This is a genomic window from Demequina aurantiaca, assembly GCF_000975135.1.
In the GTDB taxonomy this organism is placed as follows: domain Bacteria; phylum Actinomycetota; class Actinomycetes; order Actinomycetales; family Demequinaceae; genus Demequina; species Demequina aurantiaca.
Genome location: NZ_BBRF01000001.1, coordinates 1,266,206 through 1,381,548, shown reverse-complemented (window position 1 = coordinate 1,381,548; position 115,343 = coordinate 1,266,206). Strand labels below are relative to the sequence as shown.

104 protein-coding genes and 1 tRNA gene (2 of these 105 running past the window's edge) are annotated in these 115,343 nt (G+C 64.8%); 42 read left to right on the top strand and 63 right to left on the bottom strand.

Annotation, left to right across the window (positions count from 1 at the left end):
• The 4 genes from AOP73_RS06275 to AOP73_RS06260 all read right to left on the bottom strand — a co-directional run.
• On the bottom strand, positions 1 to 1,257 hold the 5' portion of the coding sequence (locus tag AOP73_RS06275) for an ABC transporter permease (RefSeq protein WP_061963943.1). 105 nt of this gene lie to the left of the window's left edge; only the first 1,257 of its 1,362 coding nucleotides appear in the window; its start codon is at positions 1,255 to 1,257; its stop codon lies beyond the left edge, outside the window.
• On the bottom strand, positions 1,254 to 2,768 hold the full coding sequence (locus AOP73_RS06270; RefSeq protein WP_061963941.1) for an ABC transporter ATP-binding protein: 1,515 nt from the start codon (positions 2,766 to 2,768) through the stop codon (positions 1,254 to 1,256). Before AOP73_RS06270 ends, AOP73_RS06275 begins: the two co-directional genes overlap by 4 nt.
• Before the next feature lie 112 nt (positions 2,769 to 2,880).
• On the bottom strand, positions 2,881 to 3,963 hold the full coding sequence (locus AOP73_RS06265; RefSeq protein ID WP_061963939.1) for a BMP family lipoprotein: 1,083 nt from the start codon (positions 3,961 to 3,963) through the stop codon (positions 2,881 to 2,883).
• Between the two features lie 147 nt (positions 3,964 to 4,110).
• Complete coding sequence (locus AOP73_RS06260) at positions 4,111 to 5,268, bottom strand: mannose-1-phosphate guanylyltransferase (RefSeq protein ID WP_061963937.1); 1,158 nt, start codon at positions 5,266 to 5,268, stop codon at positions 4,111 to 4,113.
• 52 nt (positions 5,269 to 5,320) lie between these two features.
• Between AOP73_RS06260 and sdhC the strand changes: the two genes are divergently transcribed.
• The 5 genes from sdhC to AOP73_RS06235 are packed head-to-tail and all read left to right on the top strand — an operon-like array spanning position 5,321 to position 9,383.
• Positions 5,321 to 5,695 carry a succinate dehydrogenase, cytochrome b556 subunit gene (sdhC, locus tag AOP73_RS06255; protein WP_269078509.1) on the top strand — a complete coding sequence of 125 codons (375 nt, stop codon included), beginning with the start codon at positions 5,321 to 5,323 and terminating at the stop codon, positions 5,693 to 5,695.
• Positions 5,695 to 6,168 (top strand): succinate dehydrogenase hydrophobic membrane anchor subunit, encoded by a 474-nt coding sequence (locus AOP73_RS06250; protein ID WP_061963933.1) that lies wholly within the window; start codon positions 5,695 to 5,697, stop codon positions 6,166 to 6,168. The genes sdhC and AOP73_RS06250 overlap by 1 nt, the downstream gene beginning before the upstream one ends.
• The gene (gene sdhA / locus AOP73_RS06245; protein ID WP_061963931.1) at positions 6,165 to 7,928 is read left to right on the top strand and encodes a succinate dehydrogenase flavoprotein subunit; all 1,764 of its coding nucleotides are present in this window, start codon (positions 6,165 to 6,167) and stop codon (positions 7,926 to 7,928) included. The genes AOP73_RS06250 and sdhA overlap by 4 nt, the downstream gene beginning before the upstream one ends.
• Before the next feature lie 12 nt (positions 7,929 to 7,940).
• Positions 7,941 to 8,708, top strand: a complete 768-nt coding sequence (locus AOP73_RS06240; RefSeq protein WP_061963929.1) for a succinate dehydrogenase iron-sulfur subunit — start codon at positions 7,941 to 7,943, stop codon at positions 8,706 to 8,708.
• Between the two features lie 39 nt (positions 8,709 to 8,747).
• Positions 8,748 to 9,383: a TetR/AcrR family transcriptional regulator gene (locus tag AOP73_RS06235; protein WP_061963927.1), complete on the top strand. Its 636-nt coding sequence runs from the start codon at positions 8,748 to 8,750 to the stop codon at positions 9,381 to 9,383.
• Between the two features lie 24 nt (positions 9,384 to 9,407).
• Here AOP73_RS06235 and AOP73_RS06230 read toward each other — a convergent pair whose 3' ends face one another.
• The 6 genes from AOP73_RS06230 to sigE form a co-directional block, all read right to left on the bottom strand.
• Entirely contained in the window at positions 9,408 to 10,454 is a 1,047-nt protein-coding gene (locus tag AOP73_RS06230) for a YihY/virulence factor BrkB family protein (RefSeq protein ID WP_160295442.1), read from the bottom strand.
• A 4-nt stretch (positions 10,455 to 10,458) separates the two neighbouring features.
• Complete coding sequence (trpS, locus tag AOP73_RS06225; RefSeq protein ID WP_152650551.1) at positions 10,459 to 11,466, bottom strand: tryptophan--tRNA ligase; 1,008 nt, start codon at positions 11,464 to 11,466, stop codon at positions 10,459 to 10,461.
• Positions 11,467 to 11,543: 77 nt separating this feature from the next.
• The gene (locus AOP73_RS06220; protein WP_061963921.1) at positions 11,544 to 11,876 is read right to left on the bottom strand and encodes a twin-arginine translocase TatA/TatE family subunit; all 333 of its coding nucleotides are present in this window, start codon (positions 11,874 to 11,876) and stop codon (positions 11,544 to 11,546) included.
• Positions 11,877 to 11,881: 5 nt separating this feature from the next.
• A complete protein-coding gene (locus tag AOP73_RS06215; RefSeq protein ID WP_061963918.1) occupies positions 11,882 to 13,261 on the bottom strand; it encodes a S1C family serine protease in 1,380 nt (459 codons plus the stop codon).
• An 18-nt stretch (positions 13,262 to 13,279) separates the two neighbouring features.
• Positions 13,280 to 14,131: an anti-sigma factor family protein gene (locus AOP73_RS06210; RefSeq protein ID WP_061963916.1), complete on the bottom strand. Its 852-nt coding sequence runs from the start codon at positions 14,129 to 14,131 to the stop codon at positions 13,280 to 13,282.
• The gene (sigE, locus tag AOP73_RS06205) at positions 14,128 to 14,748 is read right to left on the bottom strand and encodes an RNA polymerase sigma factor SigE (protein WP_061963914.1); all 621 of its coding nucleotides are present in this window, start codon (positions 14,746 to 14,748) and stop codon (positions 14,128 to 14,130) included. The genes AOP73_RS06210 and sigE overlap by 4 nt, the downstream gene beginning before the upstream one ends.
• A gap of 120 nt (positions 14,749 to 14,868) precedes the next feature.
• Between sigE and AOP73_RS06200 the strand changes: the two genes are divergently transcribed.
• Positions 14,869 to 15,498 carry an O-methyltransferase gene (locus AOP73_RS06200; protein ID WP_061963912.1) on the top strand — a complete coding sequence of 210 codons (630 nt, stop codon included), beginning with the start codon at positions 14,869 to 14,871 and terminating at the stop codon, positions 15,496 to 15,498.
• A 27-nt stretch (positions 15,499 to 15,525) separates the two neighbouring features.
• Positions 15,526 to 15,909 carry a nuclear transport factor 2 family protein gene (locus AOP73_RS06195; RefSeq protein ID WP_061963910.1) on the top strand — a complete coding sequence of 128 codons (384 nt, stop codon included), beginning with the start codon at positions 15,526 to 15,528 and terminating at the stop codon, positions 15,907 to 15,909.
• An 80-nt stretch (positions 15,910 to 15,989) separates the two neighbouring features.
• Here the strand turns inward: AOP73_RS06195 and AOP73_RS11750 are convergent, their stop codons facing one another.
• From AOP73_RS11750 to dapE, 3 genes are all read right to left on the bottom strand, one after another.
• Positions 15,990 to 16,157, bottom strand: coding sequence for a DUF3117 domain-containing protein (locus AOP73_RS11750; RefSeq protein WP_084622196.1), 168 nt, complete (start codon positions 16,155 to 16,157; stop codon positions 15,990 to 15,992).
• Positions 16,158 to 16,266: 109 nt separating this feature from the next.
• Positions 16,267 to 17,040, bottom strand: coding sequence for an LOG family protein (locus tag AOP73_RS06190; protein ID WP_061963908.1), 774 nt, complete (start codon positions 17,038 to 17,040; stop codon positions 16,267 to 16,269).
• 75 nt (positions 17,041 to 17,115) lie between these two features.
• Positions 17,116 to 18,210 carry a succinyl-diaminopimelate desuccinylase gene (gene dapE / locus AOP73_RS06185; protein WP_061963906.1) on the bottom strand — a complete coding sequence of 365 codons (1,095 nt, stop codon included), beginning with the start codon at positions 18,208 to 18,210 and terminating at the stop codon, positions 17,116 to 17,118.
• 36 nt (positions 18,211 to 18,246) lie between these two features.
• Between dapE and dapD the strand changes: the two genes are divergently transcribed.
• Positions 18,247 to 19,194, top strand: a complete 948-nt coding sequence (dapD, locus tag AOP73_RS06180) for a 2,3,4,5-tetrahydropyridine-2,6-dicarboxylate N-succinyltransferase (RefSeq protein ID WP_061964900.1) — start codon at positions 18,247 to 18,249, stop codon at positions 19,192 to 19,194.
• Positions 19,195 to 19,328: 134 nt separating this feature from the next.
• Positions 19,329 to 20,198, top strand: a complete 870-nt coding sequence (locus AOP73_RS12110; protein WP_061963904.1) for a hypothetical protein — start codon at positions 19,329 to 19,331, stop codon at positions 20,196 to 20,198.
• Positions 20,199 to 20,654: 456 nt separating this feature from the next.
• On the opposite strand, the gene AOP73_RS06170 is transcribed toward AOP73_RS12110, so the two are convergent.
• From AOP73_RS06170 to AOP73_RS06105, 14 genes are all read right to left on the bottom strand, one after another.
• Positions 20,655 to 21,947, bottom strand: coding sequence for a citrate synthase (locus AOP73_RS06170; protein ID WP_061963902.1), 1,293 nt, complete (start codon positions 21,945 to 21,947; stop codon positions 20,655 to 20,657).
• A gap of 56 nt (positions 21,948 to 22,003) precedes the next feature.
• A complete protein-coding gene (gene dapC, locus AOP73_RS06165) occupies positions 22,004 to 23,125 on the bottom strand; it encodes a succinyldiaminopimelate transaminase (protein WP_061963900.1) in 1,122 nt (373 codons plus the stop codon).
• Positions 23,126 to 23,136: 11 nt separating this feature from the next.
• Positions 23,137 to 23,457, bottom strand: a complete 321-nt coding sequence (gene fdxA, locus AOP73_RS06160; protein WP_061963898.1) for a ferredoxin — start codon at positions 23,455 to 23,457, stop codon at positions 23,137 to 23,139.
• 90 nt (positions 23,458 to 23,547) lie between these two features.
• Positions 23,548 to 25,872 (bottom strand): VanW family protein, encoded by a 2,325-nt coding sequence (locus AOP73_RS06155; protein ID WP_061963896.1) that lies wholly within the window; start codon positions 25,870 to 25,872, stop codon positions 23,548 to 23,550.
• Positions 25,862 to 26,215, bottom strand: coding sequence for a hypothetical protein (locus AOP73_RS06150; protein ID WP_061963894.1), 354 nt, complete (start codon positions 26,213 to 26,215; stop codon positions 25,862 to 25,864). The genes AOP73_RS06155 and AOP73_RS06150 overlap by 11 nt, the downstream gene beginning before the upstream one ends.
• Positions 26,216 to 26,317: 102 nt before the next feature.
• On the bottom strand, positions 26,318 to 28,216 hold the full coding sequence (typA, locus tag AOP73_RS06145) for a translational GTPase TypA (protein WP_061963891.1): 1,899 nt from the start codon (positions 28,214 to 28,216) through the stop codon (positions 26,318 to 26,320).
• A gap of 88 nt (positions 28,217 to 28,304) precedes the next feature.
• On the bottom strand, positions 28,305 to 28,913 hold the full coding sequence (locus AOP73_RS06140) for a hypothetical protein (protein WP_061963889.1): 609 nt from the start codon (positions 28,911 to 28,913) through the stop codon (positions 28,305 to 28,307).
• A gap of 17 nt (positions 28,914 to 28,930) precedes the next feature.
• Positions 28,931 to 30,892, bottom strand: coding sequence for a glycosyl hydrolase family 18 protein (locus tag AOP73_RS06135; RefSeq protein WP_084626600.1), 1,962 nt, complete (start codon positions 30,890 to 30,892; stop codon positions 28,931 to 28,933).
• A gap of 193 nt (positions 30,893 to 31,085) precedes the next feature.
• Positions 31,086 to 33,677: a glycosyl hydrolase family 18 protein gene (locus AOP73_RS06130; protein ID WP_201774494.1), complete on the bottom strand. Its 2,592-nt coding sequence runs from the start codon at positions 33,675 to 33,677 to the stop codon at positions 31,086 to 31,088.
• A gap of 274 nt (positions 33,678 to 33,951) precedes the next feature.
• The gene (locus AOP73_RS06125) at positions 33,952 to 36,888 is read right to left on the bottom strand and encodes a helix-turn-helix transcriptional regulator (RefSeq protein WP_061963887.1); all 2,937 of its coding nucleotides are present in this window, start codon (positions 36,886 to 36,888) and stop codon (positions 33,952 to 33,954) included.
• Between the two features lie 161 nt (positions 36,889 to 37,049).
• Positions 37,050 to 44,249 carry an SdrD B-like domain-containing protein gene (locus AOP73_RS06120; RefSeq protein WP_061963885.1) on the bottom strand — a complete coding sequence of 2,400 codons (7,200 nt, stop codon included), beginning with the start codon at positions 44,247 to 44,249 and terminating at the stop codon, positions 37,050 to 37,052.
• A gap of 90 nt (positions 44,250 to 44,339) precedes the next feature.
• Entirely contained in the window at positions 44,340 to 45,068 is a 729-nt protein-coding gene (locus tag AOP73_RS06115) for a hypothetical protein (protein WP_152650549.1), read from the bottom strand.
• Positions 45,065 to 46,336: a right-handed parallel beta-helix repeat-containing protein gene (locus AOP73_RS06110; RefSeq protein WP_061963881.1), complete on the bottom strand. Its 1,272-nt coding sequence runs from the start codon at positions 46,334 to 46,336 to the stop codon at positions 45,065 to 45,067. Before AOP73_RS06110 ends, AOP73_RS06115 begins: the two co-directional genes overlap by 4 nt.
• A gap of 103 nt (positions 46,337 to 46,439) precedes the next feature.
• Complete coding sequence (locus tag AOP73_RS06105; RefSeq protein ID WP_084626598.1) at positions 46,440 to 47,486, bottom strand: EamA family transporter; 1,047 nt, start codon at positions 47,484 to 47,486, stop codon at positions 46,440 to 46,442.
• Between the two features lie 102 nt (positions 47,487 to 47,588).
• Between AOP73_RS06105 and AOP73_RS06100 the strand changes: the two genes are divergently transcribed.
• A complete protein-coding gene (locus tag AOP73_RS06100; protein ID WP_061963879.1) occupies positions 47,589 to 48,122 on the top strand; it encodes a CGNR zinc finger domain-containing protein in 534 nt (177 codons plus the stop codon).
• Between the two features lie 116 nt (positions 48,123 to 48,238).
• On the opposite strand, the gene AOP73_RS06095 is transcribed toward AOP73_RS06100, so the two are convergent.
• The gene (locus AOP73_RS06095; protein ID WP_061963877.1) at positions 48,239 to 49,681 is read right to left on the bottom strand and encodes a helix-turn-helix transcriptional regulator; all 1,443 of its coding nucleotides are present in this window, start codon (positions 49,679 to 49,681) and stop codon (positions 48,239 to 48,241) included.
• A gap of 118 nt (positions 49,682 to 49,799) precedes the next feature.
• Between AOP73_RS06095 and AOP73_RS06090 the strand changes: the two genes are divergently transcribed.
• From AOP73_RS06090 to AOP73_RS11745, 6 genes are all read left to right on the top strand, one after another.
• A complete protein-coding gene (locus AOP73_RS06090) occupies positions 49,800 to 51,659 on the top strand; it encodes a phosphoenolpyruvate carboxykinase (GTP) (RefSeq protein WP_061963875.1) in 1,860 nt (619 codons plus the stop codon).
• Between the two features lie 152 nt (positions 51,660 to 51,811).
• Entirely contained in the window at positions 51,812 to 52,264 is a 453-nt protein-coding gene (locus AOP73_RS06085) for an iron chaperone (protein ID WP_061963873.1), read from the top strand.
• A gap of 140 nt (positions 52,265 to 52,404) precedes the next feature.
• Positions 52,405 to 53,535, top strand: a complete 1,131-nt coding sequence (locus tag AOP73_RS12105; RefSeq protein ID WP_236683517.1) for a hypothetical protein — start codon at positions 52,405 to 52,407, stop codon at positions 53,533 to 53,535.
• A gap of 188 nt (positions 53,536 to 53,723) precedes the next feature.
• Complete coding sequence (locus tag AOP73_RS11855; RefSeq protein ID WP_152650548.1) at positions 53,724 to 54,533, top strand: hypothetical protein; 810 nt, start codon at positions 53,724 to 53,726, stop codon at positions 54,531 to 54,533.
• A gap of 36 nt (positions 54,534 to 54,569) precedes the next feature.
• Positions 54,570 to 55,796 (top strand): low temperature requirement protein A, encoded by a 1,227-nt coding sequence (locus AOP73_RS06070; protein ID WP_201774493.1) that lies wholly within the window; start codon positions 54,570 to 54,572, stop codon positions 55,794 to 55,796.
• Between the two features lie 245 nt (positions 55,797 to 56,041).
• Positions 56,042 to 56,596 (top strand): pirin family protein, encoded by a 555-nt coding sequence (locus AOP73_RS11745; RefSeq protein WP_369345519.1) that lies wholly within the window; start codon positions 56,042 to 56,044, stop codon positions 56,594 to 56,596.
• On the opposite strand, the gene AOP73_RS06065 is transcribed toward AOP73_RS11745, so the two are convergent.
• Positions 56,499 to 57,653 (bottom strand): tellurite resistance/C4-dicarboxylate transporter family protein, encoded by a 1,155-nt coding sequence (locus tag AOP73_RS06065; protein WP_084626597.1) that lies wholly within the window; start codon positions 57,651 to 57,653, stop codon positions 56,499 to 56,501. The two genes, AOP73_RS11745 and AOP73_RS06065, sit on opposite strands and share 98 nt — an antisense overlap.
• A 144-nt stretch (positions 57,654 to 57,797) precedes the next feature.
• Here AOP73_RS06065 and AOP73_RS06060 point away from each other — a divergent pair, with 144 nt between their 5' ends.
• Genes AOP73_RS06060 through AOP73_RS06050 form a run of 3 tightly spaced genes read left to right on the top strand, consistent with a single transcriptional unit; the run spans position 57,798 to position 59,817 of the window.
• Complete coding sequence (locus tag AOP73_RS06060) at positions 57,798 to 58,409, top strand: NAD(P)-dependent oxidoreductase (protein ID WP_160295441.1); 612 nt, start codon at positions 57,798 to 57,800, stop codon at positions 58,407 to 58,409.
• A 14-nt stretch (positions 58,410 to 58,423) separates the two neighbouring features.
• Positions 58,424 to 58,891 carry a hypothetical protein gene (locus AOP73_RS06055; protein ID WP_061963865.1) on the top strand — a complete coding sequence of 156 codons (468 nt, stop codon included), beginning with the start codon at positions 58,424 to 58,426 and terminating at the stop codon, positions 58,889 to 58,891.
• On the top strand, positions 58,891 to 59,817 hold the full coding sequence (locus tag AOP73_RS06050; RefSeq protein WP_061963863.1) for a pseudouridine synthase: 927 nt from the start codon (positions 58,891 to 58,893) through the stop codon (positions 59,815 to 59,817). Before AOP73_RS06055 ends, AOP73_RS06050 begins: the two co-directional genes overlap by 1 nt.
• Before the next feature lie 33 nt (positions 59,818 to 59,850).
• Here AOP73_RS06050 and AOP73_RS06045 read toward each other — a convergent pair whose 3' ends face one another.
• The 4 genes from AOP73_RS06045 to AOP73_RS06030 all read right to left on the bottom strand — a co-directional run bounded on the left by AOP73_RS06045 (position 59,851) and on the right by AOP73_RS06030 (position 63,012).
• Positions 59,851 to 60,342 (bottom strand): peptide-methionine (S)-S-oxide reductase, encoded by a 492-nt coding sequence (locus AOP73_RS06045; protein ID WP_061964892.1) that lies wholly within the window; start codon positions 60,340 to 60,342, stop codon positions 59,851 to 59,853.
• A 77-nt stretch (positions 60,343 to 60,419) separates the two neighbouring features.
• Complete coding sequence (locus AOP73_RS06040; RefSeq protein ID WP_061963861.1) at positions 60,420 to 61,106, bottom strand: cation efflux transmembrane domain-containing protein; 687 nt, start codon at positions 61,104 to 61,106, stop codon at positions 60,420 to 60,422.
• A complete protein-coding gene (gene cmtR / locus AOP73_RS06035; RefSeq protein ID WP_061963859.1) occupies positions 61,103 to 61,462 on the bottom strand; it encodes a Cd(II)/Pb(II)-sensing metalloregulatory transcriptional regulator CmtR in 360 nt (119 codons plus the stop codon). The genes AOP73_RS06040 and cmtR overlap by 4 nt, the downstream gene beginning before the upstream one ends.
• Positions 61,463 to 61,548: 86 nt before the next feature.
• Positions 61,549 to 63,012, bottom strand: coding sequence for a protein adenylyltransferase SelO (locus AOP73_RS06030; protein WP_061963857.1), 1,464 nt, complete (start codon positions 63,010 to 63,012; stop codon positions 61,549 to 61,551).
• Between the two features lie 100 nt (positions 63,013 to 63,112).
• Between AOP73_RS06030 and AOP73_RS06025 the strand changes: the two genes are divergently transcribed.
• The 3 genes from AOP73_RS06025 (at position 63,113) to AOP73_RS06015 (ending at position 66,083) form a co-directional block, all read left to right on the top strand.
• Positions 63,113 to 64,069 (top strand): class II glutamine amidotransferase, encoded by a 957-nt coding sequence (locus AOP73_RS06025; protein ID WP_061963855.1) that lies wholly within the window; start codon positions 63,113 to 63,115, stop codon positions 64,067 to 64,069.
• 344 nt (positions 64,070 to 64,413) lie between these two features.
• A complete protein-coding gene (locus AOP73_RS12020; protein ID WP_061963853.1) occupies positions 64,414 to 65,145 on the top strand; it encodes a hypothetical protein in 732 nt (243 codons plus the stop codon).
• Positions 65,146 to 65,162: 17 nt separating this feature from the next.
• Positions 65,163 to 66,083 (top strand): toll/interleukin-1 receptor domain-containing protein, encoded by a 921-nt coding sequence (locus AOP73_RS06015; RefSeq protein ID WP_061963851.1) that lies wholly within the window; start codon positions 65,163 to 65,165, stop codon positions 66,081 to 66,083.
• Between the two features lie 199 nt (positions 66,084 to 66,282).
• Here AOP73_RS06015 and AOP73_RS06010 read toward each other — a convergent pair whose 3' ends face one another.
• The 3 genes from AOP73_RS06010 to AOP73_RS06000 all read right to left on the bottom strand — a co-directional run bounded on the left by AOP73_RS06010 (position 66,283) and on the right by AOP73_RS06000 (position 69,883).
• Complete coding sequence (locus tag AOP73_RS06010) at positions 66,283 to 67,722, bottom strand: DUF2971 domain-containing protein (RefSeq protein ID WP_152650547.1); 1,440 nt, start codon at positions 67,720 to 67,722, stop codon at positions 66,283 to 66,285.
• A gap of 305 nt (positions 67,723 to 68,027) precedes the next feature.
• Positions 68,028 to 68,564 carry a hypothetical protein gene (locus AOP73_RS06005; protein WP_152650546.1) on the bottom strand — a complete coding sequence of 179 codons (537 nt, stop codon included), beginning with the start codon at positions 68,562 to 68,564 and terminating at the stop codon, positions 68,028 to 68,030.
• Positions 68,561 to 69,883, bottom strand: coding sequence for a hypothetical protein (locus tag AOP73_RS06000; protein WP_201774492.1), 1,323 nt, complete (start codon positions 69,881 to 69,883; stop codon positions 68,561 to 68,563). Before AOP73_RS06000 ends, AOP73_RS06005 begins: the two co-directional genes overlap by 4 nt.
• Positions 69,884 to 70,409: 526 nt before the next feature.
• Between AOP73_RS06000 and AOP73_RS05990 the strand changes: the two genes are divergently transcribed.
• Positions 70,410 to 71,300: a hypothetical protein gene (locus AOP73_RS05990; RefSeq protein WP_061963843.1), complete on the top strand. Its 891-nt coding sequence runs from the start codon at positions 70,410 to 70,412 to the stop codon at positions 71,298 to 71,300.
• A gap of 23 nt (positions 71,301 to 71,323) precedes the next feature.
• Here the strand turns inward: AOP73_RS05990 and ychF are convergent, their stop codons facing one another.
• Positions 71,324 to 72,409: a redox-regulated ATPase YchF gene (gene ychF / locus AOP73_RS05985; RefSeq protein ID WP_061963841.1), complete on the bottom strand. Its 1,086-nt coding sequence runs from the start codon at positions 72,407 to 72,409 to the stop codon at positions 71,324 to 71,326.
• Between the two features lie 48 nt (positions 72,410 to 72,457).
• Between ychF and AOP73_RS05980 the strand changes: the two genes are divergently transcribed.
• Positions 72,458 to 73,150, top strand: a complete 693-nt coding sequence (locus AOP73_RS05980) for a hypothetical protein (protein WP_061963839.1) — start codon at positions 72,458 to 72,460, stop codon at positions 73,148 to 73,150.
• A 6-nt stretch (positions 73,151 to 73,156) separates the two neighbouring features.
• On the opposite strand, the gene AOP73_RS05975 is transcribed toward AOP73_RS05980, so the two are convergent.
• The 4 genes from AOP73_RS05975 to AOP73_RS05960 form a co-directional block, all read right to left on the bottom strand.
• The gene (locus tag AOP73_RS05975) at positions 73,157 to 74,908 is read right to left on the bottom strand and encodes an ABC transporter ATP-binding protein (protein WP_061964888.1); all 1,752 of its coding nucleotides are present in this window, start codon (positions 74,906 to 74,908) and stop codon (positions 73,157 to 73,159) included.
• 26 nt (positions 74,909 to 74,934) lie between these two features.
• Positions 74,935 to 75,876 carry an ABC transporter permease gene (locus AOP73_RS05970; protein WP_061963837.1) on the bottom strand — a complete coding sequence of 314 codons (942 nt, stop codon included), beginning with the start codon at positions 75,874 to 75,876 and terminating at the stop codon, positions 74,935 to 74,937.
• Positions 75,869 to 76,795 (bottom strand): ABC transporter permease, encoded by a 927-nt coding sequence (locus AOP73_RS05965; RefSeq protein ID WP_061963835.1) that lies wholly within the window; start codon positions 76,793 to 76,795, stop codon positions 75,869 to 75,871. Before AOP73_RS05965 ends, AOP73_RS05970 begins: the two co-directional genes overlap by 8 nt.
• 201 nt (positions 76,796 to 76,996) lie before the next feature.
• Positions 76,997 to 78,640 (bottom strand): peptide ABC transporter substrate-binding protein, encoded by a 1,644-nt coding sequence (locus tag AOP73_RS05960; protein ID WP_061963833.1) that lies wholly within the window; start codon positions 78,638 to 78,640, stop codon positions 76,997 to 76,999.
• Between the two features lie 276 nt (positions 78,641 to 78,916).
• On the opposite strand from AOP73_RS05960, the gene AOP73_RS05955 reads away from it, so the two are divergent.
• Positions 78,917 to 80,461: a DNA recombination protein RmuC gene (locus AOP73_RS05955; RefSeq protein ID WP_084626594.1), complete on the top strand. Its 1,545-nt coding sequence runs from the start codon at positions 78,917 to 78,919 to the stop codon at positions 80,459 to 80,461.
• Positions 80,462 to 80,770: 309 nt separating this feature from the next.
• On the opposite strand, the gene AOP73_RS05950 is transcribed toward AOP73_RS05955, so the two are convergent.
• On the bottom strand, positions 80,771 to 81,754 hold the full coding sequence (locus AOP73_RS05950; RefSeq protein WP_236683516.1) for a 4-hydroxy-3-methylbut-2-enyl diphosphate reductase: 984 nt from the start codon (positions 81,752 to 81,754) through the stop codon (positions 80,771 to 80,773).
• Positions 81,755 to 81,785: 31 nt separating this feature from the next.
• Between AOP73_RS05950 and xseA the strand changes: the two genes are divergently transcribed.
• Positions 81,786 to 83,243, top strand: a complete 1,458-nt coding sequence (gene xseA / locus AOP73_RS05945; RefSeq protein WP_236683515.1) for an exodeoxyribonuclease VII large subunit — start codon at positions 81,786 to 81,788, stop codon at positions 83,241 to 83,243.
• An 80-nt stretch (positions 83,244 to 83,323) separates the two neighbouring features.
• On the opposite strand, the gene AOP73_RS05940 is transcribed toward xseA, so the two are convergent.
• Entirely contained in the window at positions 83,324 to 83,761 is a 438-nt protein-coding gene (locus tag AOP73_RS05940) for a hypothetical protein (protein ID WP_061963829.1), read from the bottom strand.
• An 85-nt stretch (positions 83,762 to 83,846) separates the two neighbouring features.
• On the opposite strand from AOP73_RS05940, the gene AOP73_RS05935 reads away from it, so the two are divergent.
• From AOP73_RS05935 to AOP73_RS05920, 4 genes are all read left to right on the top strand, one after another.
• Positions 83,847 to 84,143, top strand: a complete 297-nt coding sequence (locus tag AOP73_RS05935; RefSeq protein WP_084626726.1) for an exodeoxyribonuclease VII small subunit — start codon at positions 83,847 to 83,849, stop codon at positions 84,141 to 84,143.
• A complete protein-coding gene (locus AOP73_RS05930) occupies positions 84,136 to 85,086 on the top strand; it encodes a carbohydrate kinase family protein (RefSeq protein ID WP_061963827.1) in 951 nt (316 codons plus the stop codon). The genes AOP73_RS05935 and AOP73_RS05930 overlap by 8 nt, the downstream gene beginning before the upstream one ends.
• Positions 85,087 to 85,144: 58 nt before the next feature.
• Complete coding sequence (locus AOP73_RS05925) at positions 85,145 to 86,536, top strand: class II fumarate hydratase (RefSeq protein ID WP_061963825.1); 1,392 nt, start codon at positions 85,145 to 85,147, stop codon at positions 86,534 to 86,536.
• Positions 86,537 to 86,604: 68 nt separating this feature from the next.
• Entirely contained in the window at positions 86,605 to 87,918 is a 1,314-nt protein-coding gene (locus AOP73_RS05920; protein WP_061963823.1) for an NAD(P)/FAD-dependent oxidoreductase, read from the top strand.
• Here the strand turns inward: AOP73_RS05920 and AOP73_RS05915 are convergent.
• Positions 87,915 to 88,181 (bottom strand): metal-sensitive transcriptional regulator, encoded by a 267-nt coding sequence (locus AOP73_RS05915; protein WP_061963821.1) that lies wholly within the window; start codon positions 88,179 to 88,181, stop codon positions 87,915 to 87,917. The two genes, AOP73_RS05920 and AOP73_RS05915, sit on opposite strands and share 4 nt — an antisense overlap.
• 59 nt (positions 88,182 to 88,240) lie before the next feature.
• Positions 88,241 to 88,393: a DUF8730 family Cys-rich protein gene (locus tag AOP73_RS12290; protein WP_500778259.1), complete on the bottom strand. Its 153-nt coding sequence runs from the start codon at positions 88,391 to 88,393 to the stop codon at positions 88,241 to 88,243.
• 110 nt (positions 88,394 to 88,503) lie between these two features.
• Here AOP73_RS12290 and AOP73_RS05910 point away from each other — a divergent pair, with 110 nt between their 5' ends.
• Complete coding sequence (locus AOP73_RS05910; RefSeq protein WP_084626593.1) at positions 88,504 to 90,174, top strand: FAD-dependent oxidoreductase; 1,671 nt, start codon at positions 88,504 to 88,506, stop codon at positions 90,172 to 90,174.
• Positions 90,175 to 90,329: 155 nt separating this feature from the next.
• On the opposite strand, the gene AOP73_RS05905 is transcribed toward AOP73_RS05910, so the two are convergent.
• From AOP73_RS05905 to hemE, 5 genes are all read right to left on the bottom strand, one after another.
• Positions 90,330 to 90,812, bottom strand: coding sequence for a hypothetical protein (locus tag AOP73_RS05905; RefSeq protein ID WP_061963819.1), 483 nt, complete (start codon positions 90,810 to 90,812; stop codon positions 90,330 to 90,332).
• 9 nt (positions 90,813 to 90,821) lie between these two features.
• A complete protein-coding gene (locus tag AOP73_RS05900; protein WP_439645230.1) occupies positions 90,822 to 92,036 on the bottom strand; it encodes a ferrochelatase in 1,215 nt (404 codons plus the stop codon).
• Positions 92,033 to 92,707, bottom strand: a complete 675-nt coding sequence (gene hemQ, locus AOP73_RS05895; protein WP_061963817.1) for a hydrogen peroxide-dependent heme synthase — start codon at positions 92,705 to 92,707, stop codon at positions 92,033 to 92,035. Before hemQ ends, AOP73_RS05900 begins: the two co-directional genes overlap by 4 nt.
• Positions 92,708 to 92,865: 158 nt before the next feature.
• Positions 92,866 to 94,263: a protoporphyrinogen/coproporphyrinogen oxidase gene (locus AOP73_RS05890; RefSeq protein WP_061963815.1), complete on the bottom strand. Its 1,398-nt coding sequence runs from the start codon at positions 94,261 to 94,263 to the stop codon at positions 92,866 to 92,868.
• On the bottom strand, positions 94,263 to 95,360 hold the full coding sequence (hemE, locus tag AOP73_RS05885; protein ID WP_061963813.1) for a uroporphyrinogen decarboxylase: 1,098 nt from the start codon (positions 95,358 to 95,360) through the stop codon (positions 94,263 to 94,265). Before hemE ends, AOP73_RS05890 begins: the two co-directional genes overlap by 1 nt.
• Before the next feature lie 52 nt (positions 95,361 to 95,412).
• Between hemE and AOP73_RS05880 the strand changes: the two genes are divergently transcribed.
• The 6 genes from AOP73_RS05880 to AOP73_RS05855 all read left to right on the top strand — a co-directional run bounded on the left by AOP73_RS05880 (position 95,413) and on the right by AOP73_RS05855 (position 101,865).
• Positions 95,413 to 96,708, top strand: a complete 1,296-nt coding sequence (locus AOP73_RS05880; protein ID WP_160295440.1) for a glutamyl-tRNA reductase — start codon at positions 95,413 to 95,415, stop codon at positions 96,706 to 96,708.
• Positions 96,709 to 96,933: 225 nt separating this feature from the next.
• Complete coding sequence (locus AOP73_RS05875) at positions 96,934 to 97,926, top strand: FecCD family ABC transporter permease (protein ID WP_061963809.1); 993 nt, start codon at positions 96,934 to 96,936, stop codon at positions 97,924 to 97,926.
• The gene (locus tag AOP73_RS05870) at positions 97,923 to 98,954 is read left to right on the top strand and encodes a FecCD family ABC transporter permease (RefSeq protein ID WP_061963807.1); all 1,032 of its coding nucleotides are present in this window, start codon (positions 97,923 to 97,925) and stop codon (positions 98,952 to 98,954) included. The genes AOP73_RS05875 and AOP73_RS05870 overlap by 4 nt, the downstream gene beginning before the upstream one ends.
• A complete protein-coding gene (locus AOP73_RS05865; protein WP_061963805.1) occupies positions 98,951 to 99,745 on the top strand; it encodes an ABC transporter ATP-binding protein in 795 nt (264 codons plus the stop codon). The genes AOP73_RS05870 and AOP73_RS05865 overlap by 4 nt, the downstream gene beginning before the upstream one ends.
• A 71-nt stretch (positions 99,746 to 99,816) precedes the next feature.
• Positions 99,817 to 100,944 (top strand): ABC transporter substrate-binding protein, encoded by a 1,128-nt coding sequence (locus AOP73_RS05860; protein WP_061963803.1) that lies wholly within the window; start codon positions 99,817 to 99,819, stop codon positions 100,942 to 100,944.
• Positions 100,945 to 101,025: 81 nt separating this feature from the next.
• A complete protein-coding gene (locus AOP73_RS05855; protein ID WP_061963801.1) occupies positions 101,026 to 101,865 on the top strand; it encodes a siderophore-interacting protein in 840 nt (279 codons plus the stop codon).
• A gap of 30 nt (positions 101,866 to 101,895) precedes the next feature.
• On the opposite strand, the gene AOP73_RS05850 is transcribed toward AOP73_RS05855, so the two are convergent.
• From AOP73_RS05850 to AOP73_RS05840, 3 genes are all read right to left on the bottom strand, one after another.
• Positions 101,896 to 102,486, bottom strand: a complete 591-nt coding sequence (locus AOP73_RS05850; protein ID WP_061963799.1) for a thymidine kinase — start codon at positions 102,484 to 102,486, stop codon at positions 101,896 to 101,898.
• 106 nt (positions 102,487 to 102,592) lie between these two features.
• On the bottom strand, positions 102,593 to 103,849 hold the full coding sequence (phoH2, locus tag AOP73_RS05845) for an RNA 5'-3' helicase PhoH2 (RefSeq protein WP_236683555.1): 1,257 nt from the start codon (positions 103,847 to 103,849) through the stop codon (positions 102,593 to 102,595).
• Between the two features lie 322 nt (positions 103,850 to 104,171).
• Positions 104,172 to 104,936, bottom strand: coding sequence for an isoprenyl transferase (locus AOP73_RS05840; protein ID WP_061963797.1), 765 nt, complete (start codon positions 104,934 to 104,936; stop codon positions 104,172 to 104,174).
• 119 nt (positions 104,937 to 105,055) lie between these two features.
• Here AOP73_RS05840 and trhA point away from each other — a divergent pair, with 119 nt between their 5' ends.
• Positions 105,056 to 105,730, top strand: a complete 675-nt coding sequence (gene trhA, locus AOP73_RS05835) for a PAQR family membrane homeostasis protein TrhA (protein WP_061963795.1) — start codon at positions 105,056 to 105,058, stop codon at positions 105,728 to 105,730.
• Here the strand turns inward: trhA and AOP73_RS05830 are convergent.
• Positions 105,668 to 105,889 carry a hypothetical protein gene (locus AOP73_RS05830; RefSeq protein WP_152650545.1) on the bottom strand — a complete coding sequence of 74 codons (222 nt, stop codon included), beginning with the start codon at positions 105,887 to 105,889 and terminating at the stop codon, positions 105,668 to 105,670. The two genes, trhA and AOP73_RS05830, sit on opposite strands and share 63 nt — an antisense overlap.
• A 33-nt stretch (positions 105,890 to 105,922) precedes the next feature.
• Here AOP73_RS05830 and AOP73_RS05825 point away from each other — a divergent pair, with 33 nt between their 5' ends.
• Positions 105,923 to 106,336: a DUF4307 domain-containing protein gene (locus tag AOP73_RS05825; protein WP_084626589.1), complete on the top strand. Its 414-nt coding sequence runs from the start codon at positions 105,923 to 105,925 to the stop codon at positions 106,334 to 106,336.
• 101 nt (positions 106,337 to 106,437) lie between these two features.
• The gene (gene greA / locus AOP73_RS05820) at positions 106,438 to 106,923 is read left to right on the top strand and encodes a transcription elongation factor GreA (protein ID WP_061963789.1); all 486 of its coding nucleotides are present in this window, start codon (positions 106,438 to 106,440) and stop codon (positions 106,921 to 106,923) included.
• 82 nt (positions 106,924 to 107,005) lie between these two features.
• Here the strand turns inward: greA and AOP73_RS05815 are convergent, their stop codons facing one another.
• Complete coding sequence (locus AOP73_RS05815; protein ID WP_084626588.1) at positions 107,006 to 108,343, bottom strand: AI-2E family transporter; 1,338 nt, start codon at positions 108,341 to 108,343, stop codon at positions 107,006 to 107,008.
• Positions 108,344 to 108,434: 91 nt separating this feature from the next.
• On the opposite strand from AOP73_RS05815, the gene msrA reads away from it, so the two are divergent.
• Positions 108,435 to 109,106: a peptide-methionine (S)-S-oxide reductase MsrA gene (gene msrA / locus AOP73_RS05810; RefSeq protein ID WP_236683513.1), complete on the top strand. Its 672-nt coding sequence runs from the start codon at positions 108,435 to 108,437 to the stop codon at positions 109,104 to 109,106.
• A gap of 94 nt (positions 109,107 to 109,200) precedes the next feature.
• A complete protein-coding gene (locus tag AOP73_RS05805; RefSeq protein ID WP_061963784.1) occupies positions 109,201 to 109,713 on the top strand; it encodes a hypothetical protein in 513 nt (170 codons plus the stop codon).
• Here AOP73_RS05805 and AOP73_RS05800 read toward each other — a convergent pair.
• From AOP73_RS05800 to eno, 8 genes are all read right to left on the bottom strand, one after another.
• On the bottom strand, positions 109,710 to 110,696 hold the full coding sequence (locus tag AOP73_RS05800) for an acetylxylan esterase (protein WP_061963782.1): 987 nt from the start codon (positions 110,694 to 110,696) through the stop codon (positions 109,710 to 109,712). The two genes, AOP73_RS05805 and AOP73_RS05800, sit on opposite strands and share 4 nt — an antisense overlap.
• A gap of 13 nt (positions 110,697 to 110,709) precedes the next feature.
• Positions 110,710 to 111,564, bottom strand: coding sequence for a Bax inhibitor-1/YccA family protein (locus tag AOP73_RS05795; protein WP_061963780.1), 855 nt, complete (start codon positions 111,562 to 111,564; stop codon positions 110,710 to 110,712).
• Positions 111,565 to 111,668: 104 nt separating this feature from the next.
• The gene (locus AOP73_RS05790) at positions 111,669 to 112,037 is read right to left on the bottom strand and encodes an META domain-containing protein (RefSeq protein ID WP_061963778.1); all 369 of its coding nucleotides are present in this window, start codon (positions 112,035 to 112,037) and stop codon (positions 111,669 to 111,671) included.
• A gap of 52 nt (positions 112,038 to 112,089) precedes the next feature.
• Positions 112,090 to 112,163 (bottom strand) — tRNA-Leu (locus tag AOP73_RS05785).
• Positions 112,164 to 112,232: 69 nt separating this feature from the next.
• Positions 112,233 to 113,189 (bottom strand): Ppx/GppA phosphatase family protein, encoded by a 957-nt coding sequence (locus tag AOP73_RS05780; protein WP_061963776.1) that lies wholly within the window; start codon positions 113,187 to 113,189, stop codon positions 112,233 to 112,235.
• A complete protein-coding gene (locus tag AOP73_RS05775; RefSeq protein WP_061963774.1) occupies positions 113,186 to 113,728 on the bottom strand; it encodes a DUF501 domain-containing protein in 543 nt (180 codons plus the stop codon). The genes AOP73_RS05780 and AOP73_RS05775 overlap by 4 nt, the downstream gene beginning before the upstream one ends.
• Positions 113,725 to 114,516: an FtsB family cell division protein gene (locus AOP73_RS05770; RefSeq protein WP_084626586.1), complete on the bottom strand. Its 792-nt coding sequence runs from the start codon at positions 114,514 to 114,516 to the stop codon at positions 113,725 to 113,727. Before AOP73_RS05770 ends, AOP73_RS05775 begins: the two co-directional genes overlap by 4 nt.
• 84 nt (positions 114,517 to 114,600) lie before the next feature.
• A protein-coding gene (gene eno / locus AOP73_RS05765) for a phosphopyruvate hydratase (RefSeq protein ID WP_061963770.1) crosses the window boundary here: on the bottom strand, positions 114,601 to 115,343 show its 3' portion. 541 nt of this gene lie beyond the right edge of the window; only the last 743 of its 1,284 coding nucleotides appear in the window; its start codon lies beyond the right edge, outside the window — the gene reads right to left on this strand; its stop codon occupies positions 114,601 to 114,603.

Here is a 115,343-nt window from a genome sequence, read left to right as displayed (position 1 = left end):
CACGATGTCAATGGGCAAACCTGCCTGGACCTGCAACGCCGGGCCCGAGGCCTTCAACCCACCGAACAGGATGGCGGCGAACACGATCCCTAGGGGCCGAGATCTACCGAGCAGCGCGACCGTGATGGCGTCGAATCCAATCGAGGCCGCGATTCCGGTCGTCAGCGACGGCTGCGTCCCAAGGACCTGGGCCGAGCCAGCGAGTCCCGCCAGCCCACCCGCAATCACCATGACGAGCACGGTGGACTTTGAGACGCTCATCCCTGCCGTACGCGAGGCGGAGGGGTTAGCTCCCACGGCACGGAACTGGAAGCCGAGTGTCGAGCGCTCCATGAGCCACCAGACGCCCCACGCCGCGAGGAGCGCGACGAAGAATCCGAGGTGCAGCGGGAACGACTCCCCGAGCACGTGCGGGTACTGCGCGTTGGCGTCGAGGATGGGAGTCTGCGGGTTGTCGCTGTCGGGACGCTGGAAGGCGTCGAGCGTCAGCAAGTAGGCCAGCAGGTTGAGGGCTATGTAGTTGAGCATGATGGTCGTGATGACCTCATGCGCACCCGTTTTGGCCTTCAAAATACCGGGGATGAAGCCCCACATTGCGCCACCAAGGATGCAACCCAGGATGGCGACAAGCAGGTGGAGACCCACCGGCAGGTGCCACATGAAGCCGACCATCGCGCCAACAGTGGCGCCCATGATGATCTGACCCTGGGCACCAATGTTGAACAGGCCGGCACGGAAGCCGATGCCCAGGCCGAGTCCCGCGAAGATGAGCGGGGTGGCCATGGTGAGGGTATTGATGAATGGCCGGACCTTGGCGGCGAAGGTATCCGCGTCGGCGTTGAAGAATGCGCCCTTCCACATGGCGGAGTAGGCACTCGAGACCGAGTCCCACATCGCCGAGAACGTGTCTGCCGGGCGCGAGAAGAAGTATCCCGCAGCCGTACGCACCTCTTCGGAGGCCAGGATGATCAGGATGCCGCCGATGACCAGCGAGGCCAGGATCGCGAGGATGACGACGAGCGTCGAACTCTCGGTGATCTGGCGGAGCATGGACCGGGCGTCCTCGGAACGTGTGGTCGGCTCGCCACCCTCCCCGCTCTCGCCCGTCACGGCTGACGTGGGGGCGTCGCCGCCGTCGTCACTGCCGCCCACCAGGACGGAAGACTCGGCTGCCTTCTTGGTGCCGTCGGCACTGGCACTGCTCTCGCCGTCCTGCGACGCATCGGGAGTCGTGGGATTCTTGTCGTCGTCGCTCACGCTGCATCCTCCTCGTGGGCTCCGGCCATCATTAGGCCGAGCGTGTCGCGGTCAGTGTCTGGCGGCACGATGTCAACGATCTTGCCGTGGTACATCACCGCGATTCTGTCGGCGAGCGCGACCACCTCGTCGAGCTCGGAGCTGACGATGATCACCGCCGCACCGTTGTCGCGCTCCTGAACGATGCGCTTGTGAACAAACTCGATCGAGCCCACGTCGAGACCGCGGGTGGGCTGCGAGGCGATCAGCAACTTGAGCGGCCGCGACAACTCTCGCGCCAGCACCACCTTCTGCTGGTTTCCACCGGACAGCGAGCCCGCCGTCGCGTGCACGCCAGTGGTGCGCACATCGAACTGCTCGACGTTCTTCTCGGCCTCACTCACCACGACCGAGGGCCGCAACACGCCGCCCTTGGAGTAGGGAGCCTGGTCGTAGATGTCGAGGATCAGGTTGTTGGCGATGGAAAAACCGGCGACGAGGCCGTCCTCAGTACGGTCCTCGGGCACGAACCCGATGCCGGACATCAGCGTGTCCTTGATCTTCTTGCCCGTCAGCACCTCGCCGTCGAGCTTGACCGTGCCGGCGGCCGTGGGCACGACACCCAGGATTGCCTCGGTAAGTTCCGTCTGACCGTTGCCCTGCACACCGGCGACCGCGAGGATCTCCCCCGCGCGCACGTTGAAGGACACATTGCGTAGCTGTGGGTGGTCGAATTCGTCGAGGACGGTGAGAGATTCGACCTCGAGCATCACGTCGCCGGGCTTGGCCTCGGGCTTGTCGACCGTCATGCTGACGTCGCGGCCCACCATGAGGGAGGCGAGTTCCTCCTGCGAGGCGGTGGGCAGGGCGGTACCGACCACCTTGCCGCGCCGGATGACCGTGATGTGGTCGGCAACGGCCTGCACCTCGCGAAGCTTGTGAGTGATGAGCACCACCGCGGTGCCCGAGTCACGCAGTTGCTTCACGATGGCGAGCAACTCGTCGGTCTCCTGCGGGGTGAGGACAGCGGTCGGCTCGTCCAGAATCAAAATTTCTGCGCGCTGCGACAGCGCCTTGATGATCTCCACGCGCTGCTGTGCACCCACGGAGAGGTCCTCGACCACGGCATCGGGATCGACGTGGAAACCAAAGCGGTCCGAGATCTCCTTGACGCGCTTACGGGCGTTTCCAAGGTCGAGCAACTTGGCCGGTCCACGGACCTCCTCGTGACCGAGCATCACGTTCTCGGCCACGGTGAACGGATGCACGAGCATGAAGTGCTGGTGCACCATGCCGATGCCGGCCGCCATCGCGTCGCCTGGACCCTTGAAACCTGCGGGCTCGCCATCGACAAGAATCTCGCCCTCGTCGGCATCATAGAGTCCAAAGAGGACGTTCATCAGCGTCGACTTCCCGGCGCCATTCTCCCCGAGCAGCGCGTGCACACTACCGGGCTCAACAATGAGGTCGATCTTGTCATTCGCAGTGAAATCACCGAATCGTTTGGTGACTCCTCGAAGTTCCAGTCTCACGCCCTGCTCCTTTGCCGGTGCATAACCATGTATTAGTCAGTCAAGCACGAGGGGCGCCCCGCGTCTACGCGGAGCGCCCCTCGTCCCAGGCATCACGCCTGGGTAGCGCTACTTAGTTAACGGCCACCGAGATGGAGCCGTCGATGATTCCGGCCTTAAGGCCGTCGACTGCGCCGGCAACGTCTGCGGGAACCGCTGCGTTGAGTTCGGCCAGGCCAACGCCGTCGTTCTCGAGCGTGCCCTCGTAGGGAGTCGAGTCGAACGAGCCGTCAACCGATGCGGCCTGGATGACGTCGAACACGGCGTTACCGATGTTCTTGAGGACCGAGGTCAGGATGATGTCCGTGTAGTCAGGAGTGGTCTTGGTCCAGTCCTGGTCAACACCAATGAACCAGCCGGAGCCGTTGTCCTGGATGGCAACCTGAGCGCCACCGCCGACGGGGCCGGCGACGGGCATGATGATGTCTGCACCCTGGTCGAGCTCACCCTTGGCAGCGGTCTGACCCTTGGTCACGTCGTCGAAGGTGTCGGTGAACGAACCGGTCTCGCCGTCCCAACCGAGGACCTTGACGTCGCCGCCGGTCTCCTCGTTGAAGTAGTTCGCGCCGGCGAGGTAGCCGTTCATGAAGATGGTGACCGGGGGAATGTTGACTCCACCGAAGGTACCGATGGTGCCCGACTCGGAGGTTCCGGCGGCGACGTAGCCCGCGAGGAACGCGGCCTGGTCGGTCTCGAACAGAATCGGCTTGACGTTGTCGGCCGCGGGGTCGACGGTCGAGTCGATGAGCGCGAAGTTAACGTCGGGGTTGGCTGCGGCGGCGGTGGCCGTCGCGTCTGCGAGCAGGAAGCCAACGGTGATGATCATGTCGCAACCGTCGGCGACCATGGCGTCGATGTTGGGACCGAAGTCGTTCTCGTCCTTGGACTCTGCGGTGTTGATCTCGATGCCGAGCTCAGACTCGGCACGCTCGAGACCCTCGTAACCCGACTGGTTGAAGGACTTGTCGTCGAAACCACCGGCGTCAGAAACCATGCACGCCTTGTAGTCGACGGACGCCATTGCGCTCTCCGACGTTTCTGACGTGGCGGCGCCAGTGGACTCGGGAGACGTGGTCTCCTCGGGAGCCGACGAGCACGCCGCGAGGGCGAGAGCCGAGGCCGCGACAACGGCGCCGATGCGAATTGCGTTTTTCATGAGTGTTTCCTCACTTGATTGGAGCCCAGGATCGCCAGGCTTGTGCGTATCTCAATGCTACGTGGCAAATGTTTCATCCGCGCACCCAGCCAGTCTCAGGACGGACACAAATCGGCAACAAATGCCCCGCTAATTAACCAAGTTTCCCTAAAGACCTGCGGTCGCCGCGTCCTTGACCTGCTGTGCTGCTGCTCGCGAGAGCACCAACAGCGCCTCGTCCGACTCCACAATGACAACATCGTCTAAGCCAACGACTGCGAGGACTTTGGTCCCGCCCACCGCGACCACGCCCTGAGATCCAAATGTTCCGACCACAGCGGTGCGGCCGATGCGAGTGACGCCGTCGGCATCGGGTGTCAGCAGTCCCACGAGGGAGTCAAAATCCCCCACGTCGTGCCAGTCGAACGCGCCGGGCACCACGGCCACGCCCCCGGCCGCCGCCACGGGCTCCGCGATGGCGTGGTCAATCGCGATCTTGGTCAACGTGGGCCATACGCGCTCAAGCGTCGCCTGTCGGTCGTCACTGTCCCACGCCGCCGCTATCTCGGTCACGCCCGCGTAGATCCCCGGCTGCAGGCGCTCGAGGTGTTCCAGCAGGACTGCGGTGCTGACTACGAACATGCCAGCATTCCAGACGTAGCCGCCGCTGGCGAGCATCGTCGCCGCGGTCTGGGGATCCGGCTTCTCGGTAAACTCCCGCACCGCGAAAGCGCCCGACGCATCGGGCAGCTCATCGCCTTGGGCGATGTAGCCGAAGGCGGACGATGCCTCGGTGGGGTTGATCCCAATCGTCACGACCTTGCCGGTTCTGGCGGCGACGACGGCGGTTCGCACCGCCGCGCGGAACTCGTGGGGCTCACCAATTACGTGGTCCGCCGCAAAGGAGCCCATGATGCGGTCACCATGCCGGAGCTGAATGATGGCGGCCGCGAGTGCGATCGCGGCCATGGAGTCACGCGGTGTTGGTTCCGCGACCAGGTTCGCGGCCGGAACCTGCGGCACCTGAGCCGCCACGGCATCGGCGTGACGTTGGCCGGTCACCACAATGGTCTGGGCGGCCAAGGGCGCGAGTCGGGTCACGGTGTCCTGGATCAGCGTGGTGCCGGTGCCGAGTAGATCGAGCAGAAACTTGGGTCGGTGAGGCTGGGACAGCGGCCACAGGCGCGAGCCCACTCCCCCGGCCGGGATGACGGCGACGAAGTCGTCGATGACCGCCTCGCTGCCAGGACCGGAGTCGGTGCGATCGGTAGTCGAGGGCGCCGGGGAAGAATCCGCCGCATCGTGGATGTTGTGCGAGCCTGTCATGGAGACCACATTAGGATGCTAGATAGTGTTCCGAGTAAACCAAGGAGTTTCTGTGTCACCCGCGACAACGCTGTATAGAGGCCGTGAAGGCATGTGGATGTGGGTCGTGCATCGCACCACCGGCGTCGCGATCTTCTTCTTCCTCGTGGTGCACGTCCTCGATACCGCGCTCGTGCGCGTGTCTCCCGAGGCCTACAACGACGTGATTGGTACCTACAAGACGCCCATCTACGGGATCGTCGAGGCCGGCCTGGTTGCCGCGATTGCGCTGCACGCCTTTAACGGCATCCGCATCATCCTGGTCGACACGTGGCCCTGGGCCCTCAAGCACCAGCGCCTCATGGTGTGGATCGTGTGGGGCCTGTTCGCGCTGCTGATGATTGGCTTCCTGCCGCGACACCTGTCCCACGTGTTTGGGGGTGCGTAATGACCACCGCCGAATCGAAGGCCCCCGAGGTCGAGCCCCTGCGTCCCATCCGTTCCGGCCGCTCCCGCAACCACGCCGAGCAGTGGTCGTGGCTGTTCATGCGCGGCTCCGGCGTGCTGCTGCTCGTCCTGATCTTCACGCACCTGTTCATCAACCTGTTCAGCGGCGACGGCGTCAATCAGATCGACTTCGCGTTCGTCGCGGGCAAGTGGGCCTCCCCGCTGTGGCAGATCTGGGACTTCGTGATGCTAGTGCTCGCGATGATCCACGGCGGCAACGGCATGCGCCTGCTGATCAACGACTATGCCCGCCGCACCTGGATGCGCAAGACGCTCAAGACGCTACTCGCGGTCTGCGTCACAACCATCGTGGTGCTGGGCTCGCTCGTGATCTTCACCTTCGACCCGTGCCCCCTCGACGCCTCGGGTGATCTGCTACCCGGCGTCCCGACCTTCTGTGAGGACGTTCGATGACTGAACACGAATATGACGTAGTCATTGTGGGTGCTGGCGGCGCCGGCATGCGCGCGGCTCTGGAGAGCTCGCAGCGCGCCAAGACCGCGGTGCTGACCAAGCTCTACCCCACTCGTTCCCACACCGGTGCGGCGCAGGGCGGCATGGCCGCGGCACTCGCCAACGTCGAGGAAGACAACGTCGAGTGGCACGTGTTCGACACCATTAAGGGCGGCGACTACCTGGTCGACCAGGATGCCGCGCAGATCCTGTGCGAGGAGGCCGTTCAGGCCGTCCTCGACCTGGAGAAGATGGGCCTTCCGTTCAACCGCACCACCGCGGGCAAGATCGACCAGCGCCGCTTTGGCGGCCACACGCGCGATCACGGAAAGTCCGCGGTTCGCCGCGCCTGCTACGCCGCCGACCGTACCGGCCACATGATTCTGCAGACGCTGTATCAACAGTGCATCAAGCAGGATGTCGAGTTCTTCAACGAGTTCTACGTGCTGGACCTGATCCTCAACGACGACCCTCAGGCTGCCGAGGGCAAGGACGTCGCGGTGGCCGGAGTGGTCGCATACGAGTTGTCCACCGGTCAGATCCACACCTTCCGTGCCAAGTCCGTCATCTTCGCGACCGGCGGTGCCGGCAAGGTCTTCAAGACCACGTCGAATGCCCACACCCTCACGGGAGACGGCATGGCGCTCGCGCTGCGCCGCGGCATCCCACTCGAGGACATGGAGTTCTTCCAGTTCCACCCGACCGGCCTGGCCGGGCTGGGCATTCTGCTGTCCGAGGCCGCCCGTGGTGAGGGTGGCATTCTGCGCAACTCCGAGGGTGAGCGCTTCATGGAGCGCTACGCCCCCACCATCAAGGACCTGGCCCCGCGCGACGTCGTTGCCCGGGCCATGGCCAATGAGGTACGTGAGGGTCGCGGTTGTGGCCCCAACAAGGACTACGTGCTGCTTGACCTTACCCACCTCGAGCCCGCGCACATTGACGAGAAGTTGCCGGACATCACCGAGTTCGCGCGCACATACCTGGGCGTGGAGCCGTACACCGAGCCGGTGCCCGTGTTCCCCACCGCGCACTACGCGATGGGTGGCGTGCCCACCACGAACAATGCCGAGGTGCTGCGCAACAACCACGACACCATCAAGGGCCTGTATGCGGCCGGCGAGGTCGCTTGCGTGTCGGTCCACGGCTCCAACCGCCTCGGCACCAACTCACTGCTCGACATCAACGTGTTCGGACGTCGCGCGGGTATTGCCGCGGCTGAGTACGCGCTGACCACGGAAGGCCACGACCTTCCGGCCGATGCATCGTCCCTGGTCACTGATCAGGTCGAGAAGCTCCGCGCCACCGTGGGCGGCGACGGCACTGAGCGCGTTGCGGACATCCGCCGCGAACTACAGGCGTCGATGGACCGCAACGTTCAGGTGTTCCGTACGTCAGAATCCCTGGCAGAGGCCCACAAACTCGTGGGTGAACTCCAGGAGCGTTTCAAGAATGTCGCCATTCACGACCGCGGCGCGCGCTTCAACACTGACCTCCTCGAGGCCGTCGAGCTGGGCTTCCTGCTCGACCTCGCCGAGGTGGTCATCCTGGGTGCCGAGCACCGCAAGGAGAGCCGCGGCGGTCACTATCGCGAGGACTTCCCCACGCGCGACGACGAGAACTTCATGAAGCACACGATGGCCTACAAGACCAAGGATGGAATTCGTCTCGACACCAAGCCGGTAGTTGTGACGAAGTACCAGCCCATGGAACGTAAGTACTAGGCGGAGGACACGATGACTGCAACTGCCGAGGCACCCTCGAAGGCCGGCGAGGTCCCGAGCTTTGACGTAACCCTGCGCATCCAGCGCATGGATCCGGATGGCACGCCCGACCACCCTGCGGGCGAGGAGTACTGGGAAGAGTTCACCCTGACCATGCACGGCACGGACCGCGTGCTCGACGCGCTCCACAAAATCAAGTGGGATGTGGACGGCTCGCTCGCGTTCCGTCGCTCGTGCGCGCACGGCGTGTGTGGCTCCGACGCGATGCGCATCAACGCCAAGAACCGGCTGGCATGCAAGACGCTGCTCAAGGATCTCAACCCCAAGCGTCCCATCACCATCGAGCCCATCAAGGGCCTACCGGTGGAGAAGGACCTGATCGTTGACATGGAGCCGTTCTTCGCGAGCTACCGCGAGATCATGCCATTTCTCATGACGTCCGGCCCCACCCCCGAGCGGGAGCGGCTGCAGAGCCCCGAAGAGCGTGCACGCTTCGATGACACGACCAAGTGCATCATGTGTGCAGCGTGCACCACGTCGTGCCCGGTGTTCTGGACCGATGGACAGTATTTTGGTCCTCAGGCCATCGTGGGCGCGCACCGCTTCATCTTTGACTCCCGCGACGAGGGCGAGTGGGATCGGCTCGAGATTCTGAACGACAAGGCCGGCGTGTGGAAGTGCCGCACGGCGTTCAACTGCACCGAGGCGTGCCCTCGCGGCATCGAGGTCACCAAGGCAATTTCCGAGGTGAAAAAGGCGCTCAATACTGGTGTCGTCTGACGTTCACAGAAACGGACACTTCACGTTTAGAATCTCCTCATGGTGAAACGAAAAGATGCTGTCGCGAACCGCGAACGGCTCATCCTCGCTGGATTTGAGATCCTTGCTGTCCGCGACGCGGACCTGACCGTCCGTGAGCTCGCGATTCAAACGGGCCTGGGAATTGGCACCGCCTACCGTCACTTTCCTACGCACGAGGACCTGATCCGCGCGCTGTACGACCGTGGGGTGATGATGCTGGGCGAGTCACTGCGGGCCAGCGGCGAGGACGCTACCGCATGGGACACGATTGCGACCCTGCTCGAGTCCGCGGTGTTTGCTTTGGCGGACGCTCCCGGCCTACGCACCGTGATGCGACGCATGTATGACATCGACCCTGACTACCGTCCCGCGGGCTCGTTCACCGATAGCCTGACCGGCCTGATCGAGCGCGCGCAGGCCGAGGGCACCCTGAGGGAAGGCGTTACGGGCGGCGACCTAGCACTCATGATGTTCTCGCTCGGCGGCATGGTCGGCAATCCGACCGACCACGAGGCCAACTTGATGCGCCGTCAGCTGGTGATCTTCCTTGACGGGATCCGCGCGGACGGCAAGGGCACCGAGCTCCCAGGAACCGCAATGGATGCGGTGGAGTTCCACGCCTTCGTGCACCGCTCCAACGCCCCACACGCGTAGCGCGCCGAGCGTCCGGATGCGTGGCTACTCACGATCGCGCTGCATGGCGCGTGCCGTCGTCACGCTTCCGTGGCCGCGGCGCGGGATCGATTCCATCTCTGTCGAGCTGAACTCTCCTGGCCCCGCCTCTGAGGGAGCCAGCGTGCCGAGCCAAGCAGCGGCATAGAGAACGATCCGCGCGACAAAATTCACGAAGATCATGATGGCGATCACCGACGCGGCGGAGGCGAGCACCGCGTTGTCCTTCACGCCGCCAATCACCAGCGACACGGCTTGGCGCAGGATGCCGATGCTGATGGCGGCCGCGAGCAAGGTCCAGATCAGCGGCACTCGCGGGCCGCGGTAGCTCCCCAGCACCACGATCGCCAAGGCCACGAAAGCCATGTCTACCAGGACACCGACGGCGAAGGCAGGACCACGAATGAGCCAGTCGGACAGCGGCTGATCCGACACCCATCCGGCAATCACCGTGGAAAATTGTGATGCGGCCACCTGCAGCAAGGCCCCGAGCAGCACCAGGATCAGCAGCGCGAGGAGCGCCCCGAAGTCGCGCAACTTGCCCTTGACTGGCGAGCCCGCCTGCGTGTCCAGCATCGCGATGGATCCGATGCGCGTCGCGCTCAGGTAGCGCGACGCGGTGTTGATCAGAATCAAGAAGGTGACGATTCCCACAATCCCCGTCAGGGTCTGCGGCTCGAGCGAATCGGGATCTACCAGGCCCGCGCTGTCCGGACCGTCCGCCTTGATCACACCCGGAATTGTGTCGTCAATGAAGCCGTAGAACGCCTCGTTCCAGTTCGCGTTGAAGTGAACGAGGTAGGTCGAGATCGTGACGCCAATCACGAGCGCGGCCGCGAGTGACGTCAACGACAAATAGGCGATCCCGCCAGCGATGATGTTGCCGTTTCCCTCGCTGATGCGCTTGAGCATCCGTCCCGGGTGCGTACGGTCGAACCACTCCTTGCGAGACTTGGCCTCCTTGAGCGCGGCCTTGCCCTTCTCGACCGCGGACGCCTCCTCCAGCGCGACGGTGCGTTTCATCTTGCCGGGAATGTAACTGCGCTGCCTCATGGGTCTACCTGCGTCGTGCGGGCGCGAGGAGTCCCACACGGTCATAGAGGCGGGCGAGCATGGGCTCCGCGAGCGCCGTCGCCTTCTCGGCTCCTTCGGCCAACACTGCATCCAACTTGTCGGGCGACTCGATCCAGTCGAGTGTCGCGTCACGAATGGGAGTCAGAAAGTTCACCGCGACCTCTGCCAGATCCACCTTCAGGTGGCCGTACATCTTGCCGTCGTAGTCGGCGACCAACTGCTCGACGCTTCGCCCGTCGAGCGCGGAGTAGATGGTGAGCAGATTGGAGACCCCCGGCTTGTTGACCCGGTCGAATGCAATCACGGTGTCACTGTCGGTCGCCGCGGACTTGATGCGCTTGGCGACCACCTTGGGCTCATCAAGAAGGTCGATAACACCGTTGGGGCTGGTCTTAGACATCTTGGCCGTGGGTTCCTGCAGGTCGTAGATCTTGGCGGTGTCCTTGACGATGTGCGGCTCGGGCACCACGGCCGTGCCCTCGCCAAAGCGGGAGTTGAGGCGCTGCGCCAGGTCGCGCGACAGCTCGAGGTGCTGGCGCTGGTCCTCGCCCACGGGGACCACATTGGTGTCGTACAGCAGAATGTCGGCGGCCATCAACACGGGGTACGTGAAGAGTCCCACGGTGGTGCCGGCGTCGCCCTGCTTCGCAGACTTGTCCTTGAACTGCGTCATGCGTCCGGCCTCGCCAAAGGCGGTGAACGTGCTCAGCAACCACGCGAGCTCTGCGTGCTGGTGGACGTGCGACTGAACAAAGATGAGCGATCGGGTGGGGTCGACTCCCGCGGCCAGGTACTGGGCAGCCGTCGCTCGGGTGCGCCGGCGTAGCGCCTCAGGGTCGGGAGAGACGGTCAGGGCGTGCAGGTCGACCACGCTGTAAATCGCGTCATGCGTGTCCTGCAACTTGACCCACTGCGCGAGCGCGCCCAAGTAGTTGCCAAGCTGGAGGGAGTCAGAGGTGGGCTGCATGCCCGAGAAAACGCGTGAAGTCATGCGGTCATTCTTCCAGGTTCTGCGGAAGGTCACACCCGGCATCGCCTACGGCGCACAACCTCCGGCCGATGCTGGGGTTACGTGGCGTCCTCGTCGAACGGGGCGGGCGTGCCTGCCGCGAGTGGAACACTCGCGGCAGGTCGCGCGACCGGCGCCGGCTTGGAAGCCGGCTCGTACAGTGCCTCGCGAACGATGGTGCGCGGGTCGTACTGTCGTGGATCGAGTTTCTCCCAATCGACGTCCCCGCCCACCTCGCGCTCGAGCGTGTCACGCCCGTCACGAAGCATGTCGCGTCCCTTGACAATCCAGGCACGCAACTGCCGCGAGTACTCAGGAAGCCGTTCCGGCCCAATCACGACAATCGCGATCAGAAGCAGGACGACGAACTCCCCGCCGTTGATTGAGAACATAGACCCTATTCTGACGGTTGAGGAGCGGGTTCGTCCACGTTGACTTCAGAGTTGGATCCCAACGTCACGGTGACGTCCTTGGTCGAGTCACCCTGCTTGATGGTCAGCACCACGTCGTCGCCAGGAGCCTTGGCGCGAATCGCGACAACGAGTTCGTCTGACCGAGTCACTGGGCGACCATCAATCTGGGTGATGATGTCACCGGGCTCGATGCCTGCCACGTCGGATGGGCCGTCCGCGATAACTCCGGAGGAATCGTCGACGACCTTGATGCCTTCACCGGTGTAGCGCTCGTCCAGCAGCACTCCGATCACGGGGAACGTCGCCTCGCCATCGTTGATGAGCTGCTCGGCGGTGCGGCGTGCCTGGTTGGACGTGATGGCGAAGCCGAGGCCCACGGAACCGGCCTGCTGGGTCAACGACCCACCAAGCGATGCGATGGCCGAGTTGATGCCAATCACCTCGCCCGCAGAATTGATGAGCGGGCCTCCCGAGTTGCCGGGGTTGATCGCGGCATCGGTCTGAATCGCGTCGATGTAGGCGGGTGCCTGCGTGCCGTCGCCGGCGGTCACCGGGCGGTGCAGTGCCGAGATGATGCCGGTGGTCACCGTGGAGTCGAGACCCAGCGGGGAGCCGACTGCGATCGCCGCGTCTCCCACCACCACCTGGTCCGAGTCCCCCAGGACCAGCGGGGTGAGACCCTTCTCGTCGATCTTGACCACAGCAAGATCGTACTCGGGCGTGGTGCCGATGACCTTGCCCTCTTCAATGGTGCCGTCGGACTTGAGGACCTTGACGCTGTCATTGCTGGCGCCGTCGACCACGTGATTGTTCGTGAGGATGTAGCCGTCCTCTCGAATCACGAAGCCTGTACCAGTCGCGGAACCCTGAGCAGTGGTGGTCTCGATCGAGACCACTGAGGGCATGACGGCGGCAGCGATGGAGGCGACCGAGCCCTCGGGCCGGTCGACCGACGCACCGTTGACCGAAGGAAGCGCGACCGACGACGACGAGGGGCCCCACTCGTTGTAGGCCCACGCCCCGCCGGCGCCACCGAGGATGCCGAGGCTCAGGGCGCCAATGCAGATTGCGGCGACCGTGCGCTTGCGCACACGACCCACGGGCGCCTTGGGTGCCGCAGGTGGAACGTCTGCGGGCGGCGCTTCCCAGGGGAAAGGCTGCCCGGGAGCCGTCGCAACGTCGGTGCCGGACTGCGAACCTACCGCGGCATCGGCGGGCGTCTCAGCATCGGCCGTAGGGGCGACCTCGTCGCGCGTTGAGGACGCGGTGACGACGGCGCTGCTTTGCTGCGCGTCATCGCCCGCCTCGGGACGTTGCGATTCCCCTCCCACGGGGGTGGGTGGAGCGAAGGGTGAGTCAGACATGGGGACGGCCTTTCAGGACTAGTTGCCGGTAAGGGTGCCGGCAAATGCTCCGAGCCCGGCGTGAACACGATCAAAGAATCCGGGCTCGGTGTTGGTGGGGAAGGTGCCTGCCACCGTTTCGAGGGTCACCATGGCGCAGCTGCACGACACGGAAACCACTACGTCACCTGTCTGCCACACGAGTTGGGCAGGGTCGAGGCGAACGATGTAGACATCGATGCCCGGCACGTCGGCGCGCGGCAAATCAGCCACGCGCTCCTGCACCAGGTCGCCATGCTGCTCCGTCACGACCACCGGGTCGACTCCTGCGAGCAGCGAGGCAACGAGCATGTGAGCGCCGCTGTCGCCGCGCACCACCCTCGCTTCAATAGGGACGAGTCCACTGTCCTGCCAGTCCGGATGGACCCACGTCCGCATATTGTCCGCAGAACGCATGTCCTGTGGACCCATATACGCGACATTTGGTGCCGTGCCCTCTGCTGAGGCTGCGGCAAATTCAAGAGGAACCTGATCGGGACCGCCGGCGTAGTACGCGGCGCCCACGCCTACGGCGGCGAAGATCAGAATCGAAAATGCGATGGTGACGGAGCGGTGCCGGCTCGGCCTGGCTCGTGCGGCACGGGCGCGATGCTTGGACTCGCCCTGAGCGATCTGAGCCATCCGGTCTCGGTCCAGGAGCTGCTGGGCGAAGCGCATGTCAATGCCCGCACTGGACGTATTGAGGGCCTTGCGCGCATCACGCAATTCAGTCCATCGCGCGTTGCACTCATCGCACTCATCGAGGTGCGACATCGCTTCTGCGGCGTCGACTGTAGACATCCTGCCATCGAGCAGGTCGTGAAGGTTTTCTCCGAGGTGCTTTTGCGTCACTCGCCACCCCGCACCGGAGCGCGGTGCGCGAGAGACTCACGCAACTTCGCGCGGGCGCGAGACAGTCGAGAACGTACGGTACCCATCTTGATACCGAGCGTGGCTGCAATTTCCTCGTACGACAGTCCCTCGATGTCGCTCAGCACAATGGCCGCGCGGTATTCGGGGGGCAGGTCGGCGAGGGCGGCCACAATGTCGTCACCGAAGTGAGACATCTCAAACGCGTCTTCCGGCTGGCCCGAGCGCTCGTGGCGGTCGAAACTGTCCGACGTGGACACAGCCGCGTCGTCGTCCGCCATGAAATCGAAGCGAATTCGCTTCTTGCGTCGCATGCGGTCGAGGAAGAGGTTTGTCGTAATACGGTGGAGCCAACCCTCAAAGGTGCCCGGCTTGAACTGCGACAGTGAGTTAAACACGCGGATGAACACATCCTGCGTGAGGTCCTCAGCATCGTGCTGGTTGCCGGTGAGGTGGTACGCCAATCGGTAAACGCGACCCGAGTGTTCCTCGACGATGCGCTCCCACGTGAGCTCGGGGGCGAGCTCAGGGGCATCGGTGACGGACGAAACGACGGTGTCTTTGTTAGCGGTGTCTGTTGGCACGGCTGCAATAGTCATGGTTTCCTCCCTCACAATCTGCTCAACGGTTGGATGTACCTCTATGTTCCCATGATTCGTGCCGCGGCGGAAGGCGGATTGGTGGAATGTGACCCATATCATGTCCCTAGGAGGTGTGCCATGACTCACGAGGCCGCGAACTGGGCTTATGCCGAGGATTTTATCCACGAGGACCGAGTTCTATTGAGCGCGCGCGACGCCGCTGACGAACTCGGATGCGTGCCGGTATTGCCGGGCGCCGGACGCACATTGCAGATCCTCGCGCGGGCCATGAACGCTAAGTCGATCGTCGAAATCGGCACTGGCGCGGGGGTGTCGACCACATACCTGCTGCGGGGCATGCACCCCCAGGGAGTCATCACCACGATCGACGTCGAGGCCGAGCACCACAAGGCCGCCAAGCAGACGCTCGCCACCGGCGGTTTCGCGCCCGCTCGCGCACGAATGATCACCGGACGCGCCCTCGAGGTCCTCCCCCGTCTCACCGACGGCGGCTACGACCTGGTGTTGATCGATGCTCGCAAGTCGGAATACCCCGCGTACCTCGTGCAGGCCCTGCGCCTGCTGCGCAGCGGCGGCATGCTGGTGATCGACAACGCACTATGGCACGGTCGCGTGCCCGACCCGGCGCAGCGCGACGCGGACACCACTGCGGTTCGCGAGACGCTCAAGGCGATCCGCAATAACGAGAGCCTCACTCCCACGCTGCTGCCGACCGGTGACGGCTTGCTGGTCGCCATCAAGGACTAGCGGCGCCGGCCGCGATAGTCTCGGTTGATGTCTACGCCACTCGACGTTATTGACTCTCCGGACTGCGGCAACGCGCCACGCAAGGCAGTGCTGCGGGACATCGCCATTGGCCTCGCCCGCGCCGATGCGGCCGCACTCGGCCCCTACCTCGCGGACGATGCCGTGTGGACGCTGGTGGGCGACCGCGACCTGACCGGCGCGCAAGAAATCCGGGCGTGGGCGGCATCTGCGCCTCGCGCAGCTGAGCTTCGCTTCGCCTCCGTCCTCACCCACGGACCGGAGGCGAGTATGTCCGGCACCGTGACCCTCGCATCGGGCGAACGCACGTTCTTTAGCCACGTGCTCCGCTTCGCGTCGGCCGGCAAGTCTGCAAAGGCGAAGCGCGTGACGAGCTACCTGATTTCCGCGTAGGAAGCCGGGTCTCCTACGCACGCAAAAGCCCGCGCACCTCGACGGGTGGCGCGGGCTCGTGCGGTTAAGTCTGTGCGCACCTAGGCGATGGCACCGTTCAGTGCGGCGCCGAGCTCCTTGACCTCGTCGGCCGTGATCTCTACGACCAGACGTCCGCCGCCTTCAAGCGGGACGCGCATGACGTAACTGCGGCCCTCTTTCACGACCTCCATGGGGCCGTCACCAGTGCGGGGCTTCATTGCAGCCATCGTGTGTGTCTCCTTGGGGAAGTCGCTCGCCGCGGATTCGCGGCGTCTGGCGACTATTCTACGCGGACGCGAGGGCACTCCAAAATCAGCGCATTTCGCTGAACTCCAGCTACATCCCCTGGCCCTCTTGTTCCGAGGCCGCGGCCGCCCGCTCCTGGGCACGCTTCTCGGAGTAATCCTGCACAATGGCCACGGCCTCGGCGGGGTCGTCGGTCACGGTGAAGAGGTCGAAGTCGGTGTCGGAGATGGTGCCCTCGGGCAGGACTGTATTGCGCAGCCAGTCCACCAGCCCGTCCCAGTAATGGTGGCCGACCAGGACGATCGGGAAGCGCGTCACCGTGCGCGTCTGCACGAGCGTGAGCGACTCGAACAGTTCGTCGAAGGTGCCAAAGCCACCTGGCAGAACGATGAATCCCTGCGCATATTTCACGAACATGGTCTTGCGCGCAAAGAAGTAGCGGAAGTTCACGCCCAGGTTCACGTACTCGTTGACGCCCTGCTCGTGGGGTAGCTCGATGCCAAGCCCTACCGAGGTCCCACCCGCCTCGGAGGCACCCTTGTTGGCCGCCTCCATCACGCCGGGGCCACCGCCCGTGATGACGGAAAATCCGGCCTCCACCAGCAGCCGGCCCACGGTCTCGCCAATCTCGTAGTCCCGCGTGCCCGGCTTGGTCCGCGCGGAACCGAAAACCGATATCGCGGGCCCGACCTCCGCGAGCGCGCCGAAGCCCTCAACGAATTCCGACTGGATGCGCAGCACGCGCCACGGGTCGCCGTGGAGCCAGTCTGCGTCGCCCTGATCGTCGAGCAAGCGCGAGGACGAGGAATCCTGCGGAACGTGCTTGCCGCGAAGCAGCACCGGTCCCTTGCGGTAGTCATTCATGGTGCGTCTCCCTTAGGTCGTTGATGTCGTTGGCTTGTCTTGTGGGTGGACAGTCACTACGCCCGATGCTGTGGCTCAGGTGGTCAGCCAGGCCGCAAGACCGGCACGGCACTGGTTGATCTCATCAATTGCACACCACTCGAGGTCCGCGTGCGCGAGTTCGGGGTCGCCGGGACCGTAGTTGACGGCCGGTATACCCAGAGCTCCAAAGCGCGCGACGTCGGTCCATCCCAGCTTGGCGCGCGGTTCGGGCGCCCCCGTGCTGGCCACGGCGTCCACGAATCCCTGCGCGAGGGGCGCGTCCAGGCCCGGGCGGCAGGCGTCGGCGCGATCGGTCACCACGGTTTCAAACTCCCCCACGCCCGATGCCGCGATAACGTCGCGTACGTGCTGCACGGCATCGTCCGTGGTTTGGGAGGGAGCAAAGCGATAGTTGACGGTCACCGTGCACTGGTCGGGAATGACGTTGCCGGCGATGCCTCCCGTCACTGCCACGGCATTGAGTCCTTCGCGATATTGGAGTCCGTCCACCTCCACGGTACGAGGCTGGTAGGCGGCGAGGGCAGCCAGCACGGGAGCAGCGGCGTGAATCGCGTTCTCTCCCTTCCACGACCGCGCCGAGTGTGCCGCCTTGCCCGGCAGCACAATGTCCATGCGCAGAGTGCCATTGCAGCCACCTTCGATCTGCGCCTGCGTGGGCTCGCACAGCACGGCAAAGTCACCGGTGATCAGCTCGGGGTGACGGCGCGAGAGGCGTCCTAGGCCGTTCTTGGTCTCCTCCACCTCCTCGTGGTCATAGAAGACCCAGGTGATGTCGCGGGTGGGCTCGATCAGGTCCACGGCGAGGGAGAGCATGACGGCCACGCCGGCCTTCATGTCGACCGACCCGCGGCCGATGATCCCCAACCCGTCCGCGGTAGGGGTCGACGGCACGTTGCCCTTAATCGGCACCGTATCGAGGTGACCCGCGATGATGACTCGTTCGTCGCGGCCCAGCGTAGTTCGGGCCACGATCGCGTCGCCGTCTCGCGTGATTTCCAGGTGATCGCACTCGGCAAGGGCGGTGGCCGCAGCATCGGCGATGGCGGCCTCTCCGCCGCTCACGGACGGGATGTCGATGAGTTGCCGCGTGAGGTCGTCCACGGGCGCGGTCAGGTCGAGGGAGGTCATGCCGCCACCCTACCGATGCCCAGTATCCTTGTGCCCATGACTCGCACTGCATACGGATACGGACTTGCCACCACGGACGCGAACGGCACGGTGCTCGACACCTGGTACCCCTCGCCCACCTTGGGCGAACCGCCCGCGGGGCACAGTGCCCCCGCCGAGTTGAATGGCGCGGCGCGCGTCGACGAGCTACGCGACGTGACCGTGTCGGTCGTCTTCACCGAGATTGACTGCGACGCCGCCCCTGCGAGCGTCGAGGACGCATACCTGCGCCTCCACCTGCTCAGCCACCGCATCGTCCGCCCGCACGGCATTAATCTGGACGGCCTGTTCGGTGCGCTCACCAACGTGGTGTGGACGTCTGAGGGGCCCTGCGCCATCGATGGCTTCGAGTCCGCACGCGTGCGATTGCGCGCCGCCGGCAAGCACGTCACCGTGTTCGGGGTGGACAAGTTCCCCCGCATGGTTGACTACGTGGTGCCGTCGGGCATTCGCGTCGCCGATGCCGACCGCGTCCGCCTGGGCGCCCACCTTGCCGAGGGCACCACGGTGATGCACGAGGGCTTCGTGAACTTCAACGCCGGCACGCTCGGCCACTCGATGGTCGAAGGACGCATCTCGGCTGGCGTCGTTGTGGGCGACGGCTCCGACGTGGGCGGCGGCGCATCCATCATGGGCACGCTATCCGGCGGCGGCAAGGAGACCATCACGGTGGGTGAGCGCTCGTTGCTGGGCGCCAACTCCGGACTGGGCATCTCCCTGGGCGACGACTGCGTGGTCGAGGCCGGGCTCTATGTGACCGCCGGTTCCAAGGTGCTTGTGGTTGGCGTCTCCGACGACGACGGCAAGCCCGTCTGGGTCAAGGCGAAGGAACTTTCCGGCAAGGACGGCATCCTCTTTCGTCGCAACTCCACCAGCGGCGTGATTGAAGCCGTGGTGCGCCAGGGCAACGGCGTCGAGCTCAACGCCGCACTTCACGCGAACTAGACGCCGGCCAGAACCATCGCAGGCAGCGGGCACCAAAGAGTCCGTCCAAGCGTTCACTAGAGACGGTATTGGAGGCGGAGTTGGCGCGACACGGTAGGGACGGCGCGGGCCACCGCCGCCGAGGCGGCGGGCTCGTGGTCCTCGCACTCATCGCTGCCGTCACCGTGACCGCCGTCATTGTCGGTCCTGACCTGTGGCATCGTTACGGCGACCGTGTCTTCTCCTCGCGCTGCTCCGTCACCGTGGGCGACGAGACCGCAAGCCTGACGGCCGAGCAGACCGATAATGCGGCGTTGATCGCCGCCGTCTCCGTGGAGCGCGGCCTACCCGCGCGCGCCGCGACCATCGGCATCGCCACCGCCATCCAGGAGTCGAGCCTGCGCAACATCGACTATGGCGACCGCGACAGCGTGGGCCTGTTCCAACAGCGTCCTTCACAGGGATGGGGAGAGGTCGAGGAGATTCTCGACCCCTACTACTCCGCCAACAAGTTCTACGACGGCCTCATCAAGGTATCTGGCTGGCAGGACATGGCGGTCACCGTCGCAGCCCAGGCCGTTCAGCGTTCGGGATTCCCCGATGCCTACGCCGATCATGAGGCCGAGGCCCGCCTTTGGGCGTCCGCGCTCACCGGAAACGGCGGGCGGGTCAACTGCGACATCGGTGACGCTGAACCGACCACCGCACGGGCATTCATCGAGCGGGTGGACCTCGACTTTGGTCCCGGAGCGTACGCCGTCGAGGTGCTTGACGTGAACTCAGACACCACAGTGCTGGGACTCAGCCCGGGTGACGGTGAAAGTGCGCAGACGCCGCTGCTCTCGGCTCAGTCCATGCGCGAGTGGGCGGTGGCCGTCTCCTCGGTGCAATCCATCATCGAGTCCTCGTACGACGGCAAGGGCTGGCTGCGCGAGGAGGGCCTCGTAGACGATGCGCCGGCCGAAGACTCCCCCGCCGCCGACTTTGACGGCGCGATCGTCACCATTCGCACGGCCTCCACCTAGCCTGACCCCGCGGCACCGCTCGACCTGCGGCGTATGGCAGGGTCGCCGTGCCTTTCAATGCGCCTTGCGGGCCTCAGTGCGTCTCGCGGTGACGCCGGGCGTTGCGGGCTTGCCCGGATTCTCGGGGCGCCTTGCGGGCCTCAGTGCGCTACGCGGCGTCCCTTCGTGAAGGACGATCCGCTGAGACACCTGCGTGAAGGGTCGCCTGTCCCTTCCTGAAGGACAATATGTCAATTCGTCCTTCAGGAAGGGACAAGTGAGCGCACTGTCGGGCACGGTGAGGCGCGCAGGTGGGCGGGCACAGGGGGCACAGCGGGCGCAGTGGGTGCAGGTGCGCGCGTCTGGGCACGACTCGCGCAAACTGGGACACACCACCCGCGCATGTTAAGCAGGCGGGTGAGCGAAACGGAGCGCGATCACGCCCGGCCGTGTGACCGGGCGAGTCGAGCTAGGTGGCTAGCCGCGCTCGCTGAGCGGGGTGTAGTTGCGGTCCGTCTCGCCGGTGTAGATCTGGCGCGGGCGGCCAATCTTGGTGCGAGGATCGTTCAGCATCTCGCGGTAGTGGGCAATCCAGCCGGGCATGCGGCCCAGCGCGAAGAGCGGGGTGAACATCGGGGTGGGGAAGCCCATGGCCGAGTACAGCAGGCCGGTGTAGAAGTCCACGTTGGGGTACAACTTGCGCTCGATGAAGTACTCGTCGCTGAGCGCGATCTCCTCGAGGCGCTTGGCCATATCGAAGGTTTCGTTGTTGCCGCCCAGGTCCGCGAGCACCTTGTCGGCAACCTTCTTGACCTCGGCTCCGCGCGGGTCGTAGGACTTGTAGACGCGGTGACCGAAGCCCATGAGGCGGGCACCCTCGACCTTGTTCTTGACGTCGGAGACGAACTGCTCGACTGAGCCGCCGGAGGCCTTAATGTTGTCGAACATCTTCAGTGCGGCCTCGTTGGCGCCACCGTGGAGCGGGCCGGACAACGCGCCGATGCCCGCGGACACGGCCGCGTAGATGTTGGCCTGCGAGGAGCCGACGATGCGCACTGTGGACGTCGAGCAGTTCTGCTCGTGGTCCGCGTGCAGAATCAGCAGCAGATCCAGTGCCTTACGGATGGTGGGATCAATGTCGAGCTCACCAGATGCGGGCGAGAACGCCAAGCGCATGAACTCGTCGACGTAGTTGCCGTCCTTGCGGGGCTCGATGAGCTCCTCGCCGGTCGCGCGACGTTGCAGGTACGCCACGACCGTTGCGGACTTGGCGAGCAGCAGCACCGTCGCGAGCTCGAGCTGCTCCTCGTCGCGCCCCACCGACTCGGGGTAGAACGTAGAGAGCGCGGAAATCGAGCCGGACAGCACCGCCATGGGGTGCGCGTCGCGAGGGAAGGCGTTGAGGAACGTCTTGATGCCCTCGTGCACGTGCATGTGCCGTGCGACGCGGTTCTGCAACGCATTGAGCTGGTCCTCGGTGGGTAGCTCGCCATGAATCAGCAGGTACGCGGTCTCCAGGAAGTTCGAGCCACCAGCGATCTGTTCGATCGGGTAGCCGCGGTACTTGAGCACTCCTGCGTCGCCATCGATATACGTGATCGCGCTTTCGCACGCGGCGGTGTTCATGAACCCGGGGTCCATGGTCACCAAGCCGGTGTCACTCAGCAGGGTCGGGATTGCCAGCCCGTCATTGCCGATCGTCGCGCGCTCAATTCCGAGCTCGCGTGAATTTCCGTCGACAATCAGCCGAGCGTCTACAACCTGTGCCATGAACAACCTCCGGGTGCACGCCAAAGGCGCCTTCGTCCGTTTGCTTTGGCCTCAGTTTACCTGGCTTTGACGAGCCGTCGGGCCGCGGCGCTGATGCGCTCATCAGTAGCCGTCAGTGCGATACGCACGTGATTGGCAGCTGCAGAACCATAGAACTCTCCCGGTGCCGCCACGATGCCGTGGTGGGCGAGGAAATCCAGGGTCTGCCAGCAGTTTTCGCTCCTGGTGGCCCACAGGTAGAGCCCCGCATCGGAGGCGTCAATCCGGAAACCGGCCTCGCGAATCGCGGCGCTGAGAACCTCGCGACGCGCCCGATACACCTCACGTTGGGCCGCGACGTGAGTATCGTCACATAGCGCCGCAACTGTGGCCGCCTGCACGGGCGCGGGCACGATCATCCCCGCGTGCTTACGGGTCTCAAGCAGCCCGGCGATGATCTGCGGGTCACCCGCAGTAAACGCCGCCCGGTACCCGGCAAGGTTGGATTGCTTGGAGAGCGAGTAGACGGCGAGCAGGCTCTCGTGCGAGTCACCGCACACGGCGGGGTCGAGGATCGACGCCACCCCGTCGCTCACGAACGGTTCGTTCCACGGCAGTTCCGCGTAGCACTCGTCGGACGCCACCACGGCGCCGATGCTGCGGGCGGCACCCACGACATCGGCCAGGTACTCGCGGCTCGCCACCGCACCGGTGGGGTTGGACGGAGAGTTCACCCAGACGAGCTTGACGGCAGGGTTGCCCGCCCAGTCGGACACGGCATCGGCCGGCATGGGCGTCGCGCCAGCGAGCCGCGCGCCCACGTCATAGGTGGGATACGCGGCCGCGGGGTGAACCACGATGTCGCCTGCGCCAAGGCCCAAGAGTGCCGGCAGCAGGGCCACAAACTCCTTGGAACCCACGGTGGGCAGCACGGCGGCGGGATCGATCCCCGACACACCACGCCTGCGAGCGAACCAGTCCACAACAGCCTCGCGCAGTGCCAGGGTGCCATGAGTCGTGGGGTAACCCGGAGCATCGGCCGCTGCGGCCAGTGCCTCGCGCACCACCCGAGGCGTGGGATCGACAGGAGTGCCCACGGACAGGTTCACGATGCCGTCGGGGTGAGCCGAGGCGCGCGCGATGTACGGGGTCAGCGAGTCCCAAGGGAAGTCTGGGAGCGCGCCGGGATGAAGACCCATGTGAGTGGCGGTTAGCCGTTCTGCGGCGGGAGCGCCTTGATGATGTCGTGATCGTGCTCGATCAGACCCATCTTCGCGGCGCCGCCAGGCGAGCCAATCTCGGAGAAGAACTCGACGTTTGCCGTGTAGTACTCGGCCCACTTGTCGGGGGTGTCATCCTCGTAGTAGATAGCCTCGACGGGGCAGACCGGCTCGCAGGCACCACAGTCGACGCATTCGTCGGGGTGAATGTAGAGGCTACGTTCGCCCTCGTAGATGCAGTCCACGGGACACTCGTCGATGCATGCCTTGTCCTTGACGTCGACACAGGGCAGAGCAATGACGTATGTCACTTTGGTTCCTCCTACTTGGATGGTACGAACACCGCCATCATACAAGCGATGCGCCGCCGTTTGGTGCGGGGACGCGGTGCTCAGTGGCGCCTACGTGCACACAATCTTGTTGGTGGGCTTGTACGTCCACTTGAGGACGTTGGTATCGACCAAGTCGCCATCGAGGTAGACGGTACGCGTGTTGGTAATCGAGAAGCCAGCCTCGCCCGAATTACTGGGCTGACAGTCATCACTGTCAATCTCCACGGTGGTGGGCTGCACCACGTTGGTCTTGGGTGACGCCTTGGTCTTGACCTCGAAGTAGGGCGTGGACCAGACCTCGACGTACACCCTGTTGTCCTTAACGTAGCTGCTCATGACGGCGGCGTACGGCGTGTTGTTCTTGAACACCATGTTGATCTGGCCCGTGTAGATCGTCGACTCGCGACCAGCTGGGTAGCGCGGGAACCACTGCGAGTGCGGGCGGTGATCGATGTCCTCGTAGCCCGCGAAGTAGCCCGCGTTAAACGTGGTGGTCGCCATCTGCGAGAGGCCGCCACCCACGGCAGTCTGCACAATGCCATTCTCGATCACGTGGGCGGGGAAGTACCCGCCCTCCGTGGTGATGGGCAGCAACACGTCAGCCAAGTTGAATTCCTTGCCAGGCATGATGGTCACGCCGGTGACCTTCTCCGCGGCCCGCACCAGGTTCTTGGTGCGGATCGGCTCGTTAGTGAGCGGCGTCGAGAACGAGGAGACGATCTCCTTGTAGTCGTCAATTCCGAGGTCCGTCGACGACACCTTGGGGTGGACTTCGCTGTAGGCGATGGGCGCCGTGTGATCAATCGCTAGCGTCGCGTCCACGAGCACGGGCCCCATGGCGTCCTGATCGAGCGCGCGCCCGTTCTCGCTCTCCGTGGTGACGAGCTTGTGGCTCTTATTGAAGGTGAGTGTTGCATCCGTCGCGTCGTTCTCGAGGTCCGGGTCCGCGTCGAGCATGGCCGTCGACAGTGCCGGACCGTCTGCCACAACCTCCAGGCGAGAACCTGATGGCTCGGCGGACACAAACGGCGCGAACTGCGTTGGCGTCAATGACACATCCCCATTGGGTCCAGTCAGCGTGACCGAGGACGCGAGCACGGTGTCGTTGAGGGTCTCGACCATGCGGTCTGCCTCATAGTCCGAGATGTCCGCGTCCACGACCGCGGCCGCGGCGTCGAAGTCCGTCTGTGCCGGCCACCCGTTCTCGATCCGAGCCGCGGTGTCGTCGTGGTCCACCGTCACCGAGGGCTCACCGGGGTTCGCGGACGCGGTCGTGCCAGTGATGACTACCGTGGCGTTCTTGGCCGTGGTGTCGAGTTGCACGGAGGCGCTCTTCATCGCGACGTCCATCGCGTCGTCATCGACCACGACGACCGGCTCGAGTTCCGAACCTGTGGTGAAGTGGGCGACGATCTTGACAGGATTGAGGGTAAAGCCCGTGGCTTCCTCGACCATCGCAGCGGTGTCGATGCTCAGGCCGGATTCGCTGGGAACGATCGTCGTATCGACGCCACCCGCGGTCAGCGTGATCGGCGCCGACTCCATGACAGTTGCCGCCTCGTCGAGAGTCTTCGTGGCGGTCGCCACGTCCATCTCGCCGATCTCCACGCCGAGCGCCTGGGTATTCGCAGGTACCCGGTCGCCAAAGTACGTGGCGAACGCGTAGTACGCGGCGGCGAGCACCAGCAGGATGACCAGCACGATCCAGGGCCAACGGCGGCGCTTCTTGGGCTCGATCTCCACGGGCTCGTCGATGACCGTCGCCTCGAGGACGGTCTCCTCCTCCACCGCGAACCGGTCGGCGGCATCGAGCCCGACGGGCTCCATGACCATCGTAGTCTCTTGCGCCGATGCCGGGGCATCCTCAGGCGGTGCGATGACTTCGGGTTCGGCGCCAGCGTCCGAATCGCCAGCCACGTTGGGGTCATCTTCCGCGTCGACGTCGCCTGCGCCTAGCTCTCCCTCGGAAGGATGCTCGATAGCGAGGTCCGCAGCGACCGCCGCGGCGGCAATACCCGCGGCCGCATTGTCATCGGAATCGTCTTCACCATCAACATCTTGGTCGGATTCCGCGACTGCGACGGCGTCGGCATCGGCCTCGGTTTCGGTTTCGGTTTCGCTGTCAGCCTCACCGTCCGTGACCTCGATCTCCTCCGAGGTGCGCAGGAACTCGGGGACTCGCGCAAACACCACGGTGTCGGTGGGGGCCTCGGCGGCCTCGTCCACGGAATTGTCGGCGACGCTGCTGGCGTCCGCACCGCCGGCTACCCCGGCATCGGCGGCTGCCTGGCGTTTTTCCGCACGTTTGCGCAGCGATCGGTGCGCGTTGCTGCGCCGCCTGGCTTCCGCCTGCTGGTCCCGCAGTGCCCGCTCGGCATCGCGCTTACGCGACATCGTTCCTCCCAAAAAGCACCCGACGCGGGATCAGGCAGACCACGACGATGGCGAGCGATCCGCCAAACAGCCAGCCGTATCCGTAGCCATCGGTAGCGATCAGCAACGAGCCCCCCGGCCCTTCGAGGGATAGGACATACGTCAGCACGGCCCACGCACCAGCGAAGACCGCGATGCCCGACCATTCCTTCCACGTACGCGCGAAGACGGTGGCGACGAGCATCAGCAGGATGCACAGGACGAGGCCGAAGGGTGCAATCGCTCGGTAGGCACTCGCCCCAACCAATGCGGCAATCAACCCAACGATCGCGAGCACCAGGTAGCCGAGGGCGGAGCGAATCATGCTTCCCAGGATAGGCGGGAACGACAAGCCGCAACGACAACGCGGCGGCGACCGGTCACGTTTGTGACAGTCGCCGCCGCGTTGAGTGACGGTGTGTGCGGACTAGTTGTCGCGCTTTGCCTTCGACGCGGTGCGTGCACGCTCGTTTGCACCCAGGATGACCTTGCGAATCCGGGTCTTCTCCGGCGTGACCTCGACACACTCGTCCTCGCGGGCGAACTCCAGGCACTCCTCGAGCGTCAGGTGACGCGGGGGCGTCAGGTTCTCGAACGAGTCGGATGAGGCTGCACGCATGTTGGTGAGCTTCTTCTCCTTGGTGATGTTGACGTCCATGTCCTCGTTGCGCGAGTTCTCGCCCACGATCATGCCCTCGTAGACCTCCGAGGTGGGGTCGACGAAGAAGGAGCCGCGCTCCTGCAGGTTGATCATGGCGAACGGCGTCACGACACCCGCACGGTCAGCGACCAGCGAGCCGTTGACACGGAACTCGATGAAGCCGGCCCAGGGCTCGTAGCCGTGTGCGATGGAGGACGCGATGCCGGTGCCACGCGTGTCCGTCAGGAAGATGGTGCGGAAGCCGATCAGGCCGCGGGCGGGCACGACGAATTCCATGCGGACCCAGCCGGTGCCGTGGTTCGACATGTTCTCCATGCGACCCTTGCGAGAGGCGAGCAGCTGCGTGACGGCGCCGAGGTGCTCCTCGGGCACGTCGATGGTGAGGTGCTCCATCGGCTCGTGCTTCTTGCCATCGATCTCCTTGGTGACGACCTGCGGCTTGCCGACCGTGAGCTCAAAGCCCTCGCGACGCATCTGCTCGACCAGGATGGCCAGCGCAAGCTCGCCACGGCCCTGAACTTCCCAAGCGTCGGGACGCTCGGTGGGCAGTACGCGGAGCGACACGTTACCGATGAGCTCCTTGTCTAGGCGGTCCTTGACCTGGCGGGCCGTGACCTTGGCCCCCTTGACGCGTCCGGCGAGCGGTGACGTGTTGATACCGATGGTCATGGAGATCGCAGGGTCATCCACTGTGATGAGCGGCAGCGGGCGGGGGTCGTCGACATCGGTCAACGTCTCACCAATGGTGATCCCCTCGATACCCGCGACGGCGACGATGTCGCCGGGGCCAGCCGACTCTGCGGGGACACGGGTCAGGCCCTTGGTCTCCAGCAACTCGGTGATTTTGACGTTCTTCATGGTGCCATCGGCGCGAGCCCAAGCGACCGTCTGGCCCTTGGTGATGGTGCCGTTGAAGACACGCAGCAGCGCGAGGCGACCGAGGAACGGCGAGGCGTCGAGGTTGGTGACGTGAGCCTGAAGAGGCGCATCATCGTCGTAAGACGGCGCGGGGATGGTGTCCATGATGACCTTGAACAGCGGCTCGAGGTTTTCCTCGGTGGGCAGTTCTCCGTCGCCGGGCTGCTCGATGCTGGCGCGACCCGCCTTGGCGGACGCGAAGACTACGGGCACCTCAAGCAGCGCGTCGACGTCGAGGTCGGGGACCTCGTCCTCAAGGTCTCCCGCAAGGCCGAGCAGCAGGTCGTGGCTCTCTTCGACCACGGCGCTGATGCGCGAGTCGGGGCGGTCAACCTTGTTGACGACGATGATGACGGGAAGCTTGGCCGCGAGCGCCTTACGGAGCACAAAGCGCGTCTGCGGAAGTGGGCCCTCGGATGCGTCGACCAGGAGCACAACGCCGTCAACCATGGACAGTCCACGCTCAACCTCGCCACCGAAGTCCGCGTGACCTGGGGTGTCGATCACGTTGATGGTGACGCCACCCTCGATCGAGTGCGCACCGGTGTAACGGATCGCCGTGTTCTTGGCGAGGATCGTGATGCCCTTTTCGCGCTCAAGGTCGCCGGAGTCCATCGCACGGTCCTCGACGTGTGCGTGGTCACCGTAGGCGCCGCCCTGTACGAGCATGGCGTCAACGAGGGTGGTCTTACCGTGGTCAACGTGGGCCACGATGGCGACGTTGCGCAGGTCTGAGCGCAAGGGCATAGAAAACTCGATTCAAAGATTGGGGGTCCGGTCCCTCATGGGCCAGCACTCCAGTCTAGCGGTTGTACGCGCTTTTGGGGAGCACCCCCTATTCGCCCGCCTCATCGAGCCACTGCGCACCTGCCACCCTGTCTCCCAGCTCCGCGAACGACCAGCGATCCACGATCGTCACGAGCCCCTCCGCGCCGCCCACGCTCCACTGGCGCTGCTGAATTGCGATTGCCCCCGCGCCGTCAGCGTCAGCACACGTCACATCAAAGACCTGCACCGTGCCCGTGCTTCCGGCTACCGGAGTGGCTTGCGCCGATGCGGGGGTCGCGCTCACCGGCATCATTCCCTCTCCCCCAGGACAGCCGATGCCGTCGTCGAGGATCGCCTGATCGGTCGCGTGAGCGCCCGCCCCGCTCACCACGGCGAAGGCCGGGCAATTGGTCCCGTCCTCACAACCGCCGGCGGTGACCACGGCAATCGAGCCAGTGTCCTCGCCAGGCGCCCAGAAGTCGGCCGCCGGAATCGCTAGCGGTCCGACGGGCATGAGCGGCGCGTCCGCGATCGAGTCCGAGCCTGCCTCCCCCGCGGCCCCGCTGGACGATGCGGCGCTACTGTCCGCAGCATCGGCGTGCGGCGCGCCGGGCGCGGAGACGCCCCCCGCGCACCCGACCGTGAGCAAGCCCACGGCGAGTGCGACGGGGAGCATCCGTGCTGTGTTGCATGTTAGCAAGCGCCAAGGTCCTTCCACGGACCCCACTGAGCGGCGCCGGGCTGGTCACCCTGCGTCCACCACTTTGCCTCGTAGGCGTGGCCGCCGTACGTTGCGGTGGCTCCGCCTACGTAGACCGCCGATGCGGACCAAGCGGCCGCGCACTCGCTGGGCGGTTCCGTGGGATCCGGGTCCGGAGTGACCGTCGGGTCGGGATCCGGCGTCACCGTGGGGTCAGGGTCCGGAAGCGGGTCACCACAGGTGTCCACGACCTTCCATGGCCCCCACTGAGCCGCACCAGGCTGGTCACCCTGCGTCCACCACTTTGCCTCGTACACGATGTCGTTGTAGACAACCGTTGCACCACCGGTGTACGCAGTGGCCGCGGCCCAGGGCGTGATGGTGCACGCGTTCGGCGGGTCGGTCGGGTCGGGATCCGGCGTGACCGTGGGATCAGGGTCCGGCGTTACCGTCGGGTCGGGATCCGGCGTTACCGTCGGATCGGGCGTGGGCGTCGGCGTGACAATGGGACCGCCATCGATGGGTCCCGATGCTCCGGTGCCCAGCTTGTTCATCAGCGCGGTCGTGAGCACACCGTTGCGGTCGCCCGAGAGCTCCCACCACATGGCGCCACCGAGGCCCTTTTCGCGGATGTAGTCGGCCTTGATCGCGACCGACTTGGGGTCATCCAGGCTCCACCACTGGTCGCCGTTGTAACGCCACGAGGCACCAATGCTGGCGTCGTAGTAGCTGGTTCCGAGGTTCTTGAGCTTGTCGTAGTCCTCGTTGCCAGCCTCCCAGGTGCCGGGGCCGGCGCCATTGGCGGCGGTCCATGCGTCGGCGCTGGTTGCGCCCTTCCAGCCACGGCCGTACATGGCCATGCCCAGCCCCAGCTGCTCGGGCGCGATGCCTGCGTTGATGTACTCCTTGACGGCCTTGTCGACCGAGAACTTCTTGGAGGCGGGTCGCGTGTCGGCCGGGTCGTCGTACAGGTTGCCCTGGTGCCCCGTCAGCGTCGGGTCCCAGGCGCCGTGAAGGTCATAGCCCTGCACGTTTCCGTAGTCGAGATCCTCGAAGATACGGGGGTCGTTCCAGCCACCCGACGCGATGTCCGCGGGGTTGGCCGGCAAGAAGGCCGACAGCACATAGTGCTTGCCCAGCGGGTCGCCATAGGCGTCCAACTGGTCACGGAACTCCTGGATAAGGAGGCGGAAGTTCTCCTTGTCGTTGACGGCGTCTACGACGTTCCCTTCCAGCCCGTTGGGAGATCCCGGCCATTCCCAGTCCAGGTCGATGCCGTCAAATACGCCAGCCGCGGCACCGGGGCCACCCTTGCCATCAATCGTGGGCAGGTTGCCCTTGATGTAGAGGTCGATGCAGGAGGAGACGAACGCCTTGCGCTTCGCGTCGGTGGAGGCGACCGTGGAGAAGTTCTTTGACCAGGTCCACCCACCGAGCGAAATGATGGCCTTGACGTTGGGGTTGAGCTCCTTAATCTGCTTGAGCTGATTGAAAGAACCGGCGAGGGGTTGGTCCCACTTGTCGGCAGTGCCGTTAACCGAATTGGCGGTGGTGTATCCCATGCCGAAGTCGGCCCAGGCGTCGCCGGCACCATCGGAACCGTTGGGGCCGGTTCCCTGCGCCTTGTTGGCGATGAAGCACTTACCCGTCTGGTGGTGGATATTGCCGAACGAGTAGTTGATGTGGGTGATGTCCTTGATGGTGCCCGAATCCTGCAACTGCTTGAGCTTGTAGTCGCGGCCGTACACACCCCATTGGGTGAAATAGGCGACGTTGCGGAATCCATTGATGTTCGTGGAGTCCACGGTTTGTTGCGCCGCCGTAGGAGCCGCCGCGGGGGCTGGTGTCGCGGCCGATGCTGCGGTGGCTGCGGTGCCAATGATCGCGAGCGACGCGACGACGGAACCAACGCGGCCCCATGGGCCGAGCCGACTTGTCCTCTTGGTTGAGGTCATGTCTCTTCCTCTTCTCTGAGTGTTGAGTACCTGATCGTGCATAGGTTGTGGGGTTCTGCGGGTGGGGTACTACGTACTTGATGGTGCTAGGGGCGCTCGGGGCAGGTGCGGCCACGAGCGCGTCCCGGACGTGGTTTGTCCGGAGGATGAAGCAGGTGGCGGGACACCGGGCATCGATGGCCCGCCACCCCAATCAGCAGCTACCGGCGTCTGCCCACGGCCCCCAGGGGTCCGCGATGCTCGGCTCGTTGTTCTGCGTCCAGAAGCGCGCAGTCCACTCGTGACCACCGTGGCTCACCTTGGCGCCGCCGTTGTAGACAGCGCCGCTGTCCCAGGCCGCGGAGGTGCATGCGCCGGGGTCACCGCCGTCACCACCATCGCCGTCTCCGTCGTCGCCGCCACCGCCGGTCGAGGCGTTGACCACGGTCACGCCACGCGGGTGGTCGTAGGTGGTGGCGTAGTCGGTGCCATCAACCGTGACGATCACGTTGGAGAACTGCGCAACAGGCAGCGCCCACTTGAGCTGGTTGGTGATCGACCCGCCAGCGGGGATGCCGCCGGTAGGAACGGTGAAGGCCACGGTGTGGAAGTCGCCGTCGAGTCCGCCCACGTTGTTTCCGGTGTGGCCCTTCTTGGTCACCTTGGTGCCGTAGCCGCTCCAGTCGCTCATCTCGCCAGTGTCGGTGGTGCCGTACTGGAAAGAGATCGTCGAGCCTGCCGGGATATCCGACGAGCCATTGTTGCGGAAGACGACCTTGGGAGAGATCGGGTAGTTGTTGTCTCCCAAGGCGAACTCCGTGTAGTCGATGCTGACGTCAAGAGCCTGCGACGGCATCGGCCGGTCGGCGTTCGCCTTGCTCGCGCCGTAAGGCGTGGTGCTGGTGAACTTGTCGTGCATGAGATCCACCAGGGTCTCGCCCATCTCGTACTGGCCCTTGGCCTCGTTGAAGCCGTAGTCTCCCGCGAGCTCCCAGATCATCAGGCCGCCCAGGCCGGTGTCGTTGACGTAGTCGGCCTTGGCCGTGATCGCGTCGGTCGAGTCGCCGGACAGGAACACCTTGGTCTGCGGGTTCCACCACCACTCGTTCTTGGTGACCGGGTCAAAGTGGTGCTCGTAGTTGCCCTCGATGGTGGTGGGCACGTTGTACGCCGCGGCGTAATCCCCCACGATGTCGTTTTCGAGGTTGAGCGCGTGCCAGATGGGATTGACGCCGGCGGGAACCGCGTTGCCCTGCGGGTCCGTGTCGTACCAGAGGTTGTCGATCCCCTCGGCACCCCAGCCGCACTTGCCGTTGGTGCCTGCGGGGCAGGTGAAGCCCGCGGGTGCTGCCGCCGTGCCTCCCATGCCGTAGGTGCCGCCGGTCACTCCCTGGAAGCCGCGAGTGTAGAACGGCACGCCCAGATTGATGCGGCCGCCCTGCATGGCACCGCGGAAGTAGTGCGAGGCCCAGTCGGCGTTGAGGTAACCGATGCCCTTGTACCCGGTGTAGACACCGCCCGCAGCGAGTTCGGCGTCCTTGCCGTCGTCGTAGAGCGCCGCGTTGCCGCCCACGAACTTGTTCCAGGCACCGTGCAGGTCGTAGGTCATCATGTTGACGTAGTCAGCGTATTGGGTGATCTGGAAGACCTCCATACCGCGCAGCAACCACCCGGAGGAGGGCGTCGCGGTGGTGAGCATGTAGTACTCGCCGTCCTCGGCGCCAGCCTCGTCGAGCTTCTCACGCAGCGTCTTCATGAGCGCCACGTAGCCCTCGAACAGTTCTCCACGCTTAGCGTCGGAGAAGGCGAAGTCATCGGGGTTACCAGCCTGGTTGTTGGACGTGGGGTATTCGTAGTCAATGTCTACGCCGTCGAACCCGTACTCGCGGATGAAGTCCACGGCGGAGTCCGCAAAGGTGTCGATCTTGGCCTGCGACTCCGTCATGGTGTAGAAGCCGCCCGATGCGACACGGTCGCCATTGCCGTCAAAGTAGCCGCCGGTCTCGGCCCAACCGCCCACGGCGGGAAGTACCTTCACGCCGGGGTTGGCCGCCTTGTACTTATTGAGCAGATTGAAGTGCCCGGTGTACGGCAGCGACGGGTCCATCTCCGCACCAGGCGTGCCTGGCCACGTCATGTCCGTCGACGAGTTGCCGGCGACGTCAGCGTTGACCGACACCTTGTTGTCGGGGCCCACGTGCGCAAAGGCGTAGTTGATGTGGGAGAGCTTGTTCCACGGAATGTCACTGGCCAGGTACTGCGGGGCGCCGTTCTTGCCGGTCCTCCAGTTGGTGAAGTAGCCGATGACGCGGCGGTCCAAACTGTTGGGCAGAATCTCGCGTCCGTCAGTGCCGTACACGTCGCAGTACGGGGTGTCGACGCCGGGAGTCTGCGCCATGCCGTCGGGGCGACACTGCTCGTCCGGGTTGGCGTTGGGATTGGGCTCTGGGTCGGGAGTGACCGAGGGCTCGGGATCGGGCGTCACCGACGGCTCCGGGTCTGGGGTGACAGAGGGCTCTGGATCGGGAGTCACCGAGGGTTCAGGATCCGGTGTCACTGAGGGCTCCGGGTCGGGAGTCACGGAAGGGTCGGGGTCCGGCACGATGCCGCCGCACTCCCCCTGCGACTTCCACGGGCCCCACTGTGCTGCACCCGGGGTGTCGCCAAGCGTCCACCACGCAGCGCGGTAGTTCTCTCCGTCGTAGGAGGCGAGATCTCCGCCGACGTAGGTGGCGCCGGCGGACCACGCGGGTTCACATTTTGCAGTGGCGGCGCTCGCGCCCGTGGCGCTGGCCGTGACGGCCACCGCAGTCAGAGTTGCCCCTAACAGGCTAGCCAGCACGGTCGCCGCGATCCCCCTAGTGGGGCGGCGAACTGCTGACGGTTGATGGGTGGGCGGGTGCATGGTGGCTACCTTCTCTTCCTTACCGCGACATCATTGTGCGGATGGTTCGGGCCCTCAGCCGTAGAACCAAAATAGGGAGAGTCCGGGCGACTGCGCTATGCGCATTCACCACATTGTTAGGTTTCCTCACATACTGCACGTACGTAGATATACGTACGAAACGATGCGAGTGTGGCTACATGCTCGAGTCGGGGGTGTGCGCCAACACCACGAGCTCAAATCGCGATCGCAAATCGAGCTTGCGATACACACGCCCCAGGTGCACCTCCACGGTGCGAACAGAGCAGAACAGCCGTGCGGCCACCTCGCGGTTGGCCAACCCTTGCGCCACCAGCAACGCCACCTCAAGCTCGCGTTCGGTGAGTTCCGCCGCCCAATCGTCATGATGGGACGGCTCGACCTCCACCGGCGCGGTAACCCGCTCACTGGAAGACGTGCGGGTCGCGTCTGCTCGCGCAGATCCTGCTTGAGGTATCGAGGCGCGGTCCGACGCGCCACGCCCCGCACGCTCCCCTTCGAGTCCCACCAACGCGACCCACGCCTGGGCTCCCGACTCCTCGAATAGGTCCTGAGCCGCCATCAAGTGGGCCAACGCGGACTCGCGAATCTCGAGGCGGGCCATTGCCCGGCCGATGCTGAGTTCCACCTTGCCACGCTCGTACGCCGACTCGAGTCGCCGGCCGGCAAGCGTCGCCCTGGACGCTAATTGGGCCACGTCCGTCTTGGTGGCGAGCGCGAGCAGAGCTCTGGCAAGTGAGGCGTCGCGCACGGCGGGTGAAAGCGCAGTGAGGCTTACCTGAAGACGATCAAGCGCGCGCCGAGCCTCATCCGGGCGACCCGCCATGGACCACGTCTCGACGGCGTCAAGTCCTGGCACCGCCATCACCACGCCTCGCTCACGTGTCTCGCGCTCCGCTGCTAGTTCGAGCAGGGTGGCCGCCTGGACGTGTTCCTCTCGGAACGATGCGGCGAGCGCCCGGTCCACAAGCATTCCCAGCCGCATAGGCGCACCTGCTGCACACGGCGAGGTGGCGGCTAACGCCGTGGACGTCACGCCGATGCGTCCGTCGCGTACCGTATCAAGCCGGCGGCTCAGCGTCACGCCTAGTCCCGCAAAGACCATCCCGACCGGCAACTTCGCTGCCGCATCGCGAAGAGTCATCGCGGCCCGTGCGACATCTCCCGCGCGCATCTCCACGAGCGCCTGAACCACCCGGAGATGAGCCTCGACCAGGGGCGAGACAGCGCGGTCGGCCCCGTCGAACCAGCGACCACCGTGGCGCAGCGGCGCGAGCTCCGCGACCGCGCTCGCGAGCACGCGTGCCGCCGCGGAACTCTCGTCTCGATGCATCAGAGTGACGGCTCGCGCCACCGCTCCCAGGGCTTCGTCATCCACGAGCCTGGTGTGCTCCGGGAGGTCGACCTCAGCGGCGAACTCGTCCCCATACATCGCGAGCCATGCCCGCGCGAGCGATGTCCCCTCGTGGGCGCAGCGCTCCTCCACTCCAACGAGGGCGGCCGCCTCGGCCAAGCGGTCGCGAGCCGTGTCGATGTTTCCGCGCTCAAAGTGCAGGCACGCGGCCACCGTGAGACCGCGCGCCACCTCGGTCACCGTTCGTTGGTCCGCCTCACTCGTGCCCTCGAGTCGCGCAGCTTCCGCTCGCGTGCGCTCGAGCAGATCGTCGGGCACCCGACCCTCGGTGAGGGTCAGAGTCATGGTCAGGCCCAAGAGCGTCCGCGCTCTCGACGTCAGGTCGCCGCTGCGAGCCGCGTGCGGGAGCCAGTGAGCGGCGTCGTGAATGTGCCCACTCAGCACCGCGGCGAGTCCGGAGAGTTCACAAGCCCGCAACCGCTCGTCGCCAGTGGCATGGCCCACAGCCTCACGGGCGACGGCGTGGGCCCACTCCGTGTCGCCCCGGTCGAGATGACGGTGAGCGAGGCTCAATAACTTGGGGACGACGGCTGAATCTCCCACCAGCGTGGCGAGGGCCGTATGCCAGGCTGCGATCTCCTGGTCCCCCGCCGCACGGTGCGTGGAGGCCAGTGCGACGTGCGCCGTGGTCCGTTCGGCAAGGCTCGCGTCCCCGTGGATGAGTGCGCGCAGGCGAGGGTCCGCGAAGGCAAAACGACCGGCGATGGGATCCAGTTGATCGGCCAACTTTCCCTGGGTAAGCGCGACGATAGACACTCCCGTCGCAGCCGTAAGGATGTCGAGGCGGTCCACCACCGTCACGGCGGCTGCGAGGAGCACTCCCCTGTCGCGGGCGGTCAGGCCCTCGAGCTGGGGCGCGAGGGCACCGCGGACCGCCGGAACCACGGGCAGCGGGTCGGGCAATAGTGACGTCCCGGCCAGCTGCTCGCCGGATAGGACTCGAGCCGTTTGAATCAGGCAGGCCGGGTTCCCATTCAACTTGTCCACCAACCGCCTCGCGACGTGGGGTGCCACCGGTAGGCACCCCGCACTCGCCAGGACCAGGAGTGCGGCCTCGGTGGTCAGCGGCGGCAGCTGTCGCACGTCGACGTCGTGTGGGGGACGCTGGCCAAACGGCGAGCACACCGACGTTGCCAACAGGACTCTCCGGTGCGATTCGCTGCGCGCCATCAGCAGGAGACGGTTTAGGACCGCGGGCGCACTGTCCTCGAGGTCGTCGACCACGAGCACGAGCGTACGGTCGCCCACCAGCGACTGCAGCGTCGTCGAATCTCTCCCATCTCTGTCCGGCTCGGCCCCTGATAGAACCCGTGTCAGCGTTCGCGCGATGCCGTCATGGGGTTCTCCAGGGGCACCTTCAACCTGGAACGCGACAAGGTCGCCGATTGCGCCCTGCGGACCACCACGGCCCGTCGTGCGGCTTTCCACGGTCAGCCTCGCAACCATGACGTCGGCCGCCACGCCTCCGCGGCGAATGCGCTCACCAATCGCATCGAGAAGCGTGGAGCGGCCCATGCCGTACTCGCCGGTCCAGACGATGCTGCCATGTCCGGCGTCCACCGCGCCGAGCGCACGATCCACCTCGACTTGGCGGGCATCGGGAAGAATGTCTACCGCCTGACCGCTCACGCCGTCTGGAGTGCGCGATGCGAGCGTGCTCAGCCGGGTACTCGACTCCACGTGCCACCTCGCTATCCGCGCATCATTGCAACGATGTTCACAGGGTAACAACGTCGGCGACACCCGGACTCCGCGAGATGTCACGGTTGCACAACGGCACGACGGAACAAACACATGGGGCCCCAACCGATAGGTCAGGGCCCCACGTGCGTCACGTTGTTCTAGTAGCGCCTGCGCCGTGCAATCATCAACAGCATCAGCGCTCCAAGCCCAGCGAGTCCAATGGCGGCGGCAAGCTGCAGGCCGGAGTCCGCGCCGGTTCCCGACAACTCGGTGACCGTGGTCAGCAATGGAGTCGGAGCAGGCGCTGGCGTCGTGGACGCCGCCGGCGTGGGCACGGGGCTCGGCGTAGACGAGGGATCCGGATCCGGGGCAGGCGCCGGGGGCACCTCCGTGGGCGGCACGTCCTCGGGACTCGTCGCACACTCCGGCGTGGCCGGCGGGTACTGCAAAGTCACCGTGTACTCCGGGTTGACCTGGAACAGCACCTCGACACCATCACGGGTCCAGGCGTAGTTGCCATCGGTCTCCACATACGAACCGTCGGCCAACTGCTCCCAACCGGGCCACTGCAGCGGCGCGGTTGCCGATGCACCAGGCCACAGGATCTCTCCTGCGAGCGGCTGGTTCTGAATCACGTAGTCCTGCGACGGGTCTGTCGGGTGCTTGAACGTGATGGTCAACGGCGTCGCATCCTGGGTGGTGAATCCCTCCGGAAGCTGCAACGAGTAGTTGAGCCACGGAATGTCGCCCACACACTGGGCCACGATGTCGCCGGGGAGGAGCTCACGCTCTCCCGGGGGAATCGAGTAGAACAGCAGGTCAACCGTCAGGTTCGAGTTGGGCTGCAGCACACCATACGCGGACTCGGGGTCCCCAACGGGCTCGCGGTTTTGAGACAGCGCGAATGACTTGGTTCGCACCGGCCCCTGAGAACGGGCGTCGCCGGACACGGGGTAGCCGTTGTCGTCCAACTCGATGGGGTTGCCGTTCACGTCCGGCGCTGAGGCGTCGTTCTCTGGGTACGTCGACGATGCGACGTACTGCATGGCGGCGCCCACCTTGAAGTACGCCTCGGGAATTTGCACAAAGTAGTCACCCTCGGGCAGGCCGTGGAATGAATAGTTGCCGTTCTCGTCGGTGACTGACACCAGCGGCTGGCCGTCACGTCCGAGCACCGGTGTACCGGCGTTGTCGTTGACGTCGCTGCCGTAATTACTGTGACCGTAGATGAGTTGCACGCCCACGCCGGCAAAGCGGATGGGCTCGTCCTGATCCAACACACCGCTGTTGTCCGCGTCCAGACCGAGGAGGCCTCCAACCTCGAGGTTGTAGAAGGCGAAGTCCACCAGCAGGTTGGTGCTCGCGTCTGAGAACTCGTCGCCGTTGCCCTCCGCCTGGAGCGAGTCCTCCCCGGTGGGCATGCCGTTTGCGATGGCCGTGAAGGGTGCGCTCGACACGTCGGCGAAGTCTGCGCCATTGATGCCGCGGTCATAACCGTCGTCCAGCGATACCCATGATCCGGACACCGAGTAGTAGCCGTCCAGCACCGCTCCTACGGCGAAATTGCTCGCCGGAATGGTGACCTTGTAGCTGCCGCCATCGAGGAGGCCGGCGAACAGGTAGAGACCTTGTTCGTCGGTCACAGTCGTGTCGACCACGTCCCCGGACTCGGCGTCGATCAGCAGTACCGTGACGCCCACCGCGGGCGCATCGATGCCGTCCTCGTAGATTCCGGACTCGCCGCTGTCGAGCCAAACCTGGTTGCCCACGGACAGGCGGTAGAACCCCGCGTCGACGGTGAAGTCGGAGCGGTCGTCGTCGATGCGAGGACTCGCGTCTCCCGCCTCCTGGCCTGCGTCCTCGCTGTCGTGGTCGTCCTCGCCCGAGCGCGATACCTCGTTGGTCGGCGCGCCGTCGATCGGAGTGCCCACTGAGAACTGCGCAGTACGCCACCCGATCAACTGCGTAGCATCGTTCGGGTTGTAGCCCGCCACAAAGTTGGAGTCGTTGTCGACGCCGTCACCTGGCGTGACGTTCGCGTTATCGGAGACTCGGAAGCCCTCGAAAAGCCCGGTGTCGGGATGCTGTTCCCCTGCCACCGCGGTATCCAACTGGTCCACCGGGATGTTCACCGCGTAACTGCCGGCCACCAGGTTGGTGAACTCGTACGTGCCGTCGTAGTCCGTCACCGTCTCGCCAATGACGTTGCCCGTGGAATCCAGGAGCTGCACGAGCGCTCCGTGGAAGCCGGGCTCGCCCTGTTCTGCCACGCCATCGTTGTCGATGTCGTTCCACACCAGGTTTCCGATGCGGTAGGTAGGAACGTTGATGAGGCCGAAGTCCACGTTCAGGTACGAGTTGACGTCCGGAACGGGGACGCGCGGCGAGGCGTTCGCCGCGGCCTCGGCGGTTCCGTCTTCGTCAGCGGAGGCGTCGTCCTCGGCGATGGGTGCATTGCCGACCGTCAGCACGATGGGTCCGGAGACGGAAAGCTTGCCCGATGCCGGGGCACCGTCGTTGTCGTCGTCGGCTTGGATCGCACTCGAGGAGACCACGGAGGACGCCTGGAGATCAGACTCCCCCTGGGCGGCATCAATCGAGTCGATCGCCGCGAAGTAGGTGACGCCTGCACTGAGGCCCACGAATTCATACAAGCCCCCTGCGCGGGTCGTCGTGGTTCGCACGGGCTCGCCGGTCAGGTCGTCCACGTACAGGTTCACGGTGACACCCGTCAGTCCGGACTCGTCTTCATCGAAGATGCCGTTGTTCTGGTGGTCACCAGCGCCTTCGTCGAGCCAGACGTTGTTGCCCAGACGCAGCCCTGGAACAAAGCCAAGGTCGATCGTGAGATCCGAGCGGTTGTTAGCGTGATCGCCGACGGAGTCGTTCGCCCAACCCTCGGCGCCCTCGTCGGTAGGCTCATCCGCCTCAAAGGGATCCGCCTCGTCACCCAGAGTGAACGCGCCACTCACCACGGTGGTGTCCGCGATGGCCGGGCTGGGGGCGATGCCGACAGTGATGTCGTCGTCCTCCAGCGGCGCAGCATCGGGGTTCTTGACGCCCGCGACCGGGGTGGACGGCGCGTAACTGCCGAGCTGACTCGCGTTGACCGCGGTCGCGATGCGTACGTAGTAGTCACCCTGGGGCACGTCGCTGAAGGCGTAGTTGCCGTCCTCGTCGGTCGTGGTGGTGTCCACAGCATCGTCCGTTTCGGTGTCGTCTCCCACGTTGCGGAGCTCGACCGTCACGCCTTCGATGCCGACCTCGTCATCGTCCTTGACGCCGTTGTTGTTCGCGTCCTCCCACACCAGGTTGCCGACGCGGTATGTCGGTACCTCCGTGAAGATGAAATCGATGTTCAGATTCGACTGGGCATCCGAATAGTCGCCACCCGCCGCAGCGAGGTCTGCCTCGGACGATTCAGGGTTGCTACCCTGCGCCATCGAGAACGCAGCAGAGATTGCCAACCAACCCGTAGCCGGCGCACCGTCATCCTCGGCGTCGCCAATCTCGGTGTTGGTGGTCGACGGGTTCGTAGAAACACCCGGGACGGAGATGAAGCCGTCGAGGACTTCGTCGTCTCCTTGTGCCAGGGTCTGATCCGTCGGCACTCCCACGCGGTACTCGCCCGCGCTCACGTCGTCAAAGAAGTAGTAGCCGTCGTCGTCGGTCAGCGTCGTCGCGACAACGACGTCGTCTTCTTCCTCCTCAGTGCCCTTGGTGTCGATGAGCTGGACCACGGCACCCGATCCGACGCCCGATGCGGCGGTGAAGTCGCCATCGTCGTCGAGGAACAGGCGCGAGCCGATTCGCATCGGGTTCACTGTCACTTCTGCGGTGTCCTGGTCGTCCTCGTCGCCAACGTCGTTCTTGGGCGTCGAGTCGACATCGAGGACGAAGGAAGGCAGGTCGTTCTCGAGGTTGGCGTCGTTGTCGAAGTCCACGATCTCTGCCGTGTTGATGTACTTGGCGCGCGTGTCGCTGGTGACGTCGACGAGAACTTCGAAGGTCACGGACTCTCCAGCCGCGAGGTGATCGATAGTCCACTCGTCGTCACCGCTGTACGTGACGGTGTGCTCCACGTCGGTGGGCTCGCCGACCACTGTCTGCGACGTGGGGTTGTCCGCGGAGGGATCCGTGACAATCTCCATGTCGGTGCCCGGACGATCCTGGACCGCAATGGCGAAGGCAGTGTCTAGGCCCTCGTTGGTCACGGTGACGTTAAAGGCAACCTGCTCCGGCATCGGCCCATTGAGTGAGCTTGCCTGGTCGGAACCCAGGTTCTTCTCGAGCGCGAGGTCGAACAGCGGCACCTCGGCCACATCGTGGTCGTCCTCGTCGAGGTCGCCCTCGGTGTTCGCGGTCGACGTCTCACCATCGTTGGTGAAGCGCTCGCCGTCCGTGTCGTCGTCGGTGATGTCGCCGTCGTTGTCGGCCACAGCATCGGCGATTGAATCGATGTCGTAGACAATACCGGGCACCACGCCGCCATCGGCGGAGTCGCCGTTGTCCGCGTCACCATCAGTGTCGAAGTAGCTGATCTCAGCGGTATTCAGCAGCGGACTGTCCGATGCCTCGGGGTTCGCGGCGGCTTGCAGCGTGATGGAGAACGTCACCGACTCGTCGCCGGCGAGCGACGGAATCGTGAGGGACGGAACCGACTCGGAGCCGTTTCCGGACACCACCCAGTCTGCGTCCACGTCGGTGGTGGCGCCATCGAAGTCAAGCGCCACGGTTTGATCCGCGGCGAGATCCTTGAACGAACTCGCGTCGATGTAGTCCACCACCCGAACGGGCTCGACCGCCTGGTCGCTCTGGTTTGTCACGGTGATGGTGAAGGTCACGGCGGCGTCGCCGTCCACGTACGAGCCCGTCATTGATTCGAAGGTCTTGGTCAGCGCCAGGTCGACGGGAAGGTAATCGACCTTGTCCGCGAACCCAGCGTCGAGCGTGTGGTCGTTTTGGCCCGGGTTGGTGTCCTCCGCAGAGATCGCGATGTCCGGAAACCAGTCCGTGGCAAGCGCACCGGACTCGGGCGTTGCTGGGTTGGAGTCGATCGCGTACGACTGACCGGCATAGGCGTCGTCGGAACGATCCGCACCCAGAGTCTGCTCAGCCTTGGTCAGCATCAAATCCGAGAGCGGGCCGGTGGCGTAGTCGGCGGCGCTTCCAATGCGCACGGTGAAGGCCTGGCGGTAGGCAAGCCCGCCGCCGATGCTGTCGTCGTCCAACGCATTGGCCTGCGTTGCGTCTGTGGTGAAGAGATAGTAGCCATCGGCGTCGGTGACCGCGGTGCCGACCGGGGTGGCTGAAGCATTGAGTAGCTGGACGGTGACACCCTCAATGCCACGCTCGCTGGGGTCCTGAATGCCGTCGCGGTCGGAGTCCTTCCAGACCAGGTTGCCAATCTCGAGCGGTGCGGAGTCGCAGAGCGCCTCGAGGTCGCCAAGCCCGTTGGCCTTGCCCCAATACGTCTGTGGGTTGGTAGCCAGGTTGGGGTTGGCGCTCGCCGGATTGGTCTTTCCGGTGTTGTTATAGACGGCATAGGAGCCGAGTTGACCACCGTTGTCGCTCTTCTTGAGGTTGATGATGCCGTTCTCGTCGTAGCGGTTGTTGACCTGAGCCTGCGCCGCGTTGCTCGTGTAGCCTCGCGGGTCGTAGGACGTGGACAACAGGCCCGCCTTGAGCGGCAGATTAACCAGCGCTCCCATCGCGCCCTCGTCCCAACTGTCGGATGCGTCGTCGCCGTTGAAGTATTCGGTACCAGTGTGGGTGCAGCCGGTGGCGCCCTCAATGGCGTATGAACCCCCACCGACCGAGCACGCGCGGAGCGTGTCACCGAGCCCGCGCGGGTACGGGTTCGAGGCCTCAATCTTGTCGTTTCCGGGGATCTGGTCACCGTAGCGGTCTCGGATACCGAGGATGAGGTTGGCGCCATCGAACTCGATGTCCGTCAGCATGGGCTGCGGCTGGATTTCACGACCGAGGCGCGAGTTGTCGGTCGCTGTGCCCCGGTTCTGATCGGCCCACGCGTGCTCAAAGTGCCAGGCATTCCACCGATCGATTTTGTCAGTAGGGAACTCGTCATTGCGACGAATCTGCTGTTCGTTGTCCACGTCGGCGTCGAGCACCAAAGTCCACGTCCCCGAGCCGGCCGGGTCGAGGGTCCAGACGTAGTACCGGAGCGTGTCGTTCGCAGCGTCGTTGAAGGTCTCGGACTCGCCGGAACACACGGCACCCACGTGAAGTACCCCACCCGGGCTCATACCCAGCCCAAAAGGACGCACGTCGGCTGGCTTGCAACTGTTAACACTCGTGGGGACCGAGAACGACGTGATATCACTGGCGACCAATGCGGAGCTCTTGGTGGTGGGCACCTGGTAGACCTTGCGGTCATTCAGGCCTACCACGTAGAGCAGGCGCCCATCATTCGAGGCCTCGAGGTCGCCTAGCCCTCGCTTACCGATCAACTGCGCGGTGTCTTTGGACGCATCTGAGAGGTTCGAGTCCTTGAACCAATCGACGGCGTTCGCACCCGTCGCCGGCGACTTGGGGTGCGGGTTTGCACCGCCGGGACTGTTCGAGAACAGCGCATTGAGGTCAACGAGCGTAGAGAAGGTCGAACCGCTCTGACGATAGATGGTGGCAACACCGCTGTCCGTCAGGAACGGTGCCTTGCGACGGAGATAAGACGACGTGAAGATGTCCTTGGTGACGGGATCTGACGCGACGCCGTACAGCGCACCCGTCTTGTCGCCAGTCGTGAGCTTCGTGTTCGCGTTGCTGCCATTCGCGTAGATCTCAGCCTGGCTGTAGCTGAAGCTCAGCAGCCCCGTGTTGCTCAGGTAGTTCTTGTTTGCGTCCGACACTGCCCACGGAAAAACGGTGGTGCACAGCGTGGGGTTGTCCTGGCAATAGTCACCGGGCTGCTCTACTGCAAAGTCGACTCCCGAGGCCGAACTGTCGGCCGCGAGGGGCACAATCTGGACTGAGGTCCTGTTGTCGGCGCCGATGCGCGAGGACTCGTAGCCGGACGGGACGGCCATTTCCACTCGCAGGAAGCCGGCGGCGCTGCCGGTGGCGATCGTGTACGTGCCATCGGCACCGGTGGTCGCGGCTAGCTCAGTCCCCGCGTCGTTGTACGCGTAGATCTTTACGCCCGCGACGCCCACGTCTGCGGCGTCTTTGACTCCGTCATGGTCGTAGTCGTTGAAGACTGTGCCCGTCAATTGGGACGCAGCCGCCGATGCGGGGGCCGCGACCAGCGTCAGCCCAAAGCTAGCGAGCACCAACGCCATGGCGCCGGCAACAACGAGGCGGACCGACTTGGCGCGCAACAACAGACCAGAAAAGTTCACAACACTCCCTCAGCATTCGTAAGAACCGAGTGAAATGTATCGGAGTAGCAGGCCTCATCCCTAGCAAAAGTGTGACGTAGGCCACTCCGTTTACTCAATCGTTACAAGGATGTCCGATATGTCCTGGATGGAGGTCACTTCTGGCGTCGCTGGCAGGTCGATGTCCCGCGGACCTTGGTCAGCCAACTCGACCACCACCGGCCGATCACCGTCAGAGTTGTTGCCTTCAAACCGCATCATCATGATGCCGTCGGCCTCGAGCCAGACCCTGGTCGCGTCTCCATACTGGAACACGTCCGCCTCCACACCGCTGGAGTCGTCGGTGCGCAACCATTGCACGCCATTTTGTTGAATCAGCAACGAGTTTTCCCGCTGAGGGGCCGCGAGCGCCATGACGACTGCGACGAGCGAGTCCAGGTCGTAGGTAGCGGGGTCTGCCGGGCGTCCCACCCACGGCTGCGCGTCGCGGCTAAAGGTCGCCGCAGCATCGGGCAGGCCCGGGTAGTGCACCAGCACCGAATCGCCCAGCCAGGCAACCTCGTCAGCCGCCGCAAGGTCGCCGTCCGCCTGCACGAGCGCGCGACCCGCACCGCCCACAAAGTCGACGTCGCCGTCCAGGGTGATGCTCTGACCGTCGGGCATCACCGCGCGCACCACAAAGCCGGCGCCACCGGCATCGAAATTTTCAAAGAACGTGTCCGCGATGCGGTCCGCCTCGTCATTCGTCACGGGACGCGGGCCCTCCTCTGCGGAGGAACATGCCACGAGCGTGAGCGCGGCCACGACGGCAAGCGCGCCGATGCGGATCATTGACTTCACGCGGACGGCACCGTGATCGCGTCAAGGTCGGGGAACGTGGGCTCCGTCGGCAGCGGAGCAGGCGCCACGGTCAGGTCTCCCGGCATGGTGGTCTGCGCGGGTGGCGCGTCCATGGTCCGGTAGTCGACTCCGGCTGGATCACGCGGGTAGCGCAGGTCCACCTCATCGAGAGGGTGGTCCTGCTCGTCGCACGGCATCAGGGTCTCGATGTCCTCAGGCAGTGACGTCGTGAAGTCGTTGCCCTGGAAGCAGTTGCCTGCGCTGGTCGAAACCGCAGACGATGGGCCATAAATCAGGTCCGTCCCGTTATCGCGGAGCACGTTGCCTTCGACGACGTTGCCCTCGGGGTCAAATGGGTTGAACCCGACCACACCAATGCCGAACACGTCGTGCCCGGTCACAAGGTTGCGGGCGACGTAGTTAGCGACGCCGCCGCCAATTGCGATGCCGCCGCCAAAGAAGCCCCGAGTGATGGGCGGGGTGTTCGCGTTGTCATTGTCCTCGATGACGTTGCCTACGACAAAGGTCTCGCGCTGCGGGCTGAGTAGCTCCTGCGTCTGCGAGTTGGGCGTAAGACCCAGGCGGTTGCCACGGAATGTCGAGTTGACCACATAGACCTTGCCCGAGGCGTTGGTGCCGTAGTACCCGATCGCGTTGTCTTCCATGGTGACGGCGTCGATCACGGTGTTGCACGGGTCGCACTGGCCCACATAGAGCCCGGAGTCGGGGTGGCCGCTCGCATACACGTTGTCAATCACGCCGTTGCGACTCTGGAACGCATACACGCCGTACAGCCCGTTGTTGTAGCTCGTGACGTAGGACACGTGGAAGCGTTCCAAGTGCGGAACCGTACCGTCGTCCTCCGTCTCTGGGGGGTCGCGGTAGTCGTCCTCGAAGTGGCCCAGCTCGCCGGTGCCGGTGAAGATAACCCCGTTGTGCCGGTACGAGTGGACCGTCATGTTCTCGATGCTCACACCGTCACCGGTCACGATGAACGCCGAGCGCAGGTCGTCGCCACCGTCAAAGATCACCTCGTTGCGGTCGAGCCCTCGCACAGTTACGTCGTCGACGTCTACGGTGATCTCCTCGGCATATGTGCCAGGCGAGATCAGGATCAAGTCACCGGGCACCGCGTCGTCGACTGCGTCCTGGACAGTGGCGTAGTCGCCCGGGACCGCGTAGGTGCCAGGGTCGCGCGCCGAGGAGCAGGCGGACAAGCCAACGGACGCGAGGAGCGCGCAGACAGCGGCGGCAATCGAGCGAATCATGCTGACAGTGTAGGCAACGCCGCGGCCGAGCCCGTCCGGCCGGTTCGCACCGACCTTCCGGCCGATGCCGGGGCTAGATTCGCAGGCGGGTGAGGCCCACGCGTCATACCGGTACGGCGACCACCGGGTCGGTCACGGCGCGCTTGCGCTTGCCTCGCGGCTTCTCTCCCACCTTCACCAGCACCACCCCAGCGAGCACCAAGGCGGCGCCGCCCATCTGAATGGGCATGGGCGCCTGACCCAGGAGCAGCCAGGCAAAGATGGCGGCGGCGATGACCTCGGAGAGTGCCACGAACGACCCAAGTCGCGAGCCCAGACGCCGGGTCGCCGCGATGCCGGTCACGTAGGACACCGCGCCGGTAATCACTCCCAGCACGAGCAGCACCGCCCACCAGGGCGCCGCGAACGACACGAACTGCACGTCGCCAAAGCCGACCGTGATCGGCAGAACGCCGACCATCGCGGCTGCTCCGAGCACCACGAGGGCCACCAGCAACCCGCCAGCGGCGAGCGTCATCGGGGGAAGGCCGTTGCCCTCGTCTCCGGAGATCACAAAGTAGACCGCTGCGCCGACCATGGCGGCCAGCGCCCAGGCCACGCCGACCAGGGAGATGCGACCGCCGCCTAGGACATCAAGCAGCAGCACCAGGCCGAATGCCGCGACGCCCGCCCCCATCACCGTCAGCGCGGAGGGGCGTGCCCCCTGGCGCACCCACAGCCACAACACCACGGCGACGGGCGCCGTGTACTCGATCAGCAGCGCGACGCTCACGTCGAGGTATCCGATGGCCAGGAAGTAGCACAGCTGAGCGCCGGCCACGGCGAAGACGCCGTAAGCCACCACGGTGCCGATGCTGCGCCTCAACAGACCCCAACGGCCGCGAAGGGCGAGGATACCGGGCACGATGAGCACCGCGGTGGCAATAGCCACACGCACCAGAGTCGCCGCTCCCGCGCTCCACCCCAGGTCCATCAGGCCACGCGCGAGGCTGCCGGACAAGCCAAACGACGCGGCGGCGGCGAGTGCGAAGAGCAGGCCCGACCCCAGGCGCGAGGGAGCGCCAGCAACCGCGCCTTCGGAGGCGTCTACGGTCGGCAAGGATGCCGCTCGTCCACTAGCGGGCACAATGATCCGCGGTGCCTTCGTCATGCTTGATTTCGTCGCGCTTTTCATTGTCGCCTCCCTAGATGAGTCATTAGTCAAAGTCCCTATGGCTCATTACGATAATCGGCCAAGTGGTAATGTGTCAACATGACGTTTGCCAATGACACGCTCGAGGCGTTGGAGTCCGGCGTCCTGCTGTCGAACTCAGAACTCGAGCCCGACACCCTCAGCACCATGGACGAGCTCGTCGAGTTTTTTGACGGCTTCACGTACACGGGTGCGCGACCCACCGCACGCGACCTCGACGAGGTGCGTGCGATCCGCTCGACCTTGCGTTCGCTGTTCACCGCGTCGCGCGACGGCGCCGTGCCGCTGGTGAACGAGATCCTCGCCGACCAAGGCGCCCTGCCGCAGCTGGTGCGCCACGGCGACGTCGACTGGCACATCCATGCCACCGACGACGATCGCCCACTCGCGGAGCGCATCCTCGTGGAGACCGCGATGGCGATGATCGACGTCATTCGCGCGGATGAGATGAGCCGCTTTGGCCGCTGCGAGATGGATGACTGCGACGGAATCGTGCTCGACCTCTCGCGCAATCGCTCACGCAAGTACTGCTCCACCACGTGCACCAATCGAGCCGCGGTCAGCGCCTACCGCGCCCGTCAGGCCGACGAGTAGCCACTGACCCATCCCCCGTGTGCGCTGGCGGTACATGAGTGCGGAGCTGGAGCCGAATCCCGTACTGATGTACCAATTGGAAGCAAGCGGCGGCATCGGCCGGCACAAGGGGCGCGCTAGACGTGCCCGTCATCCCCCGCATGGGCCTCAAGAAATTCGTAGAGCTCCCGGTCGTCGACCCCCGGGTAGGTACCGTGCGGCAGCGGCGAGAAGATGTGTGCGTGCACGCGGGCACTCGCCCACGCCTGACCCGTCCACCGCTGCGCGAGACCGTCGTCGGGACGCCGGCAGCAGGTGAGGTCCGGGCACCGCGACGTGGCACGGTGCGGTGACTCGCGCCCGCGGAACCATTTGGACTCGCGGTAGGGAACCCCGAGCGTAATCGCGAACTCCTCGTTAGAGCCGATGCCGGTCTGCGTGGACTCGAAGAAGGTTCCGTGCGGGGTATCTGTGTACTGGTAGTGCTCGGTGGTGCGGGTGGTGCGCCCTAGTGCCTGACGCGCCCCCCAGTACCGGCACACAATCTCACCTTCAGTGGATCCGGTGGCATCCAGGGGCAGAGGTAGGCCGTCGTTCTCGTATGCGCGCACCACGGCGCCGTCGCCGCTGACCCGCAGGAAGTGCAACGGGATACCCAGGTGCACAGTCGCGAGGTTGGTGAAGCGCAGGGCCGCCGCCTCATGGGTCACGCCAAACGCATCGCGAAAGTCCTCGATCGCGATGGACCGGTTGTCCTTGGCGGTCTGCAGGAAGTCCACCGACGCGCGGCGCGGCATCAGGCACGCCGCCGCGTAGTAGCTCGCCTCCAGCCGCTGGAGGAGAAAGTCTCGGTAGCTGGTGGGAGCCTTGTGCTCGAGCACCACGTGGGCAACGGCCTGCAGCGCGAGTGAGCGCAGCCCGTGCCCACCGGGAATGGACGCCGGCGGGATGTAGATACGGCCGTTCTCCAAGTCCAGCACGGAGCGCGCCGAGTGCGGCAAGTCATCCACGTGAATGATGGATAGCCCCACCCGGTCCGCCATCTCGGCGACCGTCCGGTGCGTCAGTGCGCCCGTGGTGTGCCCCACGGCCGCGGTCGCCTCGTCCGCCAGCACCTCAATCTCGGGCAAATAGTTGTTCTGCTCGCGCAGCCACCAGCGCATCTTGGTGTTCGCACGCCGAGCCTCCTCGGGTGTCGCAATCGCCAGCCGCGCGCGTCGGTCCAGCTCGCGGTGCATGCCCACGATGGCCCGCAGGGTCTGGTCGTTCATGCCGCGGGTGGCCTTGATGGTCGGTAGCCCCAGCTCTTGGTAGGCGGAGTTTGCCTGCGCCCGGTGCAGGTCGAGTTCGAGCGCGGCGCGCTCCGAGGGTGGGGTCTCCTCGATCAGGTCCGCGACCGAAACATTGAACACGTCCGCGAGCGCGGTGAGCACGGACAGCCGCGGCTCACGCTTGCCGTTTTCCATAAGCGACAACTGGCTGGCGGCCACGTCGACTCGCTCGCCCACTTGGTCGAGGGTGAGCCCGGCCTCGGTACGGAAGTGTCGAATTCGCAGGCCAACCATTGCAATATCGGGCATGAACTTCTCGCAATCTAAAGAATTGCAATTCTTTCGCCCAATCGTGCCACGACTTGCCGCGAAAGTCACCGTAACGTCGTGAACAAGAGCAACTTTAGTTGGAATCAAAGGAGACACCATGACCTTCACCGACATCCGCCCCCACATCTCCCACCGTGCACCTCGCATCGCGACTCCGTCAGTCGTCGCCTGGGTCGAGCGCATCGCCGCCCTGACCGAACCTGACGCGATTTACTGGTGCGACGGCTCCGACGCCGAGCGCCAGCAGCTCCTCGCCGGCATGGTCGCCTCGGGCACCCTCACCGCCCTCAACCCAGACCTGCGCCCGGGCTCTTACCTCGCGCGCTCCAACCCTGACGACGTGGCGCGTGTCGAGTCCCGCACCTTTGTGTGCCCCAAAAACGAGGCCGATGCTGGCCCCACCAACAACTGGGTCGAGCCGGGCGAGATGCGCGACAAGATGAAGGACGTGTTCGAGGGTTCGATGCGCGGACGCACCATGTACGTCGTCCCCTTCGCCATGGGTCCCGTTGGCAGCCCCATGGCCCGGTACGGCGTCCAGGTCACCGACTCCCCCTACGTCGTAGTGAGCACCGGCACCATGACCCGCATGGGCGCGGCGGCCCTCGGGCAGATTTCTGAGGCCACCGCCTGGGTGCCGGCCGTGCACTCAGTGGGCGCTCCGCTGGCCCACGACGAGGAGGACGTCGCTTGGCCGTGCAACCCCACCAAGTACATCGTCCACTTCCCGGAGACCCGCGAGATTTGGTCCTACGGATCGGCCTACGGCGGCAACGCGATCCTCGCGAAGAAGGCCTTCGCGCTGCGCATCGCCTCCACGTTGTCTCGCTCCGAGGGCTGGATGGCAGCTCACATGCTGCTGCTCAAGGTGACCGATGCGGCGGGCACCGTCTCCCACGTCGCGGCTGCCTTCCCTAGCGCGTGCGGAAAGACAAACTTCGCGATGATGACCCCCACCGTCCCTGGCATGAAGGTGGAGACCATCGGCGACGACATCGCCTGGCTCGCCCCCGACTCCGACGGCAAACTGCGTGCCATCAACCCCGAGGCAGGATTCTTTGGCGTGGCCCCCGGCACCGGCGTGGACACCAACCCCATCGCGATTGACACCCTGACGCACGACACGATCTTCACCAACGTGGCGCTGACCGACGACGGCGACGTCTGGTGGGAGGGGCTCACCGAGGAGGCGCCGGAGCACCTGATCGACTGGAAGGGCAACGACTGGACCCCCGACTCGGCCTCCCCCGCCGCGCACCCCAACTCTCGCTTCGCGGTTGCTGCGGCTCAGTGCCCCACCATTGCCGACGACTGGGAGGCCCCCGAAGGCGTCGTGGTGGACGCCATCGTCTTTGGTGGGCGCCGCGCCACCAACATCCCGCTCGTCGCACAGGCGCGCAACTGGGAGCACGGCGTGTACATCGGCGCAACGCTCGCCTCGGAGCGCACGGCAGCAGCAGAGGGCACCCTGGGCGAGCTGCGCCGTGACCCGTTCGCAATGCTCCCCTTCGCGGGGATGCACATGGCGGATCACTGGCAGCACTGGCTGGACCTCGGGGACGTACTGAGCAAGACCTCGACTCCCCCGCCCATCTTCCAAGTGAACTGGTTCCGCAAGGGCTCGGACGGCTCGTTCCTGTGGCCCGGATTCTCGGAAAACTCGCGCGTGCTGGAGTGGATCCTCGCCCGTGCCCACGGAGAGGTCGCGGCGGACTCTGGGCCCTTCGGACAGGTGCCGCGCGAGGGGCAGATCGACTTCGAGGCCGCCGGCATCGACCGCGACGCGTGGAGTGAACTGTTCGCGCTCGACCACGGCGCGCTCCGCGCCGAAGCTCGCGACACGGCCGGCTACCTCGACAGCATGGGCTCGCGCGTGCCTCACGAACTCCACACTGAGCACCGCCTCATGCAGGACAGGCTCGCGAACGCTCGCCGGCGCAGCAGTGAGGACCAGTAGACCAAGCCAAAGCCCACCGGGGTGAGACTCACCCGCGGACGGCGGGGCAGCACCAGCTGCCGTCCGCATGGGTCTGGCGACGGGCATAGAGTCCCACAATCAACCACACGAAAGTAGTGCAGAACTGCTTGCCTCAGTGATTGACTGGACTCATGGCGACAAAGGATACGAACAAGGGCGGCTTCACCGACGACGAAAAGGCGGCGATGAAGGATCGCGCGGCGGAAGCCCGTCGAGAGGCGAAGGCGGCCAAGGGCGCAAAGGCGCGCGAAGCCGACTTACAGGCGGTGATCGACAAGATCGAGTCGATGGAGCCGGCGGACCGCAAACTGGCCACGAAGGTGCACGAGATCGTCACCGCAACGGCGCCGGAATTAAACCCCAAGACCTGGTACGGCATGCCCGCCTACGCGAACGCCGACGGCAAGATCGTGTGCTTCTTCAAGGATGCCGCCAAGTTCAAGTCGCGCTACTGCACGCTGGGCTTTGAGGAGGCCGCGGACCTGGATGAGGGATCAATGTGGGTGACGAGCTACGCGTTAACCGCCGTTGGCGCCGCCGAGGAGAAAACCATCAGGGCCCTGGTGAAGAAGGCAGCCGGCTAGGAGCATTCCATGCTTCCCAGCTCCTGGTGATGGTTGCCCCTGCGAGTAAGAGCCTTCCCGCACCATTTTGGTCTCTGAGTGAAGTTCATATTAGGATTTCGTGTCGTGTGACGGACCGCGATACGAGCGGCGCGCACTCAATGAAAAGAATACTCTTGAGAAAACAACGCGCCCTTCTGCTCACACTCGCAGGCTCGCTGCTGCTCCTTCCCCTGGCAGCCGTGCCGGCCTCGGCCCACACCGCCGACTCCGTTTCGGTGAGTTCCCCCAACGTTGTCGCTGGTGGAACGGTGGACGTCACGATGTTGGCTACAGCAGCGGCTCCCGGGAATCAAGGTGCGAATCAGGAAGTGCAGTTGGCAGCACCAGGGCTTATCGCGGTGTCAGCCGGCGCAGGTTTCGCGGATGTGGTGACAAATCCCGTGCAAACTGCATGTCTGCCTGTGGGTTCGACCCTGGAGCCCGAGGCGACGTGCCTTTGGCGTGACCCCGCCGAGAACGACACGCTGTCATTCAAAGCAACGCTCAGTATTCCAGTAACCACGCCTCCCGGCGAATACACCATCACTGGCACGGTCTTGGATCAGGACCCACTTTCAGTAGCCGAAGCTAAGATCAGGGTGCTGGGTGCGGCGGTGCCGACCATCGCTGTTGATCCGTCTAGCACTCAGCCTGGCACCAGCGTCAATGCCACTGGCTCCTTCACCGCATCGACACTCGGCACGTTCTCGGTAGGCGTCTACCTTCGAGGCACAGGCGGTCAGGGCACAGTTGCTGAGCCGGCCTCGGTTCCCGCCGGGCTGACGAACTGCACCTTTGATGGACCACGTGCATATATTTGCGACTGGGCACCTACAGCCATAGGCGACATGGTGACCCTCACGGTGCCGACCAATGTCGCGGACACAGCGTCAGCTGGCTCGTCGTTTACGGTCGAGGCCTGCGCTACGTCCACACCACGCCCCGCGCCCGCTACATGCGCCCCCACCACGCTCAACATCGTTGCGCCTGTGGTGCCAACGCCCACGCCCACGCCCACGCCGTCTCCGACAGTGACTCCAACCGTGACACCCACGGCCACTCCCACGGTCACGCCGACGGCCACTCCCACGGTCACGCCCACCACTCCGGGTACGGACAGCGGCACGGGCAATTCCGGCGGCGAGGAGCTAGCAGGCACCGGTGCCTTTTCGGGAATTCTGGCAGCCGTCGCGGCCGCACTAGTTGCCGCCGGATTCGTTCTGCTGCGGACCCGCCGCACTACTCGCTAAGCAGTCACTCCACGCACCAAGGCTCCTCGCCCTCCTACAACGGAGGCGGGGAGCCTTGGTGCGTTGGCACCCCATATCGAGGCCTCAAATGCCCCCACTCTGCGTTAATTGACCAAAAGGTCCTAAACTGGATAGGCGTGACGCCAGTACGGCCGTCCTGGCGAACCTCCGATGAAGTGGGTCCCGCCATGAATATCACAACCAAAATCGTCATCGCTGCCATAGGTGGCTTGACGCTCGCCCCGCTGGTAGCCACACCTGTTTGGGGTGAGACCGTCACATCGGGCTTCACACAGGGTGTCCCTACGGTGGTCCCCGCACCCGCCTCGGCGACTCCCGCAATATCGGTGGCGCCAGGCGCCGCCCAACCGGGAACAAGCGCGACTGCCTCCGCAATCTTCACCGCTGACACGCCAGGTGACTTTGAGGTCACCGTGAGCCTCAACGGTACGGGCGGAACCGGAACGTTCACCGCGCCCACCCCCTCCGCGGGACTCAGTAGTTGCGGTCTCGATGCCTCGAGCCTCGTTTACAGTTGCAATTGGACGGGGGCGTCTACCGGCGACCAGCAGACCATCGCGCTACCGGTGGCCGTCGGTTCTGCCTCCACCACAGGCGTCTCTTGGTTCGTCAATGCTTGCGCAAACATTGCGACGGGAGAGACTTCCTGTATCGGTGCGACGCTTGACATCGTCGCACCCACGCCCAGGACCACACCAACGCCTTCGGTCACTCCTTCGCCGAGCGCTAGCCCTAGTGCCACTCCATCACCCGCACCGTCCGCATCCACGACTGGGGTCGCTGATTCGGGCGAGAGCAACTCCACCAGTCAATCCGGTGGCTCAGACGGTACGGATGGGTCAACAGTCTCCGGTGACGCTAGCGCGCCCGAACTCGCCGGGACGGGCGCCTTCTCTGGCGGACTCGCCGTCATCGCCCTCGCCCTCGTGACCAGTGGCCTCTTGCTGATCGGGACGCGACGCTCGACCACAAATTGACCGCCACGACATGCGGCGTGTCCGTACGATGTGGTTATGGCCGACCCCACCGCCGCACGGTTCCGACTCACCCGCATGGTGCCGCGCAGCGCGGACGAGGAACACCGGGCCGCGACACCGCTTGAACTCTTCTTCGACCTGGTGTTTGTCATCGCGGTGAGCATCGCCGCCTCCAACCTCCACCACGCACTCTCCGAAGGCCACCCGGCATCGGGCCTCTACTCGTACCTCTTTGTCTTCTTTGGCATCTGGTGGGGCTGGATGAACTTCACGTGGTTCGCCACGTCCTTCGGCACGGATGACTGGTTCTACCGGGTGCTCACGTTCGTCCAGATGGGTGGCGTACTCGTCTACGCTGCGGGAATCGGTCGGGCCTTCAACGATCACGACTACCGCCTGCTGGTCGCTGGCTACGTGCTGATGCGCATCGGCATGGTCGCCCAGTGGCTGCGCGCCTCCCGCAACGCCGGCGAACTGCGCCGCACCACTCAGATCTACGCGTTCGGCATTGCGACCACTCAGGTGCTCTGGCTCGGATGGCTTCTGATCCCCGAGTCGCCGCTGTCGACGGTAGTCCTGCTGCTCCTGATCGCGGCGGAGCTCGCAGTTCCCATTCTTGCCGAGCGCGAGACGAGTACACCCTGGCATCCGCATCACATCACCGAACGCTTTGGCCTCTTCACCATCATCGTGCTGGGCGAGAGCCTGCTCGCCTCCGCCAACGCCATCATTGAGGCACTTCAGGGAGACGGCGACTTGGCTTCTCTGATCTCACTATCAGTGCTGACCCTCGTGGTCACTGCCTCCCTCTGGTGGATCTACTTCTGGCCCCCGCACCACCGCGAGATCGGGTCCTTCTCTCGTTCGGTGCGCTACGGGTATGGGCACTACATCATCCTGGCCGCTGCGGCCGCCGTCTCCGTGGGGGTTGAGGTCGAGATTGATGCGCTGACCGACGAGGCACACATCGGCGAGATGGCAGCATCACTCACCATCGCAATTCCCGTCGCGGTGTTCATGCTCACGGTCTGGTGGGTGACGGTGCGCGAACACGCGGATCGCACCGTCAATATCGCCATCCCAGCGGGCGCGGCGCTGGTGCTTGCCGATCCGATCATTCCTATACCCATCGCGATTACCTCGATCGTGTTGGTGGCCCTTGTGGTGATACTCGTCCGCCATCCTCCCCTCAAGAAGGACCAAGAACGGGGACACATCACGGGCGACGACTCAGACGAGCCCTCGCTGGCGACAGGCTCATAAACTGGACCCCATGAGCAACTTGGACGCAACTCCGCGCGAGGTCGTGGGCACCTCCGAAGAATCACACGGCAGTGCCGAGATGCTTGAGCCCCGGCGGGTCCCCCTAGGTGGGCTACGCGCCATGAACGTCCGGCGCACGCTACCGCAGCGCCGGAGAAGCCTGATCGGCTCGTGGTGCTTTGCGGATCACTACGGCCCTGCATGGGGTTCAACTGTGGTTCGCCCTGCCGGAGACGACCAGGCACATGGCGCCCACTTTTCACCACTACGCGCCCGATGCCGTGGTTGGCGAGGGCACGCGACTACGGGTTTTCCTTGGCTCGCTGGCGGGTTCGACCTCGCCAGTGACGACGTATACCCCGCCGCTCCTGGGAGCCGAGGCGACCCTCGCCGCCGGAGCGACTCTGGAACTGGACGTCGATCCGTCCTTTGAACACGGAATCCTGCTTGACTCGGGCGACCTGAGGGTTAACGGCGAACCGGTACCCCAGGACCACCTCCTCTACCAGCCGACGGGACGCCGTTCTTTGCGGCTAGAGGCGGGCGACTCGCCCGTGCGTGCACTCATTCTGGGAGGCGAACCACTGGGCGAGCATATCGTCATGTGGTGGAACTTCGTCGCCCGCACCCACGATGAAATCGTCGCCTACCGAACGGCCTGGCAGGCGGAGATCAGCGCCGAGCCAGCCACGGCATCGTCCTTTAGTCCGAGCCCCCGCTTCGGAACTTTTCCCGAGGGACAGCCCCCTCCGGTGCCGGCGCCCGAGCTTCCTCACGGTCGGCTGCGCCCGCGCGGCTAAAGGCGGCTCTCGCCGTCCACGAGATCCGTCTCAGCATGCCAATCATCGCCATGGTCCAGACCGTGACAGCGACCACCAAACTCACCTTGCCGATGTTCTCGACAATGGGCAGTGCGTCGAGCTGGCCCAAACTGATTGATGCGACGGCGAACATGCCCATCGGGAAGACCATCGACCACATCGTCGGCACGTAGCGCAGCGGCACCTTGTGGATCCAGTGGCGCCACACGCCCGCTCCCAGCAGCATGGGGATCAGCCAAGCGGCGATGCACCAGAAGATCACCACGGTCCCGCCGATGATCGCGCTCGCGACGTCCACCATCGGCGTTGAATCCATCCCCACCACGTTCACGCCGGCCACGACTGCGATCGCGAGCGCACCCATAGACACCCAATACGGGGGCTCGAACTCCTCGGGGGTAAGCCCATAGTGAATGATGCGCAACATCACAAACAGTGCGACGGCCAGATACAACGCGACCCCCACGGACCAGGACAACACCGCGAGTAGCCCCACCCAATATGTCGATCCGTTGAGGAACGGCTGCGACTGTGCGAGACCGATGGCGAGGGACTGACTGGCGACCGCCCAGATGAACCACGTGCCGTTGGTGTGCGTCAGCACCGACTTGCCGTCGCGCGCCATCAGCACTTGCCAGGGCAGCACATAGCCAAAGACGAACCAGAGACCGGCACCCACGAACACCAGTGGCATCGCGACGTGCGGCCGCTCCTCCAAGAACAAGCGAACTGCCAGTACGTCGGTGGCTGCGACGATGGTGAAGAACGCGAACACCTTCTCGGGGTTGCGTACGTCCGCGAAGAACTCGCGCCTGAACGCGATGGCCCGCCAGAGGAACAGCACCCACAGCACCGCGTAGGCCACTAAGGCGATCGTGAGCAGCACGCCGGAGAACGAATCGAAGCCGAGGTCCTTGAGGCCGACGGAAATAATGCCCGTACCCATGACCAGCGCAAAGTACCCGGGCGAAAGCTGCGCTACCGCCTGCTTCACGGGGGCCAGACGATGCTGTGTGACTACTGCTGCCTCGGCCATTGCTCCATAGTAGGGAGTTTGGAGCGAAGGCACCCGCACCGGGGGCGCGGAAAGTTCGCGGAGGCGCTCCCCCGACTCCGAGGCGCCGCCAGCGGCGACCTAGACTTGCCCCAGAAGGCCACCCAATTCGAGGAAGAGGGAATCGTGAAGATCACTATCATCGGCGGCTCACAAGGCACCGGCGCCCAGGTCGCATCCCTTGCCCACGCGGCCGACTTCGAGGTCACTTCTCTCTCGCGCTCCGGCACCGGACCGGATGGCATCCGGGCCATCGCCGGCGACGCGACCAACCCAGCCATCGTCGCGGACGCTGTGGCCCGAGCCGATGCTGTGGTGGTCACCGTGGGCGGCACCAAGGGCGTCTCCCAGCCGCGCACCGCCATCACCGAAAGCGTCATTGCCGCCATGAAGGAGTCGGGCGTCCGCAGGCTCGTCATTCTGTCGTCACTGGGCGCAGGCGAGTCCATCACCCAGCTACCCGCCTTGATGCGCCCCTTCATCACATTGCTGTTGGGCAAGGCGCTAGCCGACCACACCGAGCAGGAGGCCGCCGTGAGGGCATCGGGTTTGGATTGGACCATCGTCCGACCCACGAGCCTCAACAACAGGCAACCGACCGGTTCCTGGACCGCGCTGAGGGTAGGAGAAGAGGGGAAGCTCTCGGGTTCAATCTCCCGCGGTGATCTCGCCGCCTGCATCCTGGAAAGCGTCACCGACCACTCCACCATCGGTGGCGCCCTAGGCGTCAGCGGCTGATAGCGTCGGAACGCATGAGACGCACCGGGTTGCCTATTGCCGTGATCGCGCTGTGCGGCGCGCTCCTCGCGGCCTGTTCCCCATCGTCCGATGGGAGCGAGGGTGGCGACTCGTCATCGGCGCCTAGCGTCAGCAGCTCCGCGACGCCCCCCGGCCGGTCGGGCGACGCCTTGGAACAACAGTTCCCGGATGTGCTCGAAGCGGAACTCAGCGCCAGCCGCGACGAATTCACGATCGCGGTGACGATCTCCTCGCCGTACGACACACCCAGCCGCTACGCCGATGGTTGGCGCGTGCTCTCCCCAGACGGCGAGGTGCTGTCCGAGCACCAGTTGGGCCACGATCACGCGAGCGAGCAGCCGTTCACCCGCACCAGCGCCGCGTTCGCGATCCCCGACGACGTCGCCGAGGTCACCGTCGAGGGGCGAGACCAGGCCAACGGCTACGGCGGCGGAACCGTCACCATTCAAGTTCCGCGCTAATGCCGCCACGCTCCCCGCTGCCGCAGCGTGATGGACTCGATGCGGCATGGCTACGAACGCCGGGCATTGCCGCTGGCGAGGTGCAGCCCTGGACGACGATGCGTGAGTTCCTCATGGATCGCCTCCCCGCCAAGGCAATGGTCGGGACCATGCTGGAGGCCGGCGAGTTCGTCGATCAGTCGGGACGATCGTTGAGCGGAGACGAGGACTTCCGGCCGCACAGTTTTGTGTGGTTTCACCGCCCGCTCGCACCCGAGATTCCCGTGCCGTTCCCCATCACGGTCCTCGAAGCCAATGAGCGCTTTGTGGTGGTCGATAAGCCTCACTTCATGGCCACGACCCCGCGCGGGGCTCACGTACAGGAGACCGCCCTAGTCAAGATGCGACTGGCGCTGGACCTGCCCGAACTGGCTCCGGCACATCGACTGGACCGACTCACCGCTGGAGTGCTGGTATTCAGCGCACGCCGCGAGTTTCGCGGCGCCTACGCCGGGGTGTTTCAGTCACGTACCGCCGTCAAGACGTACGATGCCGTGGCGCCGTTCGACCCGACTCTCGAGTTTCCGCGGCGTCTTGTAGGGCGCATCGAGAAGCGGCGCGACAGTCTGCAGGCCGAGCTCGTTCCTGGGGAGCCCAACGCGGAGACTTTGGTTGAACTCATGGAGACTCGCGGCCAGTACGCGCGCTACCGGTTGTCGCCCGTCACGGGCAAGACTCATCAACTACGCCTGCAGATGTCCGACATCGGATTGCCCATCGTCGGAGACTCGCTCTATCCAAGCATCCAGGATGTCGACCCGGCCGACTTCTCGAGCCCGTTGCAACTCGTCGCCCGGCGCCTGGAATTCACGGACCCGATCGACCATTCGCCTCTGGCCTACCAGAGCGAATGCGCGCTCGAATGGCCACTCGCTCCTGCGGACTAGCGTGCGCCGGACACTTCAGCCCGCGTCGGTTACTTACGCGCGATACTTGGTCAGCAGTTCCACCGGGACGTGACAGGAATCCTCAGGGAACCGATCGAGGCGATGCTGATGCTCGTCCGCGCTTGGCACATAGTTGGCACGCGGCAGCACCTCGATGGCGACCCGATGGGCGTCGTCTCTGGCGGCGATAAAGGCTCGCGCGGCCTCGAGGTGTGCCGGGTGCTCGGAATACACCCCGGTCCGATACTTCTCTCCGACGTCTGGGCCCTGCCGGTTCACGCTATACGGGTCGATGATCTCAAAAAGGTACGTCAAGAGTTGCTCGACGGTCACGACACGTGGATCGAACCGTGTTCTCACGCATTCGGCATAGCCGTCGTAGTCACCGTCGAGGCGCCGACTGGTGCCATTGACCCGGCCGGCCTCTGTGAACGTCACCCCAGGTAGCGTGGCGACGAATGCCTGCACACCCCAGAGACAGCCGCCCGCGAGGAATAGCTCTTGGTCCCGGCTATCTCCATTCACCACACGATCGTACGCTTCAGGACTGGCGACGCGCCCAAGCCAACGAGCCCTCGCACCGGGCCGCATCAGCCTCGATCTCATCGAGGGGTACAGCAGCCGTCCTCGCAAGCGTCAGCCTCACGCTCCCCGGTGAGTGCAGCGACCGGCGTGACGCAACAGGCGTCGCCCTTCCACGCCTCAATGCCCTCGCGGACGGCCAAGGCCGCGATCACCAAAGCAGCCACGGAGTCGGCCCACGCCCATCCGAGCAGACTGTTCAGCAGCAGGCCAACCAGCAACGTCGCACTTAGGTACGTACAGATGAGCGTCTGCTTCGAGTCGGCGACGACCGATGCAGAACCGAGCTCCCGACCGGTGCGTCGCTCGAACCAACTCAGGAACGGCATCACGACAAGGCTCAGCGCCGCGATCGCGATTCCAACCGGGGAGTGCTCCGGCTCTCGCAGCCCCGTCAGCGACAACACCGCGTCGACCGACACGTACGCGGCGAGGGCGAAGAACGACACGGCGATGGCTCGCAGTGCGGTCTTCTCCCGCTTCTCGTGGTCCGGGATGGCGAACTGCCAGGCCACCGCGGCGGCGGAGAACACCTCGACGATGGAGTCGAGCCCAAAGCCGATGAGTGCTGCCGAGGACGCAACACTGCCAGCGATCAAGGCGACGGTCGCTTCAATGACGTTCCAGATGATGGTGATCGCCACGACGATCTTGATCCGCCCCCGTAGCACCGCGGTGCGCTCTGGCGAGAGTACTGCAGCGGTCACTGCTCAGCTCCCTCATCACAGCAGCCGGGAACGGAGCACGCCGCGTCGATGCACGGTGCGCTCTCGTCGACGGCGAGGGTCGCGTCCACCAGCGCCGTGAGCGCCCTTGCTAGGTGGGGGTCGGCGATCTCGTAGCGCGTTTGCCTTCCCTCGGGCTCCGCCACCACAATCCCGCAGTCGCGGAGGCACGCCAGGTGATTCGAGACATTGGAGCGCGTCAACCCCAACTCCCGAGACAACACCGCGGGGTAACTCGGCCCCCGAAGCAAGGTCATCAGGATGCGGGAACGAGTCGGGTCGGCCATCGCTCGGCCGAGCCGATTCATCACGTCAAGGCGAGAGGTAATAGTCAGCATGCACTGACTATACAGTGAGTGCTGACTAATTTGCCAGCGGCCTCATGGTGACCCTGCTCCTCGGAAGATACCCGTAAGGATGAGAACTAGGTTCCGCAGAAAGTTCTATACGCGCCAAAGTCGGCGGGAGCCGGCGCGGCATAGCGTTCTAGCCCCGGGCGCTCCTCGTAGGGGCGGGTCACGGTATTCAAAAGCTGACGCAACGGGGCCAGATCCCCCTCGGTGGCCGACGCAAGCGCCTCTTCGACGAGGTGGTTACGAGGGATATAAATGGGGTTGACATGGCTCATCAAGTCGCGGTCGGGGCCAAGCTGCAGCCAGCGCTCCATCCAATCATCGAAACCTGCGGCACCATCGAAAAGGAATCTCGCCTGCTCGGCTGAACCGGAAGCGGCGGCGCCGAGGCGGTGGAAGGCCAACGTGAGGTCTGCCTGATGTTCCTCGAGAAGAGCAAAAAACTCCTGCACCAGCACTGATGCGGCATCGCCGTCCGCCTCGTGGCGCAGACCGATCTTCTCGCTCGCACCCCTCGACCAGGCGGCCAGGTAATCTGCCTCGAAGCCTCCGATCGCCGCGGTAGCAATCTCTACCGCTCGCTGTTCATCCTCGTGAAGGAGCGGCAGCAGTGACTCCGCAAGACGGGCGAGATTCCACTCGGCTGCAGCGGGCTGGTTGGCGTAGGCGTAGCGCCCCGCCTGGTCGATTGAGCTGTAGACCGTGGAGGGGTTAAAGGCGTCCATGAACGCACAGGGCCCGTAGTCGATGGTCTCTCCCGAGATGGTCATGTTGTCGGTGTTCATCACTCCGTGAACGAAGCCAGTCAGCATCCACTGAGCAACCAGCGACGCTTGAGCAGAAATGACGTCCGTAAGCAAGGCACGGTAAGGATTCTCGTCCTTCGCTGCAGCCGGGTAGTGACGGTCGATTGCATGATCTGCGAGTCTGCGCAGAAGCTCGACGTCGCCCGTGGCTCGCGCGTATTGGAAGGTCCCTACGCGGAGATGACTGCTAGCCACCCGTGTCAGCACAGCCCCCGGAAGCTCGGTGTCACGATAAACGGACATACCGGTGCTCGTCACCGCGAGCGACCGCGTGGTGGGAATACCCAAGGCGTGCATAGCCTCGCTGAGAATGTACTCGCGCAGCATCGGCCCCACTGCCGCTTGGCCGTCGCCACCACGGGCGAAAGGTGTACGCCCGGACCCCTTCAGGTGGACGTCCCGGAGGTTCCCGCTGGCATTGACGATTTCACCCAACAGCAACGCGCGTCCGTCACCGAGCCGAGGAGAGTAGTGGCCAAACTGATGCCCTGCATATACCTGCGCGACTGGAGTGGCGCCCTCGGGGACAAGGTTGCCGGTCAGGAGGCGCGACCCGTCAGAACTTTGCAGGGCGGCGGGGTCGAGGCCCATCTCTGCCGCCAGGGGCTCGTTGAACACCAGCAACTGAGGACTGTGAATCCTTTGCGCCTCCCATGGGGTGCACATTTCCGGGAGCGCCTGGGCGAAGCGATCGTGGAAAGCCACTGTGGATTGTGCTGAAGCACTCATCTCACGAGACTACCCGCGCGCCGGCGCGTATTCGCCACCGCGTCCATCACCGGCACCCTGCAACGAGCATAGGATGGCAGGAGCCAAATGAAGGAGACGTATGTGCCGCGTGCTCGCCTACCTCGGTCCTGAGACACCCCTGGAGAACCTCCTACTCAAGCCACAGAACAGCCTGATCAATCAGGCACTCGACCCCGAACAGCACCCCGAGCTCCAGTTGGCCGGGTGGGGATTCGGAATCTGGGGCGAGCACTTGCTGAAGCCCGAAGACCCCTTCATCTACCGCCGACCCATGGCGGCCTTTTACGACGACAATGCCAGCCGGATGATCCCCAGCCTCCAGGCCAGCACGATGCTGGCGCACGTGCGGGCCGCGGCGTACAACTCGAAGGTCGTGATGGTCGACGAGAACTGCCACCCGTTCTCCTTCGCGAAGACGCCGTGGATTGTCGCCCAGAATGGATACCTTCCCAACTGGCAGCTCCTGCAGCGCGAGTTGCTGCAGCACTGCGAGGATCGGTATCTAAAACAATTGCGCGGAAACACGGACACCGAGTTCATCTACGTGCTGCTTCTCTCGCTGCTCGAAGGTGACAGCAACGAGGACGTCCAACGAGCGATCGAAAAGCTCATCAAGCTGATCGCCCAGGCGATGAAAGAACTCGACCTCGGCGCTCTGACCAAGCTGAAGATGGCCCTCGTGTCGGCCGGCCGCATCATCGGTGTCAACGTCGGCCTCGGTCACCACGGTGAGACCAACCCCGTCGGCGACTGGAAGGAGCTGCGAAAGTCAGCCCCTGACAGCGACGACTTCGCCCTTTCGATGCTCCTCGAACCGATGTACCTGCTGATGGGGCGCAACTTCGAACACGACGCAACGACCTATAACTTTGAGGAGTGCGGCGAGGATGACGCGACTGGTGTCATATTCGCCTCCGAGCCCTTGACCGAGGGTGACGACTGGTCGCATCTCGAGTTCGGCGAGATCGTCTTCCTCGAGAAAGACGGTGAGCGCGTCACCAAAACCATCAACACACTGAATGTCTCAGCGGGCTAGGTGTTCGTCTTACTGAGTTGGTGAGCAGCCTGGCGTGACGGAATAGGTGAGGACCTCCGGTATCGATGTGGGGCACCCGCTCACGCTGCCACAGTCATTCGGCGATGTTGCTGCCGAACGATCTGATCGCGCTCACTGCATAGCGAAGAGGGCTACTACCGCTAGACGTTAAAGCGGAACTCCACCACGTTCCGTAGCCGAATAACCTCTGTGCTGCATCGTTCACCGGTGCCCGCACGGCAGCATCTTGCCGAAGTGTCTCGAGCGACCGCGTCCTCCTGGGTGTCATGAGGTAGTGTGCCAGCGCGCGGGCACTGTCGGTCCCAGAAGCTACATTGTTCAACATGACCGAACTACTGGCAGCACTCTTAGGCGCGCTGGTTGGTGGTGTCCTCTCTGCCTGGGTAGGCTCACGCCAAACGGCCAAGGTGCTGAAGCATGAGACGGACCTCGCCGCGAAAGAGCGGCAAGAAGCACAGCGCGTCGAAGAAGATCGGCGCCGTTCCTTCGCAGCGGACCGGCTGATCGCGGCGCTCGCGGATTTCACGACCGTGAAGCAAGATGACGAAGACCGCTCAGCCTCCTTCGTGAGAGTCCGAGCCACAGCGGACGTTCACCACGAACGCAACCGACGTGCTTCGGTGCTGCTGCAAGCAGGGTCTAGCGAAGCTCACGCGCTTCCCGCGGAGGTCCGCGAGCGATGGGACGGGCTTATCTGGTTGGTCCGCTACAACCAGTCAAAACAACCGGATCGCCCCGACGAGTTGCGGCGCCGCGACGCCAGCGACCTGCTGAACTACATCGAATATGTGCGGCGGTCCCTGTGCGCCGTAGGCGGGGGCCACCGAACGCCTTCAGCATTCCCCCCGCCAGATGTCCGCCGCGAAGAATCTCGCCCATGGGGGTTCAAACCGGAGGTTGGGAACAACGAGCCGGACCTCACCGGTTGGGTCCACGGCGACAGGCTTGTCGGCGAAGTGAGCTTCACCTCAGGGGAACGGCGTTGGTACGGGCCGAACGGTCTCGTGGCAGATCTGCCACGAGACCCCAGCGCAGTCACAAAGGACTCGCAATAGAGCGTGGGGGCGAACCAGTGAGCGCAGACCTGTTCGTCTCGTACGCGTGGACGTCGGTGAAGCACCGGGAGTGGGTGCACCTGCTAGCCGCCCAACTCAAGGCGCTTGGCTTCAACGTGCTTCTGGACGCTGATGTCGACTATGGCGAAGACCTCAACGGGTTCATGAGGCGGGTTACCGATTCCAGGCGAGTCCTTCTCATCATGGACGAGAACTACGTCGAGCGTGCAAACACGCTGCCCGAATCTGGGGTCGGCAAGGAGAATCGCTGGATTGCCGAGGCCTTCGAGACCCACGAACCCTCCTGGCTAACCGCACTCTTCGTCGACAACCCGAATTGCCTACTACCCGATTGGATCGGCAGCAGGTTGCCTAGGGGGTTCGTCTTCAACTACGCTCCAGCGAGTCTGCAACAGTTCCCCGGCTCCGAACAGATCGAGGACCTATGGCGCTGGGTCGCCGGGCTCCCTGCCAACCGAGACAGCGCCACGTCGATCGCGACTTTACGCGAGCGAGCCACTCGGCTAGACCACCAAGCCGCACGAACAGAGCCCTCCCAATGGCGTAGCCCAGAACTAACGGGCGAGATCCAATTTTCCTACGACGACGCACCTCAGAAGACATTCCGATGGGGCTTTGGAGTCTCCGAGTTTGCACTTCACGTGAGCGGTTGCGGCAATGACTCGGTGTACGTCTACAGGGACACGGTGAAGGCCGTCGGACTGGTCCGTAGCGCGACGACCGACGACGGGGCGCTGGAGGAGCACCTCGTACCCGGTCGCACTGTGACCCCGCGCATCGGCGAGCGCGTAGTACTAATGAATGAACACGGTCGGCTCGCTGTCGTAGAGATACTGGACGTGCAGCGAGAGAGCACGGACGTCCTCTACATCGCGCCGTACGTCACGTTCCGCTGGCGGGTCATCGAGTCTTCGTGATCCTGCAGAGCGCAAGCCGCGGTCCTTCTTGCATAGGCCACATACCCGCGCGCCGAGTGAAAGAGCCCAGGCTGGTGAGCAGTAGTGGCGTCACCGTCACAAGACATTAGGGCGCGAAACCTAAGGCCACCACGTTCCGTGACCAAATAGCCTCAAGGCATACAACCGCCGTCAGGTCCTTGGGTAGCTCTCCTCATACTCACGCTCCACGGAGTTCATCAAACTTTGATCGAGCATCTGGTAGCGCTTCAATCAGACCCGCCAGCACTTCGCGCGACGCTTCCACGAGCTCGTCCGGACTCGCGTCGCGTACGTTTCGGTAGAGCTCCCGCCGGTCGTTGCCTGCTATTCTCCATTCCTCCGTCGTGATGCACGCATGCAGTCGCCCTGCGCCGCTTGGCATGATCTGGAGAGCGATCGCCATGACCCAAGTGAAGCTGTATTGCGGTTGATGTTCACCGACCATCATGAGCCCAGCCTCGTAGGCGATGACTTCGCCCGGAACTCCCGGACGCTTGCACCGCTCTTCCTCTGGGATCGCAGTTGCATGGGGATAAAAGTTAACGAGAATGCGCGACCAGTCCGCACACAGCTCAGGCCGCTCCCAGAGGCCTTCATGCCATGTCTGGAGCACGGGTGCAGCAACCTGAATCGCTGCCTGTCGGTCGGTGCCCGCGGTCCGTTCCGCCTCTTCAAGCGAGTCCAGTCGATGGGCGAGATCCCCGGGGCGCCGCGGCGGAATCGTTGAAGCGGTCGTCGGCATTGGCGTGGGTGGTGGCTCGGGCTCAGCAAGCGCTTCTCTAGGGAACAGATGGAAAGCGCGGTTGTGGAACCTAGCCTGCAGCAGCTCCACATCGTCGAAGTTGGCCAGCATCGCGAGCAACGCCGGCATCCGGTCGTTCGGGAATGCATCTCCCAACACGACGCCGGTGAGGGCATCAGTGATGTCGAAATAGTGCGGTTCGGTGGAAAGGTCTGTTCGGACCAATCTGAATTCGGCCTCACTGGCCCAATCCGCATGCTTGCGGAAGAATACTCGGTCGCGATGAACGTGTGCGTATCGAAGCGCAACAGCATCGATACCGAACTCCTCAGCTTGCTCAAGGCTGATGCCATGGGGTCCGTCTCCAAATTCCGCACTGCGATACCGGACCGACCCGTGGAATTGATGGATGGCGTTCTCCCGCCCGGCCTCAAAAGCGGCTACAAGCCGGTCTCGGTCGAACCGAAGACACACACCGGTGTGCCTGGCTCCGTAATGCGCCCATAATGACAAGTGGGCCCAACCGCGAAGCGCATCTGGCCGCATTGCTGAAGCTGGCAGTTCCCAGTCTTGGGTGAAGCACGCCACCTTCGAGTATCCCCGAATGTAGCGATCGATGTCCTCCCAGATACTGACGACATCCTCGTGAGTGGACTCGCCGCGGCTAGACTCGCCCTCAAGGTTCGGCCAAAGGGGCCGAGACTCCCAAAGATCGTTCGTCCCCTGGAAAGGAGACATCCGGATGCTTCGATTGGCAAGAATTCCCAGAATGGCAGCGTCCGAAGAGGTGTAGTGATAGAGGCTCGACGTCAGCACCTTTGGAGCGGCGACGAACTCCCGCTCGAGAAAGCCATCGACTTCGTCGCCACTGCTCAAGTTCCCCCCGTCCAAGAATCTCCCCCAAATCAAGGATCCCAACCACGCTGCATACTGCTGGCACGGTGAAGCGCTGTAGAACCAACCTACTGGCTACTCACCAGGCACTCAGTAGCTAACTTCAGCCAGCACGTTGCAACCGAAACTCGATTCGGACAGATCTCGCGAGGAACCCGTCACCAGATGTTAGAGCGCGAAGCGGAACTCCACCGCGTTCCGGCACTTGCCAAGCTATCGCGAGTTGACAAGCGAGTCGGCCTGCATGGCACTATCCCGGGCCTCAAACAATTAAACGGCGACACCTGTCAGAAGGACATTGTCGACTGGAGTCCGCGGTTGAACGACGGGTGCCCCTTCTTGAAGACGCCGAGGTAAATGTCGTTGAGGGCTTCAACAATCGCGCCTAAGAACCTCTGCACGTCCGACAACTTCAGCACGATGGCGTCACGGGGATGGACGAGAGAGTTGCGCACCTTCATCCCGTCGCGCAGGGAGGACCACCAGGTAAAGGCCGAAGGCGCCTTGCCGGAGTATTCCGCAGCCAGGAACGCTATCCGGTCTTCGAGCCGATAGAACTTGTCCTTACCAAGGTTCCACACTCCGTTTTCAATCTTGATGTCTTTTTCAAGAAGGATCGCTTTGTGGAGGAGGTCTGTATTGGTACGGGATGACAATTCTTCGGCGATGCCGTTCAGGTGTGATTCAAGCGCACTGAACCCGACAATCAATGCCGCGTGAAGGCATGCGTCCTGCTCATCGCCGGACGCCACTTCCGCTTTCTCGAGAAAACGCTTGGCCTCGTCTAGCAGACGGATTGAGAAGCCGTCAGCTTCCATACTCATTCGGACTTTGCCTTCGCAGATGCCTTGGATACTTCGAGCAGCGCTTCCTTAGCAACGGCTTTCTTGATCGCCAGATCGATCTTGGCGGTTGTGATCTGGGAGCCGTCCTCTGCCTGTAGGTAGAAGAGCTCCACGAGGCGGTTGCGCTCCTTCGCGTCTGTGCGATACCCGAGGCCGCGATAGTTTTCCTGATCAGCTTTGTGTCGCCCCTTCCCGAGAGCGGCGGCGTTCAGTGGGTCCTTGTTCTGCACTGTTCTCAGTGCAAAATGCCGCCTCTGACGTGTCTTGTTCTTACTCAGGACACCCGCGACGTACGCCCACGCGCTCAGCACGGCATAGTTCATCGCCTTCTCTGCCGAATCCGCGGACCCTGGTTTCAGTTTTCCTGCGGCCGTTGTGAAACGCTTGCGCTGAGCATCCACCAGAAGTGCGAACTCCCGACCTGCTGTTTGCAAGTTCTTGTCTTCCCACAACGTGGGGTTCTGCGCTTTAAGCGTCTCCCATTCTTCGACGTTCACGCCGGACTTGAGCAGCGCTGGAGTCGTAGCCGTTTTATCGAACTTCTTCGGCTCCACTTCAGTGCCGCGATAGTAGTTGACGATAAAAGTCCGAGCGGCGCGCACCGTGATCGGATTGCCTCGGGCCCGGCGGTCGGCGAAGTCTTCGTCCTTCTCGAGCAGCCCGACCTTCTGGCACCATTCACGCAGTTCCGGCCCTGCGAGTGTTTCGGTCATGCGGTCGAACAAGTCTGTCGAGACGGCGATATTGGTATTCGAGATCAACTGGACGTCGAGTCTCTGCTCGTTGTCCAGGGCGAAGTAAAGCTTCACTCCATGGTGCTCGTTGACGCCGTTCTCGAGCGCTTCCTGGATGGCAGTGAATCGGTGCTGACCGCCGATTACCTTCAACGGATGATCTTCATCGAAAGCGGTCGTAAACTCGCACACCAGGTTGCTGAACGCACGAGCGTTCGTGGCATCTTCCTTCATCTTGGCGAATGCCACGTGGTCCTCGACTACCTCGCGGTTCGCGCGGTAGTCGCCGGAGTCATCCGGATCCAGGGGTACGTCGAGAGTCGCTACCCGCACGAGTGCGTCGGCGAGCAGGTGAACTTCCACAAAGACCGCCGCAGTCGCGTTGTCACGCAACACGAGGATCGGAAGAGACTCGACGGGGTGACAGACCTCAACGAAATCCTCGATTATCGTTTGCACGTTGGGATCGAGAGGCCCCACCAGTCTCGTGTCGAGTTTTTCCGCTACGTCGACCATCTTGTCCTTTGCTAGATCGGGTCCGTCTCCCCCCACCACACGGGCCATATGAACATCGTGCCATATCAAACACACTGCGAGCAGTATCACTGGCATTTCACTACACGCGCAGTCGCAAAGTCACGATGGATCTACTGCTTCTGCGACGCAAGTTCGGAGGTGATGCCTGCCAGAACGCTCAGCAACCTTGATGCGATCGCTGATCGCGAGATCCAGACTGCCTCTGCAATGGCGCGGGAGTACCTACTCACGCTGCGATGGAGCAAGAGATGACGGACGAGCGCGTCGCTGACCGAAATGACAAGCGGAGAAGTCTCCGCCATGCCCCCAGGGGTTAAAGCGAAAAGCGGAACTCCACCGCGTTCCGTAGCGGAATAACCCCTGAATCTCTCGCACAGACCCCTCCACGGAGGCTTTGGCGTGGCCGACCTCGGCAGGCCAGATTCCCCTCGGGAACACGCACCCAGCGCGGCCCCCTGTCACGGCTGTGGCACACACAACCCGACGCTATGCGGCAGGTGCACGGTTTGGGTCGCACAGGTTGGATCCCTGCTCCGGTGGCTAGGCTGTCGCCATGGACACGATGCCCGATGCCACCGCCGGTGAGTGGCTCAAGCCGTTGCTGGACACGGTGTGGCATGACATGCACTCCGTCGTACCGCGAGGCTTTCCCGCCTACGCCAGAATCTTCCATCCGGTAACGCGGGACCGCCCGCAGGGCACCGGCACGTGGCACGGTCATCCCCGAATGGGAGTCGTCGCCCTCGAAGAGCAACAGGTTCGGTGGTCAGACATCGCGAGAACCTTTGGTACCAAGATGCACCCGTTGGCCCAGTTCCATCGGCTCATCGGGCAGGAAATGAGCGAGCAGGAAATAATGGACAGCGAGGGCTGGCGCTACTCGGAACCCGAAACCGGGAACCTCGCACCGGACACCCTGGCTGCAGTGGCCGCCTGGCTCTGCGAACACACATCCACCCCAGACGACGGTGTCTCCGCCATCTGGGAAGGGTGGGGTGGCCTCACAAGTTCGGCCGGCTATGCCATGCTCACATTTTCAGACGACGGGCGTGTCCTCAAAGACACTTCCCCGCTCTCCACAGGGGAAGTCGGACCTGGTTCTGGCCTCCTGCCGGCGGAAGTGGTCAATGGCGAAAAGCTGGAACTGCCAGGGCGCGCCTACTACCTATATAAGTGTGCACCGCAGTTCTACCGCCAGCAGAGTTGGGTGAATCAGGTGCCCTGGCACCATTCCGCGCAATTCCCGCAATCTCCGAGCATCCTTTGGCCCGCGGACAGAAGTTGGGCCATGGTGACCGAAATCGACTTCGACTCCACATTGGTCGCCGGCAGCCACGAACTCGTATTGGACTTAGTCCAGGACCCCGCCATTGAAGCGCTCCCCCTCAATGAGGGAGCAGACCTGACGTGGGATGCCGACATTCTCAACCGTCCAGGGCAGTAGCCGAGCGTCGCGGTCAGGTTGCGCTACACATTAAACCTAAACTCGACCACGTCGCCGTCGTGCATCACATAATCCTTGCCCTCAATGCGCACCTTGCCAGCGGCCTTCGCATCGGCCATAGTTCCGAACTCGACCAGGTCGTCGAACGAGACCACCTCAGCCTTGATGAAGCCCTTCTCGAAGTCCGTGTGGATGACGCCGGCGGCCTGCGGCGCGGTCCAACCCTTGCGGATGGTCCACGCGCGCGACTCCTTGGGGCCGGCGGTCAGGTAGGTCTGCAGTCCGAGGGTGTCGAAGCCCACGCGCGCAAGCTGGTCAAGCCCTGCTTCCTCCTGGCCGGAGTCCGCGAGCATCTCGGCGGCCTCGTCCTCGGTGAGGTCCACAAGCTCGGACTCGAACTGTGCGTCGAGGAAGATCGCCTCGGCGGGCGCGACCTGGGCGGCGAGCTTGGCCCTCAAAGCCTCATCGGCGAGCCCAGCATCGTCCGTATTGAATACGTAGATAAACGGCTTGGCCGTCAGTAACGACAGTTCCTTAACGTCCGCGAGGTCAAGCTTCGCTTCCTTAGCGCCCGCGCTGAGCGCCTTGCCGGATTCCAGGATCTCCTTGGCGGTGAGCACCGCGGCGAGGAAGGCGGGCTCCGCGCGCTTGATCTTGACTTCCTTCTCGAGGCGCGGGATAGCCTTCTCGATAGTCTGCAGGTCGGCGAGAATTAGCTCGGTGTTGATGGTCTCGATGTCCGAGGCAGCGTCCACCTTGCCGTCGACGTGCACCACATCGGGATCCTCGAACGCTCGGGTCACCTGACAGATCGCGTCGGCCTCGCGGATGTTCGCGAGGAACGCATTTCCCAGGCCCTCTCCCTCGGAGGCGCCCTTGACGATGCCGGCAATGTCCACGAAGGACACCGTCGCGGGGAGGATCTTCTCCGAGCCGAAGATTCCGGCCAGCACCCCGAGGCGCGAGTCGGGCAGTGACACCACTCCCACGTTGGGCTCGATGGTCGCGAACGGGTAGTTCGCGGCGAGCACCCCCGCACGGGTCAGCGCATTGAACATGGTGGACTTGCCAACGTTGGGCAGTCCGACGATTCCGATAGTTAAGGCCACGGGAGTCAAGTCTAGTTGCCATGTGGAGACTCGTGACACGATGTCTGCATGAAACAGTTCCGAGCCCGCTCCTCGCTCATCTACTCCACCATCGTCATGGGTCTCTGCGCCGTCATCGGCATCATGGTTCTCATTGGCGGCGGCTGGTACGAGGCTCGGCCCGCGCTCGGCTTCCTCGCTGCCCTGGCGGGACTCGCCTTCGCCGCGTACTTCCGCCCTCGCGTCGATGTTTTCTCCGACCACGTCGTAGTGGTCAACGTGGTGACGATCTCCACCGTGCCGTTCGCGCGGCTAGAGTCCATCCGCACCCGATGGGCGCTCGAACTGGTGACGGATGATGCGTCCAAGACCAGCGCTTTCGCCGCACCTGCTCCCGGCGCCATGAAGTCGCGACGAATCACCCCCGGCGAAACAGGAGGACACCCCGAGGCCCCCACTCTGATCTACACGAACGGCCCCAGCAGCTCCCCCGAGAGCGCCTCCGGAAGCGCCGCACACATGGTCGACGACGCGTTCCAGGCGTGGAGGAAGGGCGGCGAAGCGCCCTCGGCGACCCTCACCGCGCAGCCAGCCGATGCATCGGCCGCCGTGACTTCCCCAGCCACCACAGCATCGGGCGCGGAAAATACCCTGTCGCCGGAAACGGCGACAGCCAGTGAGAAGGCGATTTCTCGCCGACCCAACTGGCTGTCGATTGCTGTGCTGGTCGCGGGCTTCGGACTGTTTGTCCTCAGCTTCTAGAGCGGTCTACTCGACGTCGCCCCACTCGATGCCGGCGCCAGGAATGGCCTCCAGCAACTTCTGGGTGTACTCGGTCTGGGCGTTGCTGAAGATGTCGTCAGCGGTGCCGGACTCAACGATCTTGCCCTGCTCCATGACCGCGATCTCGTCGGCCACCACACGCACCACCGCAAGGTCGTGCGTAATGAACAGGTAGGTCAGATCGAGCTCAGACTGCAAGTCCGCGAGGAGCTGCAGAATCTGCGCCTGGACCAGAACGTCAAGCGCTGAGACGGCCTCATCAAGAACCACGATCTCCGGCTTGAGTGCCAGGGCGCGAGCAATTGCCACACGCTGACGCTGACCACCAGAAAGCTCGTTGGGGTACCGCTTGGCGACCGCCGTGGGCAGCGACACCTGCTCGAGAAGCTCCTTGATGCGGGCCTCACGCGAGGCGCTGTCGCCCACCTTGTGCACCTTGAGCGGCTCGCTGATGATCGCACCGATGGAGCGCTGCGGGTCGAGCGATCCATACGGGTCCTGGAACACCGGCTGCATCTTGCGACGCACCTTGAAGAGTTCGCTGCGCGAGGCGCCCGCCAGGTTGGTGCCATCGAGGAAGATGTCGCCGCTCGTTGGCTTCTCGAGTCCCAGCACCATCTTGGCGGCCGTGGTCTTACCCGAACCCGACTCCCCCACCAGGGCGAGCGTTCTGCCCTTGGGAATCCTGAACGAAATATTGTCTACCGCACGCAGCGGCTCGGACTTGAAGTTGCCCTTGCGGATCGAGTAGATCTTGGTGAGATCCTTGACCTCGACGACCGGCGTGGCTGCCTGGTCCGCCTTGGCGCGCTCGTGTTTAGCCGCGAGGTCCGCGACATCGATACCCGCCTCTTTCCCGCCCACGTGATCAACGTGGGTGCCGGAAATGCGCTGCGACGCAAGCGACGGAGCCGACGCGATGAGGCGCTTGGTATACGGGTGCTGAGGGCTCTGCAGGATCTTAAGGCTGGGCCCAGCCTCCACGATCTTGCCCTGGTACATCACGATGAGCTTGGTGGCACGCTCGGCAGCCAGCCCCAAGTCGTGCGTAATAAGCAACAACGCCGTGTTGCGCTCGCGCGTGAGGGCCTCGAGGTGGTCGAGGATGACACGCTGCACGGTGACGTCGAGGGCTGAGGTGGGCTCGTCGGCGATGAGCAGCTTGGGGTTGGCTGCTAGGCCGATGCCGATCAACACGCGCTGACGCATACCGCCCGAGAACTGGTGCGGATACTGCGCCATACGGCGCTCAGCATCTGCGAGCCCAGCCTCCTTGAGCACCTCAATGGCCCGGGCGTTCACGTCCTTCTTATTGGTTGCCAGACCATTGGCCTTGACCGCCTCACGAACCTGGAAGCCAACCGACCACACCGGGTTCAGGTTCGACATCGGGTCCTGGGGAACAAAGCCGATGTCGCGGCCGCGGACCTTGTAAAGATCAGCCTTCTTGGCGGTCGCGAGGTCCTTGCCCTCGAACTTCACGCTGCCACCGGTGATCTTGCCGTTCTCCGGAAGCAGGTTGATGATGCCATGGGCAGTCGTGGACTTGCCGGAACCCGACTCACCCACGATGGCGACGGTCTCGCCCGGGAAGATGTCAAAGGACACGCCCTTGAGCGCCTCGACAACACCACCCTGGGTGGTGAACCCGATGGCGAGATCGCGAATCTCTACCAACGGCTTGTTGGGGTCGACGTTGTGGCTGTCGTGCACTAGGACATCCGTCTCTTGATTCATGTCTATGGCAGTCACGGGTGAGTCACTCATCGGCGTGCCCTCGCCTTCGGGTCAAGCGCGTCTCTGATCAGCTCACCGAGCACGATGAACGCGAGCACGGTCAGTGTCAGCGCCAGCGACGGCCACACCAGTGACATCGGCGCGGTGCGAATCGACGTCTGCGCCTTGGAGATGTCGTTACCCCAGGACATGACGGTATCTCCCAAACCGACGCCGAGGAAGCTCAGCGTGGCCTCCGCGACGATGGCCGCGCCCAGTGCAATCGTCAGCGTCACAATCACCGGCGTCAGCGAGTTGGGTAGCGCGTGACGCATCAGCGTCGACATCCGCCCTCGGCCCACGGCCTCTGAAGCCATGATGTAGTCACTGTTCTTCACCTGAAGAATCTCGGCCCTCAGGATGCGAGCGAGAGACGCCCAAGCGAAACCACCAATCGCGAGCGCGATGGTCCAGACGCTACGCAGGTCCGACAGGACCGACATGACGACGACCGCCGCGAGGAAGTAAGGAATGGAGAAGAAGATGTCGCCGATGCGTGAGAGGAACGAGTCGATCTTGCCCCCAAAGAAGCCGGCGATCGCGCCCATCGGAATACCGATCGCAGCGGTAATGGCGACGACGAGCACACCAACGGCGAGCGAGGTGCGCGCGCCCCACACCACACGGGCATAGATGTCACATCCCTGACGGGTGAACCCCATCGGGTGGCCGGCGACTGCGCCGCCGTTGCTGTTCGACAAGGAGCACTCGGAGTTCGGCGGCACGTCGGTAAACAGCGTGGGCCACAAGGCCATCAGCGTGACGAGCAGCACCATCGCAACTGCCGCGTAGAACAGCGGGCGCCGACGGAGGTCACGCCACGCATCGAGCCACAGATTGCTCTTGCGCTCCTTGAGCTTGAGCGCGTCGACCTCGACATTCGCGTCCTCAATGGGCGCGACATAATGCTCAGATGGACGATTAGACATAGCGAATCCTTGGGTCGAGGACGGCGTACAGGAGATCGACGAGGATGTTGACGATCACATAGATCACAGTCAGGATCGTGACGAACGTGACCACGGTGGGCACTTCACTCTGCGTGATGGCCTGATACAGCACCTGGCCGATACCCGGGATATTGAAGATTCCCTCGGTCACGGTGGTACCGGCGATCAGCGCACCAAAGCTAGCGGCCGTGTTGGTAATCACGGGGATCAGTGAATTGCGAGCAATATGCACCGGGACGATGCGCTTGTGCGTCAGTCCCTTGGCGTAGGCGGTGCGAACGTAGTCAGCTTGTCGCGACTCAATGACCGAACCGCGCATCAACCTCATTCCGGTGACATACACGGTGAGGGCGATCACAGCGGCCGGGAGGAACATCGCTCCCCAGGTGGTATCCGCACCGACCGTTACCGGCGCCAATCCCCACTTGATGCCGACGAAGTACTGCGCCACGAACATGGCGACGAACACGGGGACCGAGCTGAGGACCAACGCGACGACCAGGCTGATGTTGTCGAAGAACTTGCCCTTGCGAAGACCGGAGATCAGACCGATCACGACGGACAAAATGAACTCGAGCACCACGGCCATGAGGACGAGCTTGAGGGTAACGGGGAACGCTCGTGCCAACACATCGCTGACCTGCTGGCCAGAGAATGTCACGCCCAGGTTGCCCGTGAAGAAGTCCTTCATGTACAGGAGGTACTGCATGATGAACGGCTGGTCCAGGTTGAACTGCGCACGCAGAGCATCGGCCACTGCCGGGTTCGGCGTCTTGTCGCCGAACAGACCGGCAATGGGGTCGCCGGGCATGGCGAAGACCATGAAGTAGATCAGGAAAGTCGTGCCAAAAAATACAGGGATCGCTTGAAGCACGCGACGAAGGATGTACGTCAGCAAGTGCGCGCCTCGTTTCTTCGTTGAATGGTGAGAACAGTGAGAAAAGTCTAAACCGACATTACCGCGCGTCACACCGCTAGGTCGCGGCAGGGCAGCTAAGTCGTGACTTGGTGCAAGGCGCAGAGCGCTTACACCAGAAGTTTGGATCGGGCGTCAGAACGGCCCGCCCCTCCACGATGGAGAGGCGGGCCGTTCTTGTGACTAGCCCTTGGTGATCTCGTAGTACAGCGGGACGGAGTTCCATCCGAACTGCACGTTGTTCACACCCTCGGCGTAGCCGCCGTTGACGTTGGAGTACCACAGCGGGATGGCGGGAAGGTCCTGGAGGAGGATTTCCTGTGCATCCTGGTAGAAGCCGTTCGCGGTAGCCGCGTCCGCAGCAGTGTTTCCCTGCTGGAGAAGAGCATCGAAGTCGGCGTTCGAGTAGTCACCATCGTTGGAACCAGCGTTGGTGGCGTATAGCGGGCCGAGGAAGTTGAACAGACCCGGGTAGTCCGCCTGCCAACCGGTACGGAACGCAGTGTCAATGGTGCGGTCCGTCACGTCAGTGCGGAACTCACCGAAGGTCGGGTAAGGGTTACCCGATGCCTCGATGCCGAGGGTGTTCTTGATCGAGTTGTTCACAGCGTCGACCCAGGCGTCGTGCCCACCGTCAGCGTTGTAAGCAATCTGGAACGTACCTTCCCAGGGGCTCATTGCATCGGCCTCTGCCCAAAGCTTCACAGCCTCGTCGGGGTTGTATGCGAGAACCTCTGCACCATCGAGGCTGTCAGACCAACCGTCGATCACGGGCGACGTGAAGTCGCTCGCGGGGGTACGGGTGCCGTTGAAGATCACGTCGGTGATCTCGTCACGGTTGATGGCCATCGACAGCGCCTGACGACGCAGCTTGCCCTCTTCGCCCTCAAAGTGCGCGAGCGACTGCGGGATCGTGAAGGACTGGAAGATGGCGGCAGGCTGGTTCACAGCGCGGTCACCAAGGTCAGCCTCGTACGTCTGCAGCGAGGAGTCCGGGATGCCGTCAATGACGTCAACCTGGCCAGCGAGGAGGTCTGCATATGCAGCGTCCTGCGTCGCGTAGAAGACGATGGTCAGACCATCGTTTGCGGGCTGGCGCTCACCGGTGTAGTCCGGGTTCGTGACGAGCTCGATCTGAACGTCGTGCTGCCAAGCGTCGGGGCCGGCAAGCATGTACGGACCGTTACCCACGGGGTTGGCACCGAACGCGTCCATGTCCTCGAATGCCGAGGCGGGGAGCGGGTAGAAAGCCGAGTAGCCGAGGCGCAGCGGGAAGTCAGAGGCTTCCTTGTTGAGCTTGACGTCGAAGGTCAGGTCGTCAACAACCGTGAGGCCGGTCAGTTCACTGTCCTCCTCATAGCTGAAGCCCTCGATGTCCTCGAAGAAGTAGCTGGAGTTCTGTGCGTTGCTTGCCAGAGCACCGTAGTTCCACGCGTCCACGAAGGAGCTCGCGACAACGGGCTCACCGTTGGTGAAGGTCTGGTCGGGCTTGATCTTGATCTCGTACGAGGTCGGGTCCACCTGCGTGATGGACTCGGCGAGGTCGTTGTGAGCGGCGCCGGTGCCGTCGTAGTACACGAGTCCTGCGAACATCGCGTCGAGGATCTTGCCGCCACCGGTCTCGTTGGTAGCCGTCGGGATCAGCGGGTTCTCGGGCTCCGAACCGTTGGTGCGGATCACTCCGCCGCTGGCCATCGCGTCGCCAGACGTGGCGGCGGACGAGCTGGGGGTGCTGTCGGTGTCGTCAGATGACGAGCAACCTGCAAGCACCAGGCTTGCTACTGCGGTAGCAGCGAGTCCTGCAAGGACTGCCTTACGTACCTTCATTTTTCCTCCTGTTAGCCCGGATGCGGGCCGTCACTGGTAAGCCGATTCGGGGTGAATAATCGACCGGAATTCTCACGGAGAGTTTCTCCGCTTCGTGATAAGCCTAAGAAACCTAAGGTAACAAACGCATTTCGAAGGCATGTTTGTGGGCCTTTTGTGACTCAAATGTGATGAATGTCACAGTGTTATGGTCGATTTGTCCGGCTGTTTTGTTGAATCAGGACCGCTCAGAGCGCCGATGCCTCACCTGTCAGACCCGCATGCCACAGTGAGCCCATGGTCGAAGTCATCGTTGGTCTCCTTGCCCTCATCGTCGGAGTCGTCGTCGGGTTCCTCATCGCGTCCTTACGCGCGGCGCGCGGTGGCTCCAATGACTCGAGTCTGCGGACCGCGGCGGCCGTCGAGCGTGCACGCGCCGATGCCCTCGAGGTGCGAGTGCGTGAGGTAGCCGACGCTTCCGTGGTGCGCGAGCGGGAGATTCGAGCAGACCACGAGCGGTACGTCGCGCGTGTGACTGCCGACCAGGAGGCACTCAAGGAACAGTTCAAGTCGCTCGCTTCTGACGTACTCAAGTCGAACAATGAGCAGTTTCTCGAGGTCGCGGGCGAGCGCATCAAGCGCGCACAACAGGTCAGCGACGCGGAGCTCGCCAAGCGCGAGGAATCCGTCAAGAAACTCGTCGAGCCGATGGCGAAGGCCCTGGACGACGTGCGTCGGCAGACCACGGAGGCCGACAAGGCCAGAGCGGAAGGCCAGAGCACTCTCAGCGAGCAGGTGCGCCAAATGGTCGCCGCATCGGAAAAACTCGACAAAAAGACATCGGACTTCATCAACACGTTGCGCCGCTCCGACGTGCGAGGCAACTGGGGTGAAGTCCAGTTGCGCCGCGTCGTGGAGTTGGCCGGCATGATCCAGCACGTCGACTTCGAGGAGCAGGAGAGCGTTCGCGACTCCGACGGCAAGAACCTTCGACCCGACATGACCGTGAAGCTCGCCGGTGGGCGCACCATCGTGGTGGATTCCAAGGTCGCACTGTCGGCACTGCTGGAGGCGTTCGAGACAGAAGACGAACTGGTGCGGGCCGACCGCCTCGTGGCCCACGCGCGCCACGTCAAGAAGCACGTGGACGACCTCTCGGGAAAGAAGTACTGGGACCAGTTCGACTCTGCACCCGAATTCGTCGTGATGTTCTTGCCCTCTGAGGCCTTCTACCAGTCGGCCGTCGAGCAGGATTCGGCTCTACAGGAGTACGCCTTCGGCAAGAACGTGGTGATCGCCACACCGACCACACTCGTGGCCATGCTGCGGACCGTGGCTCACGCCTGGCGCGAAGACACCCTTGCTCAAAATGCGCAGCAGGTCCTCGCGACCGGCAAGGAACTATACGAGCGCCTCTCCGTGATGGGCGGGCACCTGGCCAAGGTCGGCAAGGCGCTCGACAGCGCCAGCAGGTCCTACAACGCCACCGTCGCTTCTATGGAGTCACGGGTGTTGGTCAGCGCACGCAAGTTCGGTGACATGCAGGCACTCTCCGCCGACATCGCGCCAAGTGTCCCCTCCGAGGAGTCCATTCGACCACTGTCCGCACCTGAACTATTGGACTCCGCGTCTGGTGCAGAGCAGGACGACTCGTCCCCTACCGCCGACACGTCCGACGCGGGCGAGCTAACTTCCGCGCACACCGGGCAGGCCATTCCGGCGGGACCAGGCGAACAGGCCGACGCCGCGAAGCCTGCAGACCTCGAACCTGCCAAGCCTGCGGAGTCTTTGGGTCTAAGGCTGGGCCGACCAGCACCGGTGCTGCCGGCCGAGTTTAATTAGGCCGATCCCCACACCCAGCACCCCGGACGCGCACCCGGCACCCGGCACCCAGCACCCAGCACCCAGCACCCAGCACCCAGCACCCAGCACCCAGCACAGTATTGGTCCGATTTGGCACGCTCTCAGCAGTCGCCGCACCGTATTGGTCCGATTTGGCAGGCAGACGCTGCAGGCCCACCAAGACACCCGCGTCCGGGATAGGCGATTTCTTCATTCAGAACTGGTCCGAATAGGACCAACAGGGCGCAGCGAAGCGCGGATCCGTGCCAAATCGGACCAATACAGAGAGGGGCGGGATGCGCAGAGCAACTAGGCGCGCATGGCGTTTTCGGCCTGCTTCTCCTTCAGGTCAGCACGGATCTCACGCGGCAACGAGAACATCAAGTCCTCGGTCGCGGTGCGAACCTCCTCCACCGTCTCGAAGCCGCGGCCGGCAAGCAGGTCCAGCACGTCACGCACCAGAATCTCCGGCACCGAGGCGCCCGAGGTCACGCCAACCGTAGAGACTCCCTCAAACCACGCCTCGTCGATCTCAGTCGCACGGTCCACGCGATACGAGGTGCGCGCGCCGTACTCCAGCGCCACCTCCACGAGTCGCACAGAGTTTGAGGAGTTCGCAGAACCGACCACGATCACCAGATCGCACTCGGGCGCGAGCTTCTTCACGGCGACCTGACGGTTCTGAGTTGCGTAGCAAATGTCGTCGCTGGGCGGATCCTGCAACTTGGGGAATCGAGCCCGCAGGCGCTTGACGGTGTCCATGGTCTCGTCCACTGACAGCGTGGTTTGCGAGAGCCACACGACGTTGTCGGGGTCCGGAACCTCAACCGTGTCCGCCTCCTCGGGCGAGTTCACGATGATGGTGTGCTCCGGCGCCTCACCCGCGGTGCCTTCGACCTCCTCGTGGCCCTCGTGGCCGATTAGCAAAATGGTCTGGTCCTCGCGTGCGAAGCGCACCGCCTCCTTATGCACCTTGGTGACCAGGGGGCAGGTGGCGTCGATGGACAGCAGGTTGCGATCGTCCGCAGCCTGACGCACTGCTGGCGAGACACCGTGAGCCGAGAACACGACCCGCGCACCCTCCGGCACCTCATCCGTCTCGTTCACGAAGATCGCGCCGCGTTCGGACAGCGTCTCCACGACGTACTTGTTGTGGACGATCTCCTTGCGCACATATATAGGTGATCCGTGCAGCTCGAGAGCCTTCTCGACCGCGATCACCGCCCGGTCTACGCCGGCGCAATATCCGCGCGGCGCGGCTAGTAGGACTCGCTTTTCAGTGGTGTCGGGCATGTTCTCCATCCTACGTGGCACGCTAGAGGGCGTGACCGAAGCTTCTATGGCCCACGTGGGCCCGTCCAGTCAGGGCAACGCCTCCGCCCCCGCGTCCGTTCCCGGAGAAGGGCCCGGCTCGGGATCGGCCTCACACAACGGCGCCCCTGGCGGCCCGCAACGGAGCGCCACCCTGCCAGCAGTCGCCGCGGACACTACCCCGGAGAGCCCCTGGCCGGTGCGCCACCTCTCCCCCAAGATCGGCGCCTACATCTCCAAGATGTCCCCGGTGTGGGTCGAGGGCCAGGTACTGAACGTCAAACGTTGGAAGCACATGGTGTTCCTGACCCTGCGCGACACTCAGGAGAACATGTCGCTCAAGGCCACGCTCCCCGCCAAAGAGGTCGACGCGCTAGGAATCGACCTCACCGACGGTGCGCGCGTGGTCATCCATGCCAAGCCCGACTGGTGGACCAAGAACGGCGACCTTCAGATGGCGGGCAAGCAAATCCGTACGGTGGGCCTCGGAGACCTGTTGGCACGGATCGAGTTGCTCAAGGAAGCCCTCGCCGCCGAGGGGCTGTTCGCCGACGACCGCAAGATCCCTCTGCCCTACGTCCCCACGCTCGTGGGCCTCGTGTGCGCCAACCAGGGCGATGCCGAGCACGACGTCATCGAGAACGCGCAGCGCCGGTGGCCGTCGGTCCAGTTCGAGATTCGCCGTGTCACCGTCCAGGGCGCCCGATGCGTCCCCGAGACCACCGCAGCCATCGCCGAACTCGACGCCCACCCCAAAGTCGACGTCATCGTGGTCGCGCGCGGCGGAGGCTCGCTCGAAGACCTGCTGCCGTTCAGCGACGAGAAGATGATCCGCGCGGCGGCCGCCTGCGGCACCCCTCTGGTCAGCGCCATCGGGCACGAGAAAGACTCGCCCCTGCTCGACCTGGTGGCCGACTACCGCGCCTCGACCCCCACCGATGCCGGCAAACGCATCGTTCCCGATGCGGCCGAGGAGGGCCGCGCGATCGCCCGGGCGAGACTACTGATGCGCGCCGCGATCGAGTCCCAGCTGGACCGTGAAGCCCGCGGCCTCGAGTCGTTCCTCACCCGCCCAGTCCTGCGCAACCCGCATGCGCTCATCACGCCACATCTGGAGCAGCTCGGGCGCGCCCGCCACGCCGCGGGCGCCTCCCTGGTCAACATTCTGAGCCGGGCGGACGCTCAGACCCGCGAACTGGCCGCCAGCATGCGCGCGCTTAGCCCGCAGTCCACGCTCGACCGCGGTTACGCGGTGGTGCGCGACGCCCAGGGCGCCGTCATCCGTGACGCCGCAAAGGTCGCCGTGGGTCAGTACGTCAGCGTCAGGGTCGCCAGCGGCGAGTTCGCCGCCGTCACTACGGCCGATGCATCGGCCGGCAAGAATCCCTCCTCGCCTAAAAAACCCGTGGCAAAGAAGCCAGCGAACAAGAAGTCAGCCGCGACCAAGCCGGCCGCAAAAAAGCACTCATAGGGCGCCGACTACCAGGTAAGACGCACGCGTCACGCCGTTGTGACACGTACGCCAGCTTGGAGGCCGGCGACGCGCTATCCCTACCTGGAACCCAGTCCCACCATACCGAGGATGCCGGACTTGCCCTTCGAGGCGGACAGGCGCTGGCGCGCGGAGGCCGAGTAGTCCTTGCCACGGTGGCGAGCCAACTTTGAGATGACCTTGTCAGGTACCGAGGGGTTGGCGATCAGGGCCGCGATGACCTCATGAGCCTTGTCGCCGGCCAGGTCTTCCCAAATTTCGACGGGCATGTCGTGGCGCTCGTTGCGGGCGACGCCGGCGCGGACGGCGGGCGACTCGTCGGTCAGCAGACGAAGGATCGACGTCAGTGGAGTCTTGGTGCGGGCGGCAACGGTGGCGCGCACCTTAGCCTCGGGAGAGCGTGCGAGCTGGGCCAGTTCACCCTCGGAAATTTCGTCTGGGACGGCGCCGCTCGCACTCGCGTTAGCGGTTTGCCGTGAATAGTTTTCGCTGAACATGTTCCTTCACCTCATTGTGAATAGAAGACTTTGTACTAGGTGAGAGGGCTACCCCTGCTAGTTATGACGCGGTAGCGTGGAAGTCGTGAAAAACCCCACAGATGATGTTGCCGCCCTCAGCTACGAGGATGCCCGCGACGAGCTGATCGCAATAGTAGCGAAGCTCGAGACCGGTTCCGCCACTCTCGACGAGTCACTGGGATTGTGGGAGCGAGGCGAGGCCCTGGCCGCCCGCTGCCAGGATCTTCTCGATGGCGCGCGCGATCGCATTACCGAGGCGCGCGGCGACGCCGATGCAGCCGATGCTGGGGTCGTCGGGGTAGTTCCAGCCGACGATTCATCCCTCACCGAGGCCACCGACACGGAAGAAGCACATGACTGACGCCCCCCGCACACCCATCGCAATCCACGCCCTGGTGATCGGAGAGGCGCTGGTCGACGTGGTGGTTCGTCAGGACGGCACCACCAGCGCGCACCCGGGTGGATCACCCGCCAACGTCGCGATCGGCCTGGGCCGACTGGGCCGCGACGCCGAACTCCTCTGCTACATGGGACTCGACGACAACGGCACGATCGTGCGCGACCACGTCGAAGCATCGGGCGTGCGCCTGGTTCCTGGCTCACAGTCAGCGGCCCGAACGTCGGTCGCCACGGCAACGCTTGACGCCGATGGCGCGGCCACCTACGAATTCGACCTCGCCTGGGAGATTTCCCCCGAGGCGCGCCCGCGCATCGACCCACTGGTAGTCCACACCGGATCCATCGCGGCCGTCATGGACCCTGGCGCTGCGGATGTTCGCCGCATCATCGCCGAGCACCGCGACGGCGCGACCATCACCTACGACCCCAACGCGCGCCCCACCCTCATGGGCTCTCCCGACGAGGCCCGGCCCGCGATTGAGGAAACCGTTGCCCTCGCAGATGTCGTCAAGGTCTCCGACGAAGACCTCGAGTGGCTCTACCCCGAGCGTGACGCGACCGCGAGCGCCCAGGCTTGGGCGGCATCGGGCGGCCCCAGCATCGTCGTCCTGACACGGGGCGGCTCGGGCGCGAGCGCCTTCGTCCACGACGGTCGCACACTAGACGTCACCGCACCCAAGGTCACCGTGGCCGACACCGTGGGTGCGGGCGATTCCTTCATGGGCGGGCTCATCGACGGCCTGTGGTACTTCGGGCTACTGGGCGGAAGCCACCGCGACAAGCTCCACACGATCGAGACCGCCGCGCTTGAGCAGATCCTGATCCGCTGCGCACGCATCGCGGGCATCACCGTCTCGCGCCCCGGGGCGAACCCGCCCACCGTCTGGGAACTCGGCGAGGCTTAGGCGACGATTTCCCCGGAAGTCGTCCGTGGCATCGGCGCCGCCCTGTAACAATGGACGCATGGACGACTACCGCATCGAACACGACACCATGGGCGAGGTCAAAGTACCCGCCGCCGCCCTCTACCGCGCGCAGACCCAGCGTGCCGTGGAGAACTTCCCCATCTCGGGAATCACGCTTGAGCGACGCCACATCGAGGCCCTCGCGCGAGTGAAGAAGGCCGCCGCCCGCGCCAACGCCGAGCTGGGCGTGCTGGACCAGGACATTGCCGACGCGATCGTCTCCGCGGCCGATGCCGTAGCGGCTGGGCAGTTCGACGACCACTTCCCCATCGACGTCTTCCAGACCGGTTCGGGCACGTCGTCGAACATGAACACCAACGAGGTCATCGCGACGCTCGCCACTCGCGAGCTGGGCAAGGACGTCCACCCCAACGATCACGTCAACTGCTCGCAGTCCAGCAACGACGTGTTCCCCACCTCGGTGCACGTGGCCGCGACGTCGACCCTCGTCAACGACCTGACTCCCAAACTCGAGACGCTCGCCGCCTCGCTCGAGGCCAAAGCCGTCGAGTTCGCGGAGGTCTATAAGTCAGGCCGCACGCACCTCATGGACGCAACGCCCGTGACGCTCGGCCAGGAGTTTGGTGGCTACGCGGCCGCGATCCGCTACGGAATCGAGCGGCTGCAGGCTGCGCTGCCCCGCGTCGCCGAGGTTCCGCAGGGCGGCACCGCCGTGGGCACCGGCATCAACACGCCTAAGGGCTTCCCGCAGCGCGTCATCGCTTTGCTTGCAGAGGACACCGGCCTGCCCATCACGGAGGCACGCAACCACTTCGAGGCGCAGTCCGCTCGCGACGGCCTGGTGGAGGTGTCCGGAGCGCTGAAGACCATCGCGGTCTCGCTGACCAAAATCTGCAACGACCTGCGCTGGATGGGCTCCGGCCCCAACACCGGCCTGGGCGAGATCGCCCTGCCCGACCTGCAGCCCGGATCCTCGATCATGCCCGGCAAGGTCAACCCGGTCATTCCCGAGGCGACACTCATGGTGTGCGCCCGGGTCATCGGCAACGACGCCACCGTCGCGTGGGCCGGCGCCTCCGGTTCGTTTGAACTCAATGTGCAGATTCCGGTCATGGCACTCGGAGTGCTCGAGTCCATGCGCCTGCTGGGCAACGCCTCCGAGCTGCTCGCCACGACCACGGTGGACGGCATTACGGCGAATGTTGAGCGTGCGCGCTTCCTTGCTGAGGCCTCCCCCAGCATCGTCACCCCGCTGAACCGCCTCATCGGCTATGAGAACGCTGCGAAGATCGCTAAGCACGCCGTCAAGCAGGGTCTGACCGTGCGTGAGGCGACTATTGCGCTGGGATATGTGGAGCGCGGCGAGCTCACCGAGGCACAGCTGGACGAGTACCTCGACGTGACCACCATGGTGGGCGACCACAAGTAGCCTCCGCGCGCTCCCGACTCAGGGAAGGAAATGACCCCGCGCCCGGTTGCCCCCAATGGAGGCAACACATGAAGCGTAAGAGGATTCTGATTCTGGGCGGCGGCTACGTCGGACTGTATACCGCGCTGGCGCTACGCCGTCACGCTGGTCGCAAGGCCAAGATCATCGTGGTGGACCGCCGCGCGTACATGACGTACCAGCCGTTCCTTCCCGAGGCCGCGGCAGGCTCCATCGAGCCGCGTCACGCCGTAGTTCCACTGCGTCGCGAGCTGGAGGGCGTCCGCGTCATCCAAGGAAAGATCACCGGGATTAGCAGCCAGGACAAGCGCGTGCACGTGACGTCCGACGTGGGGGATGACAAGTCCATCGCGTACGACGACCTGGTGCTCGCGCTCGGCTCCGTGTCGCGCACTCTGCCAATACCGGGGCTCAAGGAGTTCGGCCTGGGCTTCAAGTACATCGAAGAGGCCATCAACCTGAGGAACCGGGTGCTGGGCCGACTCGCGCGCGCCGCCTCGACGGACGATGCTGATTTGCGCCGGCGACTGCTCACCTTTGTGTTCGTTGGCGGTGGATTCGCCGGCGTCGAAGCGTTCGCGGAGACCGAGGACATGGCCCGTGCCGCGCTGCGCGACTTCCCCAACCTCAGCGCCGACGACCTGCGATTCGTCATGGTCGAGATGCTCGACGGCATCCTGCCGGAGATGGGCGAGGGTATGGGCGAGTATGCGCTCGAGGAACTGCGTGGCCGCGGCATGGAGGTCTACCTGGGAACCAAGTTGGTCAGCTGCGTAGACGGCCACATCGAGTTGTCTGATGGCCAGAAGTTCGAGGCCGACACCCTGGTGTGGACCGCGGGCGTCAAGCCCTCTCCCGTGCTCGCGGACTCGGATCTGCCGCTGGGGCCCAAGGGTCACGTCAACACCTTGCCGACGCTGCAGGTCGCTACCGAGGACGGTGAGGCGCTGGACGGAGTATGGGCCGCGGGCGACTGCGCGCAGATCCCGGACCTCACCAAGGAGCAGCCTGCGTGGTGTGCCCCCACCGCCCAGCACGCGGTGCGCCAGGCGCGCGTGCTCGGCGACAACATCGCCCGCAGCATCGACGGCAAGCAACTGCGCGAGTACAAGCACAGGAACCTGGGCATGGTCGCGTCACTCGGACTCAACGAGGGCGTCGCCAACATCATGGGCGTGAAGCTACGCGGCTGGCCCGCCTGGTTCGCGCACCGGACCTATCACATGTCCCAGATTCCCACCGTGAACCGCAAGGCGCGCGTGATCCTTGACTGGACCACGGCGGTGTTCTTCCGCCGCGACCTAGTCTCGATGGGGCGGATCAGCGAGCCGCGCCGCGCCTTCGAGGAGGCGGCGGACAGTTAGGCCAGCGCCATGAACACCTTCTCGAGGCGAGCCATGTTCTCCTGCCTAGCCTCAGCATCGTTCTCGGTCATGCATTCCTGAATGCCCGCGGACATCACGGCGAACCCGGCGCGGTCTAGCGCCTTGGACACCGCCGCGAGTTGAATCACGATGTCCTCGCACTCGCCACCCTCGTCGACTCTGCGGATCACTCCGGCGAGCTGACCCTGGGCGCGCTTGAGCCTGTTGCTGACCTTCCGCATCTGCTCTGCATCGAGTTCCATCTGTCCACTCTCCAGGTTGTGAATACGGCCGGTACGCCCGCGCGCTCCGGCGCCTTGGGTCATGCGCGGCCGAAGATCCGCGCCAACAGCGAGTCAGACTTCTCACCTTCGTGGCCCTGACACCGCTGAGACGCCGGAACGTTCTTCATCACACTATCGACATGCTGGCCGCAGCCAGTCCACGTGGTCTTGCCGCACTTCTTGCAGTTCATCGGGCTACACATCATCTACTCCTTCTAGGTTGGAATCTCGGCTCGACTAAATATACCCCGGGGGGTATAGTCGGAGCAAGTGCAGCAACCTCAGAACGTAAGGAAACCAAGTGAAGGTCATCATCGTGGGCGGAGTCGCCGCCGGAATGTCAGCGGCCACCAGGCTTCGCCGCCTAGACGAATCCGCAGAGATCATCGTGGTCGAGGCAGGCGAGCACGTCTCCTACGCAAACTGTGGGCTGCCCTACTACGCCGGCGGAGTGATCACCAAAAGAGATGCACTACTGCTTCAGACCCCCGAGTCACTCCACGCGCGCTTCCGTCTCGACGTGCGCACCCGCGAGCGCGTCACCGCCATCGACACTGCAGCAAAGTCGGTCACCATTGCAGTCGCCACCGGGGATACCTACACCGAGGATTACGACTCGCTCGTCCTCAGCCCGGGGGCAAGCCCCATCCTCCCTCCCATCCCAGGCATTGAGCAGGCGCTTACCCTGCGTGACGTAAGCGATGTAGACGCGCTCGTCGCTCAGCTGCCGAACGCCCGCAGCGCGGTTGTCATCGGCGCCGGATTCGTGGGACTGGAGGTGGCCGAGAACCTCAGCCACCGCGGCATCGGCGTCACCGTTGTCGAACTCGCACCTCAGGTACTTGCCCCTCTCGATGCCGAGATGGCCATACGCGTCCGGGACCGGATGGCAGCGAACGGCGCGACTATCCATACATCGGCGCAAGTCACAAGATTGGGCGCTACAACAGCCACGGTCCTTGGGCCCGGTGGCGAGCAGCAAATTCCCGCAGATGTCGTGATTGCCGCCATCGGAGTGCGTCCAGAAACCTCCCTTGCGAGGGCTGCAGGGCTCGAGTTGAGCCCCCAGGGCGGCATCCTCGTGGACGAAAACCTGCGCACTAGTGCGCCAGATGTTTTCGCGGTGGGAGACGCGGCATCCAAGCGAGACGCGCTAGGCGCTATCGAGGCAACCACGCTGATTCCGTTAGCCAACCTCGCAAACCGACACGGCCGCCACGTCGCGGACGTCATCGCCGGTCGCGAGGCGCCGATGCGCGCGTCGATCGGCACCGCTGTCGTCGGAGTCTTCGGCCTCACAGCGGCAACCACCGGACGCAATGAACGGCGCCTCCTCGCCGAGGGCCGCGACTTCGAGGTGATTCACGCCCACCCTGCCCAGCACGCCGGCTACTACCCCGGTGCGACGCCACTCGCTCTCAAGCTGCTAGTCGACTCTCACACCGACCAGATTCTGGGGGCGCAGGCTGTGGGCGAGGACGGTGCGGACAAGCGCATCGACGTCATCGCAACAGCGATGATGGGCGGAATCCGTGCCTCGGAGCTTACAGACCTGGAGCTCGCCTACGCACCTGCCTACGGCTCCGCCAAGGACCCCGTGAACATGCTCGGCTACATCGCGGACAACCGCCGCTACGGCGACTCGCCGTCAGTCCAGTGGCATGAGCTCGACGCGATGGTTGGCCACGACGGCGCCGTGGTGGTGGACGTCCGCAGCGCGGCCGAGCACGCCGGCGGCACGGTCGAGGTTGCGGGTTCCCCCGCGATCAACATTCCGCTGGACGAACTCCGGACCCGAGCCAGTGAACTCCCCTCCAAGGTCAAGCTCGTCGTGCACTGCCAGGTGGGCCAGCGCGGCAACACCGCCACACGCCTCTTACGTCAGATGGGCTACGACGCAGTGAACCTCGACGGCGGCTACCTGACCTGGCGCGATGGCACGCGCGCCGGTAGTTCTGTCGCCGCCGTCTGAGCTGGTGCCTTCAGACGGACAACCGGCTAGCTCCTCCGCCTGAAGGTGCAGTTTGTGCATTCAGACGGGTCGGTTATGCGGATGTCCGACTGAGCGCACGTGCGCACGAGAGCGCCACAACACTGCACCCTTCCGACGGCCGATGCCGGGGCGAGTTAGGCGTTGACGGCAGGCTCCGCGTCAGCCGCCGGATCGACCGCGGTACTGCGCGGCGCGTGCACCAACGTGCCCAACACTCCGATGGCGAGCAGCAGGATGATCTTTATCCCCTCAAGGGCACCGTAAATGATGTGCAGTGGACTGTCGTCCGGATCCTCGCCCGCGATTGTTGCGAGCGTGCGCTCGTGCAGGGGTGGATACACCACAAATTCCTGGATCAGCAATAGCACCACCGGTGCCAGGAGCAACCAGATCACCTTGGATGTGCGGCGCGGCCAGGCCGCGAGCAGGAACAACGCGCAGACCACGGCCTCGGCGATCCCGACTGCCTGGAACTGCACCTCGCCCACCTTGAGAAGGTCGACGCGCGGCACATCCGTGGTGAACTTCACGCCAGCCACAATCACGTTGCCCGCGATCGCAAGTCCGGCCCACAACATCGCCAGGCCAGGGCCCAGCAGCCCAAATCTGCGCAGCATCGTTGATCCCTAGGCGCCCGCGGGAGCCTCCGCCACCACGGGTCGCAGGTCGCGCCCCAAGCAGCAGTCGGCCGGGCACACGTCCTGCCAAGGCCCCAAATCTGTCAGTGACTTTCGAGCGGCACCCTGAGGAGCATCGGCCGTCGCGTGCCGCTCCTGGACGAGGTCAATCAGCCCCGCGACAAAGGCTGGGTCGATGCCCACAGTCGGAACGCGCACGGCGGCCAGTCCGCGCTCGGCGCAGGTCTCCAGCGCCTCGGTGTCGAGGTCCCACTTGACCTCCATGTGGTCGGACACGAAGCCGATCGGCGAGATCACCAGCCCGGTCACGGACTCCGGCAGCGACTCGATGGCGTCGTTGACGTCGGGCTCGAGCCACGGGGTCTGCGGCGAGCCGGAGCGCGACTGGTAGACCAATGACCACTCGGCCTCGGGGAACTCCTCCATGACGGCGGCCATGATCAACCGGGCCACGGCACGCTGCTGGTCGGCGTACCAACCGCCGGCCTCTCCCGTTGCGACTGGTGTGCCGTCGGGCAGGCCCTCGCGAGGTCCCGAGGCGTCGGAAGCGGACAGCGGGATCGAGTGCGTCGCGAACATCACATGTGGAGCCTCGGCGCGGCCGGCGCCACGAAGTTCGCGCAACCCGCCCAGTACGGCGTCGATGTTGGGGTTCACAAAGCCCGGGTGGTCAAAGTACTGACGCACCTTGTCGACCTCAATCTGACCCTCAAGCCCAGCATCGGCGATGGCCTTGGCGAGGTCCTCGCGATACTGGCGGCAGCCCGAGTACGACGAGAACGACGCGGTGACCAGCGCCAGTAGGCGCGTGTGACCTTGCGCATACGCCTCTTGAAGCGTGTCCGCGAGGTAGGGGTCCCAGTTGCGGTTGCCCCAGTACACGGGAAGGTTCAACCCACGCGCGGCTACCTCGGCCTCAAGTGCGGCCTTCAGGTCACGGTTTTGCTGGTTGATGGGGCTCACGCCGCCAAACGCGCGGTAGTGGTGAGCGACCTCCTCGAGACGCTCGTCCGGGATACCGCGCCCGCGCGTGACGTTGCGCAGATACGGGATCACGTCGTCCTGACCCTCGGGCCCGCCAAAGCCCGTCAGCAGGATCGCATCGTACTCACGCGCCGGCGCCGTGCGGCTTGACGCCGCCAACGGCTTGCAGGCGGACGATGCGTGGGCTGAGTCTGTCGAGGAGGTTGCGCTGTCGCTCACGACGCAAGGACCTCCACGGCTTCGGCAGTCTCCATGCGGCGGCCCGTGTAGAACGGCACCTCCTCGCGGACATGCATGCGGGCCTCGGTGTAGCGCAGTTCGCGCATGACGTCGACCAGGTCGAGCACGTTGTCCGCCTCCATGGGTAGCAGCCACTCGTAGTCGCCCAGCGCGAAGGCACTCACGGTGTTGGCGACGACGCCCTTGAACGCCGCGCCCTTCATGCCGTGGTCGCGCAGCATCTTGGAACGCTCCTCCTCGGGCAGCAGGTACCACTCGTACGAGCGCACAAACGGATACACGGTGAGCCAGTCACGGGCGTGCTCGCCGCGCAGGAAGCCGGGCACGTGGGACTTGTTGAACTCCGCGGGGCGGTGCACGCCGGCCGCTGACCAGGTGAGCTTGGTGTCTGCCAAGAGCTCCGTGGCGTGAAGTTCGCGCAACGCGAGCTGGAGGTCGGCCAGGTCTGGCCCATGTAGCCACAGCATCACAGTGCCGTCGGCGCGCATGCCGGACACGTCGTAGATGCCACGTAGCACCACGTCGTGCTCGGCGAGGTCCTCGACGGCGGCGTCGAAGTGCTCGACTACCTCCGCGAGCGCGTCGTCCGGCGCGTCAAGCAGGCCATCGAGGACGGAGAACAGGGTGAATCCATGCGGCTGATCAGTCATGCCTCCAGTATCCCCCGGCTTTCGCGCGGGACGAAACTCAGCCGCGGCATCGGCTCCTGCACCCTGGCAGTCACTGAGTGCCGTTCTGGCGCAGATTTCGGCACTCAGTGACTGCCAGCGCACCGCGACCGCGACCGCGACCGCTGGCGCGGTGGCGGTCAGCGGTAGTCGGCCACGGCATCGGCCGCGACAATGGCGGCGATCCCGCTCAGCCCAGCGGCGGAGCCCACCAGGTGCAGGCCAGGCGCGGGGTTAAGCGAGCCCACCTTGGCGGGCGCGGCGTCGTGCCACTCGACCTGGCTGCTCGCCACCACGGAATCGGGCGCGAGGTTCACGCCCAGCAGTCGCGACGCGTCGTCAAGCGCGTACCCCTCCACGTTCTCGCCTTGCTCGATCGTGTATGACAGCCGCAGCACGTGCCGGTGCGGGTGCTCGTCCGTCTGCACCTCGCTCGCCAGCCATGCCCACTTGGCCGTCGCGTGCGTGAGGGCCTTGGCTCGAGTCACGTCTCCGGAGACCAAAACACCGGTGCCACGCGGTGCGCTGTCCAGCGCCGGCTCGTCCACTACCAGGGTCACAAGCGCCACGAACCTGTCGTCGATCTCGGGCCGGCCAATGATGTCCGGCTGGAGTTCGTGCGCAGCCGCCCCGGGCACCGCGATGGTCACGCCATCCGCCTCGAGGTTGCGCGCTACGCCCAGACCCTTCGCATCTATGTGCACACGCCATCCCTCGGCGTAAGGCACAACGGCCGATGCCGGGGCGTCGGTTCGGATGGTCACGCCCAGGGCCTCGACTTCCGCGGCCAGCGCCTCGGTGACTCTCGCGACTCCGCCGTAGATCCCCTGCACGGCACTACCCGCCGCACTCACGGACCGCCGCGAGCGCGCGGCCTTGATGATCGAACCGTGATCCTGCACGTCCTGGGGCAAGCCGGGCGCGATCGCCGCGAGCGGCAGGTCCTCCAGCGCGCGCGAGTAGATGCCGGAGATCACGGGGCGCATGAGTAGATTCACGGCCTTGGCTCCCAGTCGTTCACGTGCAATTTTCCCGACAGTCACGTACGGGTCGACCTTGCCGATGGGCCTGAAGATGTCGCACGAGGCTCGGATCGAGCCGCGCCAGCCCAACACTGCGCGCACGTCGCGGCGCAGTGGGCGCAGCGGAATCCCCAACCATCCGGTCTTGGGCAGTGGGTATGCCCGCCCGGGAGTGACCACCCATGCGGGGTCGGCCTCCGGCGAGACCACGGCATCGGCGAGACCCAGCTCGCCCAGCAACGTCGCGACCGAACCGGCGCGCGTCGCGAACGACTCCGCGCCCGCATCCAGGTCAAAGCCGCCCACCACGTGAGACGACACCCGTCCTCCGAGTGAGTCCGACTCCTCCAGCAGCGTGACGTCAACCCCGCAGTGCGCGAGGTGGCGCGCTGCGAGTAGCCCACCAATGCCGCCACCCACGACCACCCAGGTTTTGCGTTCGAGCGGGCCGATGTACCCGCGCGGCGCAGAATAATCTGGCGCGGGTCCCTGCTGATCAGCGGTGACGGGCGTCATCAGCCGTGGGCATGCACAAGGTCGACGATGCGCTGTAGCGAGTCCGGGTTGGTGTGCGGCGGCACACCGTGGCCCAGGTTCACCACGTGACCGGGGGCCTCGGCGCCTCGGCGCAGCACGTCCGTCACGTGGGCCTCGAGCATGTCCGCAGGTGCGGGCAGCAGCGCCGGGTTGATGTTGCCCTGCAGCGGGAAGCGCCCGCCCAGCATCGCGTTGGCCTCGTCCAGCGGCGTGCGGTAGTCGACGCCCAGGACAGTGGCACCGGCATCGGCCATCGCGGGCAGCAGGTGGCCACCGTTGGCTGCGAAGTGCACGCGCGGCACGGGTAGGTCGGCCACGTAGTTGAGCGCGAGCGCCGAGCCCGGCGCGCAGTGAGCCACGTAATCCTCGACGGACAGCGAGCCCGCCCAGGAATCAAACAGTTGCACGGCCGATGCGCCGGCCATCACCTGCGCGCGTAGGAACAGTCCGGCGGCGGTCGCCGTCCAGGTCGTCAGGGCGTCCCACACATCGGGGGCGGTGAACATCAGTTCGCGCGCGGCGAGGTGGTCGCGGCTGGGCTTGCCCTCCACCATGTAGGCGGCCAGGGTGAACGGCGCCCCAGCAAAACCGATGAGGGGCGTGGTGCCGAGCTCGGCGACCGTGAGCTCGACCGCTCGGCGAATCGCGTCCAGACCCGAGTCGAACTCGCCATGATCCGCGGCGGCGCCTAGGTCGGGAAGCGCGTCGACATCGGCCATCGTGCGAATGGGTCGGTCAAAGACCGGTCCCACGCCGGGCGCGATCTCCACACCAACGCCCGCGACCTTCATGGGCACCACGATGTCCGAGAAGAAGATGGCGGCATCCACGCCGTAGCGACGCACGGGCTGCAAGGTGATCTCGGAGGCCAGCTCCGGGGTCAGACAGGCCTCGAGCATGGCAGTTCCGGCGCGGGCCTCCAGGTATTCGGGCAGCGAGCGCCCGGCCTGACGCATGAACCACACCGGCCGGTGGGCGGGGGTACGGCCCTCGTAGGCGGCGATCAGGGGTGCATCGGAGGTGAGTCCTGCGGCCTTGGGGTGGGCGGCGGACAGGGATCCGTTGAGAACTGTCATGCCCCAATTCTGCCTTGTCGCGAGAGCGTGTCAGAATGGGCGGGTGGTATTGATGTCATTAGTGGCCAGTCATCACAATCGCGACCTCGCCGTACTGGAGCAGTTGAGCGTCGGCTCCGACAAGCTTGGGGCGGCGATTGTGGCGGGAGAGCCCTCCGTGCACGCCGCCGTGGTGCTCCCCACGTGCAATCGCTTCGAGGTGTACCTCGAGGCAGATGATCCTGCCGTCGCGCGTGCCGCCGTGACCCGCACCCTGACAGAACTCACCTCACTAGATGCCGAGACCGTGGAGTCTGCACTGGTGGGCTTCGAGTCCGACGACGCCGTGCAGCATCTCTTCTCCGTCTCCACCGGTCTCGAGTCCATGGTGGTGGGCGAGCGAGAGATCTCCGGCCAGGTGCGTCGCGCCCATGCCGATGCCCAGGCCGGGGGTCACTTGACTCCCCGCCTGGATCGACTCTTTCAGTCCGCGCTGCGCACGTCGCGCGTGGTCGCCTCCTCCACCGGCCTCGGCACCTCGGGCCGCTCGGTGGTCTCCGTCGCCTTTGATCTCGCCGATGCCACGGTCACCTGGGATGGTGCGCGCGCCCTGATTATCGGGTCGGGTGCCGTTGCCGAGTCCAGCGTGGGCGTCCTGCGCGGACGCGGCGCCACCGTCACTGGCGTCTACTCCCCCTCCGGTCGAGCCGTGACTTTCGGCGCCGCTCACGGAGTCGCACCCATTTCCTTCGACAATCTGGCCGCCGAGCTGGGCAAGGCAGACATCGTGCTCGCCTGCTCGGGCGGCGAGTCCATCGTCCTCACTCCTGCCATGGTGGCCGCGGCCCGCGCCGGAGCCTCCTCCCCGCTGACCATCGTCGACCTCGCCCTGCACCGCGACGTCGCCGCAGGGGTGGCCGACCTCCGCGACGTGCACGTGGTGGATCTCACCACGGTCGGCGCGCAGGCTCCCGAGGAGTCGTTGAACTCCGTCGAGGCCGCGCGATCCATCGTTGCCCACGCGGTGGCCCGCTTCGAGGCTGGCGAGGGCGCGCGCGCACTCGACCCGGCCGTGGTTGCGCTGCGCGAGCACGTGTTCGGTCTGCTCGAGCGCGAGGTGACCCGCATTCGGCCGGCCGCCGGAGCCGACGAACAGACCATCGCCAAAGCGGATGCCACCGAGGCCGCACTGCGCCGCTTTGCGCGGACGCTACTCCACACGCCCACCGTCCGCGCCCGCCAGCACGCCGAGGCCGGCTCCGAGATGGCCTACGTGGATGCCATTCAGGCGCTCTACGGCATCGACATCGCGGTGCCCGACGACGCCTGCCCCGCGGACGAGATCGACGCGGAGTCGCCAAGCCTCTAGCGGCGATCCCTACCCGCGTCCCTGGCCACCCAGGAATCGCAACGCTGCCCCCTGCGGTGGCGCGACGCGAGCCGCGTCGTTCTCGCAACCCGTGGCCTCAATTAGCGAACGGCACCTGTCGTATTTACGGCACATCCGTGTTGGAAAAATCGCTGACTGGCGGGTAAGGTTAGGCGTACCTCACCAGGCGCCGTCGAAGTGCGCCCCACACACTTCAGGAGTCCGATGCGCAAGCGCGCCCTCATTGCGACCGTCGCCCTTGTGGTGCTCGTGGTCGCTGTTGGGCTCTCGCTGGCGATTGGCGCCCGCTCCATCGACCCCGGCACCGTGTGGCATGCGATCTTCTCCTTCGACCCCTCGGATCCCGAACAGCTGATCGTCCGTGACTTGCGCGTCTCGCGCACCGTGATCGGCGTCCTTGCTGGTGCGGCCCTCGCCATCGCTGGTGCGCTCATGCAGTCACTCACGCGAAACCCCTTCGCCGACCCCGGCCTACTTGGCATCAATGCCGGTGCGTCGCTGGCCGTGGTGATTTCTCTGACGCTCGGCATCGGCGGGTTTGCCGCGCAGGTGCCCATGGCCTTCATCGGCGCGGGTATCGCGGCCGTCATCGTCTATGCGATCGGAGCCCGCGGCGCCGCCGCAGGCGCGCCCGTGCGCCTCGCGCTGGCCGGCGTCGCCCTCGCCACGCTGGTGACCTCCATCACCTATGCCGTCCTGCTGGTCGACGACGCGACGCTTGAGCAGTACCGCCTGTGGGTCGCGGGGTCCCTGACCGGCCGCTCCGCAGACGACGTCACGGCGCTCGTGCCCATCGTGCTCGTCGCCATCGCGGCCGCTCTGCTGGTGTCGCGCCAGCTCGAGGCCGTCGCCCTCGGCGAGGACACGGCTCGCGCGCTCGGCATCAGTGTGGGAGCGACGCGCGTCATCGTCATCGTGGTCGTCACGCTACTCGCGGCCTCGGCCACCGCAGCCGCCGGCCCGATCATCTTTGTCGGACTCGCTGTGCCACACCTCGCCCGTGCGCTAGTGGGTGCGTCCCTACCGTGGCTACTGATCGTCAGCGGCCTCGGCGGCGCCGCGCTGGTCCTGGTCTGTGACGTCATCGGCCGCGTTATCGCACCTCCGTCGGAAATTGGCGTCGGCATCACGACGGCGTTCATCGGTGGTCTCATCTTTGCGCTCATGGCACGCCGCATGAAGGTGGTCGAGCTGTGAGATCACTGCGCATCGGCCCGTTCGGCATCACCACCCACCGCCGCACCTTTGTGGTGGGACTCATCCTGCTGGGGGTCCTACTCGCGCTGCTCATCTTCGCTTTGGTGGTGGGCAAGGCAAACATCGGTTTCCTCGACTCGATGCGCGCCGCGATCGGCATTTCCGTAGGTTCCCCCGGCGACTTCATCGTGGGCCAGGTCCGCGCGCCACGCGCTCTCACCACCATCCTGGTGGGCGGCATGTTGGGTGTCTCCGGAGCGATCCTGCAATCACTCACGCGCAACCCGCTCGCGTCGCCCGACTTCATTGGCATCAGTGCCGGAGCGGGCACCGGCGCCGTCCTCACCATGTGGCTCACCTCCGGCACCTCACTGTGGGTCACGGCCGCGGGCGCCGCCGTCGGAGGCCTCACCGCCGCCTTCCTTATGTTGGTGTTGTCGTGGCGCCGAGGCATCGTGCCGCTGCGCCTGATCCTGACCGGAATCGGCATCGGCTTCGTGGCGCAGGCCGCCACCCAATACACCCTGACACGCATGGACGTCCACGAGGCGGGCTCGGCACTCGCGTGGCTGGTCGGCTCCACGACCGGCAGCACCTGGACCCACGTCAAGGTCGCCGCCGCCGTCCTGGCCGTCCTCCTCCCTGTCATCCTGTGGCACGCCCGGGCACTGCGGACTATGGAGATGGGCGACGACACCGCTAAGGCGCTCGGCATTCACGTCAACCGCTCACGTGCCATCCTCGCGGTGTGCTCCGTGCTGTTGGCCGCCGCAGCCACCGCGGTCACCGGCCCCATCGGCTTCATCGCCCTCGTTGCCCCAGCCCTCGCGGTGCGGATCACCCGTGGCCCCGGTGTCACCCTCATCCCGGCAGCACTGCTGGGCGCCGTTCTGCTTCTCGTTGCAGACCAGGCGTCGCAACTCATGCCGGCAACACTTCAGTTCCCCGTCGGCATTTTCACCGCCGTCGTAGGCGCGCCGTACCTGCTGTGGCTGGTCTGGCGCTCATCAAGAGGAGGCCAAGCATGAGCAGGCTCGAGACTCGCAAGGCGGTCATTGGCTACGGTGACCAACCCATCGTCCGTGGCGTGGATGTCCACGTCCCCGACGGCAGAATCACCGCGATCGTCGGACCTAATGGTTGTGGCAAGTCCACGCTGCTGCGAGCGCTGGTGCGTCTGCTGACGCCCATGGAGGGCTCGGTGGTGCTCGACGGCGAGGACATCCACCGCATCCCCACCAAAAACGTCGCACAGATGATCGGCCTACTCCCCCAAGCCCCGATCGCTCCCGCCGGCATCACCGTCAAGGAACTCGTGGCGCGGGGCCGCACCCCACACCAGAAGCTACTGCGGCCCTGGTCGGACAGCGACGAGACGGCCGTGCTGAGCGCCCTGCACTCCACCAACCTCACGCCGCTACAGGAGGCAGTCGTGGATGAGCTTTCAGGTGGCCAGCGCCAGCGCGCGTGGATCGCGATGGCCCTCGCGCAGGACACCCCACTCATGCTGCTCGACGAGCCCACCACGTATCTGGATATCTCCCACCAGTACGAGGTTCTCGACCTCCTGCACCGCCTCAACGAACGTCAGAGCCGCACCATCGTGATGGTGGTGCACGACCTAGACCAGGCGGCGCGATACGCCCATCACGTGATCGCGATGCGCGACGGCGAGGTGGCTGCCGCAGGCGCGCCAGAGGACGTCTTCACGGAGAAAATCGTCAGCGAGGTCTTCGACATCGACGCGCGCGTGTTCCCCGACCCCGTCACGGGAACCCCCATCGTGGTGCCCTCCGGCGGACCGGGGCACACCCAATGACCCCCAGCACCCACCCCACCAACGTCCCCATGCCCTCTATTCCCGATCCCCATCAAAGCAAAGGAAATCACATGCACCAGCGCATCAACCGCGGCCTGACCGCCGTATCCGTGGCAGCCGCCGCGGCGCTTCTGCTCTCGGCCTGCTCGTCCGACTCAGACACCGACGACAACGCATCCACGGCACCGACCACCGAGGCGTCCGCGAGCGCTGGCGCCTCCGCGGACGCGACCGCGGACGCCACTGGCGCGTTCCCCGTGACTCTTGACACCGTCATGGGTGACGTCACCATCGACGCGCAGCCCGAGCGCATCGTGACCCTCGGCTCGCACGAGCACGAGTACCTCTATTCGCTGGGCGTGGCACCCGTGGCCGTTCCCGTGAGCTGGCAGGGCTACGAGAACGGCACCGGCCCCTGGGCGGATGCTGACCGCATCGCTGCCGGCGCTGAGCCTGAGGTATTCGAGCCCGGCGCAACCGCATACGACGCCGAGGCCATTGCCGCCTTCGATCCCGACCTCATCGTCGCGACCTACCCCAACCACGAGATGTCGCAGGAGGAATTCGACCTGCTGTCCGGCATCGCGCCGGTCGTCACCCGTCCCGCCACCGACTCCGACGGCAACGCGACCGTCGAGTGGGGCGTCACTCTCGCCGACGAGCTCACGCTTCTGGGCGAGGCCACCGGCACTTCGGACAAGGCGGCCGAGGTTATCGCTGATATCGACGCGGAGTTCGCGGCCGTGAAGGACGCGCACCCCGACTGGGCGGGCAAGACCTCGCAGGTGGGCGGCTACTACGAGGGTCAGGCGTTCGTCTACGCGGCCTCGGATACCCGCAACCAGTTCCTCGCAAACCTCGGCCTGGACGTCGCGTCCGTCGAGGGCACTGACGCAGCCTGGCTACAGATCAGCGCCGAGAAGCTTGACGTGCTCGGCGACCTCGACTCCGTGGTGTGGCAGGTCGCGACCGATCCGACCGCGAAGGACTCCCTCGAGGGGCTTCCGCTGTTCCCGTCGCTCACGTCCACTGAGGTAGGCGGCAACATGTGGCTCACCGACTCGGTGCTCGAGGGTGCGTACTTCGCCAACTCACCGTCAGCGATCAAGTACTCGCTCGACGCGTTCGTGCCGATGCTCGAGGCAGCCTTGGATGGCGACCCCGCCACCGAGGTTCCCGTGTACTCGGACGCTTCCTAGCGTTCAGCGGTGCCGGGCCGTCTCGCCAGAGGGCCCGGCACCGCGACACCGCTCCCCCCACGTTCTATCCGGAGATGCACAATGACTGAATCCTTCTACGCCGATGTTCTCGGTGCCACCCAGATCACCCCCAACCTGCGCCGCGTCCACCTGGGCGGCGGCACCATCGCCGACTGGGAGTCCACGGGCAAGGCCGATGAGTTCGTCCACGTCCACATCCCCGGAGACAACCCTGCCGAGGGTTGGGAGGACGACCACGACATCGCCCGCCACTACACCATTCGTTCGTACGATGCCGTGGCTGGGACGATCGACCTGGACGTGGTCACGCACGGGCACGGCTTGGGCTCCTCGTGGGCCAAAAACTGCCAGCCTGGTGATCGCGTGGCCATCAGCGATGCGAGCGGCTTCTACGGCCCGCCGGGGGGAAGCACCAAGCGTCTTCTGCTCGCCGACGCCACCGGCCTGCCGGCCGTCGCACGCATCCTCGAGGAAGCATCGGCCGACGAGGAGTTTGATGTCATTGTCGAGCTTCTCGACCTCGCCGACAAGATCGAACTGCCGAGCAAGGCCACCGTGCGTGCCGTCTGGCGCGTGAGCGGCAACGGGCGTTCGCCCAGTGCGCTCGAGACGTGCATGAGCCGCTCGGAAGCCCCGGGCGAGGACGTCTACGTCTGGATTGCTTGCGAGAGCGCCGAGTCACGTCGCGCCCGCAAGTATCTGCGCAACAACTGGGGCCGCCACCACACCTGGTACCGGATCGTGGGCTACTGGTACGCCAACCTTGACGAGATCATGGCTACCTACAACTCGCTCACGGACGAGCAGCGTGCGGCGTATGAGGCGATCTGGGACGACGAACGCTCGGACGAGGCGAACTGGGAAGAGCTCGAGCCTTTCCTCGCGGCGCACGGGCTGTAGGTCTGGGGTTCGACTCGCCCGGCACGGCCACTAGCCGTGCTGGACGGGTCCCACCTTGGCCATGTAGCACCGGCCGCACAGCGATTCGTACTCGGCGTGCTCGCCGTCGATGGCGACCTGGTTGCCGTGGCTGACGAACTCGCCGTTGACCCGGCGGGCGTTGAAGACGGCCTTGGAGCCACAGCGGCAGATGGTCTTCAGTTCCTCGACCGAGTGGGCAATCTCGAGGAGCCGCAGCGAACCGGGAAAGGCCCGTGTCATAAAGTCAGCGCGCAGCCCATACGCGAGCACTGGCACGCCGTCGGTGACGGCCATCACGAAGGCCTCGTCGACCTGCGCCGGGGTGAGGAACTGCGCCTCATCGATGAACACCGCGTCGACGGAGCCCAGTGGGGCCTTGGCGCCCACGGTGTCGCGCAGTGACTGGTCTGCCCCCAGCAGGATGTCCACGGGCCGTGAGGCGCCGATGCGGGAGGTGATCGCGTCACCCGCCTTCGTGTCGATACCAGGCTTCACGATGAGCGGTTGTTGGTCGCGCTCCTCGTAGTTGAAGGCCGCTTGCAGCAGCATCGTCGACTTCCCGGAGTTCATCGCTCCATAGCGGAAGTACAGCTTGGCCATGTCTCTCCCCTAAGCCGTCGCCCTCGTGATGGGCAAACTCATGAGGAGAGGCTACCGCGCCCGTGAGTGCGGCACGCCACTGCCATGCCGGACTCACCTAGGCGCGCTACAGGTCCAGGCGCTCCAGCAACTCAGTGACGAGCGCGGCGACCTCGGAACGCTCGGACCTCTCCAGCGTCACGTGGGCAAACAGATCGTGGCCCTTGAGCGCCTCGATGACCGCAGCGATACCGTCGTGACGGCCCACACGGAGGTTGTCCCGCTGGGCTACGTCGTGCGTCAGAATCACCCGGGAGTCCTGGCCGATGCGGCTCAGCATGGTGAGCAGCACGTTGCGCTCGAGCGACTGCGCCTCGTCGACAATCACGAACGCGTCGTGGAGCGATCGCCCGCGAATGTGAGTCAGTGGCAGCACCTCGAGCATGCCACGGGCCATGACCTCCTCAACCACCTCGGAGCTCACCATCGCACCTAGCGTGTCGAAGACCGCCTGGGCCCACGGATTCATCTTCTCCGACTCGCTGCCGGGAAGATAACCCAACTCCTGGCCGCCCACGGCGTACAGCGGGCGGAACACCATGATCTTCTTGTGTTGGCGACGCTCGAGGACGGCCTCGAGTCCGGCACACAGCGCCAGTGCACTCTTGCCGGTGCCGGCGCGCCCGCCCATGGACACGATCCCGATCGAGTCGTCCATCAACAGGTCGATCGCGATCCGCTGCTCGGCGGACCTGCCACGCACCCCAAAGACCTCTTGGTCGCCACGTACCAACCGGACCGCACCATCGGCCGCGACCCTTCCCAGCGCGCTTCCCCGGCCGGAATGAATCACCAATCCCGTGTGAATGGGAAGCGCGCGCGAGTCCTCGCCCGCCATGTCCGGGCTGGGCGCGGGGATCGACTCGTGCTCCCACAAGGACGCCATCTGGTCGTCGGTCAGGTTGATCTCGCGCATGCCGGTCCAGCCCGACTCCACGGCAAGTTCCGCGCGATACTCCTCTGCCTCAATGCCCAGAGCGGAGGCTTTGACGCGCATCGGCAGGTCCTTGGAGACCACAGTGACGGCGAAGCCGTCGTTGCGCAGGTTCGCGGCGACGGCGAGGATGCGGGTGTCATTGTCTCCTAGCCGGAAGCCGCTGGGCAACACGGCGGGATCCGTGTGGTTGAGTTCCACGCGCAGGGTGCCGCCAGCGTCGTTGACCTCCACCGCGGCGTCGAGCTTGCCGTGACGGACACGCAGCTCGTCGAGCGAGCGCAGGGCCGAACGGGCAAAGTAGCCTAGCTCCGGGTGATGACGCTTGGCTTCTAGCTCCGTAATCACGACCACCGGGAGCACCACCGCGTGTTCCGCAAACCGTTTCATCGCCCTCGGATCCGACAACAGCACCGAGGTATCGAGTACGAACGTGCGCAGGCCGACGGCGCCGTCGACGATGGATGAGGGGGTAGTGGCGGTGCTGGCGGAGATGCTCACGGGTGCTCCAGGCGTTAAGGCCGCAGAGCGCTCATCGCCCTACGGCGATTGATTTAGGTCGACACCTTTGGTGTGCGACGTTGTGCGCTAACCACGCTCATGACGCTACGCCCGAGATTGCCCAGAGATGCGCGACACGCCGCCCTTAACCTGTTCGACACACGCGCTCGGGCGCGGCGTCTCCGGCCGATGCTGGGGCGAGCCAGGCGGACTACTTGCCGCGGCGTCGCTCGCGTTGCGCGAAGGCGCGCAGCGCGCGCAGGAAGTCCACATGTCGGAATGCGGGCCAGTAGGCATCGCAGAAATAGAACTCCGTGTGTGCGCTCTGCCACATGAGGAAGCCACTGAGTCGCTGCTCCCCGGAGGTGCGAATCACCAGATCGGGGTCCGGCTGCCCCTTGGTGTAGAGGTGCTCCGCGATGTGCTCCACGGAGAACGAGTCCGCCACCTCCTCGAGCGAGTTTCCGGATTCGGCTCCGGCCCGCAGGAAGGACCGCACGGCATCGGCGATCTCGTGCCGCCCCCCGTAGCCCACGGCAACGTTGACGTGCAGGCCGGTTGCGGTCGCGGTGCGCTCGGCTGCCGCCTCCAGGCGGGCCGATGCTCCGGCTGGAAGCAGCGTGGCGTCCCCCACATGTTGGAGGCGCCATCGGCCATCGTCAGCCAGGGTCTCGACGGAGGTGCAGATAATCTCGAGCAGCGCGTCCAGCTCGTTTGCGTCGCGGCCCAAGTTGTCGGTGGACAGCATCCACAGCGTGACGACCTCGACACCCGCGTCCATGGACCATTCGAGCACCTCGGTGATCTTGTCCGCACCGCGCTGGTGGCCGTCTGCGGCGCTCGCCCCTACTTGCTTGGCCCAGCGCCGGTTGCCATCCAGGATGACGCCGATGTGCCGGGGTGTGTTGCCGTCGCTCTTGAGCGAGCGGGCAAGCTGACGCTCGTACGTGCCGTACACAAGGTCACGCAGACCCATGGGCGTCCTTTCCTGATGGCACCGCGAGGGCGCGCCGTTCATTCCGCGGCGCTGGTGTCTCAGTTTGCGCGCCGGTTCCCACGGTACCGCCCGGGCGTAACCTACGGTATCGTAGGTTCATGGAAGACAGCCTCAAGAGCATGCCCGAGAACCTCCCGATTCCCGACAAACCACTCCTTCGCGGGTGGCTGCATTTGGGAGCCGCACCCATTGTTTTCATCGCGGGACTCATGCTTGTGACGTTCGCCCCTACTCTTGCGGGGCGCGTCACGTCGGCCATCTTCACCATCACGGCCGTCATGATGTTCGGGACCTCCGCCGTGTATCACCGCGGCAACTGGCAACCCAAGGCCAAGGCTGTGCTGCGGCGCATGGACCACGCCAACATCTACTTGATCATCGCGGGCACCTACACGCCGCTGTGCGTGCTGCTGCTCGACCAACGCACCGCGACCATCGTGCTCGCGCTGGTATGGGGCGGGGCCCTCGGGGGAATCCTGTTGCGGGTGTTCTGGCTGAACGCCCCCCGCTGGCTCTACGTGCCGCTCTACGTGATCCTCGGATGTGTCGCACTGGGCTTCCTCGGCCCGTTTTACCAGGCAAGCAACGCATTGGTCGTCGCGCTGATCGCGGTAGGCGGCGCGTGCTACATCGCCGGTGCCGTCATCTACGGCACCAAGTGGCCCCGCGGATCAACCAAGTATTTTGGCTTCCACGAGATCTTCCACGCGCTAACTATCGCGGGATTCGCCTGCCACTTTGCCGCCGTCGCGATCGTCGTCTTCAGTGCCTGACGCGCGCTTGCTCTCCATGACCGCGCCGCCTTCCGGGCGCGCCGTGCGCACCTTGCGGAGTTGCTTGTTGAGCGAGCGCATCAGCACAATCGTCACCAGCACCAGCGAGAACGTCGCGACAAACGCCGCGAAGCCCGGTCCGCCTGTAAATTCCGTCATGTTGGCCACCTCTTTCACGTACTATCCTGCCTCATGATGACCTCACCAGACTCCACACCAGAACCCTCCCGCCGTAGCGGCGGGACCGCGCGACCCACCATGAGCCGCAAGGGACTGATCTGGTCTGGCGTGGGCGTCGCTGCCTTGATCGCCGTGACCGCGTGGTTTGGACTGTCCAACGCGAGCGACCCCGTGCGCTGGACCGATGTGGGCTTTGTGACCGACATTCCCACCGAGGCGACCGTGACCTACAACGTCTACCTCTACACGGACGCCTCCGCTGATTGCACCGTGCGCGCGCTGAACTCCAGCTTTGCCGAGGTAGGCGTCGCTACCCAACACATCGACCGCGCGGATGGTGTGGAGCAACAGGTCACCACCACCATCGTGACCACCGAGCAGGCCACCACCGCCACGGTGAACTACTGCGAGGCGACGCCCGAATAGCACCCGGCCGATGCATCGGCCGGCAGTGCCGTAGCGTCCAATAGGTGACGCGCACGGTTTCTCTTGATACTCTTGCCGGTCACGCTCAGAAGGAGACTCACGTGACTGACACGACTGGAACCTGGCTTACCCAGGACGCTTACGACCGCCTGCAGCAGGAATACGACTTCCTCACCGGCGAGGGTCGCACCGCGATCGCCACGGAGATCGACGAGCGACGCCAAGAGGGCGACCTCAAGGAGAACGGCGGCTATCACGCCGCCCGCGAGGAGCAGGCTAAGCAGGAGGCGCGCATCACCCGCCTACGCGAGATCCTGCGCGACGCGACGGTGGGCGAGCCACCCGCGGACGACGGCATCGTTGAGCCCGGCATGATTGTCGAGGCCGAGGTCGCCGGACGCGCCATGCGCTTCCTAGTGGGCTCGCGCGAGTCCGCCGAGGGTACCGACCTCGACGTGTTCAGCACGCAGTCCCCCTTGGGCGCCGCGCTGCTGGGCAAGAAGGTGGGCGACGAGACGACGTATGCGGCCCCCAACGGCAAGGACATCACCGTCAAGGTGACCGCCGCGGAGCCCTTCTCCGGCTAACGCCACGCACTCTGTCCGCAACAAGCGACCCGATGACGAATCGTCACCGGGTCGCTTCTTGCGTGTGAGTTCGTGCAAACGTCTAGTCTTTGTCGCCCCTCGCCGAGGCTTCGCTCTCGGCGGCGATGTCGTCCGGGGTCGCGGCATCGGCGCCGCGGTGTGCACCATCGGCAATGTCGCGCCGGTTCTTGCGCACACGAATCTCTGTGGTGTGGCTGATGGTCTCGCGTGCACGGCGGAAGGCGTCGCGTGACTTGTCCGCGATGATCGGAATGGTGGAGCTGATGGGAGGGTCTTCCTTCTCCGGGTTGAAGTCTTTTCTGTACCCAGTGACGAACGCGGTGACGAACGCGAGGAGCGGTACCGCCACGACGGCGCCCACCAGGCCCAAGATGAGCGTTCCCGCGGAGACGGTCAGCAGAATCACCATCGGGTGAATGGAGGCGGCCTTGCCGAACAGCCATGGGTACAGCACGCTGCCCTCAACCTGCTGTACGACGATCACGACGATGAGCATCACCAAGGCTGTCTTCCAGCCGCCGGCAAATAGCGCCACCAGTACCGCGACAATGCCCGAGATAGTGGCACCAAACAGCGGAATGAAGGAGAAGAGGAAGACCAGGATTCCGATGGGCAGCGCGAGCGGGACGCCGATGATCCACGCACCCACACCAATGCCCACGGCGTCGACGAGCGCCACGAAGGCCGACGTCTTGGTGTATCGCGCCAGGGTGTGCCAGGCATTGAGGCCCGCGTGGTCGACACGCTCCTTGTCCTCGACCGGAACGTGACCCACGGCCCAGACCCACATGGTGCGGCCATCGCGCATAAAGAAGAACAGCGCAAGCAAGGCGATGATGGTGCCGGCGAACATGCCTCCGATCGCGCTCGTGACGCCTACCGCGCTGCTGGCGACACCGAGGGCGTTGTCCTGCAGGAGGCCGGTGAGGTTCTTCACTCCCTCATCGATCTGGTCGCTGCTGATGTGCAACGGGCCGTCGGACAGCCAGTCGATGAATGTGTTGAAGCCGCTGATGGCGGCCTCACGCAGATCCCCGAATCCCGTCACGATCGACGTTCCCGCGAGAGTGACCAGCGCCAGGATGATGACCACGCCCAGCAGGATGGTGAGCGCCGATCCCCAACCGCGGTGGATGCCGTAGCGCTCAAGCCTGGTGACGAAGCGCTCCAGAGGGGCGGCGATCAGAAGCGCGATGATCAGCGGAACCATCAACGAGGCAAGGTTGAGGAACGCGGTGAAGAGTGCGATACCGACGATGCCGACCACCACGATTCGCCACGACCATGCGGCGGTCACGCGAAGCGGCATGGGCACGTGTAGGCGGGCGACATCATCCTCGCCGGCGGCGCGCGCGACGCGCGCTATTTCAGACGTCTCTGTAGAAGGCTCATCAGGCATGTACAGAGCCTACGCGGCGCAGTACCTGCACGTCTGTAGGCGGGCGGAACAGAATCGCGCGTCGCGGCGTTTCACCAGCCAGACAACGCCAATGAAGGGACTGCCAATGTTTGGCCTGAACAAGACGACCATGGTGACCAAGGACGAGGCACTCGCAGGACGCGATACCCCCATCACGGTTCCCGGGATCCATGCGGTGCTCGGCACACCCATCTCCGGGCCCGTTCCGGACGGCCACGAGGTCATCTACTTTGGCATGGGGTGCTTCTGGGGATCAGAGCGCATCTTCTGGCAGACCGACGGCGTCTACACCACCGCGGTGGGCTACATGGGTGGCTGGACGTCCCACCCGACATATGACGAGACATGCACCTCACGCACGGGACACACCGAGACAGTGAAGGTGGTCTACGAACCCGCCAAGGTATCCATCGAGACCCTACTGGGCGAGTTCTGGGAGAACCACGACCCCACGACGCCCAACCGTCAAGGCGGCGACGTCGGCACGCAGTACCGCTCCGCGATCTTCACCACCACCGACGCGCAGTTGGCTTCAGCCAAGGCCTCGCGAGACCGCTACCAGGAGCAGCTCACGGACAAGGGCTTTGGCACCATATCCACGCAGATTGACTCAGCGGCCGATGCTGGGGACGGCACGTTCTACTACGCCGAGGACTACCACCAGGGGTACCTGCACCGAAACCCCGGTGGCTATTGCAACCACGGCTTCTGCCAGGTCTCGTACGCGGGGGCTGACGCCTGACGTAGCACTCCGCCTAGCGGGCCCATCGTCGCGGCTAGACTGGCGGGCATTGCGTGCCCGTGGGTGCGCCCCTGCCAGGTAAGAGGAGTCACGCGTGCGCACCAAGTGGGAGCGGCGAACCCGTCCGCACGGACGCCTTGACGCGGTATACGCGCTGCACTTCTGGTCCATGCTGTGGATCATGCTGCTGGGCGTGCTACCCGTGGCAGTCGCCATGGCCATCGGCGCGTTGACGGGCACCGCGGTGGAAGGCCCTTTCTTCCCTGCACCTGACTATCCCGCCTTCACCACCTTGAGCGCAGGACTCTTGCTGCCCGCGCTCGCGCTACTCGTGGCTGCGGTGATCTCGCTGCCACTGCCGCTTGAGGACCGACGCGGGCCGCGGCGCACTGACATGGCCTGGATGGCGGTGCTCGGCATAGGGGTCACGTTCGTGTCGCTCGTGCTCGACGACGGCAGGCCTGAGTGGCTGCATTGGGCGCCATACGCCGCCGCCGCGCTCTTTGGCGTGGTCGTCGTCGTGCTTGCTGGGCGAGGGCTTCTCAGCTCCATGCAGTTGCTGCCTCGGGCGTGGCGCGGGACGTACCGCGCGACCGACTCCGTCTAGGTCAGCAGCCCGTCGAGGAACGCGCGCTGCTTCTCTATCTGACGCCACTCGCCGCCCTCATGCCCGTTGTACGGGTAGACCTCCATGGCCTTGCTGACTCCCGGGCCGGCGCGGTCGCCGTACCAATTGAAGGCGGCGTACGTCGTGGACGGCGGCACGATGTAGTCCATGAGCGCCACCGACCACAGCGATGGCGCGTGTGCACGCTTGGCGAAGTTGACCCCGTCAAAGTAGCTCAGCGTGGTGAGCGCCTGCTCGGCGTGGTCACGGTGAGTGCGCAGGTACTTCTGAATCTCGCCAAAGGGGTTGTCATCGGTCAGGGTGATCGCGCGCTCAAAGTGACACAGGAACGCCACGTCCATGCAGGCCGCCTGCACGTCGGGCACCAGGGCCGAGACCGCAAGCGTGATGGCTCCGCCTTGCGAGCCGCCGTGGACCGCGACGCGGGAGGAATCTATCCCCGGCATCGTCCGTACGGCGTCAACCGCGCGCACGCCGTCGGTGAAGACGCGGCGGTAGTAGTACGTCTCCGGTGATTCGATGCCGCGAGTCATGAAACCGGGGTGCGAGGGTCCCGAGCCCTCGGGGTCTGCCGTTGCACCTCCGTTGCCCCATGCGGAGCCCTGTCCGCGCGTGTCCATCACGAAGTATGCGTAGCCCGCAGTCGCCCAGAAGGTGTGCTCGATGGCGAGCGATCGCCCGCCGCCGTAGCCCGCGTAGTGAACCACCGCGGGCAGGTCGCCCTCCGCGCCTGCCGGGCGTAGCAACCAGCCCTTGACGGGCTGGCCAGCAAAGCCTGGAAACGTGACGTCGAAGATGTCGACGTGCGGGAGCGAATTGTCGACCGGCTCTAGGACCGCCTCACCGCCGGCCGCACGGGCCTCGGCGATGGTGCGCTCCCAGAACTCGTCAAAGTCGGCGGGCTCGCGGATGTCCGGGCGAAATGCCTCGAGCTCCGCGAGCGGAAGGTCGTAGTGCGGCAACGCCCAGCCCTACTTAGCGGCGTCCGGAGAAGATGGCGATGATGCGCAGGAACTCCACATACAGCCAGATCAGTGTGACGATCAGACCGAAGGCGGCCTTCCACTCGACCCAGGCCGGCATGCCGTTCTTGACGGCGTTCTCGATGAAGTCGAAGTCGCCGATCAGCGAGACGCAGGCCAGGACCACGGCGAAGAGGCCAATGAGGACACCCAGCGGGATGCCGAAGATCTCAACTGAGGTGCGCAGGCCCCACGCGTTCTCGCCGCCCTGAGGGCCAAAGACCATGATGAGCACGTTGACGAGCGAGAAGGCCAGATAGGAGATCATGCCGATCATCAGGAACTTCTGCATCTTGGGCGTGTAGCGCACCTTGCCGGACTTGTAGAGCGCGAGCACTACACCGAAGGTGACGCCGGTGGCGATGAGCGCCTGCAGGCCGGCTCCGGGGACGTCGTAGGCATCTTGGATCCAGGTGGTGATGGCTCCCAAGAAGTAGCCCTGAGCCATGGCGTAGAGCGCAATGAGGGCCGGCTTGGGGCGCTTCTGGAACGCCACGACCAGGCCGAGTACCATGCCGATGATCGCGCCCGCGATCATGCCGATGACGTTGGGGAACATGTAGCCGGGCACCGCGAAGAGGAGGACGAGCAGGCCAATTCCGCTCGTCTTGGTGATGACGCCCTCGTAGGTCATGCGGCCGGTGTCGGCGGGGCCAGCAGCCGGCGCGTTGAACTGCGCGTTCAGGTCGGCGGTCTGTGTTGCGGTGACAGCGCCTCCCACGGACGCACCGCTCAAGGCTGCGTTGTGCGCCTCGGCGCCACTCGCGGGCTGAAATTCTTTGCCACGCTTGAATACTGGACTGGCCACGGGTTCCTCCTGTAGGGCTGTTGCGCCGGTCAGGCGCAGCAAGCGCAATCTTACCGTTGAGGCGCGGAGCCACCAAGAACGTTCGCGCTGCGCACAATCCGCGCTTAGCTCTCCTGCTTGTCGAGCGTGCCGAGTTGCGCACCGGTGTCGTCGATCAGGCGCATGGTGTCGATATCGGTGGTTGCGCTGACGGCATTGCCTCGCCAGGTGTCGACGTTCGGACACGCCATGCGCGTCGAGGCGAACGGTCCAAACTCAATCGTGTCCCCTTCCAGCGTCCAGTTGCCGTTGAGGGTATTGCAGCCGTCGGTGCCGGTGACGGTTCCGTCACTGGCCAGAATCAACTGCGGCTTGTGAGTACCCGCGTCGCCCCAGGTCCCCACTGGGTCGGGTGCCGTAGAACTCGCGCAACCGGACATCATCAACACCAATCCCGCGGCCGATGCCGCGACCCATCGCTTTGTCGTCGCCATGAGAACCCACCTTCTGCCGATAACCACCAACCTACGCGCCACGACGTGAACGTGCCCCCGGCGGGACTTGAACCCGCACTGTGCCGATTTTAAGTCGGCTGCCTCTGCCAATTGGGCTACGGGGGCGCGGTACCTCACGCGTGCGAGCGAGGTACCGATCGGTGGTGCTTTCAGAAGGGTACTGGTGCAGCGGCACTAGGCGCGAGCAGCTACCGAGAATGCGATGCCGTCGAGGATGTCGTGTTCGCTGGTCACGGTGGTGTCCAGCGCCCCCCCGGCGGCGACGACTTGGTCGCGCACACGGCTCATGACCACTCGCCACACCAGGGCACCGGCGCCGATGACGTCGACTCGGCCCGGGTGCATGAACGGCATGGCCGCCCGCTCCTCCCGCGTCGCGCGGAGTAACGCATCACAGGACCGGATGGCCGCGTCGATCGAAAGCTCCGCGCCGTTGATGGCATCGCGGTCGTAGCGGCTCAGGCCCAGCGCGTGCGCCGTGACCGTGGTGATGGTGCCGGCGAGTCCCACCAGCGAACGCGCCTGCGCGACGGGAACCTGCGCCAGGGCGACGTCGAAGGCCTCGTTGACGTCTGCCGTGGCCGCGTCGATCTCCGCCGCGGTGGGCGGGTCGCTCACCAAGTGACGCTCTGTCATGCGCACGCAGCCCACGTCCATCGAGTGGGCACCCGCAGGCGAGCGCTCGCCCAGAACCATCTCGGTGGAGCCGCCCCCGAGGTCCACGACCAGGTAGGGCGCGGGGCGGGCGGGGTCGATGACGCTGACTGCGCCCCTGAAACTCAACGCGGCCTCCTCATCGCCAGAGATCACCTCGGGCTCAACGCCCAGGCGCGACTTCACTCCCGCGATGAACTCGTCTCGGTTGCGGGCGTCCCGCGTGGCGGACGTCGCCACAAAGCGAATCGCGTCGACGCCGTGTTCGCGGCAGGCCGCCGCGTACTCGTCGACAGCGGCAAAGGTGCGCTCCAGCGCTTCGGCCGCGAACTCGCCCGTCTGGTCCACGCCCTGTCCCAGGCGCACCACGGTCATGGTGCGTACCACATCGGTCAGCGAGGAGCCGCCAGCGCTGACGTCGGCGATGAGCAGGCGGATGGAGTTGGTGCCGCAATCCACGGCAGCGACGCGGGTCATGCGTTGTCTCCGCTGTCGTCAGACTGCTCATCGTCAAGGATCACGCCGCACGTGCAGCGGTCCGGGCGCCACTGGTGAGCAATCAATTCGAGCGCCTCGTCCCCGAGCGGGTTCACCCCGGGCCCGGAGGCCAGCGAGTGGCCCACCAGCACGTGCAGGCACTTCACGCGGTCGGGCATGCCGCCAGCAGAAATACCGTGAATCTCCGGCACCTCGCCAAGCGCGTAGCGCTCCTCAAGGTAGCGCTCGTGGGCGGCACGGTAGGCGTCGGCAAGCTCGGCGTCCTCGCCTAGGCGGTCCTGCATCGTCTTCATGACGCCATTGGCCTCAAGCGTGGATACGGCACTCGTCGCGTCGGGGTGCGTCAGGTAGTACTGCGTGGGAAAGGGTGTGCCATCGGGCAGGCGCGGGGCGGTGTGCACCACGGTGGGATTGCCACAGACGCAGCGAGCGGCGATCGCCACCACTCCCCTGGGTTCACGGCCTAGTTGCGCGCGCAGCACCGCGATGTCGGCTGCGAGGACGGGGGTGTCATTCACTCGGAGAAGTCTACGTTGGCGTCAGACGTGTCCGCCGTGCCCCCGGCATCGTCGGTCTCCGCGGTGTCCGCGGTGGACTGGTCGCCGTCCTGGGCGACCTGCGGCGAAGGCGACGCCTCAGGGACGGCAGAACCCGGAGGCGCCTGCGCATCGTCTGCCGCGTCGGTGCCATTGCCGGCCACCAAAATCGACCCCCACAGGGTGTCGTACCAGGTATTGCCCGTGACATCCGTCGAATCCTCGGCTGCCTCAGCTTGGCCCGCGTCGTCCGTCGCCACCGTCTCGGGGTCTACGACGCGGTACGGGGTCTCGCCGGGGAAGACGTATGCGAGACGCTCGCGTGCCTGGGCCACCAGGAAGGACGGGTCGTCCCAACGGGCCACTTCCCCATTGAGGTCATCGACCTCGGCCTGCGCGGTGGCTGCGTCGGCGCGGAGCTGTTGAAGTTGCTGTTGCTGCTCAAAGTAGACGCGCAGCGAGGGCATGATCAGCGCGAGGGCGAGCATCACCACACCCGCGATGACGGCCGTGCGCCAGGACAGCATTGCCGTCCACGAACCGCGCGGCTTGGCGGGTTCGAGACGGGGCTTGGGCGCCGAGGTGCTGCGTCCAGGTCCGCTTGGCCCGCCGGGTCGTGCTTGCGACGTGCGGGCTCCACTGGTGCGGACACTGCCCGTGGTGGGCGCCTTGACGCGCCGCGCGGATGGTCGCTGCCCCGCGCTTGCACCAGGGCGCGCTGCCGTCCGGGAAGACGAACGCGGCGCGCCGGGACGGCTGGGGGCAGACATGCCCCTATTGTCCCGGCGCGCCGCGCCAGTTGACTGCTGCCGAGGCAGCGAGTCGCGTAATTCAGTTATTTGCGTGCGTCAGATTTAGACGTCGTAGGTGCGGGGGAACGCGGACTTGCCGGCGTAGACCGCGGCGTCGTCCAGTTCTTCCTCGATGCGCAGGAGCTGGTTGTACTTGCCAACGCGCTCGCCACGTGCCGGGGCACCCGTCTTGATCTGACCCGAGTTGTAGGCCACCGCGAGGTCCGCGATGGTGACATCCTCGGTCTCGCCCGAACGGTGCGAGACCATGCAGGTGAAGCCGGCGCGCTGCGCCATCGTCACAGCGTCGGAGGTCTCGGACAGCGAGCCGATCTGGTTGAGCTTGACCAGCAGTGAGTTCGCAGCCTTCTCCTTGATGCCGCGTGCAAGGCGCGTGGGGTTCGTGACGAACAGGTCGTCACCCACGATCTGCACCTTCTCGCCCACACGGGCGGTGAGGTCGCTCCAGCCAGACCAGTCATCCTCGTCCAGCGGGTCCTCGATGGACACGAGCGGGTAGTCCGCGACGAGGCCCTCGTAGAACTCGATCATCTCGGCGGGGGTCTTCTGACCACCCTCCCAGTTGTAGTGGCCCTCAGAGTAGAACTCGGAGGCGGCGACGTCGAGTGCGAGTGCGACGTCCTCGCCCGGCTTGTAGCCTGCCTTCTCGATGGCGACCAGGATCAGGTCGAGTGCCTCACGGTTGGACTCGAGGTTGGGCGCGAAGCCTCCCTCGTCGCCCAGCCCGGTGGCCAGGCCGCGCTCCTTGAGCACGGACTTGAGGGCGTGGTAGACCTCGGCGCCCA

Bases quoted from the DNA above. Each gene is read 5' to 3' on its own strand.
- AOP73_RS06005 (WP_152650546.1), bottom strand. From the start codon at position 68,564: ATGAGTATGGAAGCTGACGGCTTCTCAATCCGTCTGCTAGACGAGGCC.
- AOP73_RS05915 (WP_061963821.1), bottom strand. From the start codon at position 88,181: ATGGAACTCGATGCAGAGCAGATGCGGAAGGTCAGCAACAGGCTCAAG.
- AOP73_RS06190 (WP_061963908.1), bottom strand. From the start codon at position 17,040: ATGAATGACTACCGCAAGGGACCGGTGCTGCTTCGCGGCAAGCACGTT.
- AOP73_RS05840 (WP_061963797.1), bottom strand. From the start codon at position 104,936: ATGGGTCTGCGTGACCTTGTGTACGGCACGTACGAGCGTCAGCTTGCC.
- dapE (WP_061963906.1), bottom strand. From the start codon at position 18,210: ATGACCTCCCTCGACCTGACCGCGCCCGTGGACGACCTCACGCGGCAA.
- AOP73_RS05980 (WP_061963839.1), top strand. From the start codon at position 72,458: ATGAAACAGTTCCGAGCCCGCTCCTCGCTCATCTACTCCACCATCGTC.
- sdhA (WP_061963931.1), top strand. From the start codon at position 6,165: ATGACTGAACACGAATATGACGTAGTCATTGTGGGTGCTGGCGGCGCC.
- msrA (WP_236683513.1), top strand. From the start codon at position 108,435: ATGAAGGGACTGCCAATGTTTGGCCTGAACAAGACGACCATGGTGACC.
- AOP73_RS06070 (WP_201774493.1), top strand. From the start codon at position 54,570: ATGGCCGACCCCACCGCCGCACGGTTCCGACTCACCCGCATGGTGCCG.
- AOP73_RS06215 (WP_061963918.1), bottom strand. From the start codon at position 13,261: ATGTCTGACTCACCCTTCGCTCCACCCACCCCCGTGGGAGGGGAATCG.
- AOP73_RS06030 (WP_061963857.1), bottom strand. From the start codon at position 63,012: ATGAGTGCTTCAGCACAATCCACAGTGGCTTTCCACGATCGCTTCGCC.
- hemE (WP_061963813.1), bottom strand. From the start codon at position 95,360: ATGACAGTTCTCAACGGATCCCTGTCCGCCGCCCACCCCAAGGCCGCA.
- AOP73_RS12290 (WP_500778259.1), bottom strand. From the start codon at position 88,393: ATGAACTGCAAGAAGTGCGGCAAGACCACGTGGACTGGCTGCGGCCAG.
- AOP73_RS05770 (WP_084626586.1), bottom strand. From the start codon at position 114,516: ATGTCTGCCCCCAGCCGTCCCGGCGCGCCGCGTTCGTCTTCCCGGACG.
- AOP73_RS12105 (WP_236683517.1), top strand. From the start codon at position 52,405: ATGAAAAGAATACTCTTGAGAAAACAACGCGCCCTTCTGCTCACACTC.
- AOP73_RS05815 (WP_084626588.1), bottom strand. From the start codon at position 108,343: ATGCCTGATGAGCCTTCTACAGAGACGTCTGAAATAGCGCGCGTCGCG.
- AOP73_RS05780 (WP_061963776.1), bottom strand. From the start codon at position 113,189: ATGACCCGCGTCGCTGCCGTGGATTGCGGCACCAACTCCATCCGCCTG.
- AOP73_RS06250 (WP_061963933.1), top strand. From the start codon at position 5,695: ATGACCACCGCCGAATCGAAGGCCCCCGAGGTCGAGCCCCTGCGTCCC.
- AOP73_RS06150 (WP_061963894.1), bottom strand. From the start codon at position 26,215: ATGATTCGCTCCGCCCTCGGCTACCTGGTGCTCGCGATCGTTGGGTTG.
- AOP73_RS05860 (WP_061963803.1), top strand. From the start codon at position 99,817: ATGCACCAGCGCATCAACCGCGGCCTGACCGCCGTATCCGTGGCAGCC.
- cmtR (WP_061963859.1), bottom strand. From the start codon at position 61,462: ATGCTGACTATTACCTCTCGCCTTGACGTGATGAATCGGCTCGGCCGA.
- AOP73_RS05880 (WP_160295440.1), top strand. From the start codon at position 95,413: ATGTCATTAGTGGCCAGTCATCACAATCGCGACCTCGCCGTACTGGAG.
- AOP73_RS06055 (WP_061963865.1), top strand. From the start codon at position 58,424: ATGAGACGCACCGGGTTGCCTATTGCCGTGATCGCGCTGTGCGGCGCG.
- AOP73_RS05955 (WP_084626594.1), top strand. From the start codon at position 78,917: ATGGTCGAAGTCATCGTTGGTCTCCTTGCCCTCATCGTCGGAGTCGTC.
- AOP73_RS06140 (WP_061963889.1), bottom strand. From the start codon at position 28,913: ATGCTCCCCGTCGCACTCGCCGTGGGCTTGCTCACGGTCGGGTGCGCG.
- AOP73_RS05975 (WP_061964888.1), bottom strand. From the start codon at position 74,908: ATGAATCAAGAGACGGATGTCCTAGTGCACGACAGCCACAACGTCGAC.
- AOP73_RS06230 (WP_160295442.1), bottom strand. From the start codon at position 10,454: ATGAGGCAGCGCAGTTACATTCCCGGCAAGATGAAACGCACCGTCGCG.
- AOP73_RS06265 (WP_061963939.1), bottom strand. From the start codon at position 3,963: ATGAAAAACGCAATTCGCATCGGCGCCGTTGTCGCGGCCTCGGCTCTC.
- AOP73_RS05925 (WP_061963825.1), top strand. From the start codon at position 85,145: ATGGACGACTACCGCATCGAACACGACACCATGGGCGAGGTCAAAGTA.
- AOP73_RS11750 (WP_084622196.1), bottom strand. From the start codon at position 16,157: ATGGCTGCAATGAAGCCCCGCACTGGTGACGGCCCCATGGAGGTCGTG.
- AOP73_RS05855 (WP_061963801.1), top strand. From the start codon at position 101,026: ATGACTGAATCCTTCTACGCCGATGTTCTCGGTGCCACCCAGATCACC.
- AOP73_RS06065 (WP_084626597.1), bottom strand. From the start codon at position 57,653: ATGGCCGAGGCAGCAGTAGTCACACAGCATCGTCTGGCCCCCGTGAAG.
- AOP73_RS05950 (WP_236683516.1), bottom strand. From the start codon at position 81,754: ATGCCCGACACCACTGAAAAGCGAGTCCTACTAGCCGCGCCGCGCGGA.
- AOP73_RS05905 (WP_061963819.1), bottom strand. From the start codon at position 90,812: ATGCTGCGCAGATTTGGGCTGCTGGGCCCTGGCCTGGCGATGTTGTGG.
- phoH2 (WP_236683555.1), bottom strand. From the start codon at position 103,849: ATGAAACGGTTTGCGGAACACGCGGTGGTGCTCCCGGTGGTCGTGATT.
- AOP73_RS06095 (WP_061963877.1), bottom strand. From the start codon at position 49,681: ATGCCCGATATTGCAATGGTTGGCCTGCGAATTCGACACTTCCGTACC.
- AOP73_RS05990 (WP_061963843.1), top strand. From the start codon at position 70,410: ATGGACACGATGCCCGATGCCACCGCCGGTGAGTGGCTCAAGCCGTTG.
- AOP73_RS06105 (WP_084626598.1), bottom strand. From the start codon at position 47,486: ATGACGAAGGCACCGCGGATCATTGTGCCCGCTAGTGGACGAGCGGCA.
- AOP73_RS06235 (WP_061963927.1), top strand. From the start codon at position 8,748: ATGGTGAAACGAAAAGATGCTGTCGCGAACCGCGAACGGCTCATCCTC.
- AOP73_RS06200 (WP_061963912.1), top strand. From the start codon at position 14,869: ATGACTCACGAGGCCGCGAACTGGGCTTATGCCGAGGATTTTATCCAC.
- trpS (WP_152650551.1), bottom strand. From the start codon at position 11,466: ATGACTTCACGCGTTTTCTCGGGCATGCAGCCCACCTCTGACTCCCTC.
- AOP73_RS06240 (WP_061963929.1), top strand. From the start codon at position 7,941: ATGACTGCAACTGCCGAGGCACCCTCGAAGGCCGGCGAGGTCCCGAGC.
- AOP73_RS05875 (WP_061963809.1), top strand. From the start codon at position 96,934: ATGCGCAAGCGCGCCCTCATTGCGACCGTCGCCCTTGTGGTGCTCGTG.
- AOP73_RS05850 (WP_061963799.1), bottom strand. From the start codon at position 102,486: ATGGCCAAGCTGTACTTCCGCTATGGAGCGATGAACTCCGGGAAGTCG.
- AOP73_RS06135 (WP_084626600.1), bottom strand. From the start codon at position 30,892: ATGACCTCAACCAAGAGGACAAGTCGGCTCGGCCCATGGGGCCGCGTT.
- typA (WP_061963891.1), bottom strand. From the start codon at position 28,216: ATGCCCTTGCGCTCAGACCTGCGCAACGTCGCCATCGTGGCCCACGTT.
- hemQ (WP_061963817.1), bottom strand. From the start codon at position 92,707: ATGACTGATCAGCCGCATGGATTCACCCTGTTCTCCGTCCTCGATGGC.
- AOP73_RS11855 (WP_152650548.1), top strand. From the start codon at position 53,724: ATGAATATCACAACCAAAATCGTCATCGCTGCCATAGGTGGCTTGACG.
- AOP73_RS06110 (WP_061963881.1), bottom strand. From the start codon at position 46,336: ATGATTCGCTCGATTGCCGCCGCTGTCTGCGCGCTCCTCGCGTCCGTT.
- trhA (WP_061963795.1), top strand. From the start codon at position 105,056: ATGGAAGACAGCCTCAAGAGCATGCCCGAGAACCTCCCGATTCCCGAC.
- AOP73_RS05940 (WP_061963829.1), bottom strand. From the start codon at position 83,761: ATGTTCAGCGAAAACTATTCACGGCAAACCGCTAACGCGAGTGCGAGC.
- AOP73_RS06085 (WP_061963873.1), top strand. From the start codon at position 51,812: ATGGCGACAAAGGATACGAACAAGGGCGGCTTCACCGACGACGAAAAG.
- AOP73_RS06220 (WP_061963921.1), bottom strand. From the start codon at position 11,876: ATGTTCTCAATCAACGGCGGGGAGTTCGTCGTCCTGCTTCTGATCGCG.
- AOP73_RS06025 (WP_061963855.1), top strand. From the start codon at position 63,113: ATGTGCCGCGTGCTCGCCTACCTCGGTCCTGAGACACCCCTGGAGAAC.
- AOP73_RS06100 (WP_061963879.1), top strand. From the start codon at position 47,589: ATGACGTTTGCCAATGACACGCTCGAGGCGTTGGAGTCCGGCGTCCTG.
- AOP73_RS05970 (WP_061963837.1), bottom strand. From the start codon at position 75,876: ATGTCTAATCGTCCATCTGAGCATTATGTCGCGCCCATTGAGGACGCG.
- AOP73_RS06155 (WP_061963896.1), bottom strand. From the start codon at position 25,872: ATGTCGCGTAAGCGCGATGCCGAGCGGGCACTGCGGGACCAGCAGGCG.
- AOP73_RS05960 (WP_061963833.1), bottom strand. From the start codon at position 78,640: ATGAAGGTACGTAAGGCAGTCCTTGCAGGACTCGCTGCTACCGCAGTA.
- AOP73_RS12020 (WP_061963853.1), top strand. From the start codon at position 64,414: ATGACCGAACTACTGGCAGCACTCTTAGGCGCGCTGGTTGGTGGTGTC.
- AOP73_RS05890 (WP_061963815.1), bottom strand. From the start codon at position 94,263: ATGACGCCCGTCACCGCTGATCAGCAGGGACCCGCGCCAGATTATTCT.
- AOP73_RS06260 (WP_061963937.1), bottom strand. From the start codon at position 5,268: ATGACAGGCTCGCACAACATCCACGATGCGGCGGATTCTTCCCCGGCG.
- AOP73_RS05825 (WP_084626589.1), top strand. From the start codon at position 105,923: ATGATGACCTCACCAGACTCCACACCAGAACCCTCCCGCCGTAGCGGC.
- AOP73_RS06195 (WP_061963910.1), top strand. From the start codon at position 15,526: ATGTCTACGCCACTCGACGTTATTGACTCTCCGGACTGCGGCAACGCG.
- AOP73_RS05930 (WP_061963827.1), top strand. From the start codon at position 84,136: ATGACTGACGCCCCCCGCACACCCATCGCAATCCACGCCCTGGTGATC.
- AOP73_RS06170 (WP_061963902.1), bottom strand. From the start codon at position 21,947: ATGGCACAGGTTGTAGACGCTCGGCTGATTGTCGACGGAAATTCACGC.
- AOP73_RS05865 (WP_061963805.1), top strand. From the start codon at position 98,951: ATGAGCAGGCTCGAGACTCGCAAGGCGGTCATTGGCTACGGTGACCAA.
- sigE (WP_061963914.1), bottom strand. From the start codon at position 14,748: ATGACTATTGCAGCCGTGCCAACAGACACCGCTAACAAAGACACCGTC.
- dapD (WP_061964900.1), top strand. From the start codon at position 18,247: ATGACTCGCACTGCATACGGATACGGACTTGCCACCACGGACGCGAAC.
- AOP73_RS05920 (WP_061963823.1), top strand. From the start codon at position 86,605: ATGAAGCGTAAGAGGATTCTGATTCTGGGCGGCGGCTACGTCGGACTG.
- AOP73_RS05830 (WP_152650545.1), bottom strand. From the start codon at position 105,889: ATGACGGAATTTACAGGCGGACCGGGCTTCGCGGCGTTTGTCGCGACG.
- AOP73_RS06050 (WP_061963863.1), top strand. From the start codon at position 58,891: ATGCCGCCACGCTCCCCGCTGCCGCAGCGTGATGGACTCGATGCGGCA.
- dapC (WP_061963900.1), bottom strand. From the start codon at position 23,125: ATGGGTCTTCATCCCGGCGCGCTCCCAGACTTCCCTTGGGACTCGCTG.
- AOP73_RS06000 (WP_201774492.1), bottom strand. From the start codon at position 69,883: ATGGCCCGTGTGGTGGGGGGAGACGGACCCGATCTAGCAAAGGACAAG.
- AOP73_RS11745 (WP_369345519.1), top strand. From the start codon at position 56,042: ATGGCGCCCACTTTTCACCACTACGCGCCCGATGCCGTGGTTGGCGAG.
- AOP73_RS05790 (WP_061963778.1), bottom strand. From the start codon at position 112,037: ATGGCGACGACAAAGCGATGGGTCGCGGCATCGGCCGCGGGATTGGTG.
- AOP73_RS06090 (WP_061963875.1), top strand. From the start codon at position 49,800: ATGACCTTCACCGACATCCGCCCCCACATCTCCCACCGTGCACCTCGC.